The organism is Actinomycetota bacterium (assembly GCA_030018275.1).
Classification (GTDB): domain Bacteria; phylum Actinomycetota; class Aquicultoria; order Subteraquimicrobiales; family Subteraquimicrobiaceae; genus Subteraquimicrobium.
Window position 1 is genome coordinate 1 of the sequence record JASEGB010000002.1, and the last position, 115,343, is coordinate 115,343.

The following is a 115,343-nucleotide window of genomic DNA, read 5'->3' on the forward strand; positions in this document are numbered from 1 at the left end:
CATGTCCTGCGTTTGTCAAAGGGCAAAGTGTTAACCTAACTCGTTAATAATACAATTTATCACCGCGTAGGTGATAATAGTTTACTGTAACAAAAACCCTTTTTTGTTTGTTAAACATTATCAAGACGATGAGGAAAGTAAGAGGAAAAACCAACAGTGTAAGCGGACCAACGATGTAGAAGCGCCCCGTGCAAGCGAACGCAACCCCTGGGAGAAAAGCAAAGGTATAAAAAGAATCAAGGAGAGGGAAAATAAAGTTTGTTTAGAGCATGCGCCTTTCCTCCATGAGCAGCTTGCACTATTTTCAAATTAGAAAGGTTGAAAGAGGAGAGAACTTCTATCGTTTCGTCAGTGGAGCCATTATCGACAACAATTATCTCCATTTCTCCAGGGTAATCTTCCTCTTATGCCTTCCCAAGTTGGTAAATTAAATATCCACTGAAATTTTAAATCATCTTCGGAAAGCAGGGCAAATTCTCATTTCTCTGAAAATAATTTTTTGTTTTTTTCGCCTTTGCGTAACATATAACTTAACTATGGGATATACTGAAAGAAAGTTTAATTCTTAGTTTTTGATCATGAAAATCTCTTTCTGGCTCCTCGATGTAAACTATGAAGTTCTGGATGATGGTCCTGAAATAAGACTCTGGGGAATAGACCATCAAGGTCAGCGAGCATTGATTTTGGACCGTGGCTTTCTCTCCTCTTTCTACATCCTCCCCGAGAAAGGAAAAGATCCAAAGGATATTGCCGAAAGGATAAAACAAGGTGAACTCTTTCCCGAGATTCTCGAGGCTCAAGTGGTTACCCGGAAATATTTCGGAAAGCCGGTTGAGTCAGTCCAGATCATATGCCGAAATCCCGATGTAATGAGCAAATATGCCAAGAGGCTGATAAAGATGGATGGCATTAGGGATACCGTTGAAGATGATATCCGCTATTCCTCTCAATACTTGATCGATCGGGAAATATTCCCCTGTGGTTGGCACGAAGTCCAGGTCGAAGAAGTCGAAAATGAACTTGCCTGCCTGCCGGCAGGCAGGGCAGCAGAGGTAGATAAGGTGTATCTAGCCAAAAGTCATCCCCAGTTGAAAGAGGGACTCGATTTACCGAGCTTGAGGATATTGGGTCTGTCACTGGTTTGCTATAGTCCCATGGGAACACCGAAACCGGAGAGGGATCCCGTGGTGATAATCTCCCTAGTCTCCAACGATGGTGAAAAAAGACAATTCGTAGCCGAAGATGGGGATGATAGACCTATTATAGAGGGTTTTTTAAAGTACATATCTCAATTTTCACCGGATATCCTCCTTGGATATGGTTCCAATGGTCGCGATTGGCCATATCTTTTAGCCAGATGCAAAAGGCTGGGATTCGAACTCTCCATGGACAGGATGGGGAAAGAACCTCACACTAGCCTCTATGGACATGTATCAGTCACCGGAAGAGCAAATGTAGATCTGTTCGATTTTGCCCAGGATCTCGCCGAGGTCAAGGTCAAGACCTTAGAAAATGTGGCTGAATATTTGGGGATAAAGGGTGGATCGGCGATTGAAGATGCGGATATCCCCTTCTACTGGGAGGATGAGAAGAGAAGAACCGAACTTTTGAAATACTCAATGGACAATACCATGAAGATAATGGGAATAGGCGAAGCTATGCTTGACTACGCCATACAGCTTTCGAACCTCGTGGGTCTACCCCTGGATCATGTGGGAACTGCAGCCGTGGGATTCAGGGTGGATAATTATCTCATCCGTCAGGCTCACAAACTGGGTGAGTTAATCCCAAAAAGGGTGGAGCGTCCCTATTTCCCCTATGTGGGAGCGATCGTCCTTCCACCCGAAGCGGGAATCCACGAGAAAGTAGCCGTTTTGGATTTCAAAGCCATGTATCCGAATCTCATGATCCTCTACAATATATCCCCCGATACTTACGTGAAATCGGGAGAATCTTTGCCGGACAGGGACATCTATATAGCACCAGAGGTCGGATATAAATTTCGCAAGGAACCGCCCGGTTTTTACAAGCAAGTCTTGCTGAGCCTGATCAAAGCAAGGGATGAGATTCGAAAGAGGATGAAAGAACTTAAGTCCGATACTCCACAATACAGAGTGCTTGATGCAAGGCAGAAGGCGGTCAAGGTCATCACCAATGCCTGTTACGGATACGCAGGGTGGATAGGAGCCCGATGGTACTTAAAACCCGTGGCGGAAGCGACGGCCGCTTGGGGGAGGGCGATCATATCCCGCACCATCCAAATGGCTAAAAACGTTGGTCTGCAAATCATATATGGTGATACTGACAGCCTCTTCGTGGCTTACGAGTCAGAAAAAATAGAGAATTTCGGTAGAGAGGTCCAAGGGGAACTGGGATTAGAGATAAGACCGGACAAGATATACGATAGAATCCTATTCACCGAGGCAAAGAAGAGGTATGCGGGTCTGCTCCCCGACGATCGACTGGAAATCGTTGGACTGGAAGTGGTGAGAGGAGATTGGGCGACCATCGCCAGAGATGTTCAGGAGACGGTTTTGGGAATCATCTTAAAGGAACGATCTCCAGAAAAAGCTGCGAGCTTCGTTCGCCAACGCATCTCAGAGATAAAGGAGGGCAAGACTCCTCCAAAGGATCTCATCATCTGGAAAACCTTGACCAAACCATTGAAGGATTATACAGCAAGAGCTCCCCATGTGGAGGCAGCGAAGCGCTTGCTCGACGCGGGTTATAAACTCACCATTGGGGATAAAATTGGTTACGTCATCCTGAAGGGACCGGGCAAACTTTACGAGCGTGCCGTACCCTATACCATGATCTCCCCACAAGATATTGACATCGAATATTACATCTCCAATCAGATTCTTCCCGCAGCCTTAAGGATACTCGAACTCTTCCAAATAAGCGAGGAAGATTTGACTTAGAGACCTCGAAGTGAAGAGATTATGGAATCTCAAATGGGGGATTGTATGGGATCTCGCTGAATGGGGGTTCTTTATAGTACCTATCGGGAATTGCTGGAACATGGATTTCAAATTTCTGTTTTGGTTTCGGGGGGATTTTAAACTTTTTGATTTCCTCTTCGAATTTCTTTCGGTAAATGTCCTCCTCATCCTTTAGTACTTCTCCCTCTATGTAATAGATGGGATGGAATACCTGCTTTCCACTCAATAAAAAGCAAGGATTTGCCCAGTAAGCTAACTTTATCGAAGAAATTTTCATCACCTTGGGTGGTCTGTCGATCCCAAATCCCGTGCACTTGTTATTTCTGATGTCACTTATGACCTCGTCGATGGACTTTATTGGATATTCCCCATATGGCTTCACCTTTGGCCAGAAATAATACACTTGCATTACTTCCCCATTGTGTCCTATTCCAACAGAAATTCTCGCGTGCCCCATTATAGGATATCCATTTAGTTCACCGGAATATCTGACTCCAACTCGGAGCGGCACCACTACGTGTTCCTGCTTAATTGGATCCCATTCACCGCGAGTTTCGGTAACCATTGCTGATTCTTTTAATCGGCTCAGCTCTTCCTTAGTGAGCACATCTGTTTTTAGCAAAAAATCCCGTGCCACCGATTTAGCCTCATCGAGGGAGGGAAGATTTGGATGGGGAGGATTCAAACACTTTTCCAATATCTCTTCAGGAGAAGATGGATATGGCTCCTTGTTTGTATAATCAAATATTCCCGTCTCTGGATCAACATTGATGCATTTTGCCCTACCTTCTTCCTCCTCGCCGATCGCTCTCCAAGCTCCCAAGGCTGAGGTTTCCACTTTCCCTGATATACCAAACCTTGCGGCTAAATCCTTTATCTGTTCATCACTCATGTTCACGGGCTCTATCTTATAGACCATCATCTTTTGTGGGAAAGAAATCTCTGCATCGGGGAGGATGATCTCAACATCTTCACAGATAGGGGCTTGCGAAGCCGATTCTCCCAGGGCTATCGATGGGAGCTCATCCAAGTTAGCTTCCCTGCTCCGAATTCTGGTGAAAGCAACCAGAGAAATGAGCAATGCGGTCAATAAGATTAGGGGCAAGACAATTTTGAATATTTTTCGAAACACACTATTTCACCTCTACTGAACCACGTAATCCCTGTAATCGTAAAACTCTGCTAAGGAGGGACTCCAGGGAACTGGTTGCCAACCAGAAAACCCAAATCCTGGCAGACAATCGCCGTAATCTGCCTTGTAATATTTAATTCTTGCTCGTATCCCTTTCCCTTGGGGTTGCCAATACTCTGCATTTTTTATCCAAGAATCTATAATGTTATATACTGGTAATGGATATTCTGGCGGTGGTTTTATTTGCCCCGTGAGTAGCCATGCCAATGTCATTCCGGAATATGGATGTTCATACATGCTACTGGCGAATCCCAATATTTGATGAACCCCTTCCATCATGTCATATAAACGATTCATCTGGGCAACGGAGCCATAGTTCTTCAAAAAATTACAGGTGGAAAGGAATATCCAATCTAAATCCTGGTCTCCCCACCTTGCATTGGTGGGATACAGAAAATGGTCATCGCGATTATTATAGAAGGCTAACCAACCCGTATATGTTCCATAGTAGGGATTATACCACTCGGGTCCGTGTCCTACCCACATGCCGACATCAACAGCATCTATCCGAATATAATCGATGCCTCCCAACCCATAGTATTTAAAATCTTCCTCCCCCGCATAATCATCACCCCTATATAGTGGATTAGAAAAATCAGAAAATCTTCTCAAATAATATTGGAAATCAAAGGCGATATCATCGGAAGCCAGAATGGGGTCTAACCGTATGGCTTGTCCCCACGCGTAATAAATTTGAAGGGGATCGTAAGCTCCTTGATATTCGACCCCTATCTCCCACACAGCATCGTCTGAGATATCAGCATAGACCACAGCGGGACATAAAAACGCAATAACGAGAGCAGTTACCAGCACTTTCCTGAGCCAGTTCATTTTCACCAATTCCTTTGCTCCCCTAACACCTCCAAAAACATTTTAAACTTATCAAAAAAAGGGGGGGAGTCAAGGACTCTTTTGCAACTTCTGGATAAATCTCAAAAGTGGGAACAAATGCCCGACCTATTTCGTCTAAATTTATAATTCATGCTGCTTTGCCTCATTATCCTGATGGCCTATGATATAAGCTTGAGAAGCCGTGAGAGATCAAAAGTTGTGGAATAAAGATGAAGATCTATCCGCCAGCGGAATACAAAACTTTCCGATCTCTTATGCCCCAAACATAAACTCGTAAATGCTGCAAGCCACCTTTCAGAACTGGCCCTCTTCGATCTATTATGATTATCCAAGCATCCTTCCCTTCAAACTTGGCTCTTTCAGCATATAAGGGGATATCATATTCATCCTTCGATAAGATTTCAAGACACTCCCTAAGCTCCCCCGAATCCCCTCCAAGTCTAGCAGCTTCATCCGCCATGGAGGAGATGATGCGGTCCCTAAATTCAGCACCATAAGTTTGAGTCTCTGCGCCTTCCAGCTTCCATCCTGTGGACTTCAGGAACTCGTTTATCTCGCCCCTATTGTAATTATTTGAACTAATCTTCACCTCATATTTAAGAGTGGGCGCTCCCTCTTTTCCGGCACCTTTATAATGGGAGCTCTTTCCTCGCGAATCGCCGGTGCCTTTAGAGTTCTCTTCTCCTTAAGAAGTATCCCCTGCTGTATTCTTAAAGGGATAATGACCATCAAAAGTAAAGCCAAAAGTCCCGTTGCGATAAGGATGTAGCGAGGAACAAGTCTTAAACTAAATCTCTCCTTAAAAACAGGGACTTTAACTTTCTCGGTCTGGGCATGGACGCGAGCTCGGATATCCCGAGCCAAAGTCAAAGGAATGGGAACTTCCCCAAGCTCCTTTGTGAGATGGACAGTTTCCTTCAATTCTTCGAAACGCTTAAGACAGACACTACAGGAAGTAAGGTGCTCCTCTATTTACCTCCGTTGTTCCCTATCAACTTCGCCATCAATATATGAAGAAAGCAATGATAAAACCCTCTTACACTTCATTTCGATACCTCTATGATTTAGACGGGCTTACCTTCTCAATTGTTCCCTAAGAGGCGCCAATATCTCGGCCAATTTTAGGCGAGCCCGATTGAGTCGGGATTTCACCGTGCCCAAGGATATGTTTAGCACCTCCCCAATCTCTTTATAGCTAAAACCTTGGATATCATGAAGGATAACAACCAAACGATGATCCTTCTTGCCCGTCTTGCATAGATGTAAAGCCCGCTTCACAGAAGGAGGATACATTGGGTCGTATGGTAAAAGACCCTGAAGAACGCAGAATTGAGTTACTAAAAACAGCTCGAGATTTGTTTTATGAATTGGGCTACGAACAAACCTCGGTGCAGAAAATTACGGAAACTGTAGGAATTGCTAAAGGTACCTTCTATCACTACTTCCATTCAAAAGAAGATATCCTTGGTCAGTTAGCTGACTGGCAAACAGAGGAAGTCCTAACAATGATTGAGCATAAAGTTGAAAAGATGGGAGGTAATGCTGTCGAGAAATTCCGTAGTCTTATTGAAAACATAATAAGTTGGAAAACGGAAAATAGGGAAATGATGATAACTTATATCCGGGTGATGTTCCGAGATGAAAATTTTCCACTAAGAAATAAGTTGAATCAAATCTATAGGGAAAAAGTGTATCCCCTCTTTTCTAAAGTTATCCGTCAAGGGACAGAAGAAGGGATTTTTAAGGTGAAAGATGTCGAAGAGACCAGTGAGATTTTTCTTTCAATGTTATTAAGTTGGGCAGAAAGGCTTGCTCCCATAACTCTGTCAGTATTTGAGAATCCGGAACGTATTTCCATTCTCATAAAAAAAGTAAAGGCTTTTGAAAATGCCATCGAAAGAATTCTAGGAGTCAAGGAAGGAACTCTCAAAATCTATGATATCAAAAAAATAAAAAAGTTCTTTTTAGAGGAAGGGTGATCTTCGCTTCAAAGGTTCGTCAGACATATTAATTATTTATTAATCTTTTATAGCTTAAGGAGGGGGTCAAAATGGTGAAAAATTCAGCTCAACCTGAAACAGGCGATGTAAGGGAGAATAGGTAAAGCGAGGTGAGTTTGTAGCCGTCTTAGGGCGCAGCGGAGCGGGCAAGACCACCCTTCTAAATCTTTTGGGGGGAATCGATACGCCCACTTCAGGCATGTCGTCATCGACGGGCTTGATATCTCACACTTCAAGCGGAAAAAGCTCACTCTATTCCGTCGGGAAAAAATCGGTTTCATCTTTCAGTTCTTCAATCTCATCCCCAGCTTGACTGCCAAAGAAAACGTTGAATTCGCTTTAGAACTTGCCTCACGGGATGGAAGCCGTCCAAAGAGAGACGCTACTACCCTGCTCAAGATAGTGGGGCTGGAAGAGAGGCTTAATCACTTTCCCGCACAGCTTTCTGGAGGAGAGCAACAACGAGTAGCTGTGGCACAATTTCGTAAAGTCGATAAGTGGGACATAGTCGCCATTTTTAGCCAGAACTTTTCTTCCGAACAAGTGAAAAAGGTCAAAGACTTCGATGGGGTAAGGAAAGTCCAGGTTGCGTTGATGGTGCCGGCAAAGCTCGAAGCCAAGGGTAACAAACATGAGGGACCATCACCACCATGAAGCCTGCTAAAGCAAAGATATTTAACCGTAATTCATCGCTTGTTAAACTTATAACAAAGGAGTTTTTGTTTTCTTCATATGTTAATTCTGCGGGAATGGTAAAAAGCGGAGCAAATACTTGTTTCCCGTCATTCGTTTTTCCTAATATAAACAAATAGCAATATATGATCTCAAGTTCGTATGGGTTATTAGTGTAATTATCATAAATACGCCGAATTTTTTCAAAAATTTCATTCTCTTCAGATATAGATATGTTCTCCCAAATTGTTTCAATTCTTCCAAGGTGCTGTATGTTGGTATGATGGTACTGGTTGCATTTTTTGATTGCTTTAATGTTCAAAAAGGTCCTTCTGTTGTCTCTTATATTTAGTAGATTTAGAAATACAAAGTTCTTCGCCCTCGCCAAACAACAAAATTTCTTTTCCTGCAATTTAGATATATCGACGAAATGTTTTGCTTCATCACGAATATTGAGAAACAAATGTTGTCCGTGCCGAGAGTGTTTCAAAATCTCATAGCAATATTTAATTAGATTTTTATAATTCTGGTTAGATTCTTTCATATTGAAGGATAAAAAATTAAATTTTTCTTTTCCCCGCCGTTTGATTTTATTTCAAAAAATAATTTTTTCGTCACAAAATTCAACACAACATCTTCTGCGGTCGCTTTCAGTGACGCCCTGATTTTTCTTTTCTATTTCAAAAAACTGCATTGTGTCCTAATTGGCTCCCCGGGCCGGACTCGAACCGGCAACCTAGTGGTTACACTTTGCCCCTACGTTTCCATAGGGAGTGGACTATCTCTTCACCATACCCTTCGACTTCGCTCAGGCCTTAGGTGCTGAGCGCTATAAGTCTCTGCACCTTCCCCAAACTTTGGGGCTTGGCTCAGGGTTACCATAGCTAGTTACTGGTTAAATAGTCAAATGGTTAAATAAAAAGTTTTAATCTCCGTTTAACCATTAACCAATCACCATTTAACCAGCCTTAGGCTTCCCTGAATTCACCCAGTTTTCATCCCGATGTTTCCACCGAGAGCTGCCACTTGACAGCCACCCACTCTACCAATTGAGCTACCGGGGAGCGACTTTATTTGTTTTTTATGCGATGGAGAATGATATCGCTGATTCTGATACGGAAAATTCCGAGATTGTGCTTCTTTTTTCGAAATCGAAAGTTACTTATCTTGATTCGACTGGATATTAGGTCCTCTTGATAAATACTATGATTATCTTACCAATCTCCTCTTTTAAACTCAAATGCTATTGATACCTGTCCTGGGAAATAAACCATGTTAGAACAGCTTTTCTAGCCATCATTTGTTTCTGCTGAAGAATCGCGGGCTATTCTAAAAAATGCCGCTACATTCACTACATTACTCTAAATAGTCTTTGAGTTTTGCGCTACGGCTTGGATGTCTGAGCTTACTTAAAGTTTTGGATTCGATTTGCCTTATACGCTCTCGAGTGACTCCAAAGACCCGACCGACCTCTTCCAAGGTTCGGGGGTGACCATCGATCAACCCGAACCTCAATTCTATTACCTTTCTCTCCCTCTCACTTAAGGTATCTAAAACTTCCCTTAATTGCTCCTGAAGGAGAGAAAAGGATGCAGCATCGGCCGGGACCTCTGCTTCCTGGTCCTCGATGAAATCTCCCAGTTGGCTGTCCTCTTCCTCACCTATGGGCGTCTCCAGGGATACCGGTTCCTGAGAAATCTTCAAAATTTCTCGAACCTTCTCCGGCGAGAGGTCCATTTCCCTGGCGATTTCCTCAGGGGTGGGCTCCCTCCCAAAATCCTGCAGCAGTTGCCTCTGTACGCGGATGAGTTTGTTTATTGTTTCCACCATGTGGACAGGGATTCGAATCGTTCTCGCTTGATCAGCAATGGCTCTGGTAATGGCCTGTCTTATCCACCAGGTTGCATAAGTGGAGAACTTATATCCCTTGCGATAGTCGAACTTTTCTACCGCCCTGATCAAACCCAGATTCCCCTCCTGAATGAGGTCGAGGAAAAGCATACCTCTACCCACATAACGCTTGGCGATGCTCACCACTAAGCGAAGGTTTGCTTCCACCAGTTTTCTCTTCGCAACTGATCCTCCCTCAATCAGACGGTTGAGACGGCGAATCTCCGCTCGGGGGAGACCCGAATTTTCCTCCAGCTTCCTTGCAGCCATCTCACCGGCCTCAATCTTTTTGGCCAGTTCAACCTCCTCTTTGGCGGTAAGCAGGGGAACCTTACCGATCTCCTTCAAATACATACGAACGGGATCGCTCGTGGGAACCCTGGTCGAGAGATCCAGCTCTTTTCCAAAATCCTTTTCCAATTCTTCCTCGCTCTCCTCCTCTATATCTCCCACCTCAGCAACGGAATCCACAACTTCAATTCCCTGCTCTAGGAGGTGTGAATAAATGTTCTCAATCTGCTCCGTCGTGAGATCAACCTCCTGGAGAACATCGGCAATCTCATCGGACGACAGTATACCCTTCTCTTTGCCCTTATTGATTAGACGTTTTACTTCTTCGATTTCTGACTCTTTAAGGTGAGCCACCTTTGCTTCCTCCTAATCCCAGAATGATCTGGGATACGACTAGCTTAAACTACTTCTAAGATTCCTTCTCTTCGCCTCCAATTTAAGTAGCTCCTCGAAAAGAGCATCATACTTTATCGGATTTTTAATCGGATTTATCCGCTCTAATTTGGGCTTAAGAGTATTAATTTGACGTTGAATCTCAAATTCCTTGAGTCTCAATAAAATATCTTTAAAATATTTTTCTCTCTCTTCAACCTCCACTGGTTGAAGCATGAGCTTGCTTATGAGTTTTTGAAGTTCCTCGCGCTTAAATGTATTTAATAAAAGCTCTTGAAGATGCTCATCTGATCTGTAATGCGCTCGCGATTTTAAAATCGTAAACAATTCTCTACACTCGGGCAAGGTGAAATGCTCTTCATCCAGTTCAGCGAGTGCAGCTTTGCATTCCTCCGGGTACTGCAATATCAGCCTTAATAACTCCTGCTCGGCTTTCTCCTGAGCACTTGTGATTACCAGGTCTTCGGAGACCTCTTTAGACGCTCTTTTAGTTTTGGATCTCTTCAGTCTCTTTAATTCAAAGAAAAGTGAATCAAGGGAGACATTTAATTCGTCAGCCAACTTTTTCAGGTATCCTTCCTGTGCCACAGCATTCTTTAGAGCCGCTATGATGGTTAAAGCCTCGCTTGACGCCTTAGCTCGCTGTAAAGATTCACTCAAGTTATACTGGGATAATACCTGTTTTAGGCAAAAATCAATCAGAGGAACGGCATCCTTTAAAAGTTTTTCAAATTCACTCCTCCCGTGTTCAGCAATGAAATCGGCTGGATCTGTACCCATCGGTAATGAAACCACATAAATATCGACTTTCGACTCTCCCAATAATTCCAAATCGCGCTCCACAGCGGCGGTACCCGCCACATCGGCATCAAAAACCAATATTACCCTTTCCCCGAAACGAGCCAGCAAGCGTAGGTGATCAGAGGTAAAAGCCGTTCCACACGTTGCAACCACGTTTCTTATACCCACAGCGCGCAAAGAGAGGACATCCGTATACCCTTCGACCACCAAGCTTTGACCGGTTTTTGCTATCTCGCTTTTTGAATGATATAAACCATACAGGATTGAACTCTTGTTATAAATGGGTGTTTCGGGTGAATTCATATACTTTGGTGATTCACTTAAGTTCTGGGAGTCATCCAGTATTCTCCCACCAAAAGCAATTACCCTACCTCTAACATCAAATATTGGGAACATGATCCTGGAGCGAAACCGGTCATAAAAACCCTTCTCCCCTTTGATTATCAAACCAGCCTCTTCCAACTCATCCAGCTTGAATCCCCTTCCGCATAGGGAATTCAACAACCCATCCCATCGAGAAGGAGCAAGTCCGAGCTTAAAGGCATCGATAATTTCAGCATCATAGCCTCGATTTTTCAAATATTCCCGAGCTTTCCTGCCCTCCTCGCTCTTCAATAGGTTGTGAAAGAAATTCATGGTTTCCTTATTCGCTTCGTACAATCTAGCCCGACGAGATTGGCTTTCTTTCGAACCCCTCTCGTATTGCAAGGTATATCCGACCCTGTCGGCGAGTGCCCTAACAGCATCCGGAAAATCGATATTATCCATTTTCATGACGAAAGTAAAAACACCTCCGCCAATTCCGCAGCCAAAACAGTGATAGAGCTGCTTAACGGGATCGACTATGAATGAAGGTGTTTTCTCCTTATGGAAAGGACATAGAGCTTTGAAGGTACGCCCGCTCTTCTTCAGCGGAACGTATTCCGAGATCACCTCAACCAGATCGTTTCTCTCCCTTACTTCGTTTATATCCTCTTCTTTTATGAAACCGTTCATTGGTCCATCCTTTACAGCAAATAAAGGATTTTAAGTGAGTATATTCTGCCAAAATTCTAGGAACAGATCGGGGTAAAATAGGGAAATTCCGAAGAAAGCCCCTCCATTCAAAGGATATTATAGCATATTTCCTCTCACTTTTCCCAATTTATACGAACAAATGTTTGAAATCTATAAACTAGGCTAAATTTCGACAAAAGTTGGGTATCCCCTTCTAAAGTTGAAAATATTTTGGGATGATGGAAAACTTGGGCTTAGATCATCCAGGCTTTGGGAACGAATAGCTGCTCATAGGTTCTTAAAGCATAGCGGTCGGTCATTCCTGCAACATAGTCGCAGACCTTGATGGGCAATTCCTCCTCGGTTTGCGTGTAGAATTCTGGGGGAAGCTTGCGGGGATCCTTAAGATAATAGAAAAATAGGGTTTTGAGAACCCTTTTTGCCTTCTCATCCTCCATTTTCGCAGGTGAGTCCATATATACTCGCTGCATCAAGAAATTTCTTAAGTTCTCCATGGCCTCGGCAAAGATTGGACTCATTTGGATTCTACCTTCACCCCGTGTCTGCCGACAAGCAGGCGCGCTGCTCCTAATCATATCCATAACCATGGTATTTATCCGTATACCATGGTATTTACCCAGGATTTCGAGGGGACCCTGGGGTAGGTCGCGCTGGGATAAAATTCCTCCTCTAATGGCATCGTCGATGTCATGATTGATATAGGCGATGCGATCCGCTATCCCCACGATTTGTCCCTCCAGTGTGGAGGGGGACTCATCTCCCGTGTGGTGAAGGATTCCATCTCTAACCTCCCAGGTGAGATTGAGACCTTTGCCTCCATATTCGATGAAATCCACCACCCGTAGAGATTGCTCATTATGTCTGAAGGCACAAGGTAGGCTTGGGTAAAGCTCGGGATTCTCATCCTTCACCTGGCACAAACATTCGGTTAAGGCCTCCTCTCCTATGTGACCAAAGGGAGTATGACCGAGGTCATGACCCAGAGCAATGGCTTCTGTGAGATCCTCATTTAATTTAAGGGAGCGAGCTATAGTGCGTGAGATCTGACTGACCTCGAGAGTGTGAGTGAGCCTTGTACGGTAATGATCTCCCTCGGGAGCCAGGAAAACCTGGGTTTTGTGGGAAAGCCTGCGGAAAGATTTGCAATGAACAATGCGGTCTCTATCGCGCTGGAAACAGGTCCGAAGGCTACAGGGTTCCTCGGGGAATTTACGCCCCTTAGAATTTACACTCAATTGAGCGCGGGGCGACAGAAGCCTCTTTTCTTCCTTTTCTATACGTTCACGGATGTTCATACCAATCTCGATTAGCAACGAGCGATCAAACTCGAATGTCGCGAGTCTTATCCCAGAAGGCCTTCATTTGAGCGGAAACCGTTCCAAAGTAGACGGGACTTCCCAGGACTACCCCATCAGCTTGCTTTAATAGATTGAAGACCTCTTCCAGAGGAGTTCTCTCAAAACAACTCTTATCACAAGGGCTAGAGCAGGCATCGCAATAGGGCTTCTCCTGCCCAGCTAAAACTCCGTGACATGGATGATTTTGGTTTTTGCCCCCTTTTCCTTGGCAGCTTGCAACACGCACTCCAAGAGAAAGGCTGTATTCCCATCTTTATTCGGGCTACCATTGACTCCTACTATCAGCATCGTAACCCCCTTGAAGCCGAGAGTCTGTTAGTGAGGAGTCGGGAGTAAATTTAATCTTTTACTATTGACTCCTAACTCCCGACATTACTTGGTGAGGTCTTCCCCGCCGCCAATTCTCGCCTGGGCAGCAGCTAAACGAGCTAAGGGTACCCTATAAGGCGAGCAGCTCACATAGTCCAGACCTATATGATCGCAAAACTTCACTGATCTTGGCTCGCCCCCGTGCTCACCACAGATCCCCAATTTGAGTTCAGGGTTTGCTTTTCGTCCAAGTTCACATGCCATATACATGAGCTTGCCAACACCAGATGGATCCAATATTTCAAAGGGATTGTACGGGAGAATCCCCCCCTCCAAATACCTCGCCATGAACTTACCCTCAGCGTCGTCCCGACTAAAGCCAAAGACGGTCTGGGTAAGATCATTGGTGCCAAAGGAGAAGAAATCGGCATATTTGGCGATTTCATCTGCAGTCACAGCAGCTCGAGGAACCTCGATCATGGTCCCTACAGCATATGGTATATCCACACCTGAAGATTCAAGAATCTCATTGGCAATCCCCTCAACTTTTTCCCTCAAAACCTTGAGCTCACCAGCATGAGCAGCTAAGGGGATCATCACCTCAACCTTTGGAGTTATCCCCTTTCTGGCCACGTTGCAAGCGGCTTCGAATATGGCTCGAGTCTGCATTTCGTAAATTTCGGGATAGACCAGACCCAACCTGCAACCACGCAGTCCAAGCATGGGATTGACCTCCGCCTGAGCTCGCACCTTATGAAGCAATTTTTCCTTCTCTCGTATCACCTCATCCGGTGCCTTCTTGTATTTCAACTCCATCAGTTCTACCTGTAGTTCCGTTAGATTTGGTAGAAACTCATGGAGGGGAGGGTCTAAAAGTCTGATGGTCACGGGCAGATCCTTCATGACCTTGAAAATTTCCTCGAAATCCCTCCTCTGCATGGGAAGCAATTTCTCCAAAGCTTTCTTGCGTTCTTCAACGGTGTCGGCGAGGATCATCTGCCGAACTAAGGGCAATCTGTCCTCGGCAAAGAACATGTGCTCAGTTCTACATAGTCCGATACCCTCCGCACCGAACTCCAGGGCTTTCCTGGCATCCCTGGGCAAATCGGCGTTTGCTCTCACACCCAATCTGCGCCTTTTATCTGCCCAACCGAGAATCTTTTTCAGATCCTCACTTATCTCAGGGGGAATGAGGGGAACGCTTCCCAAAATGACTCGACCCGTTCCTCCGTCGATGGTAATTACATCTCCTTCTCTTACGATCTCGTCGTCCACCTTGAACAGACAGTTTTCGTAGTCGATCTTCACATCCTCACAGCCACAAACGCACGGTTTACCCATACCCCGAGCTACAACTGCAGCATGACTGGTAAGCCCACCGTGGCTTGTGAGAACCCCTTGAGCTGCAATGATGCCATGGATATCATCAGGGGTAGTCTCCCAACGAGTCAGGATAACCCTTTCCCCAGTACTCCCCAGCTCCTCTGCCTTATCGGCATCGAAGACAACCTTGCCCGTGGCCGCTCCCGGTGAAGCGGGCAGTCCCCTGGCTAAGACTTCCACCTTGGCTTTTGGATCAAGCCTGGGATGGAGAAGCTGGTCTAATTGATAGGGATCGATCCTGGATATAGCTTCCTCCTCGCTGATGAGTCCCTCCTCCATCATATCCACGGCGATCTTTATGGCAGCCGAGGCTGTTCGCTTTCCCGTTCGGGTCTGGAGCATATAAAGTTTGCCCTTCTCTATGGTGAATTCGATATCTTGCACATCTCTATAATGCTCCTCGAGGGACTCCGCCACTCTCCCCAGGAACTCATAATTCTCGGGCATTTCTTCCCTAAGCTCGGCTATGGACTGAGGAGTCCTTATTCCAGCCACTACATCCTCACCCTGAGCATTGGTCAGATATTCGCCATAGAGCTTCCTCTCTCCCGTGGCCGGATCCCGGGTAAAGGCTACTCCCGTAGCTGAATCACTCCCCATATTGCCGAAGACCATGGTCTGGATGTTAACCGCAGTACCCAGGTCATCGGGGATATTGTGAGCCTTTCTGTAAACTATGGCTCTCGGATTATTCCAAGATTCGAATACTGCAGCGATGGCTTTATCCAGCTGCTCTAGAGGTTCCGAGGGGAATTCCTTCCCAGTTTCCTCCCTTATGATTCCCTTGAATGTCCCAACGAGCTCCTTTAAATCCGCCGCCGTGAGCTCCGTATCCGATTTGACACCTCTTCTCTCCTTAAGACTGGCCATCGCCTGTTCAAATTTGTCACCATCGACCTTTAAAACCACATTCCCAAACATTTGGATGAAACGGCGGTAAGCATCGCAGGCAAATCTTTCATCGCCCGTGAGGCGGATGAGTCCCTTGACCGTGACATCATTTAGGCCCAAGTTGAGCACGGTATCCATCATACCAGGCATCGAAAAAGCGGCTCCAGAGCGAACGGAGACGAGAAGAGGATTTTCCGGATCACCGAACTTCTTCTCGGTTCTTTCCTCAAGAGACTTAAGATGAGCTAAAATCTCCTCTTTCAAACCAGGAGGATAAGACCCGGTCTTTGAATACTTCCGGCAGGCCTCAGTGGAAATTACAAATCCTGGAGGTACGGGCAGACCGAGATTTGTCATCTCGCAGAGGTTTGCCCCCTTTCCCCCCAAAAGAAATTTCATCTTTGCGTTGCCTTCTTCAAAATCGTAAACGTATTTTAAGGTAACCTTTGCCTCAGTTATCTCTGTCCCCTCAAGAATTTCTTTCTCCTCCATGGGACCTCCCAGGCCTAAGACTTAGATCCACCTAGACAAGGTTATAATAACACTAAGGCGTATCATAAATTAAAATCCGAGCCTTCAAATCCAAAATTTAAAACTCAAAATGAAAAATGACAAAGTAAAATCCAAAATGAACTCATGTCCAAGGTCTTTATAATCTTTGACTTCGGACTTTGGATAAGGAAACACAGGCTTAAAATAATTTTTGATTTTTGATCTGTAATTTTGATTTTTGCATTTTAAGCGTAAGGTAGATACCTTGAATAATTTTATTATAAAAGTTAAACTTCGCCAAAGTACATCCTGTTAATTTCCGGGTATAACCAGTTGGGAAAAATCGGCTATTTTCAGGAAGAGCTCAACGCACCTATTGAGAAGAGAAACTCGATTATGGCGAATCCTTTTGTCCTCCGTCATCACCAATACTTCATCAAAAAAGCGGTCAACATAGGGTCTAAGCCCCGCTAAAGCCTCTACGGCTCGATCATAATCGGCTCTCTTTAAACATTCATCGATGATTTTCTCGACCTCAATCAATCTTTGATAGAGCTCCCTTTCCTCCTCCTCTGAAAGGAGTTGTTCTTTTACCCTGCTCCCTAGGCTGGGATTGGAAAGGTTCTTGCACCTCGTAAAGGCCACGATTAAGTCGTCCAGGATGGGACTCTGTTTATACTTGGCTATGGACACGACTCTATCCCTCAAATCCGTCAAATTGTCGGGTTTTTCACCGAGGACTGCATTGATGATATCATAGTTGAAATCTTCGGATAGCAACTCACTTTTGAACCTCCCCATGAAAAAGTCCTTAAGCTCCATTTCAACCTCTTCGAAAGGGCGATTTTTGAAGCCCGCCTTATGATAAAGATCGAGGGAAAGATGGATCATCTCCGAGAGGGAGAGGGGAAATCGATTCTCCAGAATTATGCTGATTATCCCCTGTCCTTGTCGACGGAGGGAATAAGGATCCTCAGAGCCTGTGGGAGGAAGTCCCACCGAAAAGTAGCCAACAATGGTATCCAATTTATCTGCGATGCTCACGATTTTCCCCACGGGCGTTGAAGGAAGGATATCGGAGGCAAAACGGGGGAGATAATGTTCAAAGATCCCCACAGCTATGCCCTCGGGCTCACCTGAAAGGCGAGCATACTCCCTGCCCATAATCCCCTGGAGGTCTGAAAATTCTCCAACCATCTCGGTGAGCAAATCCGCTTTACTCAAATAAGCTACCCTTTCGGCCTCCTTTATAGTACCCTCGTCGACCTTGAGAGCCCGTCCAATCTCCATAACCAGATTTTGAACGCGCTTCGCCTTATCATGAAGTGTACCCAATTTCTCCTGGAAGATTATGCCTTCAAGTTTCTCTACTCGGGCGGCAAGTGGCTCTTTCTGATCTTCCTCGTAAAAGAATTTGGCATCAGCCAGTCGAGCGATGAGTACCATTTCGTGACCTTTTCTGATGATATCATCGTGCTTTGGATCACCATTATGAACTACGATAAAGTGGGGCAAAAGATTGCCCCCTTCGTCCTCAACGGGAAAATATCTCTGATGTGACTCCATGACGGTGGCTAGGACATCATGAGGTAAAGAAACGTACTCTGAAGGGAAAGTGCCGAAGATCGTATGGGGAAATTCAACTAGGTTTACAACCTCGGCAAAGGTCTGAGGATCAATCAATGCCCTTCCACCAATTTCCTTAGCGGCTTGCTCGATCTGATCCCTGATGATCCTCTCCCTTTTCCGATGATCCACGACGACCTTGCCCTTTTCCTCCAAAATACCGAAATAATCTCGAGGATTTTTAACCTTCAATGGATTTTTCGCCAAAAATCTGTGTCCCCAGGTAAGATTGTTTGCTCTTAAATTATCAAGGGAGAAATCGACAACTTCATTTCCATAAAGAGCCAATAACCACCTTATGGGTCTGACAAATCGAATCTCCCCCTTTCCCCAACACATGGACTTAGGAAAAGATAGTGATAATATGATCTGGGGAAGGAGCTTAGGAAGCAGTTGAGATGTGGGCAGACCCTTTTCCTTTTTGATGGCGAATACGTAATCCCCTTGAGGAGTAGACTTCACTACGAGATCTGTTACCTTGACCTTTTGTGCACTGGCGAATCCTATGGCCGCTGCCGTGGGTTCACCATCACTGGTGTAAGCAACCTTCCTAGCCGGACCCCTGACTTCATGCACAATCTCGCTTTGCACTTCGGAAAGGTTGGTAACAAGCAGGACGAGTCGGCGGGGCGTCCCCACGGCATCTAAACTTAAAAAGGAGAGCCTTTTGGCTTCGAGCATCCTTGAAGCATTTTCCCTCAATTGCTCGATGCCTAAGTTAACTGCAGAAGCGGGCATCTCCTCCGTTCCTACCTCCAGCAACAAATCTTTACCCATCTCTTCTTTCCCCTATGACTCCAGATTTCTTCAACGCTCGCCAGCAACTCCTGGTTCAGGGATGAGGGACGATCCCTCTAGACTTCTCCCTCTAGACTTCTCCCTCTAGCCTTATTTGCTTTTTAATAGGGGGAAGCCAAGTTTCTTCCTATAGGCGATATATGCCTCGGCGACACTCTTGGCCAAATCGCGGACCCGATTGATGTAGCGAGTTCGCTCCTGATGGCTGAGCACCCCCCTGGCATCAAGGAGGTTAAAGACATGAGAGCATTTAAGAACATAATCATAGGCAGGGAGAATCAAACCCTTTTTCAAAACAGTTTTTGATTCCTTTTCAAACTTACCGAACAGATCAAAAAGCATGTTCACGTTGGCGAGTTCAAAATTATATTTAGACCATTCGACCTCTCCATGATGATGGATTTCTCCATATGTTATGCCATCTATCCACTCCAAATCGAAAATACTCCCCTTCCCCTGAAGGAACATGGCAATTCGTTCTATCCCGTAAGTTAGCTCCGCGGAAATGGGTTTCAAATCTAACCCGCCGACCTGTTGAAAGTATGTGAATTGAGTAATTTCCATCCCATCGAGCCATACTTCCCAGCCAAGACCCCAAGCACCCAAAGTTGGGGACTCCCAATCGTCCTCGACGAATCGAACATCGTGCTTCTTGGAATCGATGCCCAGTTTCTCAAGGCTAGCCAGATAAACATCCTGGACATCATCGGGTGATGGTTTTAAGATGACTTGAAACTGATAATAAAATTGGAGTCTATTGGGATTTTCCCCATATCTTCCATCCGTGGGTCGACGCGAAGGTTCCACATAAGCCACTTTCCAGGGTTCAGGTCCCAAACACCTCAAGAAAGTAGCGGGATTAAAGGTCCCCGCTCCGACCTCCACATCATGAGGTTGAGCAACTACACAACCATAATCCGCCCAGTATGATTGCAAAGTGAAGATTATCTCCTGGAAATTCACCTTGCCCTCCAGTTAAAAATGGAATTTGGGGTCTCGGAGGCACAATGTAAAATCTATATTCTCCATGCAATAAAAACCTCTCCTCCACGAAACCAAAACTCAGGACGAGAGGCAAAACACGATATGGAAGTTTGAGGTAATACTAACAAAGGAAATAAGAGCAGTCAACATCAACTTCAGGATAAGGGACGAATCAAGAATCTAGAGGGAAAAATCTTTTCCTATTTTCTCATCCCTTTAGACTTCTCCCTTATCCCTTTCCCTGCTTTAGAGAGGTACTTTCGACTTTTAAGCCTCACTTGCAAATGATAATTCACATAACCCTGAGTCAATTTAAAGAGTTCCTCCTCCACCTTTTGGTCGATTTCAATCCCCGATATCTCCTCGATATCCATGAAAAGCAATCGATTGAGCATATCGATGGATTGAGAGGAAATTGGAATGGCATTTACATCAGCCTCCCTGCCGGCAGGCACGGTGTGGTTGCATCTCATGCATATTATACCGCCTAATTCGCAACTAAATTTAGCCTGCCTGCCGGTAGGCACGGCCCTCGAGCTTGATGCACTTAAGTGTCTCCCGCAAACCACACAATTAAAGAGACTGGGATGAAACCCTGAGATGGACATGAGTTGAATATCGAAGGTGATGAGGAGGAGTCGAAGGTTCGCTTTAATTTTCGCGAGAGTCCCCAAAACGGTGAGGAGAAACTCAAAAAGCTGACTATCTTTCTCTCCATCGGGAGTAATTTTGTCAACCAGGTCGAGCATGGCCAGACCATATTCCACCTTCTCTAAATCATCTCGGATATCCTTGAAAGAGGAGATGATCTCCGCTTGAGCGACGGTATCCAAATTCCTTCCCTGATATACCAATAGATCTACGTGAGTGAAAGGTTCAAGTCTACTGCCAAACTTACTGGTCGTTCTTCGAATGCCCTTTGCCACTGCACTTATTTTGCCTCGAGAATTGGTGTAGATTGTGATTATCTTATCGGCTTCGCCGAGTTTTATGGATTTCAGTACAATACCTTGGGTCTTATATAAGGACACTAAAAACCCCTCGCAAATCCTCCATGTTAGCTCTGAGGCTCAGTGGCTCAGCTTCAGAGCTCCTAGCTTCCCATTAGCTTATAACTCGATTCACAGCCAACCCTTCCCAATTATCGCGACTTTTGACCCTTGACTCCTAGCTTTTGGAGGAATTCTTCCATAATCTGGACTCCAGCACTTGTTCCAATGCGGGACGCACCAGCATCTAGCATCATCATGACCTGTTCGTATGTTCTTATGCCCCCGGAGGCTTTAATGCCTATTTCAGGACTTACTGACTCCCGCAAGAGCATTACATCCTCAATGGTAGCACCTCCCGGACCAAACCCCGTTGAGGTTTTAACAAAATCCGCTCCCGCCTCCTCGACGACTCTGCAAGCAATGCGCTTCTCCATATTGGTGAGATAACAAGTTTCTATGATCACCTTGACTAAAATCGTACCCGCACTTTCCTCGATTTCCTTTTGTCGTACTACATCCACAACGGTATGGATATCACGGTGGACGATTTCCAAATCTCCAGCTTTTAGGGCTCCGATGTTCATCACCATATCGATCTCTCGAGCCCCCCGTTCAATCACATTCTCAGCCTCAAAACGCTTGGTGATTGGGGCGCTCGCCCCCAGGGGGAAACCCACCACAGTGCCTACCTTTACTGGGGAATTCTTAAGAAGTTCAGCGGCCAAATTGACGTAAAAGGGATTGACAAATACCGTTGCAAAATTATATGCCCTCGCTTCCCTGCATAATCTCCTTATATCCTCCGGGATTGCATCTGGTCGTAAGAGGGTATAGTCGATGCTTTTGGCCAGCTCTCCTTTAGTGATGGTCATCCGCGCCCCCTAGCAATCATTGGTGGAATCGACCAAAAATGAGTTAATTATGCCATAGACATAATTTCAAAAAGTAAGGCTTTAAAAATCCTAAATTCAAAATCCTAAATCTTGTTTCATTTTGTTTTGAAACTTTGGATTGTTCAACTGAGTTCACAACGAAGTTTTGGTCTATTTGATATTGTTTAGAATTTGGTGCTTTGTGCTTAAGATTTAAAACATTCCTTTGCTTAAGGATAATGTTTTGGCAAAAAAGAGCTTCTGCCGTAGCGATTTATGTCTAGCCTATAAATAATATTATGTGGAGGAGACTGGTATCGTTAATCTTATCCTAGTACAAAAGGTTTGGGAAGTAGCTCCCTAGCGGTCATTACGAGCCGCTTCCCCTCAAGATTCACCATAAGAATGGATATATCTGGATTGAATTCAAAGAGAACCTGCCTACAAGCACCACATGGAGAACATGGTTCCTTGGTATCCGTCACAACCACGAGTTTGGTAAAATCACTGCATCCTTCAGAAACAGCCTTTAATAGGGCAACCCTCTCAGCACAAATGGATAAACCACATGAGGCATTCTCAATGTTACATCCAGTGAAAATTCGACCATCAGAAGCCAAAAGAGCCACTCCAACTCTAAAACTAGAGTAAGGAGCATAGGCTTTAAGACGGGCTTGCTTTGCTATCTCGATTAACTCTTCTTCTTTCAATGTCACCTCAATCAATACAAATTTAAGATGCATTTTATAGCCTAGACATAATTCACGCTTAATAATTCGAGATCACTCTATTTATGTCTAGGGCACGCTGCATTTTGGATTATTTTGACTGGTTTTCGAGTTTATCGGGATTTTTGGTTATTAAAATCTTGGAAATTCTTCTCCCAACCACCTTTTCTACAGTGAAGGTGAGTCCCTCGAAATCGACCTTCTCTCTCTCAGATGGAATCTTGCCCACTAAATTATAAACAAAACCACCGATCGTATCACATTCAAAATCGGGGAGATTTGTGCCCAAAATCTCATTTACCTCATCCAAGTTGACCCTGGCATCGACTCTTATATTGTTATCGTCGATTCGCTCGATCATGACCTTTTCCAAATCATATTCGTCGTAAATCTCTCCCACTATTTCTTCAAGAAGATCTTCTATGGTAACAAGCCCAGCGGTACCCCCGTACTCATCGACCACTATGGCCATATGTTGTCTCTTGCGCTGGAGTTCCCTTAAAAGTTCGCTCACCTTTTTTGTTTCGGGGATATAATGAACCGGTCGAACGAGTTTTTTCAAAGGAATTTTTGCATTCCCCTTCGCCACCTGGGTCAAAAGATCCTTGGAATATATGATCCCTATGATATTGTCCACGGTGTCTTCATAGACGGGAATTCTGGAATGTTTCTCCTTAGCAAAGAGAGCGAGAACCTCTTCCGAGGAAGCATTACTATCCACGCATACCATATCCATCCTGGGAACCATTACTTCTCTTACAACCGTGTCCCCAAACTCAAAGACGCTATGAATCATCTCCTTCTCTTGTTCCTCAATTACGCCCTCTTTCTCCCCCACGGAGACCATCGTCTTTAATTCCTCCTCAGTAATGAATGGACCTTCCTTCATGGTCTTCCCGCCAAAAAGTCTTATGAACATGTTGGCAATGAAAATAAACAATCGAGCTATGGGAAAGAGAACTATGCACAGGAGGGAAATGGGTCTGGCAACCAACAATGCAATTCGCTCCGCATTCTGTGCAGAGAAGGTCTTAGGGGTAATTTCTCCATAAACAAGAACCAAGAAGGTAACTACCCCGGTGGAAATTACGGCGGGATAGCTTAGACCAAGATTTGCCGCCGTGACCGCGGCTAGTGAAGCGGCACCAATGTTCACAAGGTTATTCAACAAAAGAATCGTGGCCAAAAATCTGGCTGGGTGTTCCAAAAGAGCCTCTAAGATAGCCGCTCCAGAAACTTTTTCCTCGACCATGTGTTTAACTTTGATGCGATTCACCGAGGTAAGAGCGGTCTCAGCGGCAGACGAAAAGGCAGAAAGCACAAGTAAGGTCAGGAAACCAATCAGCGATAATATGCTACTTTCCAAGTTGACTCCTCCTAGTACTATCGTACAGCATCTTATACCCTTCCCACAATATGTATCATTCCCACAATATGCATCATTTCAAATTCAAAATTCAAAATGTTTAAACTAGTTTGGCAAAAAGCTTTATTAATGCTCCAGCCAGCCAGTCTCAAATTCTCAAGATTTGAGAGCACTCAGCCGACTAATTTAACTGACTATATATCCAATAAAGAATAAATTTGAAAACTAAATTTGGGTTAACACTATGGTCGGGTGAAGTGCCTCGAATGTCTAAGATGTAAACCTGACTCGTTAATAGTCCAATTTACATTTTGATCTGTAATTTTGATTTTTGCACTTTGATTTTTGCATTCACTTGGCAAGGCATATCACTATAGATGAAAAAGTTGGAAAATTAGAGCCGTGACCAGGATACCTAGGGCAGCACCGGTCAAAACCTCGATATAAGAATGAATACCATATTCCATCCTACTATGGAATACCAGTAGTGCCAGGAGGAAACCTAGAGTGGCTATGAGAACATTGTTGCTAATAAAAGCGATGGCTGTAAAGAGACAACCGGCAAGAGCACTATGCCCGCTGATCATTCCCCCTCGAAGAAAGCTCTTCTCCCCAATCCAGGCTTTCACCGCAATTGAAAGTAAGATTACAAGCAAAATTCCAATGCAAGTTATGTGAATGGGTGAATGTCTTACAGCCTGCAATATCCTCAAGGTATAAGGATTTAGCCTTTTGAAAAATATCAGATAGCCGAGAAAAACAGCGTTTAAGCTGGCAACAAGCACAGCAGCAGCCGCTACATCCTTGGCGATCTTTGCCAGAGGATCGAAGGTTGTGGTCACGACATCGATGGCAAATTCAATGGCGGTGTTAATAAGCTCGGTTATGAACACCAAGGAGATGGCGAAGAGCAAAGCCATAAATTCAAGGCGACTTACGTTTAAAACGAGACTTGCCCCGAGCACAATCGCAGCCACGAAGAAATGAATTCTCATATTCCTTTGGCTCTTAAGGACATAGATTATGCCATCGATGGCATAGTTAAAGCTCTTTAAAAGAGAGCGATTCTTCGTCTTCATTTTCGGATCCGTCGCCTCTTAAAAAAGCGAGATAAAATTTCCCTCTCTCGATCCCTCATAAGCTTGGCTTTCTTGCGTTCCTCATGATCGTAGCGGAGCAGGTGCAATATGCCGTGAACCAGCAACAAACACAATTCCTCGACGATGGATTGGCCATATTTTTTTGCCTGATGTTCTGCGATTTGAGGACAAATTACAACATCGCCCAAAAATTTTGGAAAGGAAGTTTTGGGGGTCTCCTCTAACAAGGGAAAGGAAAGGACATCCGTCGGTTCATCGATACCTCTATACTTCAAATTCAAATTACGGATTGCCGTTTGATCCACCAAAGCTACACTCAATTCCACGGGTGGTTCAACACCCTCACAAAGCAACGTATAACGAGCTAAGTCCCGGAGTAAACCCAAATTAACAGGGACCTCGGACTGGTTACTTACGAGGATTTCCATGAGAATCTCCCGACTTCCCAAGACCCTTTTCAGGAGGATATCCATAGGATATACGAGTGTGATAAATACTCGTCAACTCATTGACAAAGGCTTGCGTAACCTTTTCCAAATCACTCAAGGTAAGATGGCTTTCATCAAGCTGACCATCCTCAAGTTTATTGCGGGTGATCTTTCTTATTAGTTGCTCAAGACGAGCGGGGGAGGGCTTGGAAATGGTTCTAGCAGCGGCTTCTACGGAATCCGCGAGCATAACAAAGGCAGCCTCTGGAGTCTGCGGTTTTACTCCGGAGTATCGAAAATCCGCCTCGCAAACTTGTTCCTTCTCCACCTTCTCTTTAGCCCGATGGAAAAAATAACTGACTAAACTCGTCCCATGATGTTCACGGATGATATCGATGATCTCCTTTGGTAATCTACGTTTCTTAGCTAGCTCTACCCCTTCTTTGACGTGAGCGGTTATTATCAAGCAACTTAAGTTTGGATTTGTCCTATCGTGAGGATTCTCTCCCCCAAGCTGATTCTCCGTGAAGAAGAAAGGACGCTTCATTTTGCCGATATCATGGTAGTATGCGCCCACCCGAGCGAGTAAAGGATTCACACCCACGCCCTCAGCAGCTGCTGCTGCAAGATTTCCCGTTACCACACTGTGATTATATGTTCCCGGTGCCTTCATCATCAACTCCCGCAAAAGAGGGTTATTTGGATTGGAGAGCTCGAGAAGGCGAATATCGGTGGTGATATGGAAGGCGGATTCCAGGAAAGGCAACGTCCCTATGGTCAACACCCCGGAAAGGAATCCGCTGACCAGTCCCATACTACAACTGAATAGAGTCTCCCGCAAAGTTAGACCAGCTATAAAGCTCACAGCGAAGCACAGATAAAATAAACTCAAGCTGACTAAAAGAGCGGCCCGTGTAAGATCACCGCGGTGAGAGATGCGAGAGACCATATATATTGCAAAAAGTCCACTTAACACAGCCACTATTACATATTGCAGACTCTCCGTCATTACCCCGGTGAGCAATCCACTCAATAAAAGCATAACTAGGGCAGCTTGAGGATTAAACAAAATGGTGGTGAGCATGGCAATTCCGGCGATGGGAATGAGATATGGTGAAAAGAAGGGGATTACAATCTTTGCCATCAAAACCGCCATGGTCAATAATATTCCCAAAAGAAAGATCAACCGAGTGCTGTCGAAGATCTTCCTTTGATACTTGTAAAGATAGATGCCAAAGGCCCCAAGCACACTTAAAACGAGTAGAGCAAGACCCGATATCTTTTTTGCTCCGGCGCCCGTGAGTAGCCCTAATTTCCTTAAAATTTTAAATTGTTGCTCGGAGACGATTTCGCCCTCCCTTACGACTATTTCTCCCTTCATCTTCTTTACGATATAGGGTTTAACCATAGCCGCCGCTTGTCTCCGCAATTTCTGAGTTTCCTTGGAGTTAAAAAGATAGTTAGCCTCCAAGAAAACCGAACCCACTTCGGCTATGACCTTATCTTTGTCTCTCCCGAAGCGGAGTTCGCTGGCAATTGCATGCAACTCTCCCTTCCTGGTCGCTAAATCCTCCTTCTTGACGTGGCCATGCATTAACCCAGTCACGATTTCAACTGTCTTAGACTCCAGTCGGTTTAACTCTTCATCTGTGAGATTAAGACAGGTCTTCAAGATATCCCCGGAAATTATCGGTCCGAATTTGTTACGAAGCAAATCGAGTCGGGCTTTGGGTGTTAAAGTCTGATCCGATTTCGCCCCACGCACAGAATTGAAGAAATCCCGGATATTTCCCTCAACGCGTGGCAATGCTGATGCATCGTACTTGTAAACCTTCTTTACACCTTCATAGGCCTTCCTGCGCAGAGTCTCCGTCCTTGCTGCATCCTCAAATTCGATGGTTCGAGGTGCTTTAATGGTTGAGGGACTAGGCTTTCCGATTTTGATGCGGCCGATTCCTTGAGGGAAAAAACTCACGGAGAGAATGGTGGTCAAAGCCACGAAGAAGAGTAATGCCAACACAACATATTTAAAAATGGGAATCTCTGAAAGATCTTTGATAGCCTTTTTAAATTTATTAACGCCTATCATGAATATCCCCCAAAACTGAAGGGGCTTTTTTGCTCTCCTCAAAATTTTTATAAGCCTCTACGATCCTTTGGACAATCTTATGGCGCACCACATCACGCGCGGTGAGATGAATAAAGCTGATACCCTCTATCTTCAAGAGAATTTTCTCCACAATTATGAGCCCCGATTGTTGACCGTGGGGAAGATCAATCTGTGTTACATCTCCAGTTACCACTATCTTCGAGCCAAAGCCCAACCTCGTCAGGAACATCTTTATCTGCTCGGGAGTGGTATTTTGAGCCTCGTCAAGGAGGATGAATGAATCGTTTAGAGTTCTCCCCCTCATGAACGCCAGGGGGGCAACTTCGATGGTGCGTTGATCCATGAGTCTTCGGATTTCTTCTGCGTCCATCATATCGTAGAGAGCATCGTATAAAGGTCTCAAGTATGGGTCGATCTTCTCATATAGGTCGCCAGGTAAAAATCCCAGTTTCTCTCCGGCCTCAACGGCTGGACGGGTGAGGATAATTCGCCCAATGGCTTTACTCTTTAGTGCCTGAACCGCCATGGCCATTGCCAGATAGGTCTTACCTGTACCGGCCGGTCCAATCACAAAGGTAATCGTGCTATTCCGCATGGAATCAACGTATTTTTTCTGTCCAATGGTCTTTGGTCCGATGGCTTTGCCTCGATGAACAAGAATGGTGTCTGAAAAGACCTCGGAAGGAGGAATCTCCTCCTCACTGCGAAGGAGCTCGACGGCATGACTTACGCTTTGTGGGGTAAGACACTGTCCCTGAGCCAGAACGTTCAGGAGCTCTCGGAAAAGATTGGCGACAATTCGAATTTCCTCCCGATCACCCGTGATCGTTATCTCATTTCCCCTGACGAGAATATTGCTTCTTCTAAACTGCTCCTCTATAATTTTGAGCAATTCATCACGATGCCCCAAAAGATCAACCATGGATTGATCACTGGGGACGGATATCTTGACTTCCTTCGATTTCTTCAACGCTGAAAACCTCTCTTAATATCTACCTATTATATCACGCCTCCAACATCTCCCGTGTCATCTCACTAACTTTTTTCTTATCGGCTCTGCCCACTATCTTGGGTATTATAGCGCGCATCACCTTCCCCATATCCCTGGGACCCTTCGCCTCCACCTCTGAAATCGTCTCCTTTATGAGCGCCTTGATTTCCTCCTCAGACAGCGGAGGAGGCAGATACGCTCTTAAGACATCCGCCTCAAATCTCTCTTTTTTAGCATGACTTTGCTGTCCCACTCTTTCGTACTCTTCAGCAGCTTCTTCCCACTTCTTCATTTCCCTCGCGATGATCTCTATTACTTCCTCCTCCGCTAACTCTCCCCTCTTCTCTATTTCGGCATTGTGAATCTCCGAAAGAAGCATCCTGAGTGCCGATAGTCTATCATGATCCCGATTTTTTAGAGCTTCTTTCGTATCCGCTTCGATCCTTTCCTTCAACTTCAAGTTAATACACCCCCTTGTTTAGTCGGTAGTTTATTAGTCGGTAGTTGCTTAGTCGGTAGTTGGGAGCGAGAAAATCTTTACATCACACTCCCGACTCCCCACTACCGACTACAAACTGTAGTTAGCCTAGGAGTCCGGGTAGCTTCTTCCCACCAAGAAGATGAAAATGCAGATGTTCTATTTCCTGACCAGCTTCAGCCCCGACATTGGAAATTAATCTGAAACCCTTATCGGCGATTCCCTCCTTTGAAGCAACCTCCTTAGCGGTAAGGAAAATATCCGTAACTATCCGGGCATCTTCCCTGTTTACTCGCTCCATGGGATTAATATGCTTTTTGGGAACCAACAATATATGAACGGGAGCTTGGGGATTGATATCCCGAAAGGCGATAACCCTCTCGCCCTCAAAAACGATTTGGCTGGGAATCTCACCCCGAACAATCTTGCAAAATATGCACTCAGCCATAATATCAACCCCTTTCATATATTTAATTCAAAATTTAAAACTCAAAATGCAAAATAACAAAGTAAAATTCAAAATTGAACGCTTGCCAGACGGGTCCCTATCTAGAAAATCCGACGTCCGAGTGCTCATAATCTTTCGACTTTGGGCTGGAGACCCGGGACTTAAAATGATTTTGGATTTTGATCTGTAATTTTGATTTTTGATTTTTGCATTTTAAATTCAGAAATTTCAAATTCTGTACTTTGACCCCACCCTTTGATATAGAAGTTTGCCATATAAGCATCCATTTTCTGCTTGTAAAGTATGGACTGTCATTAACTTTCCTTTAAGCTCTGCTGGTCCTTCAAAATATACTCGAATGTAATTGTCGGTGAGCCCGGTTAAAACTCCATTGTGGATCCGCTCCACCAGTACCTCCAAATCTCTCCCCACAAATTCTTTGACGAATTCGGCAGCTAGAACTCTATTTAAATCGAGCAATTCTGCCGATCTCTTCTCTTTCACCTCCGGTGGAATCTGATTGGGAAGAGAAGCGGCAACCGTTTCCTCACGGGGAGAGAACTTGAACACATGAGTCTTTCTGAACCTCACTTCCATCATTAAATCCCTGGTTCGATGGAATTGCTCCTCCCCTTCCCCGGGAAATCCAACCATCACATCGGTGGTGATGGCGATCTCTGGGATGTTCTCCCTTATCTCTCGAATGATCTGAAGATACTCCTCACGCTTGTAATCCCTATTCATGGACCTTAATATCTCGTTATCTCCGCTTTGAAGGGGAATATGGAGATGTCTGCAGAATTTTGGAGAAGATGCCATGAGTGCAATTAGCTCTGGTGTAATCTCCTTAACCTCTAAAGAGCTAAGTCGAATTCTAGCCAGGGGCATCCGGGCCAGAGCAGCTAAGAGTTTAACGAGGTTGGTCTCAGTCGGTAAATCCACACCATACTTGCCCAAACGAATTCCCGTGACCACTACTTCTTTGACACCGCTTTGAATCAGCCCTTCAACTTCGTTGAGGATTTCCTCCTCTTGCCTACTGGAAATGGTACCCCTAACGTAAGGAACAATACAGTACGAACAAAATTGATTGCATCCGTCTTGAATTTTCACCAAAGCCCGAGTGTGTAACCGTTGAGGTTCACCACTTTCAACGCCTGAGATGGAGAGCTTCTCGACGATTAACTGAGCCAACCGAGTTTTCTCCCTATTTGGCACCGCGAGGTCGACACCGGGAATTTCCCAAATCTCGATTGGGTTTCTGTCAACATAGCAACCGGTGACCACAACAAAGCCCGATGGATTTCTCCTCACAGCTTGTCTTATCTTCTTGCGACACTTGCGATCGCTGGTACTGGTAACGGTGCAGGTATTGATGACATAAACATCTGCCTCTTCCGAGAAATCCACGAGTTCAAATCCTCGGCTTAAGAATTCTTTAATCATCGTCTCGGTCTCATACTGATTTACCTTACAACCCAGCGTATAAAAAGCTACCTTGGGCACCTTCATCCCCTTCTCCACTTCGATTATAGCAACTTCATAAGTGAGTCATAAAACCACAAACTTCTGCTCAGGGCCGCTTGCAGAGCAAGTGTGAGCGACGGCGTCGTGAGCGCAATTCGAGCAGCTGCGGCAAATTGACTTAGGGAAGCGGATGTCGATTTCGCACTGCAACAGTAAGAGCAGCCCAAAGCGAACCCGAAGCTCAAGGGCGGCCCTTTGAGCACTTTGCAATGAAAATTGTGACCCAGCTACAAACTTCGAATGGGTTCAATTCCACGGCTTCCCGCGCTTTTGCTTTTTAACCCTCTCACAGCTGCGTAAACGCTTCTCCAGCTCCTCAAGTTTTCTTTTCAGTTCTTCATTTTCCTTCCGAAGAAGCTTAAGTTCTCCTTCAATACCTTGCTTACCTTCGGCGGCGGTTCGTTCCCCGCCGATTCGCACAATCCTGCCCGGAATCCCAACTACCACGGCATTTGGTGGAACCGATTCCAAAACTATGGAGTTCGCTCCAATGATGGAATTTTCACCCACTGTGATGGGTCCCAGAATTTGAGCTCCACTAAATAATCGAACGCCACCACCTATCTTTGGCCATCCATCTGGAATGCCGGGCATGACAACACCCTTTCCGCTCCCACCCAGCGTGACTCCCTGCGATATCCAGACATCCTTTCCAATCTTCACCCCTCTACCTATGACCACCCCAGAGGTGTGGTAAATTCGACAGCCGGGTCCGATCTCCGCCGCGGGGTCGATGTCAGCACCGTTTAAGAAAAGATTTAATCTGCTCAGTAAATCGGGGAGTAAGGGAATCCGCTTCTTGTAAAGTAAATGATAGAATCGGTACAAAATGAGGGCTTGGACACCAGCTCTACAGAACAAAAGCTGTAAAATTTTCCCAAAGGATGGTTTCTCTCCCTTCAAAAATTGGATATCGCCTCGTATACTTCCAATCAACTCAATCACCTTGAACAAAATTGGACTATTAACGAGTTAGGTTTACATTTATACATTCGAGGCACTTCACCCCGACCATGGTGTTAACCCATCTTGTTAATAATACATTTTTTGATCTTTGCATTTTAAATTTTTCACCGGGCTATCGACAGTTTATGCTAATTTGCCCAATTCATAAAGGACGATGGCTAACCCCACTATGCTTGCCGTCTCCGTACGCAGGATTAAATTCCCCAACGTCACTGTTTGACCACCAATATCCCTAATCGCCAACACCTCTTCTTCAGTTAACCCACCCTCGGGACCAATGACCATGGCAACCTTCTCGGGCATGCCGCGCCTACCGGCGGACAAACGATCATTTAAAACCTCTCGTACCGATGCCTTTTTCTCCTCTTCCCAGAAGATCAAGATCGAGTCGAAATTTGGCAGCAATTCAAGGGATTGAACCAAGGATATCGGCTCTGATACCTCGGGAAGAGTAGCTCTTTGACACTGCTTTGCAGCTTCTAAGGCGATCCTTCGCCAGCGCTGTACCCGATTTCCATCCTTGATGGCATTGAGCTTTACAACCGTGCGCTCCATGACCACGGGGACAATTTTAAAAACCCCAAGTTCAGTGGCCTTTTGGACGATGAAATCCATCTTGGGTCCCTTGGGAAGTCCTTGAAAAAGAGCAACATGCGGAGGGAGGCTCTCTTGAACCTGATGTTTTAAAATTCGGGTTATTACCTCCTGCTTCCCTATCCTGATAATTTGAGTTTCATAAACGGATCCTCTCCCATCACAGACGATGACATTCTCTCCGGGCTTAAGCCTCAATACGTTTCTGATGTGGTTCACATCATCGCCAACGATACAGATTTCCAAACCTTGAATGTTTTTGGGGGGAACAAAAAATCTAGGCTCGGTCATTTCCTTCCAATAAAAAGTCCACCCCCTCTTTAGATAGTCACGCGCAGGTGGACCATTGAACATCATTGAACATTTAAGCGTGCAAAGATTCTAAAATGCGGCTTAAATTCTGAGCAATACACTCTACAGCGGAAATTGCCCTGGGATAATTCATTCGAGTTGGGCCCAAAATTCCCAGCGTGCCAAGGGTTTGACCACCAGCATGGTAACCCGTCGCCACCAAACTATAATCTTGCATCTCCACGGCTTCGTTTTCCGATCCTATCCTCACTATGACTTTACTTACCCACCTGCCTCTGCCTGCTTGCCCGGCAGCCGAGTGAGGCGAGGCAGCTAGGGAGCTTAGCGATGGCGGGCAGGCTTCCAGAGCTTCACCGAGAAGTTGAAGTAATATATAACCCTGTTCTAAAGTCTTCAATAAATTCTGAATTCTCTCCAAGCTTTCAAACTCAGGTTGACGGAGAATATTGGCAGTTCCTCCCAAATATATCCTTTCCCTTTCTTCCTGCATCAAAGAGTCAAGGATTTTATCGATTATTCCCTGTACCAAACCACTCTGCTGTGGAAGAAGGTCTGCAAATTCCCTTCTCTTTTGAGAGATTTCATATAAATTCAGGTCGGCGAGTTTTCTATTAAGGACCCTTTCCACCCTTGAAAGTTTCCTCTGGTTTATGGAGCGATCCATCTCCAATACCCGCTTTGCTACACAACCGGTATCGGTGATTAAAACCATTAATACGCTGTGAGGACAAAGAGATATTAAATCCAGATGCTTTAATGAACTTTTCCTCAGGGCGGGACCGAATACCACCGCTACGTAATTGGTGAGTTGGGATAAGAGTTGAGATGTCTCCCGCATTAAATCTTCCATCTCTTTGTTCAATTGTGTGTAGAAAAGATGAATCGATCTTTTCTCAACCGGACTTAAACCCTCGCTTCCCATTAAGCTATCCACATAATAGCGGTATCCCCTGTCGGTGGGGATTCTCCCCGCTGAAGTGTGTGGCTGCCAGAGGTATCCCATCTCCTCCAGCTCTGCCAATTCATTCCGCACCGTGGCCGGACTCACCCCCAATTGGTATTGCTCAACGAGTCTAAGTGAACTTACCGGTTCGGCGGTGAGGATGTAGTTGTGAACCACAGCGTAAAGTATGAGCTTTTTGCGGCTATCCAGCATCTTACCCCTTCCCTCTCAGGTGCTATTTGCATTATACCCAAGAATTTCAGCACTGTCGACGCCACGAATTGCCTCACCTAAAATGTACATCAAATCCAATCGTTGCCTCAAATAAAAAAGTGCTTGAAATGGATTGGAGGTTCAATGAAGCTCATTGAGAAGACAAGGGTGGGACTTCATAAGTCTTACTTCTTCAGTTTGAGGATTGAAAGGAAAGCTTCGGGGGGTACTTCGACCCTTCCCACTCGCTTCATCCTCTTCTTACCTGCCTTTTGCTTCTCCAACAATTTCCTCTTCCTCGTCACATCTCCACCGTAGCATTTGGCGATGACGTCCTTGCGTCGAGCCTTTATGGTTTCACGAGCGATTATCTTATTTCCAATGGCGGCTTGGATGGGAACTTCAAAGAGTTGACGGGGAATGATCTCCCTCAAACGCTTCACCTGCTCCCTGCCACAAGCATATGCTTTGGTCTTATGGATGATGCGGGATAAAGCATCCACGGGCTGCCCCGCTATGAGGAGATCCAACTTCACCAAGGGGGATTCGCGAAAGCCAACGTGTTCATAGTCAAAGGAAGCATATCCTCTGGTCCTCGATTTCAACTGATCGAAAAAGTCGAGCAAAATTTCACTTAGAGGGAGATGATAATGGACCTCCACGCGGCTCTGGCTCAAATATTGCATGTTTTTGAACTCCCCCCGCTTTTCCTGGCAAAGTTCCATAATGGCTCCCAGATGCTCAGGGGGAGTCAAAATCACCGCGGATACGAAAGGTTCCTCTATCTTAGCGATCTCCGCCAAGGGAGGAAAATTGGCTGGATTCCTTAAGTTCAATACCTCGCCATTCTTCTTGGTCACCCTATAAGCCACGCTGGGCGTCGTTGCCAGAAGTTCCAGATCATACTCCCTTTCCAATCTCTCCTTCACTATTTCCATGTGAAAAAGCCCAAGAAAACCAGATCTAAAACCGAACCCCAAAGCGTGAGAGGTCTCAGGATGGTAAACAAAGGAGGGATCACTCAACCTCAGCTTCTCCAGAGCATCCTTTAGACTCTCATAATCGCCCTCCACCGGGTATAAACCGCAAAACACCATGGGTTTTACCTCCTTATACCCACTTAATGGCTCCCATGCCGGATTATCAACACAGGTGATGGTGTCACCGACCTTTGTATACTTGGGATCCTTTATCCCCGCGATGACATATCCCACCTCGCCCACCGAAAGTTCGGAAGTAGGTTGCATATCGGGTCGAAAAATTCCAACCTCTTCTACCTCACCAATTTTTGAGGTTGCCATCATCTTTACCCTCATACCGGGCTTGATAATCCCATCTACCACTCTAATGAAGACGATGACTCCCCTGTAAAAATTGAATAGTGAATCGAAGATGAGAGCCCTTAAGGGAGCATCTGGATCTCCAGAAGGGGGAGGAATCTTCCTCGCGATTGCTTCCAAAATTTGAGGTACTCCCAGACCGGTTTTGGCGCTTACAAGGAGAGCATCACCGACGTCGATGCCCAGAGCCTCCTTAATTTCCCGTTTCACCCGCTGTGGATTGGCGTTTGGAAGATCTATTTTATTGATCACGGGTATGATCACCAAATTATTCTCCAGAGCCAAAAGGGTGTTGGCCACCGTCTGGGCTTCCACACCTTGAACAGCGTCCACCACGAGCAACGCTCCCTCGCAGGCGGCGAGACTCCTCGAAACTTCATAGGTGAAATCGACATGTCCCGGGGTATCGATGAGATTCAAAATGTATTCTTTACCATCCTCGGCGGTATAAAGCAATCGCACAGCCTTAGCCTTGATGGTCACTCCTCTCTCCCGCTCCAAATCCATCCTATCCAATACCTGCTCCACCATCTCCTGCTCTTGGATGGTATGGGTGAGCTCGAGGAGGCGATCGGCGAGCGTGGATTTGCCGTGGTTAATATGGGCGATGATCGAGAAATTTCGAATATGTCTGGAGTCCACCTACGGTCTTCCCTTCAACCGAGTCACCATCAGTTGGTAAGCGAAGTGCAATTCTTCGATCTTCAAAAGTATAGCCACCCCTATGTAAATGATGACACCGAGCAAAATACCCACTCCAAGGGAGAGTATCTGCCCCAAAAGAGAGACGCCAACATAAAGGACCGTGACTCTCCAACCATAGAAGGCGACCACACCGAGGATGATGGAGGCAAATGAGATTTTAGCGAAGGAGATGGCTATCTTTTTGCCACCCATACCGCCGAGTCTTCGCCTTAAAATCTCCATCAAGACAACGAGGTTAAACAGGCAAACCAGAGAGGTGGAAAGGGCGATTCCTCCGTGTGCATATCCAAGCCAGGAAAGAGAAGATGGCAAGTCTATGAGTTTGGCAAAGATGGGTAAATAAATCATGAAAAACCAATCTCCAAAATAATTCACGATTATGGAAAGTCCAGCTACAACCATCGGCGTAAAGGTATCCTTCAGAGAATAAAAGGCTCGATTAACGAGGTGTAATTCTCCGGCGGCGAAAAGCCCCACCGCGTAATAGAATAGAGCCGATGCGGTGAGGAGCGTAGCCGTTGGAGTGAACCTTCCCCTTTCAAAGAGGAGTCGAATGATGGGTATGCCCAAGGTCATCAGACCCACCGATGCGGGCAGTATGATGAGACAAAGGGTTCTTATTCCAATAGAAAGAGAATTTTTGAGTCCTTGGATATCATTTCGAGCCGCCTGGCGAGAAAAGGTGGGAAACAATACGGTGGAGATGGCTATGGCAAAGAGTCCCAGGGGAAGTTGCCAAAGCCTGATGGCATATCCCAAGCTTGCCACACTACCGGTGATCAACCGTGAGGCAAATCGAGTATCCACGATGGTATTTATATCAACGCTGGCGAGACTGATGACCACGGGAACCAGGAGAGCACCTACCTCTCTCACCCCAGGATGGTGCCAATTAAATATCAGAGAATACCTAGCACCTCTGCCTGAGGTGAAGGGAATTTGCATCAGGAATTGAAAGAGGCTACCTACGACGATGCCCAATGCCAAACTAACGACTCCCATCTTAGGAGCTAAAAACACAATGCAGGCAATGATAATGAAATTCCATAACACTGGAGATAAAGCGGGGGCCGTAAAATGTTCATAAGAGTTGAGAATTCCCATAACCACACCGGCCAATGCCATGAACAAAACCGATGGAAAAAGTATCCTGGTCATGATCAGAGCAAGTTTAAAGGTCTGTGGCTTGTTGGTAAAGCCGGGGGCTAGGATTGAAATGAGTTGAGGAGCGAAGATCATTCCCAATCCAAGAAAAAGGCAGAGTATGAGCACCATGAGATTGATAACCGAACTGCATACTTCCCAGGCGCCTTTCCTGTCTCCCCTAGCGAGATAGGAGGTAAAAACGGGAATAAAAGCAGAACCAATGGCGGCATCCGCGAGAAGCATTCGGAAAAGATTTGGTAAGATGAAAGCCACTCGGTAGGCATCGATCTGAACGTGAGCACCAAAATAAGCCGCCATAACCTGCTCTCTCACCAGACCAAAAATTCGAGATAGCAGGGTGGCGGCCATAACTATGACCGCTGCCGTGGCCAATTTTGGGACACGGGCGGAATATTCTTGCTCGGATATCTCCATTTCATCCATATTTCCGCTTTCGATGGTATTGATGACTTATTATATCATTGAAGTTTTTTGCGAAAAAGAAAGATATGAAACCTGCAGCATTATCCAATCGACACGGGATCAGCATTGCGAGCATTCTCTTGAATGATGGGAAAAGATATGGTAGACTCATAAAGATAAAAAGGAGGAGGTCAAAGGGTGGCTCAAATAAAATCTCAGATCAAAAGGATAAGACAGGCAGAGAAACGACGGTTGAGGAATAAAAGCGTCAAGTCCGCCATTAAAACCCATATTTCCAAGTTTAATGAGGCCGTTGAGTCCAAGGATAAAGATTCGGCGAAGGAAGCTCTGGGGAAAGCGATAAAGGCTTTGGATAAAGCGGTATCCAAGGGCGTCATTCATCTCAATAGCGCTGCGAATAAAAAATCAAAACTCGTGAAAAAATTCAACACCCTCTAGGGGGTCAGACCTCCCCAAGTATCTTGACCAGCAAGCCTAAATTCAAAATCCTAAATCCTAAACCTTATTTCATTTTGTTTTGGACCTTTGAATTTTGAACATTAGATATTGTTTAGTGCTTAGTATTTTGAAACCTGTCCTGAGCTTGTGAAGGATCAGAATTTAAGCTTAAGATAACTACTCCAAAATTTTGACAACCAAAGTTTCCAATATCAATCGGGGGTTCTTGTCGCTGCTCTTCATATCCAGATCCGCTTCCAATAAAAGTTCGTGAGCCCGTTTTAGCTGTTTGAACGAAAAGTTTCGACACTGTCGCTTGAGCCTTTCCACTACGAAAGAGGGAAGTTTTAATTCCCGCATTAACTGCTGATCGTTGGCTCCCCTTTCAAGAAGAACCTTCGCTTTAAGTAACAATCTAAACTGCCTAATAATCATGTGATAAATACGGGTAATGGTCTCTCCCCCTTTAAGAAGGCAATCCAAAGCGCTCAAGGCATGAGCCTCGTCCCGCCTTGAAATGAAATCCATCAGGTCAAAAATGGTTTCTTCGGGCGTTTTACCGGTCACATAATTTATATCCTCAATATCGAGCTCCCTCTTGTCATCGTAAAATAGGGAGATTTTTTCTATCTCGTTTGCAAGCCTGTTCAAGTCCTGACCAATGGTTTGAAAGAGAAATTCCGCCGCTGATTTGGTCACCACTTTCCCTTTTTTCAAAAATTGCTTTTTAATCCAGTTAGGATAATCTCTGAATAGGAGTTTATACTCATGAATCTCCCCAAATTTCTCAATGGCTTTGTAAAGTCTATCCGATTTGTCCAGCTTACCCGCGACCAAAACTAAACAGGCATGTTCAGAGGGATTTTTAAGATAGTCGGACAAAAACGATACTTCGGATGGAGAGAGTTTATCCGCATCCTTTACCACAACGAGACGCCTATGGGAGAGGAAGGGAACTGTCTGAGCCGCCTGGACCATGGTCGAGGTACTATCTTCCCCACCTCGAAATTCCACGTAGTTAAAATCGAGAGGAGCCTCCTTTGCAAAGCGTGCCTTTAACCTATCCAGAGCTTCCTCCAAAAGCAACTTTTCGCTCCCAAAGATGAGATAAACGGGCTTTAAGCCCTTAAGACCTCTTTGTGCTTTGGCATGATCTCTTTCCAAATTCAATATCTCCAACTCTCTAACGACTTCGGACAAATCTAATTTCTGGTGAACCATAATTACTGATTTCTTAAAGTGGGTGGGCTAAGGAGGCGACTGTGCAGCCGACCGTTAAGCGAGCGAGGTTCGAAGAGCTGCGGCAAATTGCGCCCCCGAAGGAGGTGCGGATAGCAATTTCGCACTCTGAGAACCGAGGGAGTAGGGAGGCAAAACCGGAGCCTCCAGTCCACCCATCTTTGGATAATCTTGCATTAAACAGCAAATTCTGAAATTATGACCCATGCACCTAATCTATTTCTCGGTAATAACTCGAAAATTTTTGCCATCGGTTGATATTGTAACATCTCCATCTCTATCCGTACGGTAAATTTTTGCCCCCAAGGATTTTAATTTCGCCAAAGTCGATCTGGCTGGATGACCAAAGGGATTACCCTCCCCCACGGAAATCACCGCCACCTGCGGTGATACCTCCTTTAAGAATTTAAAATCACCTCCATTGGCACTCCCATGGTGAGGCACTTTCAAAATGGTACAACGCAAGGCCCGCTTGCCGGAGGGGGAAGTATCCCCACAGTCCAAAAGCAGGGATTGCCCCTCCCTCTCAATGTCACCAGGGAATAAAAGCGAGAAATCACCATATATCAGCTTTAAAACCACGGAATTATTGTTCAGATCCGAATTTGTACCGGTCACAAATTGAGGACGTGGATGAAGAATCAAGATTTTGAGCTTCCGTTCCTTCGACCCTATCTCGAATTCCTGCCCCATTCGAGCCAAACGATAGCGTATGCCCCTCTGGTTTATTGTGGTCAAGAATTCTTTGTACAGGTGAGAAGTGTGAGGCTGTCCTCCGTCTAAGACCATCCCCACTTCAAAACCTTCAATTACTTCGGTTAAGCCCCCCAGATGATCCGCATGGGGGTGGGATAAAACCAATAAATCGATTTTTCGAATCCCCCTTGCAGCTAAGCTTCGCCGCATGCCACTCGGAGCTTCCCCGCCATCTATGAGTATGTTTTCGCCGCTTTGCATTCGTATGAGAGCTGCATCACCCTGTCCGACATCAAAGAAGGTTACCGTGAAATCCTTCGGAGGTGCGCTCTTTCCCACCTGCCACCATATAACTCCCACCATTAAAACCAATACCACTATGAGCAATCTCCCTGGACGGGTCTTCGTCTTGAAATTGAAATTCCTTGAGCGATCATCGGATTTTCGCCATCGTTTCGAGGAGTAAATCCCTGCTATGACGGCAAAATAATAAAAACAGATATTTAAGGAAGAAGGAGTTTCCCAATATATGGAGCTCGCAGGCAAAGAAGCAAAGAAAGATGTGATTTTAAGTACATATTCCAAAAGCAGACCGGTAACTTTAAAAATGGGGCAAGCCAGAAAGGGTGAGAAAATCGTCATAAAGCTGGCGGCAAGACCTAGCCCAAGAATAGGGGCAATGGCGGGGACCACAAATAGGTTACTCACTACCGCCACAAGGGAAAGCTCGTTGAAGTAATAAACCAGGATAGGAGCGACTCCCACCTGAGCGGCAATGGATAAGGAGAGTAGCTCGCTCACCCTCCTTGGAAATAATTCAACCAACTTAGAGTTTAGAGTGGGAGCGATAAGGATGATCGCCAAAGCCGCCATAAATGATAATTGAAAAGCTACATCGTATATGAGAAAAGGATTATAAATGAGTAGAATGAGAGCCGCCACGGCGATAGCTGAAAGTAGGTTTTTCTCCCTGCCCAGAAGCCATCCCAAAAGTCCCACCGCAATCATTATTGAAGCCCTGAGCACCGAAGGACGACAACCGGCGAGCAAAACGTAGAAAAGCATGAAGACAGCGATTAAAGCTGATCTGGCGATGGGATTGAGCCTTAAAATTGAACTCAACAGATAAGCAATTGTAGCAATCATCCCCAGATGTAGTCCAGATACCGCCAAAATGTGCATCACACCAGCCTTTCGGAAATCATCCTGAAGCGTTCCGGAGATGCGCGAACGATCTCCGAGCAGGAGACCGATGAGTAACCCAGCTTGATCCTTAGAGAGAAATGAGGAGGTTTGGCTTTTAACCCTGGTTCGAAATCCAGTTATGATGTTCTGGATTGGATTACTCGACATCTGGGTGAACTTTATAGATTTGCGCTCAACACAAGTTGTATCTACCACAAAAAGGGTTTGAATCCTTTTCCGATATAAATACCGAGCATAGTGGGGATGGACATTGGATACAAGTATGGGTTTGCCTTTAATCGTAAGTCTCTGACCCCCTTGTATCCTAAGGGAGCTGGAGTTCTTGACAATTACTTTTGTAAGCTCACGCGCTTTCAAACGCTGTTGGGAGGTATCGATGCTTTCCACCTTAAAATCAAAGTGCAATTGATCTCCTTTTAAACTTGGTTCACCGAGGACTGTGCCACCTATCACCACGCTTTTGCCTTCCCTAGCTAAAGAAACTAAAATGCTTCCTTCAAGGGAAGTGATCACCAAGGAAGTGAGGAATAAACCGAGGAGAAGGAAGACAAGAAATGGTATGAAATAGCCGAAATGGATGGGATAGAAACCATGTTCAGCAATAGACCCACCTGCCATGCCTGGGCTTTGGCGGGCAGACCCACCTGCCGGATGGACAAGCAAGAGATAAATCCCCAGCAAAATAAGGGAGAGAAGGACGAGTAAAAGTGAAAGAATGGGAGAGATTTTGAAAATGTCTTCCAAAACTATGCCTAAGATGAAGGCAAGGGTCAGAAAAAAGATTGGAGGAAAATCACACTGTTGCATGTCTACAAAGGGTCAGACCTCCTCACCCCCTTTGACCTGCCTGGATAAAAATCTATTTCAAATTCGAATCCCAAAATATCTTTTTAGATGATGTCATAGGATGAGTCACGGGATGAATAAGTAAAAATTCCAATTAAGATTTTATTGTGCCTGATAAAAGAGGTATTAAGGTCTGACCCCCAATTAATTCACCGTGACTTTATCCTTAATTTGTTCGAACTTCTTGGGACCGATACCCTCAACCTTTTGAAGATCGTCAATGCTTTTAAAGCCCCCATTGGACTCGCGATATTCGATTATCCTTTGAGCCAGGACTGGTCCAATCCCAGGAAGCTGATCTAGCTGTTCAACCGAGGCTGTGTTCAGATTAATGGGACCATCAACGGTACCATTTCCCGACAGCGTGGGAGAGATGCTCTCTCCCTCCTTGGGTACATAAATTTTTTGACCATCCACTAATTTGGCTGCCAAATTAAGTGCATCGAGATTTGCCTCAGGGGTGGGGCCGCCCGCTATCTGGATGGCATCGGTAACTCTTTTTGTACCAGATAGTTCGTAAACACCTGGCGCCTTCACCGCTCCACAAACGTGAACCACAACCTCTAATGGCTTTTTGGCTCCTTGAGTTTTTTGTTCAATGGGAGTTATCTCCTTGACTGAAGTTGCGGATTTACTTCTCACATAAAGAATCCCTCCTCCCAAAAGAAGGAGGCTCACCAAAAAAATAATGGCAACGAGCTCCAATCGGCTAAAATGCAATCCCGCCGATGAAATCTTTTCCCCGATTAAAGTCTTTAGATCCTTCCTGAGATCCTCCATGTTTCTTAAGTTTTCCTATATCCACTTGATGTCAAATTGTATCGATGTTAGGAGAAATCTCCAGGTGTCGTAATTTTCGGCTAGACTGAAGAAGGTATTTGATGGCGCAAAATGAAAAGATGATCATTGAAGATAGCATGGCAATCGATGTTTCAATCCATGATCGTCTTTGCTCTTTAGCTCTCAATTTTCCTTTCTGCCCCATCTCAATTTCCTTCCTAGGTTGAGCGGGAGAACTCATAGAAGTGGGGAGGGGTGCTAATGATGCAGACTGAGCATTTTGACTTGCTTTCTGGCAATCTTCCTGGGACATGAGGGTTGAAGAATGGGACACAGGAATAGTGCAAGTATTCGAAGCAATTTCAGGGCGAGGTTTCTCGCCTGATTTAGTCTCAGGGATAGAGTCAGGGATACTTTCTAAGGCAGGACTGGGATTTGGTTTGAGGCTTGGATTTAATTTAGGATTTGTATTTAGTTCAGGATTTGGACTTGGTTCAGGATTTGGATTCGACTCTGAGACGGGTTTCGTAGAAGACTCAAAATGAGGAGAGGAGCTAGCCGGCTGACTTTGGAGAGTGGTAGCACCAGCCGGTGGTGAGACTTTCTCCGTGGATACGGATTCCATGGGTAGGAGGTGAGGTAACCACTTTTCAGGATCTTCGTAAACTGGATCTCCTCTAGTTCTCGTCCAAAACATTCCTAGATGAAGATGGGGAATGGGAGAGGAGATTTCACCCACGGAGGATATGATCCCTATAGGGTCTCCTTGATTCACCCATTGACCTTTGTGAACGGAGGCATCCACGGAAATATAAGTCGTCGTTAGGTCATTAGGATGATCGATGGAAATGTAAGGTTCACCTCGAGGAGTCTTTCCGACCCAGTGAACGCTTCCTTGAGCAGCCGCGATAACCTTTTCACCCACCGAAGCTTTGATATCTATACCTCGATGTTTGCTCCCATCGAATCGTGTTATGATTTCTCCCTTAACGGGCCAAATGAAAGAAACTTCTTGAGATTGAGCAGGAAAGGGGAGAATAAGACCCAATAGGAGTAAAAGAAAAACTATAATTCCAAGACGCCTCTGTCCCAGGATCAGACAAGATTCCTTCAATTTCCCCAACATATTTATGATCACCACTTCAGCTTGACGAGACCCGTCTGGGAATTTCTCCTTGACTTTTGCCATTTTAACCTTGAAACTTTTTAGGCTCCCACCTGAGAATAGATTGCACAAAAATTCTTTCCCATACAACTATCCTCTGGGGTAGTTTCCGGGGACAGTCCCTCCCCAACACATCTACCTTGCATTATGTTAAATCAAAACTAAATTTCTCCTTCCCGATAGGTCTTTAGTTTTAAGGGCGTAAAAAATTTCAGTGGCTTAGGTTCAAATCGTACCTGATCAATGGCTTTCCCGATACCTCCAGGTTTTGTGCGGCGATGGCTCCGAAGTATTCCTTCTCCCCAGATATTTTCACTCGACGAGATGAGTGGATGATCCCGGTTATTCCACCCTTGCCTGATGATCTAATATCTCCCTTGGCTACGAGGATGAGACCATCGACCGCTGGTTTGAGGTTTAAATCCCCCGAAATCTCGATTGCTCCCGTGGAGATTATGGTAGTGGTGTTGACATTCTTTCCACAGAGTTTCACATCACCGTCGACGAAGATTATTCCCTGCGGTTCTTTTAAATTGATATCTCCATTTATGTAGGTTCCATGAGTCTTGACTAGATGCTCGTAGTATTCGAAGTCTATTATGGGAAAGGGCTCGACTTTATAATTCTCGTGGACTTCCCCATCGATATTTGGCTTACCATTGATGATGATCGATCCCACAGCCGTGGTGTCCCCTTGAACCTCTGGGGAACCGGATACCACCGCATCACCATTGGAATAGATATTGCCAATTATCTTGGCATTTCCACTTATCCTTAAATCTTTATTTGAAAAGAGAACATGGTTAAAGATAGTCTTTATGGTGAACTTCCAGGAAGCTTTGGTTTCGTTTCCCGCTTTGTCGCTCACTTTTATTGTTACCTCGTGCTCACCCGTGGAGAGGTACTCCTCAGGGGTGTAAAGGAGCAGGTTCAGTTGTTTAATATAAGTGTAGTTGACCCTTTGCCCATCCACCTCCATTTGGATGGAGTCCTCATCTATCCCTATCCCCAAGGGATCATCCTCCACCATGGCGAAGATGGCTGGCTTATGCCATGGAGTATAGCTTCCATCCTCCGGTGTGAGACCAGTTATGGTCGGAGGTGCGACATCCATTAACCAATCGATATTTTGAATTTCATTTATTAAAAAGTTTCTCTGAAAAATAGCGTAATCTTTTCCCAGATCATTGGTGGGATTTTGAATATGTGCATTGATTACACTCTCTAAAATCTCTTGAAATTTATCTTCGTCAATTATTTCAGCGTGAATTTTGAACTCTTCACCTCCTTCAATTGCTATGGTTTTCTCCTCGACTTGCATGATTCCAGCTTCTTCAGCTTTAGTGGCTACATCGCACCAAAAGCTATAAGCGATGAAATCAGACCAGTTCAGCGCCTCACTTGGTTGAGGATCAGAAAATGGTTCTACCTCAGAAGCCCAGGCAGGTTCGGAAGCGAAGAATGGATAAAGCTTACTCGCACTTTGCGAAGATATGCTCTCAGATTGAGCCGACACTAGGGTGAAGGGTATAACGGGTATGTCCAGTGAGATTTTTTCCCGAGGAGTTAGGGCTAAAGCCCAACCTCCGACATATCGTTTTGATAGGGATATATTTTCTTCCGCGCCCCTCGATCTCATGGCACCGATGAATTCATCGAGATAATAATCGGGATTAAAGCCTTGTAATATAGCTTTGGCTCTCGCCTTCGATTTACAGATAAAGTAGGCTGTTTGCATGACCTTAACTATCCCTGCCCACATCCGACATCGCGCTTTGATTTCCCACTCCTTCATCGTGGAATCCAACGCATCTTTTTTGATGTTATAATCGCTCCCAAATAGATCGTCTTCGTGAATGCGTATCATTTCGTAATTCACCAGAGCTTTCCATATCTGCTTCGGATAAAAGGTAAATGAGGTGCTGATCGGTCCTCTGGTCAGATACATGTAATAGTCGTAAAGAAATTCTCCTCGGGCATGGAATCGAGCCTCTTTAGAAAGCATACTTTCGGGTATGAGAAATAAATTTGGATTGTGAGCCACCCAGTCAGCGGAGATGTGCCCACCCCAACCCAGAGCACTTGCATAAAAAGGGGAAGAGCTATCACCAAAACCACGTATTTTGAGCATGAGGTAGGCGAAGTTTGGTTTATCGATGAAGGGGTAGATTATCTCATTTCTGCTATTCCTTTCCGGTTTTGGATTCGGAGAGTGGACATAATCCGCAACTGGACCAAGGCTCGGGGGAAGAGCGAACATATCCGGTCCCGTTCCATTACCGTAATATATATCCTCAAAATCCACCAAATCGTACTGGGTCTCGATCTCGCGATTGATATGATAGTGAGTCAAGGGATCCCAAGCCCAAAGAGCCTTCGGCATTGAGATACAAAGAAAGAGTGCCAAGAATTGTATAACAAAAAATTTGCGAAATCTCCTCAAAATATCCTCTCCTAATCCAAAATGGGAAGCTTTATCCACCCTCGTTTATTTATCTCTATGCGCACGGGTCCAAAGCCCAGTCTTTCGGGTGGTTTTTCCACCCCAACCAAGGTTATCTTCTCAGCTCCAGCGCGAATGAAGAAGGTTTCATTGTAACCCACATCGTATCTAAGTCCCAAGATGAAACCGGACCCGCCTCGGTATTTTGCATAAATGTAAGTGAACTTCTTTCCCGAATCCCTCTTTAGTTGGGGATTGAGTACGAATCGATCCTGAGGGCGTTTTCTCAAAGGAAGCTCAATGAAATTCTGCCTGCTTACAACAGCAAAACCTTTCTTAAGTATGGGAATGTAAATTTTAAGCATCTCCCCATGAGCAGTGTGTATTGGTTTGAATGCAACATTTGGAACTCTGTCCTTATGATATTCATCATAATATGCTTCCACTCTTCGAAACACATTTTTTGCCAGCTTCCCATCTTTAGTAGGAAAGGGCAAGTAAAGGGTTGTATCCCGGAGAACCTCGCCCTCCTTTGGAGAAAGGTTAACTATATACTCGAGCTGAACGTTCCTCCAGCATCCCATCAAAAAGAGAGAAAAGAAAATCAACACAAGGAATAAAGGAATTAATCGCCTAAATGACATACTTACCAACTCTTTTCTACCACTCGGATTTAACCTTAACTTTTACTTCTTTGGTGTCGCTCAATAAGGGATCATTCGCATTGCAAGCTGTAATCTTAATGGTATAAATTCCATCGGGAGCTATTAATACCCCTTTGTCTCTCTCAAGGACTGCGATCTCCTCGCAGTTGATTATCCCGTGCCACTTCTCTATATGGTCTCCTCCTTCCCTTACCCCACCATCCATCAAAGTCTTAACCAACCTACCCCCAGAATCAAATATTTCCATAGTTACTCTTGATTTCCTTTCCAAGTGGTAATAAATACTAATTTCACCAGTCTCCTCATAAGGATCAAATTCCTGTGGTTGGGCTTTAACGTCTGTGATTATATCCTGACCACCCTCTCCAGGATAAAACCAGAGTTGGTATGGACCTTCATCCAGATTTGAGGGAGTCTGTTTCTCAAAGAAGAAAGCGGTGGCGAGTTCCTTTGGAAAATTATATTTTGACCATGCCGTTCTGGGGTTGAAGTTTCGGTTGAAACCAATTGAAGGATCATAATCATCGGTTTGGAAATTGATTCGCCAGGTTTCTCCCTTATTGTAGGAAATATTCTGGAAGATTTCATATTGATTTTCACCCCAACCTTGTACTGCTGGGAAGATGAATTCTCCGTAGGAGCCTAGAGTAAGTTGCCCTCCCGAATTAGTAGAGACAGGATAGATGCTCCATCTATCTATGTGATCGGAGGCAGTAGGATTATCTCTTATAAATACAGCTGATGTTCCTTGAACAGGTACTCTTCTGGAGTTAGCGAATTCTCCAACAGATACCAGTGGAGTATCATCCTCATCTACCAGAATAGTTGGTTGGGTGTCTCGTGCAAAGAGATATTCTATATCTTTCCAGATACCATTTTCTCTTTTCTGATATAGGTAGCTAGGAGTATCCCAGTAAAACCACACACCCGTACCATAAAGCACATGAATTTGGTCTTGGTCATCTACAATTATTGAGGGGAAACGGCAGCCCCCGGTATACCAACCAAAGAAGACGAGCTCTCCCGATGTCCAGGTTTCCTGATAGTAATCATAGAAATAGTAGACGATGCCAATGCGCGGATCCTGACAGCAAATCAAATGGATGTTGTCACATCGGTCTACACAGGCACAGGGAGAGAAACTGAGCCAACCGGGATGGGGAGTATAACCGTAGGGGTGCCAATACCTTGAGACCTTGCATGGAGATGACCAGGTTTCTCCATTATCCTTTGAATATATCCAATAGATGTAGCCCTCCTCCTGGTAGAAGACGTTTAGAGTTCCATCACTTTGTGAGCAGATGCAGGGTTGGACTTGATATCGGTTCGACTCGGAGATGAGGGGAGCAATGCATGCTCCAGAACTCCAGATCTTGCCCTCAGTCGAGCTTGAATAGACTATCCTCTTTTTGCCCTCATGTAATTTCACGAATACCCAGTGGATTCTTCCTCCCACCTTCACAAAGCTTCGAGCGTTGGCGGGCGTAAGCCAGCCATCATTTCCAGTATAAATTGCGGCGTTGGCATTGGAAGAGGTTAATCCTCGTGCATTGAAAGGATTTAGAAAAAGGATGACCGATCCAAAGAGAAGAAGAAAAGCGATGCAGAGTGATTTTATCCCTAAAAGTTTAGATGGCTTCATTATATCCTTAAGAGTTTAGATGGCTTCATTGCAACGATAGTTGCTTAAACTTGCTCTTAGTACCTTGTAACAGAATCGCAGAAATGTCTTGTTATGACAACTGTCTGCAGGGCTAGTTTTTGCTAAGGATAAACTCACTAATTACTTTATTTGAAGAGCATTTGACCAGTGTTATAATTGCCCAAGATATGAGTAAACTGCCAAGAGTCAGCCAAGAAGGTAATTCCAGTGAAAATGGTGCCCTAGGATTATTTATTAACTTTGCCAAGAATCGAATTAAACTGAGTGAAGAGTTTGAAGCGATTTTCAGTTCCTGTTTTCCGGTAGATTTTCCTTAAGTGGAACTTTACCGTGGATGGAGAGATGAAAAGCTTCTGAGCAATTTCCCGATTGGAATAGCCTTGTAACAAGTACTTCAAGACTTCTAACTCCTTTGGAGTGAAATGGAATTTATTATAAATGGGATGATCTTCGATCATTTCCACGGATTTTGGCACAGGAAATGGGTTAATGGAAGATTTCTCTTGAACCACCGATATTATGGCTTTGATTAGTTCCATCGAGGGAGCGGATTTTAAGAGGTAGCCATCAATACCCGTTTTAATTAACTCATTAAAGATTGAATCGTCTTCTAAGGTGGATAAAACCACAACTTTTGTATTGGGATTAACCTTCTTAAATCTTTTTATCAGCTCAAAATCACTTAACTCGGTTGCGTCAAGGCTCCATAACAACACGTGGCAGGGCGAGTTTTCCGCTACCCTTATAGCTTCCGCAAGATTTCCAGTAACCTGAGTGATCTCAAAATCTCGCTCCTTTTCTAAAATCATTCTCAAGCCCAACAGGTATATATCATGGTCTTCGACGAGGAATAGCTTTATTTTCTCCAAAGGTGCCCCTCCAGAAGAGTTCCAGCCTTGCTTTTTACCTCCTAAAATCTTCCAACTCTACTTGCATTAGATTGCACAAAAATTCTTTCCCATAAAACTATCCTTTGGGATAGTTTTCACATCATTTGGCATTATATATTGTTATATTGCTCGAGGGAAAAATTTAAATTAAGGATTCATTGTAGCTGGTAGATAGGTACGTCGAGGTCTGACCCTGACCTTAAGGTTTGAGGAGTTCTTTGAATTCTTGGTATGCCTTTTTTACTTCATCGGTGGAGGCTTCATCCTCTAGAGTGCTCAAATCTCCAATGAGGGATTTGGTAACAATGGCCTTCAATACCCTTCTCATAATCTTTCCGCTTCTCGTCTTGGGGAGTTTTGCTGTAAAGTAAATGCTTTCTGGTGTTGCTACCGGTCCAATGACTTTTCTCATATGCTCCCTTATCTGCGAAGCCAATTCTTCCGAGGGTTTATATCCCTCTTTGAGGATAGCGAAGATAAGGATGGTCTCTCCCTTAACTGGGTCTGGTTTGCCCACCACGGCACTTTCAGCTACCGCCGGATGCGATATACAAGCACTTTCAAGTTCCGCCGCCCCCAACCTGTGACCGGCGATTTTTAAAACCTCATCGGCTCTGCCAATCACCCACAGATAACCATCACCATCCTTTATGGCATAATCTCCGGTATAATACTTCCCAGGAAACTTCGACCAATAAGTGTCCTTGTACCTTTCGGGATCCTTATAGATGGTCATCATCATTCCGGGCCAAGGTTTATTTATAACCAAATATCCCTTCACTCCGGTGGGAACTGAACGCCCTTTCTCGTCCACCACATCCACTTCAATTCCAGGTAAAGGCAGAGTGGCGCTGCCGGGTTTTAGAGGAACAAGCTCTATGCCCGGCGCCGGAGAGATCATTATCCCGCCAGTTTCAGTCTGCCACCAGGTATCGACTACGGGGCACCGCTTGCCCCCGATGTTCTCAAAGTACCAAAGCCAAGCTTCGGGATTTATGGGTTCACCCACGCTGCCCAATATCTTTAAACTCCCAAGGTCACGCCCCTCTAACCACTCCTTTCCGAACTTCATAAACATTCTTATTGCGGTGGGAGAAGTATAGAAGCTTGTTACCCGATATTTTTCAATGATCTCCCACCATCGAGCTGGTGTAGGATAATCCGGTGCCCCCTCATAGATCACTATAGAAGCTCCCCAGGTCAAAGGGGCATAAACTATTTTACTGTGTCCAGTGACCCAACCGATATCAGCGGTGCACCAATATACGCTGTCCTCCTTTATATCAAATATCCATTTGTATACGGAATGGTTGAAGGTTATGTATCCCCCAGTTGAATGCACTATCCCCTTGGGCTTTCCCGTAGTTCCAGAGGTATGAAGGATAAAAAGAGGATGGTTTGACTCCACAGGCTCAGGTTTAACATAAGTTTTGGACTCATTGAGTAGCTCACCGAGGAAGATGTCTCTACCCTTCTTCATCTTAACTTCCACATTTGCTCTGTTTACCACAATTACCCTCTCGATGCAGGGAGTTTTACTCAAAGTTTCATCGGCTATATCTTTCAAGCGGATGATTTTTCCTCTTCTAAATCCCGCATCGGCGGTTACGAGCACCTTGGCTTCCACATCGTTAATTCGGTCAGCCAAAGCTTGGGCACTGAAACCCGAGAATATTACGGTGTGCGGTGCCCCAATTCTAGCGCAGGCAAGCATGAATATGGGAAGCTCCGGTATCATTGGAAGGTATAGGGCGATTCTATCTCCCTTTTTAATACCCAGATTTTTTAGGACAGAGGTAAATCTATTCACTTCCCTATAAAGTTGAGCATAACTCAATGCTTTCGTCTCCCCTCGTTCGCCTTCCCAATAGAGGGCTACTTTATTGCGACGCCAAGTTTTGAGATGATTATCCACGCAGATATACGATACATTGAGCTTCCCGCCAACGAACCACCTGGCAAAAGGTAGCTTCCATTCTAAAACTTTATCCCAGGTCTTAAACCAGGGAAGCTTCCGGGCTTCATTCTCCCAAAAACCCTCGGGATCTTCGAGAGATTTACTATAAACCTCTGAGTACTTCATGATCGGCCAATATTTCTCCTTGAATGGTAAAGATGTTATCTCAACCACATCAAACACCCCTTTTTATAAAGTCAAATCAACCTCATTTCCAAGGCTGACGAATTTGAATCCCAAGCTTATTCGCCCCTCGCATCTTGTTAATTATTTCACACTTTATCACACTTTAATTAGAAATCAATAATTTTAATCAATCCTTTTTTAATCCTGATTGAACTTTTGCATTCTTAGGCAAGAAAACCTCACTCATCCTGCCCGCCATAGCCTGCGCCCGCCTGTCACTGCGAGCTCGCCTGCCTACCAAGCAATCCGTTAATCCTTTTTAACAGGTCTAAAGACCTGTTTCTACGGTAATTGACGGTCAAGTATAATTCTTTACAATTAATCAATGTTGCAATGAGGTCAGGGGGTTTTTAACTGCTGGCGACGCGGGTTTCGTGCACCACGAGATTTATGAGCTTACCGGGCACCGTGATCACCTTAACTATCTCCTTACCCTCGGTGTATTTCTTCACTTTCTCAGAGGAGAGGGCAACCTCTCTCATCTCATCTTCGGTGATATCGGCAGGAACTTTGATTCTATCCCTTACCTTGCCATTCACCTGCACCACCAAGGTGACCTCTGGAGCCTTGGCAAGCTCTTCATCGTAAGAGGGCCAAGTTTGGAGATAAATGCTCTCCCTGCCTGCCGGCAGGCCAGGCTTGCCCCCCATTTTTTCCCAAAGCTCCTCAGCGATGTGGGGAGCGAACGGCGAGAGGAGCAACACCAATTTCTCCGTGGTTTCTCTTAAGACATCGTCATTTCGAGCTGCCCCACACTTGCTCTCATTGTACTTAAAATTGGCATTGACTAGCTCCATGATCGCAGCAATTGCCGTATTGAAACTGTAGCGTTCCACATCCTGTGTGACTTTCTTGACAGTCCTGTGGGTCATATACTTAAGCTCCTTATCGAGCTCGTCCAGCTCCCTGGATTCACAGGTTCCATGCGTCCAGGATTCTATATTCTCATGGACCACTCTCCAGACCCTATTCAAAAACCTGAAGCAGCCCTGCACTCCCTGGTCGCTCCAGTCCAAATCCTTCTCAGGAGGAGCAGCGAAGAGGATGAACAACCTCCCGGTATCGGCGCCATATTTATTAACTATCTCATCACAAGAGACGACGTTACCCTTAGATTTGGACATCTTAGCACCATCTTTTACGACCATCCCTTGGGTGAGAAGATTTGAGAAGGGCTCCTTCGCCTTGCACAGTCCCATATCATACATCACCTTGGTAAAGAAACGAGCGTAGAGCAGGTGCATCACTGCATGCTCTATGCCTCCGATGTACTGGTCCACCGGCATCCAGTAATTTGCAGCTTCGGTATCGAAAGAAGCCCTATCCTCGTGAGGACTGGTATATCTCAAGAAATACCAGGATGAGCAGGTGAAAGTATCCATAGTGTCCGTCTCACGCCTGGCGGGACCAAAACACTTGGGGCATGTGGTTTTCACGAATTCTTCGACTGCCACCAGAGGTGAAATTCCCTTCCTCCTGAAATCAACATTCTCAGGTAAGATAACCGGCAAATCCTTCTCGGGTACGGGAACTATGCCGCATTTGTCACAATAAATGATGGGGATGGGGTTGCCCCAGTATCTCTGACGAGAGATGAGCCAGTCCCTAAGTCTATAGGTCACAGCGAATTTACCTATCCCCTTTTCTTCCAAATACGTTGTGACCGCCTTCGTTCCCTCCGTACTGGGCATTCCGGTGAAGGGACCCGAATTTACCATGACACCTTCGCCCTCGTATGCTTGGGTCATGGTCCTTTCATCGAGAGGTTCGTCCTCTAGTTGGATGACCACCTTAATGGGAAGATTATATTTCCTAGCGAATTCGAAGTCCCTCTGGTCGTGGGCGGGAACGGCCATAATGGCTCCGGTTCCATACTCCATCATCACATAATCGGCGATCCAGACCGGGACATCTTCCCCATTTAAGGGATTAATCACGTATTTTCCTATGAAAAGACCCTGCTTCTCAATCTCCGGGGCGGTGCGATCGATCTCGGTCTTGGTAGAGACCATTCTCCTGAAAGCTTCGACTTCCTTCCGGTACTTGGTGCCAACCACCAGTTTATCCACCAATGGATGCTCAGGTGCAAGGATGAAGAAGGATACTCCAAAGAGAGTATCCGGTCTCGTGGTGAAGATGGGGATTTTTTCACCTGAATCCTTGAGGGGAAAATCGACCAGAGCGCCTTCACTTCTACCGATCCAATTTGTCTGCATGATTTTGACTCTCTCCGGCCAACCGGTGAGTAGATCCAAATCCTTGAGCAGATCCTCAGCGTATTCGGTGATCTTGAAAAACCACTGTTCAAGTTGTCTGCTTTCCACCAGGTTATCACAACGCCAGCAACGTCCCCCCACAACCTGTTCATTAGCTAAAACCGTCTCGCAGCCTGGACACCAATTCACGCTGGCTTTCTTCCTGTAAACCAATCCTCGTTCCATGAACTTGAGGAACAGCCATTGCCCCCATCTATAGTAATCGGGCTCGCACGTGGTGATCTCTCGACCCCAGTCATAGCTTATCCCCTGGCGCTTCAATTGCTTGCGCATGGTGGAGATGTTTTGATATGTCCATTCCTTGGGGTGGATGCCATGCTGAATGGCGGCATTTTCCGCGGGGAGACCGAAGGCATCATATCCCATGGGATGAAGAATATTATACCCCCTCATCTTGTTATATCTGGCAACGACGTCGCCTATAACGTAATTCCTCATGTGACCCATGTGGAGTTCCCCCGAAGGGTAGGGGAACATCTCCAGGATATACTTCTTCTTTTTAGTGGGATCTTCAGTGACTTTGTAAAGATTTGACTCTTCCCACTTCTTCTGCCACTTTTCCTCAATTTTTACGAAGTCGTACTTTTCTGCCATCTTCCCTCATCCACTCTATATAACTTAGCTTGGAACATATCTCCCAGGGTTTCTGTACTTGTCGGTGCTTAACACTCACATTATCACTTGATTAACTCTGTGTTTTCAGGTCGATTTCTATTTTCGTATTTGCGCAAGTATGAAAAAATCTGGTTAGAATTGAATCATAGCATGAATTTATAATCCAAAATTAGTTTGTCAAACAGTCACATTGGACTTCAGACATTGACTTATACAATACTCTTTTACAAGTTTTAACAGCGATAGTCAAATAAGTAAAAAACCTTCCATCAAGTCGAAAGGTTTACCTTACTTTATCTATGCATAATGAAATTAATTTGCGCCTAAGTTTGCGTTTAACCCTCAGGGGAAAACAATATCCCAAGTTTAGCAGCCAAATTGTTTAAGTCCTCAGGGTATAACTCATTAATTTTAGATTATATTTCGCACATAAACCTCTCTTATCAATCAAAGATTTATAATAATAATTTTGGTTTATTATCTTTTCAGCCAAAGAGCGACATTTGTGCCCATCTTTGGCAATGCATGAAAAGCTAATGGAGGAAGTATTCGCTGAGAATCCAGCTTCTTCAATAGCTTTGTTCCAGCTACCGAAGACAGAACGATAAGTATTAGGACTAGGATATGCAGGATTCGAATTAAATTCCTCATGATATGGAATTCTGCCATAGGCTCTAATAAATTGTTCGATAATGGCAATCAATTCCCATTTGGTGTAGAGTGGATGAGTAGAACAAAATTTCCCATTTCCTCAATTAATCTCACGAGCTTCGGCTAAAAACTCTTTATTGCAGTTTTTACAAAACCGTTTAAATTTAACCACAAAATCATCACTAATATCTCTACTACTCGCTACCGACTTCCCACTCCCAACTTAATGGTGGAGGCGGTGGGAATCGAACCCACGTCCGAAAGCAACCTCATGAGACTTCTACGAGCGTAGCCTATGTTTATAATTCGCACTCAAGGAACCCACAGACAGGTTCTTGAGCGCTATCCCGTTTAAGTTTCTCTCCACCCTAAACAGGAGCTCAGGTGGAGAATAGCCTGCTAACCGACGCCACATCTGGAGTCACAGGCCTGCTCCAGAGGACGTAGCCGCAATTAAGCGGCTAGGGTATATGATTCGTTTGCGTCTATTTTACGCCCAACACTTTTATCCATACGGATCCCTTTCGGGACGAGCTGTTGGAACTCGGCTCGCTTCTCTCACACAAACTGCCTCCGTCGAAACCCTTCGCCCCCACTCAATTGTCAATGTCCAATACCAGTTGCCATTCAAAAATAATTATATCATACACCATAGATTATCGACTACTAGCAGGTTTTTGCCTCTCTTTGAGAGCCCGCTCAATTTCCCGTTTCGCAGTCTTTTCCGCGATTTCCCTTCTCTTATCATAAAGGCACTTACCCTTAGCTAAACCCAGCTCGACCTTGGCAAAGCCACGAGAAAAATAAATCATGAGAGGGATTAGGGTATATCCCTTTTCTTCAGTTTTTCCAATGAGGCGTCTTATCTCGCTCTTGTGCAAAAGGAGTTTTCGAGTTCGCCTCGGGTCAGGTTTGAGGACATCCCCATGCTCATAGGAGCTGATGTGCATATTGTACAGAAAGACCTCACCATTCTTGATCCTGGCAAAGCTATCCCTCAAACTCACCTTTCCCGCGCGCAGCGACTTTACCTCAGCTCCTTCGAGGGCTATGCCGGCCTCATAGGTCTCCTCGATGAAATAATCGTGATACGCCTTCTTATTCCTCGCCACTACCTTTTGCTCCGCCATGATAAATCACCAAACTCAGTATATCAAAGATGAATTGGTTCAGGCGAGTACAAAATCTATTCGCCTCTCACCTATGACCACGTTCGCAACCCTTATGGTGACCTCTTGTCCCAGCCTAAAAATCTTTCCCGTGCGTTGTCCCCTCAGTAGGAAACGATCGGGCTCGAAGTGATAATAATCATCCGTTAAATCCCGGACGTGAATCAAACCCTCAGCGGAGTTTGGGATCTGAACGAATAAACCATAGGCGGTCACCGCTGTTATGATCCCTTTGAAGACATCCCCGATATGTTGCTCCATCAACTCGCAGAGCTTGAGATCGACGGAATCCCTCTCGGCTTCATCAATCTCCCTCTCTCGAATGGAACAATGCTCACAAATCTCCGGAAGCCTTTTGACTAAATCCAAAATCTTTGGATGAGAAACCTCCCCTTTTAGCAAAGCTTTTACCACTCGATGCACCACAAGGTCTGGATATCTTCGAATGGGAGAGGTGAAATGGGTATAGCAATCTGAGGCCAACCCAAAATGGGGTTTACAAACCGGAGAATACCTCGCTTGTTTCATGGCACGTAATAACAGGTAATTGATCAGCAACCTTTCCGGTCTCTCATGAGCGTAAGCGATGATGTTCTGGAAAGTTTTGGGATGTATAGTCCTCATGCCCTTTATGGGATAACCCAATCCCTTCACCAACTCTTTGATTTGAGTCAGCGCTTCTGGTTCTGGTTTCTCATGTACCCTGTAAATCATGGGTAAACCCTGCCGGCCGTGCCTACCAGCAGGCCCGCCTGGAGCGAAGCCTCCCTTTGGGACCGGACGGACAGGCTGGCGCACGAATCCCGCCACAGTCTCATTGGTCAAAATCATCGTTTCCTCTATGAGCATCGTAGCTGGAGTTCTTTCTCTGATCACTACATCCACGGGCTTTAACTCTTCATCGAGGATGACCTTAGGTTCGATGGTTTCAAAGTTTATGCTTCCCCTTTTTATCCGCCTTTCCTCTAAGATATTGCTGAGCTCTCTCAGCTGCGACAGGCATTTCCGTATCTCCTCATTTTCAAATTCTTTCGTGATGAACAATTCATCGACTTCTTCGTAAGTGAGACGGAAATCGCTGCGGATTACCCCTTCTGCTATTTCAAAGTGCTTCACCTTGCCTCTCTTATCCACGAGCATCTCCACGGAAAGTGAAAGCCTATCGACCTGAGGATTGAGACTGCAAATTTCGTTAGAAAGCTTTGATGGAAGCATGGGGATCACTCTATCAACAAGGTAGGTACTAAATCCCCTACTGGCAGCCTCCGCATCTAAAGCACCATTCACATTCACATAGTGGGAGACGTCAGCGATGTGGACCTTCAACAAAAAATTGCCCAATTCATCCTTCTTGATGGATACCGCGTCGTCGAAGTCCTTTGCATCCAAACCATCGATGGTAACCGTAAATTCATCTCTGTAATCCTTGCGATTAACTAAATCTTTAAGGGTTACCTCATCCGGTATCTCTTGGCATTCAGCAAGTACAGCGGAGGGAAAAATCATGGGTAATCGATGTTCCCTTATGATTACCTCTATTTCTACACCCATTGAGGTCTCTTCCCTAATACCTCCGTGACTCTCCCCACGAGACCATGACGTCTGTTGGGCCATCGCTCTATCCTCGCCACGACCATATCACCAGGGGAAGCACCGAGGGAAAACTTTGGGGGAATGTGGATTTTATAAAAAATTCTTGCATCCGACGGAGTAAGGAAGAAATCTCTCCCTTTTCTTTCGAGCTTCCCCACAACCGTTGGATTGGCTCTTTCAAGGATTTTAACGACTTCTCCTTCGACGCTGCCACTCCTTCTTTTCCTTTTAGATAACCTCACTAAGACCTTATCATTATGCATGGCTCCATTCATGGCAAAGGGACTTATATAAACATCGATTTTGTCCCCTCTAACAAATCCATAGCCTTTTTTATTAGCCTGCAGGCGACCAGTTGCCTGTTCTTCAATCTTCATATCTACCACCTTAAGGTCATAAGTCAAGAGTCATGGGTAAAATGGGCTATTAACGAGTTAGGTTTACACTTTAGACATTCGAGGGAGGGGTAAGTGTTAAGAAAGTGTCGGAGCCTCGCCCATGAAAACTTCTAAAACACACTCAAAGTTCTGTAGCGAGGCGAGACCCGAGCGGCCCCGAAAGGACTCGTTTCACTCGCTAACGGGGTAAACGGCCGTAACTGCGCCTGCCCCGTAGACGCGATAGCCAAACACCTCTAGGCAGCCTTCCTTACATCCTTACCAGAAATGATGGATTTGAGTATCTCTTTCGCCTTCTCCAGCTGCTTGTCCTCCTTAGTGAGGAGTTTTCCCCTCTCCATGGGTACCACGACTTCAACATCAGGTTTTATTCCTTCCTTATGGATTGACACTCCACCGGGGGTAAGATAAGTGGCCGTGGTTATGACCAGACCTGAACCATCGGAGAGGGTGACTATGGTCTGAACTGAACCTTTCCCAAAGGTTTTTTCGCCGACTATAACCCCCCGCTTGCGCTCCTTTATGGCTCCCGCTACTATCTCCGAAGCGCTGGCGCTTCCCCTGTTGACCAAAACCACGAGTGGGATTTCCTCATCGGCTCCCCCTTTTGCATCGTGCGTTTCAAGCTCCCCAGTTCTGCTCTTTACTTTCACGATGGGTCCTGATTCGATGAAGACACTTGTAACGTTTATGGATTCGTCAAGGAGCCCTCCAGGATTATTCCTCAAATCGAGGATAACGCCCAATGCCCCATTTCCTTTAAGCTTATTCAATGTATTCTTCAAATTAGGACTCGTATTCCCAGCAAAGTAATGGATGCGTATGTAACCCAATTTATCCTCCAACATCTTTGAAGAAACATTTGGGATCTTTATCTTTTCCCTTCGTAACTCGAACTTTAAGGGTTGATCGACTCCCTCTCGGGAGATGGTCAACACTACAATGGTTCCCATCTTCCCTCTTATCAGTTGGACAGCCTTGTCCAAAACCATATTTTTGGTGGATTTGTCATCTATCTTGATGATCTTATCTCCGGCTTGGATTCCTGCTCTGGCAGCGGGTGTATCCTCCAAGGGCGAGATCACGGTGAGTTGATTATCCTCAATTCCTATCATTATCCCCACCCCTTCAAACCGACCCGCCGTTTCCTCTTTGAACATCTTAAAATGGGAACGATCAAGGTACCTGGTATAGGGATCGTTTAAGGACTCCACCATGCCCTTTATTGCTCCCTTGATCAACCTACGGGTGGGGATTTTCTCCAAATAGGTACGTTGAATCTCCTCCATGGCCTCTTGGACCAACCCCAAAGGATTTCTGGCTCTTTCCTCCTCCGCCCCTATTTGCCTTCCCAGGAGGAAACCACCGGTAAAGCAAGCCCCAAGAAACATCAACAGCAGGAAAACTCCCGCTGCTACCAGGATAATCCTTTTGAACAATCTTCACACCTCAATTCCACTATACTCTCAAAAACTTCCTCAGCGCTATAGCACTCCCAGTAACTCCTATGAGGATCCCAGCTAAAGTGAGAATCAGCATGAGCTTCCAGAAAATGACTTCACTGAAGGATATGGGCAGGAAGGGCAATGCTTCTTTAGCCTTACTTATGAGGGAGAGCCTGGCTATATACAAGACCAAAATGGCGGCAACTGCACCAATTAAACCCTGCAAAATCCCCTCTAATAGGAAGGGCCAGCGGATAAACCAATTGGAGGCTCCCACTAATTTCATTATGGCAATCTCTTTACGCCTGGCGAAGATGGCTAGGCGTATTGTGTTGGCGATTAAAACCAAGGAGGCAAAGCAAAGTACAGCTATAATGATACCCCCTACTACACGGATAATCCAAGTAACTTTAAAAAACTTGGGGATAACCTTCTGCCCGTATTTTATATCCCTCTCCAAATCATCGACGAGGTTGTGGATGCCCGATCGTTGCTTTATTTTTCTCACCGTTGAAGCGACCAAACGGGGATTCTTCAGCCTTATCTCAAGAGAGGCGGGGAGAGGATTTCCAGAGACCGCTTCCAACAGCTCGGGTTGGTCTTTGAGATCCTTCTTCAATCGCTCCCAAGCCTCTTCCTTGGAAATGTAATAAACCTTCGACACCTCAGACCATGAAAGAATTTCATTTTGGAGGGTTTTAACCTCACTGGTGGGAGTCGAATCCTTTAAAAATACTTGAACCTCCACTTTAGATTCCAAGCCCCTAATGATATTCCCAACAATTAGCGCCAATATCACCACAGCTCCCACTAGAATGAGACAGACTGCCACGGTACTCGCCGCAGCGATACTCATCACCCAATTTCTCTTGAAACTGGTCAGGGCTTCTCTGATGAAGTAGAAGATTCTAATCCTCATATCCATATACTCCCCGGAGCTGGTCTCGAATCACTCTGCCTTCTTCCAGAGCGATGACCCGCTTCCTGAAATTATTTACTATTTCCCGGTCATGGGTTGCCATTAGCACGGTGGTCCCCGTGCGATTAATTCGGCTTAAAAGCGACACGATATCCATGGATGTTGCCGGATCTATGTTTCCCGTGGGTTCATCGGCAAGGAGAAGGGGAGGACGATTGACAAAAGCTCGGGCAATCGAAACCCTTTGTTGTTCCCCGCCGGAAAGCTCATCAGGATAATTATCGATCTTGTCCTCGAGACCCACCAATCTGAGAACCTCAGGAACCTGGATCTTTATTGCATAAAATGGACGACCAATGACCTCAAGAGCAAAGGCTACATTCTCATAGACGGTTTTATTGGGAAGCAATTTAAAATCCTGGAATACACAACCTATATTTCTCCTTAAGTATGGAACCCTCCATGAACGGAGGTGCACAATGTCCTGCCCTGCTATATATACCTCCCCCTTGGTTGGCAATATTTCCCTCAAGAGGAGCCTAATGATGGTGGTTTTCCCAGAACCTGTGGGACCGACTATGAACACGAATTCCCCTTTTTGTACGGTGATATTTACATCCTGTAGCGCGGGTTTACTCCCTTCATAAATCTTTGTGACATCCTTCATTTGAATCATCATCTTTGGTTCACTCCCAAAGCAAATATATTAACATAGGCTAGACATAAATCTTAATTAAGCTCATCTCAAATCAAATTCAAAATTCAGGTTCTTCTCCATTTTTAGTGGATACTCTTTTTCTCTCCTTTGATGGGAGCATATCTTTTTGACCTTGATGGGAGGAATCTTTTTTGTCTTCCCCTCCCTTGATGGGAGGGGATTGAGGGAGGGTACTACAAAGAACTTTCTCTTATTATCTCCAATACTCCCTCGATATTTTCAAGGATTTCATTGTCTTCGATATCTTTATCTCTATCTTTTTCTTTTTGATGTTGTCCACCATCGACTTCTACTACAATCCTTTTCTCAAGACAAACAAAATCTACAATATACTCACCACTTGGCTGTTGCCGTCTAAACTTTAAACCACTTCAATCACCCCTACCTTCAACTGCAAAATCTTCCTATACCCATTTTCTACTCAATACTCTCCCTACAGCTTCCACGATATCCTGGCTGGTGAGTCCATAATGCTTGAGAAGCTCTGCAGCCGAACCGGATTGACCGAACTCATCCCTGATGCCTACCCTAGCTATAGGAGTGGGCGTTGTCTCCGCGAGCAATTCAGCTATGGCGCTCCCAAGTCCCCCTATTATGGTATGTTCCTCGGCAGTAACCACAGCTTTCGTCTTCTCAACGGATTCTAAAATGCCTTCGGCATCCAAGGGCTTTATGGTGGGTACGTTGATGACCTCGACGCTTATTCCCTTCTCCCCTAGCTTCTCCGCGGCTTCGAGCGCTTCATTGACCATAATGCCGATGGCGAAAATCGTAACGTCCGACCCTTTCCTCAATTTTAAAATCTCACCGAATCTAAACCTGTAATTCACATCGAATATAATGGGAGCGGGTTCGCGACCCAGCCTGATGAATATTGGACCTTCGATGTGATAGGCTGCCTTTACTGCCTCCCGCGCCTCAAAGTAATCCGCCGGTACAACCACCTTCATGTTTGGAACAGCCCGCATGACTGCGATATCTTCGACGGATTGGTGAGAAGAACCATCCGCCCCCACGGAAATCCCAGCATGAGTTGGACAGAGTTTAACATTAAGATTTGAGTAGGCAATAGTGTTTCTCACTTGCTCAAAAGCACGCCCGGTGGCAAAGATGGCAAAAGATCCCGTGTAACAAACCTTACCACAGGTGGAGATTCCAGCTGCAATATCCATCATGTTTTGCTCGGCGATCCCACATTCGATAAACCGCTCCGGATAAGCATTGGCGAACTTAATGCTGGTCGTGGATTTAGCTAGATCTGCATCGAGGACAACAACATTTGGATATTTTGCTCCAAGTTCCAGCAGAGCATCCCCATATGCCTCTCTAGTCGCCCTCTTCTCTCTTAAATGGTTCACCGTTCACCGCTCACAGTTTACAGTAAAATGTACATGGGCATAAATCCTCGAATATATTTTTCTGAAGGGGGTGGGCTAATTCTAAAATTATGATCACCCACAGTAATTATGTCGAGATTAAGCTCATATTTTTGTAGTTTAACCCCTTTTTTCCAGCTCTTTAAGCGCTTTCTCCATTTGCTCCTTACTAGGAGCCTTACCATGCCACTCCACCCGGCCTTCCATGAAGGAGACTCCCTTCCCCTTGAGGGTATGAGCGATAATTATGCAGGGCTTCCCCTTGGTTTTATCGGCCTCAATGAGGGTATCCACGATATCCAAAACATTGTGCCCATTCACTTCGAGCACACGCCATCCAAAGGCAGACCACTTATCGGCGATGGGTTGAATCTCCATGACATCGCTCACCGGTCCATCTATTTGTAAGCCGTTGTAATCGAGGATGGCGACCAAGTTGTCCAATTTATAATGGGAAGCGAACATTGCCGTCTCCCAAACTTCACCCTCCTGGCTTTCCCCATCGCCTATAAGGACATAGACATGGTAATCTCTCGCATCCATCTTCCCAGCTAAAGCCATTCCAGTTGCAGCCGCAAATCCGTGAGCCAAAGCTCCGGTGGATATCTCCACACCCAATACCTTTTTCATATCCGGATGTCCCTGTAAAATGCTTCCCAACCTTCTTAAGGTCCATAAAATATCGACGGGAAAGTAATCACATTCGGCTAAAGTGGCGTAAAGGAGGGGACATGCATGACCTTTACTCAATACAAATCTATCGCGGTCAGGCCATTTGGGATCTTCCGGACGGTGTCGCATGTGATGAAAATAGAGAGTGGCAACAATATCCGCTGCAGAGAGAGAACCTCCTGGATGACCGGAGCCTGCTTCTCCAATCATCCTTATAATATTCCATCGAAGAGTACGTGCCTTTTCTTCTAAAAAAGTTCTTAGTTTTTCGCGATCCAAAAGGTTCACCTAATATCCAACAATATCGCTGCGCTCCTTATTTATATTCGCAGCTTCTCTCCATATACCTCCATTAAAATCCTCAAGTCCTTACCGCAAATTTTATTTCTTTCTTCCTTTCCACAAAATTTAAGACCTTATCTAACGAGCAATTTAATATATTCTCCTTAAGATACCCCGCTTCAAGGGCGAGTTTAATTGCTTCCCCAAACTCGCCAACTCCCTGGGCTAAATGAGCATCGCTGCTGATAATGATGTCCAAATTATGCCTTCGTGCAACCTTGGCAATCTCCAGATCGTATGCGTAACTACCCACTCGACTGGTACTCGTCAAAAATGAACTATTATTGATTTCAAATAAAGCATCATGGGCTGCGGCTGCAGCTACCACCTCTTCGGCATCGATAGGAAAATTTGGATTTCCCGGGTGAACGATCACATCTACAAAGGGGTTTCTGATTGCACCCAATAGTGCTCTCGTATTCTCCCTCGTAGTTTTCCCCTCATAACCGCAGCGAGGGTGGAAGCCGACGTGAACTATATCCAGAGTCTTGAGGAGATCCTGGGGCAAATCAAGATTCCCTCCCGAATCCACGATATTGGCTTCGACCCCCTTCAAAATCCGTACTCCATACAACTCCCTGGGTACTACCCTTAAATTCCAGAAATGGTAAGCATGTGCTCCCCCGGGCAAACCAGGGCCATGATCCGTAATGGCAATGAGCTTCAGACCTTTAAGGGCTGCAGCCTTCGCTATCTCATCGATGGTGCTATATGCATGACCACTGGCAACCGTATGTATATGAAGATCTGCTACTAATTTCATTCATTCCACCTTGTGCATGGTTCATAAATCCCGAATATTCTTCCGAAGGAGGTGGGCTAAGGAGGCTCTAGGCTTCTTTCTTATCCCCTTCTTCGTCTATGGAAAGCGATGATGAAATCATCGAGGTTTCCGTCCAAAACCTCTTGAACATTACCAGTTTCAAGATCAGTTCGATGATCCTTCACCAGACTATAGGGATGTAGGATATATGACCTGATCTGACTTCCCCAGGCAATCTCCTTCCTCTCACCTCGAAGTTCCTCTATCTTCTTTCGCCTTTCCTCCTGCATCCTCTCATATAGCCTGGCTCGCAAAATCTTCATCGCCGTTTCTTTGTTTTGAAATTGAGAACGTTCACTCTGACATTGGGCTACTATACCGCTGGGAAGATGGGTGATTCGGACGGCGGAATCCGTCACATTAACATATTGACCACCGGGTCCCGTAGCCCTGTAGGTTTCCACCTTGAGATCCTTGGGATCGATGCTTACCTCTATCTTTTCATCTATCAATGGGATAACATCCACGGAAGCAAAGGAGGTATGTCTTCTCCTTTGAAAATCGTAGGGGGAAATTCTGACCAATCTATGGATACCCTTTTCAGCCTTAAGGAGTCCGTAGGCATATTTTCCATGTACGGTGAAGGTGGCATCCTTTATCCCAGCTTCTTCCCCCGGAGAGACCTCATTTACTTCCACCTTAAATCCCTTGCGCTCGGACCAGCGAAGATACGTCCTCAAAAGTATTTCCGCCCAATCCTGGGACTCGATACCACCAGCACCGGGATGGATATTGACTATGGCATCCAGTGAATCAAATTTCTCCCTAAACCAACTGCGAATTTCAAGATCCTCGACCTTTTGCTTAAGTTTCCTAAGGGATTTACCCACATCCTCGCTCAGAGCTATGTCACCTTCGGATATAGCAAGCTCATTTAAAAGACAGAGGTCGTTATATTCTTCATTCATTCTTTCCCAGGAGGACACATCATCCTTCAAATCGCTTAAGCTCGACATGATCCTCTGTGCCCTTCGAGTATCATCCCAAAATCCCGGTTTAGCCGCCTCCGATTCGAGCTTTTTAATTCTCTCTCTCTTCCCCTCAATGTCAAAAATAATCCCCGATTTTTTCTATTCTTTCACCAAGCCTTTGGAGTTCGTCAGAGTAGTCAATAAACATTGCAATCCCACCTCTTTCACACAAATTTAGGCTTCCTAATTGACTAGACACTTAGTTTATCTGCCACAACACTTCTTGTATTTCTTGCCGCTACCACAAGGGCAAGGTTCATTCCTTCCTATCTTTCTCTTCTTCACGGGCTGAGTTGGAGTCGCTCTATAATCATCTCCAACGGCCTTGGGCATAGCGGGCATAACTGGTTCTCGAACTACCTGGACATGGAAGATATATCTGATGAAATCCTCCTTTATGCTCTGGGTCAAGTTTTGAAACATCTCAAAGGCTTCGTTTTTATACTCAATTAAGGGATCCCTTTGACCGATAGCCCTTAAACCGATGCCCTCCTTTAAATAATCCATCTCGTAGAGGTGCTCTCCCCACTTATTGTCTATCACCTGAAGCATGATCATCCGCTCCAGCTCGCGCATCGTCTCCGCTCCCAGATCTTCTTCTCTCCTCTTATAAATCTCCTTAGCGGATTCCAGAAGCTCTTCAAATAATTGGTCTTGTGTTAGACTTTGCAGGTCAAGGACATCTTTACCCAAAGGAAGGGGATAAAGACTCCTAATGTAATCAAATAATCCATCTAAATCCCACTGCTCGGGATGGGTATTTCTATTGGTGAAAGTCTCAATGGCTTCCCTTATTACATCCTCCATTATATTCTGCACTTCATCATGGAGATTATCGCCCGATAGACATTTGGCTCTTTGCTCGTAAATCACCTCTCGCTGCTTATTCATGACATCGTCATATTCCAAAACATGCTTTCTGATCTCAAAGTTTTGGGATTCAACCTGGCGTTGAGCGGTCTCAATGGATTTGGTGATCATCGAGTGTTCAATGGGCATATCATTGGGTATGCCCATTCTCTCCATCAGTTTACCGACCCTATCCGAACCAAAAAGCCTCATTAAGTCATCTTCCAATGAAATATAAAATTGAGATGAGCCTGGATCACCCTGGCGTCCGGAACGACCCCTAAGCTGATTATCGATTCGCCTGGCCTCGTGGCGCTCGGTGCCGATGACATGTAACCCGCCCAGTTGTTTGACTTCCTCAGCCATTTGGGGATCGGGAGGATTACCACCCAAAATGATGTCCACACCGCGACCAGCCATGTTGGTGGCAATGGTCACTGCGTGCTTTTTTCCCGCTTGGGCAATGATCTGGGCTTCCATCTCATGATATTTAGCGTTAAGAACCTGGTGGGGGATACCCCGTCGCTTGAGCATCTTACTTAGGCGTTCGGATTTTTCAATGAAGATCGTACCCACTAACACCGGCTGACCTCTTTTATGCCTCTCGACGATATCGTCGACTACGGCTTTAAACTTGGCTTCTTCGGTTTTATAAATCACATCGGATAAATCCTTTCGGATCATTGGCTTATTAGTGGGAATAACCACCGTCTCCAAGCCATAAATGTGCATGAATTCATCGGCCTCTGTGGCTGCGGTTCCAGTCATTCCCGCGAGCTTCTCATACATCCTGAAATAATTCTGCAAAGTAATAGTGGCTAGGGTTTGATTCTCCTCCTTTATCGCCACCCTTTCCTTCGCCTCGATGGCTTCATGAAGACCATCGCTGTACCTTCTTCCAAACATCAAACGTCCCGTGAACTCATCAACGATGATGACCTGGTTATCTTTCACTACATAATCCCGATCCCTCTTAAACAGAGAATAAGCCTTCATGCTTTGTTTGTATCGATTCAGCCACTCAATTATGGGTACACCATAGGGGGATTGGGTTAAATCCACCAAATCATCGACACTGATATCCAATGCTTTGGCAATCCTCTGTTCTCCTCTATGAGTTATCTTTATGGTTTGCTCCTTCTCATTGGCGACGAAATCATACTTATATTCATGCTTCTCTGGGTCAACCTCGGGATTCTTATCGTCTTTCGCCACCAAAAGCCAGCGCATGCGTGAAACATCTTGGTTAACCTTTCTGCAAATTCTACTCCTATCCTCAGCAGAACCAGAAATGATGAGAGGAGTCCTCGCTTCATCGATTAAGATGCTGTCCACCTCGTCGACGATGGCATAGTGATGACCACGTTGAACTCGCTCATCTAGTGAACTTACCATATTATCCCTCAAATAATCGAAGCCAAATTCGGTATTCGTACCATAGGTGACATCAGCTTCGTAAGCTTCTCGCCGCTCAATGGGACGGAGGTTCTTCAAGCGTTCATCCTCGGCGGGATAATTAGGGTCAAATAGATACGCCGCATCGTGCTGAAGAACTCCAACGGAAAGACCCAGAAAATGGTAGATGGGACCCATCCATTGGGTATCACGCTTGGCCAAATAATCATTCACGGTAACCACGTGGACGCCCTTCCCAAACAGAGCATTGAGATAAACGGGAAGGGTTGCGACTAAGGTTTTTCCTTCACCGGTCTTCATCTCAGCGATTTTACCCTCATGAAGGACAATCCCACCCATGATTTGGACATCGAAATGGCGCATATTTATCGTTCGTTTGGCGACCTCTCTAACAACCGCGTAAACTTCAGGTAGAATTGGATCCAAAATCTTGTTTCTGACCTGCTTCAACTTTTCGCTGAATTTAATCCTCTCCTCAGGCAGAGCACCTTTAATCTCCTCTTCTAAGCGCTTTAACTCCTCCTCAAATTCTTTTGATCTTTCCTGGACGAAGCGCTTAAACTTGAGGGCTTTCGCCTTAAGTTCCTCATCGGGAAGACGACTGATCTCGGGCTCCAATGCATTTACAGCCGCTTCTCTTTCCTGAAGAGCTTTTAGCTTTTTCCCTTCTCCGAAACGGAGTACCTTATGAATTAAATTAAACATGTATATGCACCTTCAAATTTAGATTTTGTCGCATTTTACCACTATTTTAACATGGTCTAGCTCCATTCTCACTTTCCCATACTCAAACCAAAATCTTAACTCTCACAAAATCAATAACCTGTTCCGCAACTTTAATTGCTTCTTTGGCATCGTCTTCAGTGAATTCCTCAATTGCATACTCCCCAAAGGGACCGCTCCCTTTAACATCCATTTAGCTGCTTTCAAATCATATTCTGATTGACATAACCAAACAGTAACATCTGGTCTATTTTCGCTCATAGATTACTTTTCCTTGACTCATTATCTCCTCAAGAAAAGGATTATTGTACTTGTGCATTTTCTTTAATTCTTGAGGAGTATAAACAAGTGGCTCAAATGGAACAATTATAATCGCACAATTTTAGTACCTCGCCAATACGATCGATTAACCGCTTTTTCCTAGTTTTTGATTATGAGCATATCTATATCACTATTTTCACTAAATTCTCCACGAGCCGCGGACCGAATAGAATGATCTTCTCTGGTTTATACTTTTTGATTACTTGCTCGGCAATCCGATTTATTTCTCTCCCAAGCCTCTTTTCTAAACTGCTTTTCGCCACCAAAAATTCTCCTTTCACGCCCAAGGGTTCTCAAATAAAAACAGTAGTATCTTATCATATTTTAAAAATTCTACCAACTTCCCTCGTCGCTCGTCGCTCGACACTCGACTCTCTTTTAATCAGCCTATTGACCATCGACTTCCTTCTCTTTCCTATATATATCTTTGCCCGAGTAGAAAAACGCCCAAACATAGAAGTATATATAGCCTAGACATAATTCACGCTTAATAATTCGATAAGAGTATCCTGGAAGGCGCATCTTAAGAGAACCGTTAAGCGAGCAAGGCTCGAACAGCGGCGGCAACGGCCGACCCGAACTTATGGAGGGCGTTCGCCCTTAAGAGAGCAGCGAGTAGGCTCGCAGCAGCTAGCGCCTGAGGAGTTTTCCTCGTCTTTGCAGGATATTTGTTAACGCCCTTACCACTTTGGGGTCGAATCGGAAGCCTTGTTGTTTTCTTATCCTCGTCACGGCTTGATTTGGGGTGAGGCGTTTTTCCGGCTTTTCTGCGTAGGTAAGCTCGTCGTAATAACTAGCAACGTTGATAATTCGAGCCGCTATCGGGTGATCCGCTTCCGATCTCCTTTCTCCATCAAAAGCCCGATGATGCTTTCGGACAATGTTTGAAGCATCCCTCAAGAATTCGACCTGCTCAAGGATTTCCGCGCCCACGACAGCGTGTGGAGGCTCGCCATCCTGCGAGGTCGTCTCCAATACCGAATCTAACGAATCCTCATCTACCCCTATCTTCCCAAGGTCATGGAGTAAAGCAGCATATCCAACCAACTCGAGCTTTCTACCATGGATACCCATTTCCCGCGCGATATTAATTGCATAACTAGCTACCCTTTGTGCATGACCACAATTTTGAGGATACTGCGTCTCGGCTGCGCTAGCGAGAGCCCTTATTGTATTGTAATAAGCTCTACGTATATCCAGATATAATTTGAAGGAGTGTCTTGCCACCAACAGGGGGATGAAGAATAAAGGAGCAATCCAATAATGAATCTCCCAGAACAGCAAAGCCATGAGTATTCCAACGGAGAATAGAGCGGCGTAAATTGGTCCAAGGAGCCTTGTTCCACCAATGAAAGCTGAAAGGAAGAGAGTTCTCCTCTTCAGAGAATGCAGTAATTGATCTAAACCGACATCGATGAGGAAATAGCTGAGACAGAGAGCAATCAGCGGTAGAAAATCTCTGAATAAACCGAGTTCACCCGGGGCTGCTTGGTATGGACGCCCTCGAGTTAGATAGAAAAGGAGATAGAAAATGGTGCCGGAGATGCAAATTGTTATTGAGGTCACAGCGATTGGAAAGAGGACCCCTCCCATCTCTACCATCTTCCGCCTTATTAGAGCAGTGATGATAATCCCAACAACGGTTGCAACGAGGATGTTTGAAAGTGGCAATAGAAGCAAAGCAGCTAGGATGATAGCAGGGCTTACCGAAATGGATCCTCCTTGGGGCAATGTGATATCAAAGAATTCGGCCGTGCAAACTAAGGCAGCAAAGAAGATGAATTGAAGGATATCGGAATATTCAAAAGAGATATCCCTCACGAAATAGGAAAATAACCCGCAACCAACCAGAATGATGAAGATTCTTACGATTAATCCTCTAGATATATCCGACAAGGCTCATCTGCCCTTTCCTTTTTTCACCCTCTCGAGGGTTAGCATTCAAGCCCAAACCCATCATTAATGCATTCACCAAAATTTTATCCCATTGAGACCCACTGTATGTGGTGAGTTCCTCTATGACCGTTTCTTGATCCAGAGCTGGACGATAAGGACGAGCTGATGTCATAGCGTCATAGCTGTCAGCCACGGCTAAAATTCGAGCCATGAGGGGGATCATCTCCCCCTTAGTACCATCGACATAACCGGAACCATCCACCCGCTCATGATGATGAAAAATGGCGGGCACAACCTCCTTTAAGAATTCTATCTCTCTAATTATGGCCACGCCTATCTCCGGATGTTCCTCGACTTTCCTATATTCGGCGTGGGTAAGCTTCCCAGGCTTACTAAGAATTCTTCGAGTAATTCCTATTTTTCCCACATCATGGAGGAGAGCTGCGTACTTAAGCGTTTCGATTTTTTCCTCAGGCAAATGTAACTGCCTCGCGATCTTCTCCGCATATTCCGCGACCCGTTCCGAATGGCCCCTGGTATATGGATCCTTGGCTTCAACCGCAGCGACCAGGGATTTCACCGTGCCCATGTAAGCTCCACGCAATTCCATATAAACTTGGAAGGTCTGCCTGGCGATGAGGAGGGGTGCTATGAGTAAGACGATTCCCGCTGGTCCAGCTTTGACATAGATTTGGGCCAAAATGACTCCTAACGGTGCGAGTGCAAAATAATTGGGAATGGCCCATTTGCAGTCAAAAAGCCAAATATTAACGGGGGAAATATCTTCCAAAAATCCGATCCCCATCGATACTAAAGAACTATTAATGAGAAAATAAGCAGCTGCACAAAGAATAAACGGTATAAGAATCCAAGGGAAATCAGAATAGCTAAGACCCTTGACCATTAAAATTGGTCCATGTGCATAAAGATAAACCAAACCCGCTATCCCCGTATCCAATATGGCCAGACTCCCATTGGCTAACCATCTATAAAAAGAGGATCTTTCCTTTATATCCCTCCAAACCACGGCGGTGGATAAGGCTGCCAGTGCAGCGGAAGCTGGTCCTAAAAGAAGAATGGCGGCATATAGGAGGGCAAAGCTAACGGAGACCGCTCCCACCTTGGGAAGATCTATTCCAAAGGACTCAGCGAGCCAAATTAATAAACCAAAGAGGAGAATATGCTGCCAAGATAGCATAGGAGTGGCAGACACCAAGTAAAAGAGGAGAGCCGAGGCACACACGGTTAAAAATATCGAATATGCCTTAAAACTAATGGGTACTTTTTTCAACCTTCAACCTCGTTTCAAGCTATCCCTTAATCCTCAACCTTGAACCCTATCAAATTCTAAATCTTGCACAAGTCAGAACTAAAGTTGCAATGATTGTTGGTTCTAAAAACCGCTTAACCTTCATGGAAGAGAGCTCCCTCCATAAAGTGTTCCTTTGCCATTGACCCCCTGGCTAATTTCTTGGAAAAGTAAACACACTGCCGAAAAGATTTGGTATTTAGGGGTTTTAGGGGAAGAGCAAGTGTATCTCTTCGATGGAACCACCTCTCCAGCTACGATGCGAGCTGCTTTTATTCCTTCGATCTGGCAGATTACATTCTCCAAGTTTTCTACATCGATTTTCTTCAAATCAGCCTTCATACACTAGTCGGTGTTTAAGAGGATATAACCCTTTATTCTCTTTGCTCACGATTTTTCCTGCTTGTCACAAGGAAAATTTTTGAATAGAAAAACCCCATGTTATAAAACATGGGGTTCATGGGTTTGCTGTTAAATTCTTGAAAATCTAACAGACTTAGGGAGCTCTGCGGACATTCGCAGCTTGAGGGCCTCGGTCGCCTTGAACAATGTCGAATTCGACCTTTTCTCCCTCCCGTAGGGTTTTGAAACCCTCCTCCTGGATTGCAGAGAAATGAACGAATACATCTTCACCATCTTCGCGCTCGATGAATCCGTACCCCTTCTCTGCGCTGAACCATTTGACTCTTCCTTGCACTTCACAACCTCCCAACAAAAATTAAGCCACTTTCGTGGCAAGTCCTACTTGCAAGCTAACACTATCATAAATCATGAGGGGTGTCAATTTATCATTTTCGGCTCAATAATACTCAGTGATAGATAGTAGATCGAGCTATGGTGAGGACATTTACTCCATGCGCCCCTTGGGCGAGGAGGATTTTACTGCATTCATTCACCGTGGCTCCCGTGGTTAAGACATCGTCTATTAAAAGAATCGTCTTATTTCGTAAATCTGCCTTACTTGAAGGAGAAAACACTCCTCTTACATTTTTTCTTCTCTCCTCGATAGAGAGCTTATTTTGTTCCACAGTCTCTTTGGCTTTGATGAGAACTCCTTCGCAGGGCTTATCGACTCGTAGCGATATCTCCTCAGCCAATAAGCGCGATTGATTAAAACCCCTCTTGCGCTCCCTTCCTTTACTTAAGGGCACATAGGTGATCAAATCCACATCGAATAATCCCTGCTCAGCTCGGCTTATCATCAGTTGGGCGAAGACCGGCGCCAGTCTTCTGCCGTTATGGTATTTGAACCCGTGGATCGCCTCCCGCAAATTCCCATCATAAAGACCAGCAGCCCGAGCCAAAGAGAATCGAAAATGCTTGCCACGGCACTCTCTGCATTCGTTGGTTTGAAGATTGCAGGGTTTTCCGCACTTAAGGCAGATGGGAAACTTAATCAAGGGCAAAGAAGAAAAACACTCGTCACAGAGTGGATCCCCACAAAGACAACCACAAACGAGGCACCGAGGAGGATATATCAAATTTAGCAAGCCCTTAAACAGCTTTCCCACCTTTCCCTCCCCCACAAACTCTTAAGACCAAAACTCCAATAATTTTCACACTTCGAATCGCTATTTCCTTAGTAACCTTTTCCAAGTCTTTGATGGTTAGTGAGCTAGTGTCATTGCAAGGTATAGACATTTATTCTCTAACGAGTTTCTCTAAATTGATCTCGAAAGGTAGTCTGACGATCCCTTTTTCAGTGATGATGGCTTCGATGAGCTCGTGAGGGGTGATATCAAAGGCGGGATTGGCTATGGATATCCCACTTGGGGCTATTTGCTGACCAAAGATATGAGTTACTTCTCTGGGATTTCGCTCCTCGATTGGGATTTGCTTCCCAGAAGGGATATTAAAATCAATGGTGGGCGTGGGAGCAGCTATATAGAAGGGGACATTATTCTCCTTCGCTAGAACTGCTAAGGTATATGTTCCAATTTTGTTGGCTACATCTCCATTGGCAGCAATTCTATCGGCACCCACAATTACCTTGCTAATCTCTCCTATGCTCATGAGGAAACCCGCCATATTATCGGTGATTAAAGTGGCGGGTATTTTTTCCTTCATTAACTCCCAACATGTCAGTCGAGAACCTTGGAGAAGGGGGCGGGTCTCATCCACGTACACATGAATTTTCTTGCCCTGATTCCAAGCGGCTCGAATGACCCCCAGGGCGGTGCCATATCCTCCCGTGGCTAAAGTCCCTGTATTACAATGGGTGAGTATATTGTCCCCATCTTCTATGAGTGCTGCGCCAAGGGCTCCCAACTGGCGATTTGCCTCCTCATCTTCCCTGGCAATCTCCATTGCTTCCTCATATAGGACTTTTTTCAGATCCTCGACGCAAAGATTCTTGCTTTTATGCACCAACCTCTTCATTCTTTGGATGGCCCAAAAGAGATTGGCGGCTGTCGGTCTAGTCTGGGACATTTCTTCACAAACTCTCTCTATTTCATCGATGAACTGATCGCTGGTTTTCGCCGTGGAATTTTTGGCTCCAAGAGCGATGCCAAAGGCAGCAGCCACCCCAAGGGCAGGAGCTCCTCTAACCTTCATGGATTTGATGGCTTCGGCGACTTGATGGGGATTTGTGAATTCCAAATAATCTTCCTTAAGAGGAAGTTTCGTTTGATCCAGTATCCTTACCTTTTCATCAACCCACTCAATAGCCTTTATCAATTTCGTCCCCCATGAAGCTCATAGCTCTGTAGCTCAGAAGCTCGAAACTGATTTTTTTCTGTGAACGGTGAACCGTGAACTGATTTTATTTTTCGAGCATTTCGATGAGATAATTTATCCTCGCCACTTCTTCGACCAACTCGGCGATGTTCACCGCTTCATTCAAATCTTCACCCACAGTCACGACGCCATGCATCTCCAACAGGGCAGCCTTACCCAACCTCAGGTGGTCTCTCACAGCTTCAGCGAGCTCCCTTGTGCCATAGACGAAAGGAGGAACAACCGGTACCCTCCCCAAAATGTACTCACCTTCAGGATTCACGGGTCGCAAACTCTTCTTCAAATAGGCCAGGGCTGAGGCATAAGGAGAATGAGTGTGCACAATAGCATTGACATCCGGACGCGCTTTATATATCTCTATGTGCACCCACTTCTCAGTGGAGGGTTCCTCCTCCCCTTCCAGCTTTTCTCCCTCGGAATCTAAAACCACTAAATCTCTCTCGGATAGTTTGCCCAGGCAAGCACCGGTAGAGCTGATTAAAATCCTTCCCTCATCCACGCGGCAGCTTATATTCCCTACCCGCCCAATCACCAAGCCCTTTTCATAGACCTCTTTTGCAGCTTGTATTATCTCTTCTTTATAGCCTTCCATTTTTTCCTCCCATTATAAAGCTCGGGAGCTCAGAGGCTATGTGCCCATCTCCCAGGACTTAAGATATTTTTCTTGCTCGGAGGTGAGCTTATCTATTTCAATCCCCATAGAGGATAATTTAAGCCCTGCAATTTCCTCGTCTATCTCCTGTGGAACGGAATAAACCTTCTTCTCCAAACTCCGACCATGCCTCAAAAGGAACTCGACGGAGAGAGCCTGGTTCGCAAAGCTCATATCCATGACGCTTGCCGGATGTCCCTCAGCAGCAGCCAGATTCACCAACCTTCCTTCGGCAAGAAGATAAAGCCTCCGTCCATCCTGCAAAGTATATTCATCGACAAAATCTCGAATTTTTCTTTTTTCTTTGGATAAAGCCTCTAAAGCAGGAATATCAATTTCCACGTTGAAATGCCCCGCGTTTGCCAGGATAGCTCCGTCCTTCATGACCTCAAAGTGCTCCTTGGTGAGTACGCGAATATCCCCAGTTGAGGTGATAAAAATGTCTCCGATTTTAGCCGCCTCCAAGGAAGTCATAACCCGATATCCATCCATCACCGCTTCCAGAGCCCTAATTGGTTTCACCTCCAAAATCACCACTTTTGCACCCATAGCTTGAGCTCGTTTAGCGATTCCTCGACCGCACCACCCATAACCCGAAATCACCACTGTCCTCCCAGCCAAAAGAACATTCGTGGCTCTCAAAATCCCATCTATGGTACTTTGCCCTGTACCATATCTATTATCGAATAGATATTTCGTCTGAGCATCGTTGACGGCGATTATGGGAAATAGGAGCACCCCTTCCCTGGCCATACTCCTCAATCTTATAACCCCTGTGGTGGTCTCCTCCGTTCCCCCGATGACCTCCCGAGCCTGATTCCTCCTTTGAGAATGAAGGGTTGAGATGAGATCAGCTCCATCATCCATGGTGATTACGGGTCTATGGTCTATAGCGGAGTTAATATGGTCGTAATATGTCTTGCTATCTTCACCCCTGATGGCAAAGACGGGGATTTTAAAATCTTCAACCAAAGAAGCAGCCACGTCATCCTGCGTGCTTAAAGGATTCGAGGCGCAAAGGGCAACATCCGCACCTCCCTCTTTAAGGGTTCTCACCAAGTTAGCCGTCTCCGAAGTTACATGGAGGCATGCGGAAATTCTCGCACCTTGAAGGGGGTTTTTCTCACGGAAGCGTTCTCTTATTACCTTAAGTACCGGCATTTGGTTGTCCGCCCACTCTATGCGAAGCTTGCCCTTGGGCGCGAGAGCGATGTCCTTAATATCGTATTTCACTTGAAATCCCCCCTTATCTACGTTCTAGGTTCAAGCCTTCAACCTTCAACGACTTTTCGGACAATGCCTTTAATGAGTTTTCTGAGATTTACCTCAGTTTTCTGAGCTTGAACCAGAACCTCTTCGTGAGTCACTTTCTTTTTATCCGATACCACATCGGTGATGCAAGAAATTCCCAAAACCCTAAGTCCAGCATGGTTGGCCACTATTGCTTCAGGCACCGTCGACATCCCCACGGCATTTGCTCCTATCCTAGCCAGAAATTCAATTTCTGCGGGAGTTTCATAACTCGGTCCTGGAACTCCCACATAGACACCCTTGTGTAACCTGATTCCCTCCTCCCGAGCAACCTTTTGAGCGATTTCAATGAGCTTCCGATCATAGGCCTGGGACATATCAAGGAAACGAGGTCCGAGTTCTGGGTCATTTAATCCGATAAGGGGATTGGTTCCCATAAGGTTGATGTGATCGGTGATGATCATAAAATCCCTGACATCGAAATCGGGGTTAAGTCCTCCAGCCGCATTGCTGAGGATGAGTATCTCGACCCCCAATTCTTTAAACACCCTGATGGGAAGGGTTATTCCTTTCATGGTGTATCCTTCATAATAATGAGGACGCCCCTGCATGACGATGACTTCTTTCCCCTCAAATTTACCGGAGACTAAATTTCCCGAATGACCTGGGGTCATTGGTATAGGGAAATGAGGGATATCTCGATAAGGAATAACCTTTTTATCCTTAATTTCATCAACCAATCCACCCAGTCCTGAACCCAAAACTATGCCAATCAATGGTTTTACTTCTATTCTCTCCCGGACAAAGTGTGTTGACTCTCTAACCTGGTTTTTGAATTGCTCTACGGGATCCAAATTTCACACTCCCCTAAATTTGCTCTCCCAGTTTTCGCTTAAAATATCGCACACTTATTTTAACAACTTATTTGAACTATTAACGAGTTAGGTTGACACTTCAGACATTCATTTTCGGAGCACTTCACCCCGACCATGGTGTTAACCCATCTTGTTAATAATACTACTTATTTACCATAATAACCTATTTACCAGGCTATTCTCGAATTCTCAAGAATTTGAGAATAGTTGGGTGGTTATTTTCATGAAGATTCAGCTAGTTTCTTCTTAAGCAAAGTTATCCTGTGAACCGGTGTGGGATCCACCCCATTTAAAACTGCGAGATAGGCACTGACAAAATCTCCAAAATATATGATGGAGAAGGTTCTAGTCAGTTTTGATTTGCCCTCCGCCCACACTTCAACAACATCGCCGAAATGATCTTCTATGAGCGATCTCGTGATCTCAATCCTCCTCTTAATCCTCTCCGGCTCACCCTCATCCCTGAGCAGGATCAGGTAGAAATTTTCCGTAATATTCTCCAAGAGTTCCCATCCCACCGTCTCATTGTGATTGAGTTCGGGGAAAACGTGCCAAAAGGCTGGTATCTTGGCATTCTCATTGAACTGGCACTTCCAACGAAGGGCAGCGACCGCAGTAGGACCATCGGAACCATAAACCACGGGAATCCTGCCAAAGAGCTTAATGGCTAAGCCCTTGGCTCCATTCTGCTCACAAGGTCGACTTAAGGATAACTTTTTTGCCTTATCTTTAAGGAGCTTGATGGTCTCCTCAATATCCCCCATCTTGTTCGCTATGATATCCGACTTCTGCAGGGCTATTAAGATTGGCAATGTGAGATAACCAAGAGCCGACCGGGGCTGAATGCCACCGGGAATTTTGATTAAAGGCATACCGTGCTTTTGAGCCGCACTTTCCAGCATGCCGCCGGATGCTATGGATATTATGGGACAGCCCAACCGAACAGCCTGATCGAAACAGCTCAAAGTCTCTTCAGTATCACCGGAATAGCTCACCGCAAAGCATAATGTCCCTCGATCAACAAAACTGGGAATGGAGTAACCCTTGCTCACCCAAATCGGGACTTTGACCTCATCGCTTAAGATAGTTTTGGTGATGTCCCCACTTATGCCAGAGCCACCCATCCCCATAATCAGAATGGAATTTAGAGATGGCACCCTGCCGTGCCCATGGGGCCAGGCAGGCAGGAAATCGAGGGGTGTTTCCCCCGCCAACCTGACCGCTTCCTCACATTGGTCTGGGAAATGCTCTAAACCTAAGAGCATTCCCTCTGCATCTACTGCCTTTACCTTTTCAACATCGTCTAGATCGATGGTTATCCCATTCACCGAATGTTTCCACTTCTCCATTAAAATTGCTTCCCTGTTTGGGTCTTTGGGTCGACACGGAGGTTGACCCCTACGTTTGATCGTCTTGCGGTTTTTTGTAGGGACGAACCTCTGTGTTCGCCCTTCAGTAGCGCGGTGGTTCATCCGCCGCTATTGCTTTGTCGGGGACCCGCCTGGAGCGAAGCCTCCCTTTGGGACCGGACGGGCAGGTAAACCCCGACGCTACGATCTACAGCGAGCCTCGTCCAGAATCTCTTGTCCCACTTTAAGGAGAGTAGAAACTCTTTGGGGACTGCTGGCTTCGGCGTAAATGCGAACGACCGCCTCCGTTCCAGATGGTCTGATCAGGAGCCAACTCTCATCGGCAAGGAGAAACTTGCACCCATCCATATTGTCGATGGTAACCACCTTAACTCCAGCCAATTCGCTGGGATTGAAAGTCTTTAAATAGTTAAGGAGATTTTCCCTTACAGTTGATGCCGTTTCCACACCATGTCTGCCGACAGGCCCGCCTGGAGCGAAGCCTCCCTTTGTGACCGGACGGGCAGGCAGGTCCACCCGGTCATAATAAAAATAACCTATTCTCTTCATTAAATCATCCACCAATTCCTTGAGGGTCTTCCGGTGAGTGATCATGATTTCCACGAGAAGCAACCCAATTAAGATTCCATCCCTCTCCGGGATGTAATTCTTTATCCCAATGCCTCCGCTTTCCTCGCCCCCGATTAAAACATCGCGGGTCAAAATATGCTCGCATATGTATTTGAATCCAATGGGAGTTACATGTAGGGGCAGATTATACTTCCGCGATAAGATATCAATCATTTGAGTGGTGGAAACGGTCTTGACCACTTCGCCGCGCCATTTGCGCTGGTTAACCAGGTGCTCTAAAAGAAGTGCAAATATCTGGTGAGAGTCGATGAATGCTCCTGAAGGATCAATGGCTCCCGTTCGATCCGCATCTCCATCCATCGCCAGACCTACATCGAAACCTCTCCTTTTGACCTCGCGACGAAGATCCTCGAGGTTCTCCGAGATGGGCTCGGGATTTATCCCCCCAAAGGTAGGATTTATCCCCTTATGGATTTCTACCACCTCGCAACCAAGCCTGGAAAGAGCTTCACTTAAGTATCCCTGCCCCGCTCCGTACATGGGATCGACAACCACCTTGAGTTGGAAGTTAGGAGTTGGGAGTTGGGGGAATAGGTTTTTGTCTAGGAGGGTGAGGATGTTGGAGAGGTATGCTTCCTTGGGATCGAAAAAGCGCAGGCGATCTTCCTGGGTTGCTTCCTCGCCCCAGGCCCCTTTTCGGGGCAGAGAAATCTTGAGCGGTTTCTTACCCCGAGCTGAATTCCTTCGATAGCACTGCTCTATTTTCCCGGTGATCTCCGGAGTTGCGGAACCGCCGAAAGAAGCTTTAAACTTCAAACCATTGTACTGAGGAGGGTTATGGCTCGCCGTAATGAGAATGGCTCCATCCGCCCGTTTGTCCACAACGGCAAATGAGACCACGGGAGCGGGAGCAAAACTCTCAGTGAGTAAAACATCGAAGTCATTTGCCGCGGCAACGAGAGCCGCTTCCAAGGCAAACCTGTCCGAAAGAAACCTGGTATCATAACTGACAATTAATCTTGGCCGAGGGCTGATAGCTGAAGGCTGAAAGCTGATTTTAATGTAGTCGCATATGGCTTGAGAGACCCATCTCACGTTCTCGAAGGTGAAATCGTCCGCTATTATTCCTCTCCAGCCATCAGTGCCAAATCTAATCATCTTCGTTCACCATGGAATCGTTGACCGTTCACCGAAATATCCTTTAATGAATTCTTAAGAGCACTAATCATCATAGCAAGTCTATTGCACTCTTCATAGAAATGTTTGTAATCTTCGGTGGTAATAAAAGTGAATTCCATTTCTCCTCAAGCTTTTATGATCTTCACTGTGAACTGTGAACGGTGAACCGTGAATGAAGGTGTTAAACTCTTTTGCGCCAATAGTTTAGCAAGTCTTCCAGGGTCTTTTCGAAGGGGATTTCCGGTTCCCAGCCCGTGGCTTTCTTGAACTTAGTGGCATCTCCCGCCAAGATGGGAACATCCGAGGGACGCATGCGAGCGGGGTCTTGCCTTATCTCCACATCCACATCGCTCAATTTGAGCAGCATGTTGAGCATATCTGCAATCTTAACCGCCTTCCCCGATGCGATATTATACACCTCTCCAGGCTCACATTTTTCCAGCGCCAGCCAATAAGCTCTTACCACATCTCGGACATCCGAGAAATCGCGTTTCGCTTCCAGATTTCCCACTTCAATTACGGGCTCTTTTAAGCCCTTTTCAATCTCCGCAATCTGTTTAGCGAAGTTCGACGCCACAAAAACTTCTCCACGCCTTGGTCCCGTGTTATGAGCTAAAAGATTACCCACGCCCGCTTGAAACATTCCATCTTCTGTAGAAAAATCCCACACCTCCTCAGAATAATCTATTGGATTAAGAGATTTTATAATTCCATCTGGCTTTTGAAGATGTTTGCCCCAATTTTTATGAGCTTTTATATCTGAATTTAAATTTATAGAAATATATCCTTTCCTTTTATCTTCGAAATTAATATTAATTTCCTGTCCAGTAGTCTCTTTTATTAAATAACACAATCCCGCGGCCAATATCCTTGACTTAGTCTTGAAATTTTTGAATTTATATTCACCATGTCCTTTCTTTAATCCATCTCCTTCATTATAGCCTTCAAGGAAAGCAAGTTTTGCTTCCTTTTGAGCGTTTAAGATACATTGGGGAACTTTTTTATTTCCATCAGAAGCATATACCTGTGGATATAACCACTTAGCAAATTTTCCAGGATTTCTTACAGATAATCTTAAACTACTCTTATTTTCTTGATAAAAACTATCTTTTCCAAAATGTTTAAGGAGAATTCTTTTTGTTTTATCTAAAAGAGTTTTATTAGTGTTATCAACTCTAACTTTCCCTACAGTTATGCATCCTTCTGCAACAAAAAATCCAAAAAACCAAGCTACCTCTTCATTCACATGCATTATATTACTCGATGGATAATTAACAATAGCAACTTTATCCCCTATTTGAAGGTTTACAACTTCTTCCGGTTTCAAATCCTTACCAATAATAGAATGATTATCTGTAACTTCTAATAGTCCCTTTTTAGTTAAAATTCTAATTAATTTATTATCGCGAATGGGATGGCAACTAATTTCTTTAAGTTTAACCCAATGATTATTTGACCACACTGATAAATTGTATCTCCGTAAATTCCAAACTTTGACATCCCCTATAAACTTGCCTGATTTATATCCTCCGATTTTATATTTATTTCTCATCTCATTAATGTATTTGATATCTATCAAACCTGAGGAATCGTCTCTAATCATTACTGGTGTCCACTTAGATACTGAGTGATTGAAAGCACGGGTTCGCACGATGTGCATGCCATAGCTTCGATGATATTGGTATCCCAATAAATCCTGAGCTACCTTGCTCACCCCATAGGGACTCAGAGGCCTTAAGGGATTGGTCTCCCTTATGGGAATCTCATTTTCATAGACGAGACCATACTCCTCGCTGCTTCCAGCGAGCTGAACTCGAGGGTTAAGCTTCAGCTCGCGGATGGCTTCGAAGAGATTAACCTGACCAATGATATTTGTCACTAGGGTCTCAGCGGGTGCATGCCAGGAACTTGGTATGTACGATTGTGCTGCTAAATGAAAAATGTAATCGGGTTTGCTTTGCTCTAAAGCTTTAATTACCGAGGAGGCATCTCGAAGATCACAATCAATTAGCTTAATCTTGCTCCTGATGTGATCGATATTTTCCGTTCGACTCCTCCACCTGATGGTCCCGAAAACTTCAGCGCCCTTTCCCAGGCAGTATTCGGCGAGATGACTTCCCACAAACCCCGTTATACCTGTGATGAGTACCTTCACCTTTCAACCTCCCAAATTTAAAATTTCATAAAAAATTACAGTTTTGGGTTGTTCAATCCGAATAACAGGTCTAAAGACCTGTTTCTACTATTTTAAATGAATGTAAAAATTGGATTTAAGGATTTATTATGCCTGGTAAATAAAGGTGTCGAGGTCTGACCCTAGAATTTGATTTTTGCTCTTTCAATCTTTGTATCGGGCCAGATTCTCACCCCTCGTTTAAGATGGTTCTCATCCTCGATGATCATATTGTCTCCTAAAACGGCGGTCTCCGCCACGTGAACCTTCTTGCCCAGGCAAAGCCCTCTACCCAAAAGGCTATTCCTGACAACACTGGCTTCATCGATGTGGCAACCATCAAAGATTACGCATCTCTCAAGCATGGCCCCTGTTTGAATCACGCAATTATTCCCTATCGTGGTATTACTAAAAATTGTAGCATTGGAGTGGATACGGCAGTTCTTTCCAATCACCGTGGGACCAAATATGGTGGCTTCCGGACCTATTTCCGTCCCCTCGCCAATCCAGACCCTAGGCTTAATCTCTCTCCCAGAGAATTCGAAGTCAAGCTTGCCATCCAAGATATCATGATGGGCTTGGAGATACTTTTCAGGAGTCCCGATATCCAGCCAGTAGGCGCCGGATGGAAATCCAAAAACCCTCTCGCCCTTCTCCAGCAGAGTAGGGAAGAAATCGCGCTCGAAGGAATAATTCTCACCCTTCGGTGCATACCTCAAAATTTCCGGTTCAAGCACGTAGGTTCCGGCATTGATCAGGTCCGTGGTTACTTCATCCCAGCTTGGCTTCTCCACGAAATTCAGAACTTGACCCGAAGTATCCAGGAGAACCAAGCCATACGCTGTGGGGTCTTCCACAGGAGTCAAGGCGATGGTCGCCATCGCTTTCTTCGCGTGATGGTATTCCATGAGTTGAGCGAGATTAAGATTTGTAACGATATCACCATTGAAAACGATGAAGGTTCCTTCCAAAAATCTCTCCACATTCTTGACGGCGCCACAAGTGCCTAGGGGTTTTTCCTCAGTCACATAGGTAAGCTTCACCTTCAGATGGCAACCATCAGCGAAATAAGATTCAAAACATTCAGGACGATAACTCGTGCTCAAGATGATATCGGTGATGTCGAATTGCTTAAGCAATCTTATAACGTGCTCTAAGAGTGGGATATTGACCAAAGGAAGCATGGGTTTAGGAATGGTGCAGGTGAGTGGTCTTAGGCGTGTTCCCTGCCCTCCAACCAGAATTACAGCTTTCATTTATAATCCCCTCCAATTTGTGATTCGCTTTTTGTCGGGGATAAACCCCGACACTACTTACTACTTGCGCCGTCTTAAAAAATTGATGCAAACAAGAAGGCATCCTCTTAAGCACAAACCCAAGGCAACCAAGAGTTTCAGATATCTCTTCCAGCTATTCCCATACCGCTTTGAATAGAACCGATACATGCTCTTTTGAAACTCGATTATCATTGGCATACTCTGCCTCTTGCTACTCTCGGCAATATAATGAACCACCCTGGCATCAGGTGTGAAATAAACCCTCCAACCTTTCTTCCACATTCGGTAGCACAGATCCAAATCTTCAACGTACATGAAGTAACCTTCATCAAAAAATCCCACATCCTCCAGGGCTTTTCTGCGAAGACATATAGCTGCCCCCGAAACCCAATCCACGACTCGCTCGGATTTATGATCCCAATCAGCCATCTTGTATTTTCTGGAGATGGGATTGGATGGAAAAATAACGCCAAAAAAGGCATGCACCATAGCTTCTCCAAAGGAGGGAAAATTCCTGCAAGAGTACTGGATCGAACCATTGGGGTTTAAGAGCAGAGGTCCCACCACCCCCACATCCTCATGGTTTTCCATGAATTCCACCAGCCTGTCCGACGCCTTAGGGAAAACTCGGGTATCGCTATTAAGCAGGAATATATATTTTCCTCGACTCGCCTCAATGGCTTGATTGCATGCTTTGGCGTACCCAATATTGATGGGGTTCTGGATCAACCGGACTTCGGGGAATTCCTTTTTAACCATCTCCACGCTGCCATCGGTGGAATTATTGTCCACGACGATTACTTCGAAAGGACACCCTTTCTCGAAAATCGAGGTCAGACAATCCTTAAGTAAATCTTTGGTATTCCAACTGATTACGGCAATGCTCAAATCCAAAGTTTCCACTTTCACGACAAATAATTCACCACAAATGTCTTCTTATCCAAGCCTTATAATCGAATTTCTGAAACCACTTCTCTATCTCCACCTGGCTCACCTTTCTATTCTTTTGGATAACTCTCCTTTTCGCAAAAGTTCTGGGCAACTCCCTTAAAATATCAATCCAACCCAATAACGCCGCTGGACATCTGAAAAGGAGTGCTCCCGTCTTTAAGGTATCCGTGATCAGAAAATGATGGAGATTCCTCAAAATGCTGGCGAAGGAATCGTTCTTGAGGATCATCAGATATCTATTTTTGTAATTGTGGATTTCCACCAATTTGGTTCTCCTTACGGCAATTCCCCCACGATAATGATAAGCCACAGCAGAGGGTGTATAAATACATTTCCATCCATGCATCTGTGCCCGCCAATTGAGATCCACATCCTCTAAAAAGGCAAAGAAGGCTTCATCGAAGTACTCCCCACCTGCCTTAACATCCTCCAGCATTCCCCTCTTGTACAGGGAAGCCGCGGCACAGGAGCCGAAAATGTATTCCACTTGGTCGTATTGACCCTCATCAATTTCTCCATCTCCTCTATCGATGACCAATCGATTCTCGAACATGGTGTGACCCACCGAGTCTATAACCTTTGTTCGACCTTCATCGTTGAACCTCAATAACTTGCCCGAAACTGAACCAATTTTTTCATCCAAAGAAGCGGCTTTGACCATCTCACTTATATAGGTGGGGGTCATCACGACATCTATATTCAAAGGTATCACATAAAGACCCTTGGAGGTAGCAATCCCTTGGTTGATAGCCATTGAAAACCCCTTATTTTCCTCGTTCTCTATGAGGATTACGGAGGGATAGTTTCTCTTTATGATTTCCTGAGACCCATCGGTTGAGCTATTATCGATGACGATTACCTCTAGTGCCGGATAAGTCTGACCTAGCACCGAATCCAGGCAATCCTTTACAAACCTTTTCCCGTTCCAATTCACAATAATAACCGAGACTAGATCCATTTTTCATCCCAGTTCATCGTTCACAGTTCACCGTATAATTCGTTCACCGTTCACCGTGGACCGTTCACCGCGAATCGGCCTTGAACCCAAATGTGGTTCATGGTTTCATTTTATCGAGATTAATCTCTATTTTTATACTACCTCACAATAGAAAAGACAACATTCTAAACCCTGCCTACCACTTATCACCTATGCGGTGAAAAGTAGGGGTGGGGTTTATCCCCACCCAAAATAATCATTCATTAATGTAGGGGCGGAACTCCATGCCCGCCCAAAGCTATAGCGGGGGACAAGCCCCCGCCTACAAATTCGATGTATATACTAATAACTGTGCAACATCCTCAAATAATCCATTAAGTCCTCTCTCAAATCCTCTTTCGCGAGGGCTATCTCGATGTTTGCTTTAAGCCAATCTATCTTGCTGCCAATATCGTATCTCTTCCCCTCAACTTTGTAGGCATAAATATTCTGTTCAGCGAGGAGCAACCTTAAGGCATCGGTGAGCTGAATTTCATTGTTCCTACCGGGTGGCGTCCTCTCCAGGCAGTCAAAAATCTCAGGTGTCAGGATATACCGCCCAAAAATGGCTAAATTTGAGGGGGCTTCCTCCAAGGGAGGTTTCTCAATTAAGTTTTCGACCTTGTAAATCCTCTCGCCAATGGGATATCCATCGATGATACCATATCTTTCGACCTTATCGCGGGGTACTTCCTCCACAGCTATAATCGGTGAGCCGCACTCTCTGAATATATCAAGCAATGTTCTGGTGCAGGGAATATCCATTAAAGTGATGGTATCCCCCAATAAAACGGCAAAGGGTTCATCGCCGACATGTTTCCTAGCACAAAGAACGGCGTGTCCCAAACCCCGAAGCTCCTTCTGCCTGATGTAATGGATATCGGCGAGGTCGGCGATACCCTGCACGTGCGTCAAAAAATCGTGCTTTTCTTCCTCCCTCAAAAAATACTCAAGCTCAAAGGACTTGTCGAAATGATCCTCAATCGCCCTTTTGCCCCGCCCGGTGATCACCAAAATATCCTCAGCCCCCGAAGCCACAGCCTCCTCGATAACGTACTGGATGGTTGGCTTGTCGACCACGGGGAGCATCTCCTTTGGTTGAGACTTGGTTGCCGGGAGCAACCTGGTTCCGTAACCAGCAGCCGGAATAACCGCCTTCATTGAATCCCCCCAAACCAGTTTCGGACAAAGCGCTTTCTATACATCGTATGCCTTCAAAGCTTCGCTGGATCGAGGCGCCTAACTTCCTTAATGAGATCGAAGTGTGCATCGGTACTGATTATGCACTCGATACCATTGCTGAGCATCACAGCGGCGTGAATTAAATCCCGAGGAGCAATCCTAGCCTTCATATATTTTTCAACCAGCTCTATTAGCTTACTTACTTCAGAAAGACCTACTGGGAGAACTTCCAATCCGAGTGCATAAATATCTTTACACACTTGAAGGGCAGTGGTCCACTCGCCAACAAGAGCATAGCGGTATATTATCTCTTGAAAAACTTCACTATCAGTTACGGGAAGACCAAATTCTTTCTCAAAACTGCCATCCGCTATTTTCAGAATAAGTTTTGCACAAGGCTCTTTATAAGGATGGTCTTTCCCCCGAGCATACATCACAATGTTGGTATCAATGAAGTAGGCTGTTTCTACCATCCTCCATGCCCTCGGGCTATAAGCTCCTCGATCTCTTCCCAAGTGGGTAACTTTTCCTGAGCTGATATAATTCTCTGTGCCGCTTGCATCCGTACCTTCTTGGAAACCTCATCTTCCGCAAGAACTGTTTTCTCCACAGCCTCTCGTATCAAAGCAGCAACCGAGACCCCTCGGAGTTTTGCTTTCTCTTCTAGCTTCCGATATTGCTCCGGCTCAAACAAGATCATCGCCTTTTTGGTTAATGACACCACTGTCACCTCTTTTATATCAACATCAATATATATAACACTTGAGACTTTGTCAACACATTAGGCATCAGTCAACAGCCAGCTGAATTTGCCGGGAGCCTCGCTAAATTAAAGACTCGCCTTCTAAACCTTGTGCTTCCATAAATAAGCTAGTTTCGGGTCTTTGAATTTTCTCCAGAGAAATGCCTTTAACTCCGATTCCCGTATAAACGAAACCGAATTCCGTTAAAAGCTGAGAATCTAAACAATTTCTGGTATCGAATATAATTGGTTTCTTGAGCAACGATTTGATTCTTTCAAAATCAAGCCATCTGAATTCATCCCACTCGGTCAACAAAACGAGCATATCACTGTCCTTAGCTACCTCATAGGCATTAGTGGCGAACTCGACGCCCTTTAAAACCCGCCCGGCATTTTCCATAGCCGCAGGGTCGTAAGCTTTCACAAGGGCACATTCCGTTTGGAGATGATTTATGATATCTATCGCCGGTGCGTCCCTAACATCATCGGTATTTGGTTTGAAGGATAAACCTAATATACCAATGCACTTATCTTTAAGATCACCTAAAAGTTGTCGGATCTTCACCACCACTAACCTCTTTTGATCTTCATTAACCTTTAAAACCTCCTTAAGCAGGTTGAATTCGTATCCACAATCTTCAGCAATTTTAATGAACGTTTTACAGTCCTTGGGCAAACACGAACCTCCCCAGCCCGGTCCAGCCTTGAGGAATTCAAAACTGATCCTCTTATCATATCCCATCCCTGTAGCTACATCCTTTACATTTGCCCCCACAGTATCGCATAGATTCGCTATGAAGTTTATGAAAGAAACCTTGGTCGCCAAAAAGGCATTGCAAGCATACTTTATTATCTCTGCACTGATCTGGTCGGTAATGAGAATGGGAGCTTTAAGGGGGCGATAAAGCTCGGTCATAATTTCGGCAGCTTTTTGACTATCCGTGCCTATGATAATTCTGTCTGGATTGAGGAAATCTTTTACCGCCGAGCCTTCGCGCAAAAATTCAGGATTGGAAACCACATCAAACTTGTGAGGATAAACCATATTTTCAAGGATTATCCTTTTAACCAGCTCAGCTGAGCCCACAGGTACTGTGCTCTTATTGGCAATTATAGTATATTTATTAATCCCTTTAGCTATGCCCTTTGCGGCAGACTCAACATGGGATAAATCCACACTTTTTTCATTGAATGGAGTTCCAACCGCGATGAAAACAATATCGGATTCACTCACACCTTCTCCAACATCCATTGAAAAACTCAATGTATTTCTCTTATAATTCTTTTCCACGATTTTGCTCAGCCCTGGCTCATGAACAGGAATTACACCATTGCACAAACTTATTATTTTGGAGCCATCGATATCCACACAAACAGCGTCGTGACCAATATCAGCCAAGCAAGCCCCCATAGTCAATCCAACATATCCGGTCCCTATAATACAAACTCTCAATGTTCTCCCCTCCAAAAGCTGAAATTATAAAAGCTCCTCCAATGCATTCCATTGTTTTTTCTACATTATTGGGGCGACTTCCTCTTTAAATCCCTTTCCCTCACAACAACCCACACCAAACATGCTAACACTATAAGACAAAGGAGAACATAAAAAAGAGAAAAGGGCTTATCCCTGAGTATCCTTCCCATTGCGGCATTTACTAACTGTCCTAGATCCATATCGATGTAAGTTTGAAAAGCAAGATCTTTTCCGGAAAGAGCATCACCATTCAAGTAAGCTGCACCCTTGGGATAAGCATCTTTAGAGCTCAAAAAGATACCAACGGGATTTTTCAAGGTCGAGTTGGGTGATTCAAGCAAAAAGTAATATTCTTTATTTTTAGAATCTGGAATGGGCGCAAAAGTAAACGTATTAAAAACCTCATTCTGAATTTTAGAACCACCGATTCTGACCTCAGCTAAATTCCTATCGGCTGCCAAAGAATCTTTTAATTTGAATATAACTTCTGAAGGCTTTTTGGAATCTTTGATGGATAATTTAACATCGATACGATTTAGATTCCTCTCCTGGCAAATGAAGGATTGCCCAATAGTTTTTGAGCCATAAATGTGCTCGATGATATCGGAAGAAGTGCTCGGGCTCTCCAAGGGGACTTGAACGCATCCACCCAAGAGGAATGCTATAAAAAATAAGGCAAAAAATACCCTCTTCAACTTGTTATCCCTCAGTTACTCCTTCCTCGCTTGCTTTCCTGCGGATCTGTCTGAACTCTCTTCCAGTTCTTTCTTCTTCAACCGATACAAGAGCTCCTCAGTGAGCTTGCGATTGGCATCGATTAGATCGGCTATGACACCGAGGCTAACCGTTTGAAAACCGAGGATCATCAATACAGCAGCCAGAATTAAGGATTGGATGTGACCACCGGACTGACCACTGAAATAAAAATATAGAAACCTTACTCCAATCCCAACGCCACCCAGAAACAACAATGTACCCATTATAAAGAAAACTTTCAAGGGTTTATACATGGTATAAGTTCTCACTATGGTTATCCCCGCTCTCCTAATGTACGAGGGTATGTTCGAAATCAATTTTGAGTGACCTTCCCTCGCCCTGAAGGTACAAGGAACCTCTGAAACGACCAACCGCTTGTTGATTGCCTGGATGATCGTCTCCTGAGTATATGTATAATCCGATAAAACATTGATTCTCAATGCAGCTTCCCTTGAAAATGCCCTGAAGCCAGTTTGCGAATCGTAAATGGGGTAACCAACCAACCTTCTTACGAAGAAGCTCCCGATAACATTCCCCCACTTCTTTCCAAAGACCATATGGTCCAATTTCCAAACCTGTCTATTTCCTAAAACTATGTCCGCTTTATGTTCCAAAATTGGTTTAATGAGCTTGGGGATTTCCTGCTGATTGTATTGCAAATCGGCATCAGTATTGACGACGATGTCCGCTCCAAGTTTTAAAGCAGTTTCCAATCCTATTTTAAAAGTGAATGCCAGACCCCGATTAGTTTTTTGAGAAAGGATATAGTCCGCTCCCGCCTTCCTCGCAACCTCGGCAGTATTATCCGTGGAACCATCATCGACCACCAATACATCTACCTTATCGATGCCGGGGATATCTCGGGGGATTTCTTGAATCACCGAAGCAATGGATTTCTCCTCATTATACGCGGGGATCATCACAACCAGTTTCATTTTCCTGCACCTTTGTAACTTCGCATTTTTAAACACCTCGTAGAAACAAACCTTCAGGCAGACACACTTTTGATCTGTAGAAACAGATCTTCAGGTCTGTTATTAGTAACAGGTCTAAAGACCTGTTTTTACATGATTCTACACTCTACCGAAGTGCAACCTTTATAATAAATATACGAGATAACCGACCGAATACCTTCTAGCTAAGCTGCTTCATCTCGCCCGTGTCTGCCGTATTCTGTAGCGCGGCCGTAGCCTTTAGTCATTGCGAGCGAGCCCAAGGCGAGCGCGGCAATCTTTTATCTTCTCCCCAATATCACGATAATATCCGTCTGGATTGAAGAATCTTTTTTCAAAATTGCGGAGTATTTACCTTTAATTTGATCAGCGACCAATTGCGCAACATCTTCATTGGCTGATCTATAACGGATGATGGTCTGAGCGTAATCATAGCTGTCCGCATTTCGTATATTCCTGATATTAAAACCATTTCTCCTCAGAAGATCGGCAATCTCTTTGGCTGAACCCGTAATCCCATTCCCGTTAAGAACATCTATCCTCGCCTTGCTTTTATCTACAACTGGCTCAGCAACCGCAGGAAGTCCGCCCTTCCTATCTCGCCCTAAGATAAGGGCAATGTCTATGTCCAAATCGGGAGATAGATTTGGATAAAGCAAAGCCGGATAGAATTCTTCAATTTCTTTAGCCACAAGATTAGCTACACTCTCTTGCCCTGGTTTATGACGGATAACGGTGCGGGGATAAGCATCATAGCCCGCGTCCCCAATGGTCTGAATACTAAAACCGCTTTCGCTCAGCTTAGAGGCGATACTTGTTGCCTCTCCCCTTACTCCATTCCCATTTAGCACATCGATCTTAACTTTACTTTTATCAATTTCCAAAGTTACTTTAGCTTCAGGAGTCTTTGGAGCCTTCGCCGCAGCTTTAATGGATTCCTTTTGCGGCTTCTTCGCTATCATCGGTGAAGTGGCAACCCTGTGAACCTTCTTGGTAAACCACAGTCGCCCTGTAGCATACGCACCACCGATTAAACAAACCAAAAAAAATAGAATAATTACACCAGCTAGGGCTCGAATTTTCACTTTTCTCGTAAGGCGCTTAGCCATAACTCGAGGTCTTACTTTGTGGGGGATCGTTTGCACAGCTTCCGTAGCAACCGCTGGTTTTTCCAGAAGTTTTTCCGGAGAAAGGATTCTAAAAGAAGCGGATGTAATCTTAGCTAAAGTTTTCCTACATTTAACAAACACCTCATTTTCTTTTGCATATTCAATTAACAATGAAGCTGCTACCAGAGCAAAAAAGGCATAAGCGAGCATTCCCACCAATCTTGCTTTGGATGCGTCTCCTACCATTAGGAAAATTGGACAGCATAATAACAAGAGTAAAGCAGTGGCGAGTTCGACCAATATTTCTGATATCCGCTTTTCTTTTGCATATTCAAGCAACCATAAAAACACCCCAACACCCAAGAAAACATAAGCTGACTTCCCAATTAAACTTGCTCTGGAGACATCACCAAACATCAAGAATAGGGAACAACACAATAGCAAAGGTAAAGCAATAACCACTGAAAATCTATAATCCAATTTATAAATCCAGCAGAAAATAAAATACAAAATAAGCAGGTATCTCAAACGTATTACAAAACCAAAAATTGATATGTTTCCAAAGAATGCCGTAAATAATATTCCACCGACAAGTAATGAGGTCAGAACATAATCGTAGTTAACTTTAACAAACTCACTTACAATTTCGAATCCTTCTATCTTTACTTCCTCTTTTTCACCACCAAGCACCAATATGGAAAGCAAAATTATTAAAATCCCGGAAATGAAAGATAAAAGACGCGAAAGATTACCCAATCCTGCAGTTTTATACCATATAAGGATTGCCCCTAAAATTCCCAGCCCGATGATGAACCCAAGTTCCTTTAATGTTATTACCTCATGCCGAACTTCTTCTTTCTCTTCTCTACTGGTGAGTGCAGCAATGACGCCACTAACTAAAACGATTACTAAAAGGATGTTGAGATTGAAGAAAAAACTTACGAAGCCTTCCTTTATTGTCTCAAGCAATAAGAGAATCAAATAAGTTGCTAACGATGTCACAAATATATCCTGATTGACATCCCGCAAAAATTTCAGAAACTCAATATGTTTCGTGTTCAAAATACGTCTTTTTCGATTATTAACTCTTGCAGACAGGTTCATTCTTTCCTCGCTTGTCTTCAATTGCTACATAGCACAAATCAATTACCCATGCTTCCTGAATATATGCAACATTTTTTAGTCACTGCGAGCCCCTGTTTTGGGCGTTGCAGTCTCCTGATTGAGATCACCACGGCTGCGCCTCGCGACGACTTCGTCGGATTGCTTCGGGACTAAAGTCCCTCGCAATGACATCAGTGCAGTCATTGCGAGCGAAGCAATCTCGTGAGCAATTTAGATGCTTCTGAGCCGTCAGAAGTGCTAGCCTAAAGGAGTCCAGGCTTTTTCAAAGTGATCTCAATGGAGCCGAGTACTATTTCTTCGCCCCTCCCTGTAAGACCTGGTGCATGAAGCACAAAATTCAATTTGTTATCTTTTGCCTCAATTTCAGTTAAATCTATAGTGACAGAGTTTGTTCGCCACACGCCCTTCCTTTTCGCAGGAATAGTGTAGTCCGCCACAATATAATCTATGTCGGTAAGTACAAGGTCCTTGGAATATGGCGCAGTTTTCACCGGAATTGGATCAAAAAGCGAATCTTTTGAAAAAGCAAAGTAGCCACCTTCTGAACTTAAAACAATATCACCCTTTTCAGTAACTATTTTATTTGTTTCCCTCCCAAGATTTACACTAAAGCTCTCATTTTCCTTATTAAGTACTAACTTTCGATTATCATTTATGTGTAAAGTTTGTAGACCAGGCATATGCCACGACATAGCGCTTAGCTTTTTACCATTTGTGTAAAGGGTATTTTCCTTCGTTGGTCCTATCTTATATAAGTCATGGTCAGCAAGGAAAACCTTTTCCTCAAAGCAAAGATATTTTTGTTGAGACTCTAAGTCCTTAATCACAACATCAACTCCACATTCCAAAACAATCTTATATACACCCTCTTTTAAATCAGGAGCCATAACTTCAACCTTTTGAAGTTTTGAAGGTTTGCCGCTATTGGAAGCATCTCCATCATCAGGAACAATTTGAGAATGTATCAATTTGCTTCCCGAGAAAATATTTATATTCAAAGGATCGGGTCCCTCATACCAATTGATATCTTGCTTGTTAAGAGCAAACTCAAGAGGCTGGTCCTTCACGTATATGTAGAAGGTATGAGGACCCCTTAATGAAGCATCGATCTCAGTACCTTCATTTACCTTACTAATCTCAACTCTTGGTCGCTGTACAAACTCATAGTGATAAGTAGCAATGCGAGCTTTTTCAGCTTTCTTACTCTTGGGAACAGGTGGATTAGCAATGAAATCACCAACACTAGCAAATCTCTTCTTCCTCTGAAAGAGAGTCAGACCATTACTTTGAAGTCTATTCCAAGTCAAGGCATTAAGAGATTTATTATGCACGGGCTTGAAAATACATTGCCCAGTAGCAATATCCCGAACTCCTACCAAAAATTCCTCAGGGTCTCCTTGATATTTTATCTTGACCTCTGCCGTAGCAAACTTGGTATAAGGTACTTTAAGATCAAAAGTTACCTGGTCAGTTGTCATTTTTTGCTGAGGTATCTGGTAATACGCACCTTTCTTATCTCTGCTTAAGGCAGCAGAAGGAACAAGAGGGGTGGGTATAGCAATATTTTCAGAGCCTTCTGTTAAATCCATCTTATAAGTGACTGTAGCACCAAAAGGAGCAACATTCTTGTACACTAAAAGACCAAAAAATATAATGGCAAGGAAAATGATTATTGCTCTTGCTCTCCGCCTAGCCAAAGATAGCCTTTCACCTTGCTGCACTTACCACCCCTCCCAGTTTACAAATAGAACCATTTTTACACTATCTGCCTATTTCTTTGAAGCCCTGAGCCCAGATATCTTGCGACCCCCAAACTATGCTAATGCAGCTCATACCTTATTTGATGAACTCGCTTATGTGTTTCAGAAAACGAGGAACATCTCTAACGGCTGCTTGGAGACCATCATAAACCTTCTTGGTATCTATCTCATCATATTCATGTACAAGCCTGTTTCGAAGACCAGCACAAGGAGAATCTCTCTTGCAAAATCTGGTGGAAGAACACCAACTTTTGCAAGATCCAAGAAGGATCTAAAGTAATCAGATGGAGGTGGATGCCCTTCCTCGGTAATTATGTGATAACTGATATCTATCATTCTGCCAATCATTCGTTCGAGATACCGCTCAGCCATCACTTCATTCGCCGAATTTGCAGCATAATTTTCATAGCTTAAATTGGCTAAAGATCTTATAGCTTCGAAGTCTTCACTAATAAGGTTGATTTTCCGCATGATCAGAGTTTTGTCAATCATTCACCAGCTTCTCCCGCATAACGAGCAATAAATCGTCGGGCAAATTCCTCTTCCATTCTGAAATACTTTCTATGGTCAACATATCGTTTAAAAGCATATATTTTAAGTCGAGCAAGGTCACTTTCTTTGCCATAAAGAATTTCATTTCTTTCCATAATCTTTTTGAGAAATAAGGGATCAGCTTGATTGATGACGGCAAGGTCAACTTCTCTTTCAGGAATAAGTTTCTGCAACTCAAAAAGAAGGTCTGAATACTTCTCCATAGAGAGATCAGGCTTTTTACAAAGAACGGCGATATCAACGTCGCTTTGGGGGTGAACCCTGGTGGATACTGCCGAACCGAAAGCGAGGATCATACGAAGATTAAACCTCCTGGCGATCTTCTCAAAATCGTTCTCATTCGCATTATTTGAAAACTTAAATAATTCCATTTGACCTGCTTTCTCCTTCACGCATAAAATTCTACCCTTCATAATCTACTTTTTCTTAGACGTCTCGTCAATCAGATGATCGGTTTCTTCTACATTGGCTGCCCAATGCCTTTTCAAAAACTTAAAATTTCCTACCTATTATAAAGCACTGCTCCACCAATGGATACACTGTTCGCAATAAAACGAAGCATCAAAGACTATGTGATGCATATTACACTCGGTTTATTTACCACAAAACAAGTCATTTTGAGCCCTTCCCTTGTTGTCATTGCTTCACTTCGTTCAGGACAAGTCTGAGCCCTTCGCTTAACCGTCATTCTGAAGGACCCTGAGTGAAACGAAGGGGACTGAAGAATCTCATATCCCTCTTTGTCATTGCGAGCTTCGATTTATCGAGGCGTGGCAATCCGACGAAGTCGTTGCGAGTCCGCCTGAGGCGGACGAACAATCTGTGTCTTCACAGCAAACAGCGTTTTGTGATCCCTGAACTATTTGGAGAGTGTTTCTAAGAATGTTTTTGGAGATAGAATCTTAAGGCCGACTCCGTCCGCTTTTTGAAGGCGCACGTCACCAGTAACCAGCATTTCTGCTTTCCCTTCTCTTGCAGTCTCAATAATTGGATTGTCGGAAGCATCCTTAGCCCAACTCCCTTTAGAGTCAACGACGGGAATGAGTTCAGAAAAAGAAAGAATTTCCTCAATTAGATTGCCAACTAAATTAGACTCCAAATCAAACTTTCCTTCTGCCACCCTTCTAAACTCTTGAAGGATATAAAGGGAGGTTACAGAAGTAAATTTGCCTTTTCTCGCATGTTCCAAAATCTCCCCAGAGATACCACCAAAGAGAATTCCAGAAAGTAGAATATTGGTATCCAGAACAACTCTAACGGCCATAGCGGATTTCAGATAGGGCGCGGTTTATGTCTTCTTCTTTTAAACCCATCTCTTTTGCCTTTTGACGTGTTTTTTCCACCAGTTCATCCCATTGAGATTTGACTTTTGAAAGGACAATCCTATCGCCCTCAATTTCGACATCAACTTCACTTGCAGGTTTGATATTAAGACGCCCCGCAATGTCCTTTGGGATTGTCACTGTCAAGCTGTTTCCAACCCGTCTTATCTTGAGTTTCATTTTGGCTTCCTCCTGAATTCTGGATATACCAAGTATATACAAAGAAAACTGCTGTGTCAAGCTAGGCACAAACTCCCCAAGGATTTCAACAAAATCAACAACGCCCCTGAATTATAACCTATCTGTTTTACGATGTCTGCAAAGCTCCGCAGACAATAAATCAGTTTCTTCTACATCACCTGCCCAATACCTTTTTAGGATTTCTCTATTAATCCCTTCAATATCAAAATATCCTCGCTTTTAATTTCCTTAAAAAGCACGAGTAAGCCCATGTACGCCAATGCAGCAACCACATAGAGGATAGTCAAATTCAAACCAGTGGCGGGAACCATAATAAAAATGAATGAAATCACCAGAGAAGAAATCAAAATCTTGAAAACTGACTGTGGAGAAACCAAAGTCGCAAAATTTTTCCAAAGCAAGCTTGCTCCCAAGATAACCCCAACCAAGCAAGTTAACGTAGTTGCCATGGCCGCTCCACTTAATCCGTAGTGAGAAATTAAACTCATGCATAATCCAGCATCTGCCAAGACCAAGAAAGAAGCTAAGATTATAACTTCTTTAAAATTATTGTTCGCCATTAAGATAGAGAGGATTGCCAGGAGAATAGAAATAAAGGCATAGCCGAAAGCCAAAATAGCAAGAGGAGAACCAGCAGCTAAATATCTTTGAGAGTACAGCAAGGAAACAAGATTCGTGGAAGTAACCGCCATAACAAAAGAAATTGGCACCAAAAACAGGAGCAAAAACCTCAAAGCTTGATTAATGTACCTTTTGGTCTGTTCGATCCTTCCTTCAGCGATAGAATTAGTGATAGCAGGAAAAAGAGCACTGGAAAGAGCACCAAAAAGAAAATAAAGAACTTTAGCTAGAGTGCTGGCGGCGACATAATAGCCAACCTTAGGTGCACTTAAAACGATCTCCTTAACAAACCATAGATCAATGCTCATAAGCAAATTGAACAGAAGCCCAACGATCGCGAAAGGAACTGCCAGTTTTAAAAGCCCAAATGACTTTACTGTCTTTACCGTATCATTTATGTCCACCTCTTCTGTGCCACCAATTAGCTCTCTAAAATAATAAAATCCTACCAGAAATCCAAAAACAGAGGCCATAATGTTTCCAATTAAGGCTCCTGCAACTGAAAGACCTAAAAGCACTAGCCCAACAACAAAGATAAGCTTTGAAAAAAAATATACAATTGAGGCAATTGCCTGCTGCTTGTAAAACCTCGAGCCGTTCAATAAGGCGATATAAATGTTATAAAAAGCCAATATGGGGATGTCTAAAATAGCGATCTTAAAATAAACATCTATTTTTGGATCATTAAAGATACGGGAAAGAAAGGGGGAAAATGAAAAGGCTAATACAAATAAAATAATTGCAACTAAAGACTGAAGATAAATAGCTTTTTTCTCAATAACCTTTGTAAAAAAAGGAGATTCAGCTACCTTTTTGATGGCTGCACCTGAGACTCCGCCCAGAGTAATTTCCAGCCAGACAAGTAAAGAAATCACAAAACCAAAGAGTCCATAATGACTGGGACCGAGCACTCTACCCAAAGTGATATGTAAAGCATAGCCACATATCAGAGCAAAAGCCTGACTAATAGTTAAATAAAAGGTCCCTTGTGCTACTGTTTTTTTCATTAGCAACCTGTCACTCTCTAGAGTCAAGTCTTACATTATCTTTAAAAATTCTCAATCAATAGATTCGAATGCTTTTATTCCTCTCTACTATTCAAATTGACAGTCCCATACTTTCCTTCATATACAAATATCTTCTACTGGCAAGTTTCTCTTATTATCTCTATAGCAAAATTCCAGATACGTCTAAGACAAGATGGTTGATTCGTGAATAACCTCACATCTCTCATTCTTCCTCGGGATCCTCCTTAAAGTGCAAAATACGGTTAAAAGATTCTAAATAACTGACCCTGGGGCATAATTTAATTTAAGCTATGTTGTCGCATATACCACATGATATTGGGTGCTTAGATAAATTATTTATTCTTGTGCTTGTTTGATTTCACATACTCCATATGAGGTGTTTTACCCTCATTGGTGAATAATCATTTATGATATTGAAATAGACTGCACATTGAAAAGTAAATATGCAAGTAAGTACCAGAGTCTTTACCCTGTCTAAATGCTTGACTGGTAGTTTGTCAGAAAGAGCAAATATTTCCTGAATCTGTCCAAAGAAAGGCTCAATGGTAATTGATCTATTCTTGTAGATGGCTCTTCCCTCTTTGGAATTAAAGAACTCTGCTTCTTTTCTTCTCTCTTTCTTGGTATGCTTTTTGACTTCTACTGGGGTAATTAGCTTTTTTTCTCGCTTTTTCTCGTACTCTTTTAATTTGTTGTCATCATAGCCCGCATCGCCAGTAATAAATTTAGTCTCTTTAGGAAGAGAAGCTGTTAGTTTTGGATATAACTTATTATCTGGCACATTAGCACTTACCACATCAGCATTTAGAGTCAATATTTCCACAAGAGGGGACTTTCTGCTTTTTAATATCATCTTTGTGCCAAATGTTGCCATTAGCCCAGGCAAGATAGAGTCAATAGATACAGTTTTAATGTCTGCTAGCTTCTTAACAACAAAAGCTGTGGCTGCTCTTATGATACATACAGTAAGGCCAAAGAAGAACTTTTAAGTCTTCTATCAAAGGTTCTTCTGTCAGGAATACTTTTAAGACCAATAGCAGAGTATGTTTAATCTTTTCTTAGCGATAAACGCAGCCCACTCCGTAGGGAAATTATGATTGTTAATTATGTCAAAACTTTTTGGTATCATCCTTCCTATATTGAGCATGTTACCGAGTACAATGTAATAAGGTGAACAAGATAGGGACAAAGGTAGAAGAGGAGGGACAATATTTATTGTAACTTCTGGAAAACACCTTTCTTTATCTACAGCATTGGTAAATATTTCTACTTCGTGTCCCCTTTTTGAAGCTCAATTGATAATCTTAATATTTGTCTTTCTCCACCCGCGGGATGAACAAAGGGGGTGTGAATCATTGCTATTCTCATACCTCCGATTCGAGGTAAAAATATGATAATGACATGATTAAAACACCAGTAGAAGTATTTGGTGTATGCGCAGCTGCAGCACTTTATAGAAGCAAGGCATTGAAAGAGGTTGGATTATTTGACAAGAGCTTCTTTACAATACTGGAAGATGTTGACTTGTCTTGGAGGATCAGATTATCAGGATATAAGGCTCTTCTTGTGCCTACAGCAAAGGTATTCCATAAGCGGGGAATCTCAGGGAGGAAACAGAACTCAAAAAGGTTGGCAATGCTCAAAACATATTATGGAAGCAAAAATCGAGTTTGCCTTGTTCTCAAGTATTACCCTACTGGACTAATTCTTAAATTTTTTGCTCTTCTTTGTTGTAGGTTTTTCCGTGCATCAACATGCAGTATGGGAATCAAAGATAATCTCATCACTGACGTCTTTAGATGTCTCAAACAGAGGAAAACCATACACCACAAGTACCCAAATATTAAGGAGATACAAGACAAATGGATTCGCCGTAGTCCAATAGGTATTTGATGCCTATATTATTATGAGCAAAACTGTCTTTCTTGCGCTTAAAGCAGGCGAAGTTGCCAAAAAGACTTCTCTCGAAAACAAGCTAGCTGCAATCAAACAAAAATCCTCCCCTCCTGAGCTCATTAACATTTGGGCTGCATTTCTTCAACCTATTGTCATACAAAGTTCTATTAGCCAAACTACCATTTTATCACATAATTCCCCATACCTCAAAAACAAGCTTTGTAGCTGCTCAATCAACACCTTCTTGGACCCTATACAATTTTGAAGCAGGATCCACTAGGCGTAGAAAGTAATCCCTTTTTGATAACTCGCCATCGAACTGCTGAAGCGAAATTGGGCCATCTACCAGGATATAGACAGGTACATTATTCTGCTTTAATGTCGCAGTAATATTTGCCAACAGCTTAGGATCCTGCTGCAAACTACTAATAATTCCGACTTTCCGCTTCGGAAAGAGCATTTTATCAAAGTATTGACAAAGGATCACTGAATCTGATTCAGTGTTTGCAAAAATCGTCTCTGCAATTTCAGAATACTTAAGCGCCACTTCACGATTACTAACCATCGCGGGATAAGTTGCTTGAATGCCCATCAAAACAAACATAAATACAGCAAAGACAGCAAGAATCTTACGTCTACTAATACCTAGAACGAATTCTACAAACAGGGGTACACATAATACATAGATTGGCAGGAAATACCGAATATACGAGTTATGCAAGAGTATTGGGCACTGTGCACGAAAACCAGTCAACAAGAAATAGGTAAATAAAAATACCGGTATTGGAAAATATGCTACATAGGCAACCGCCCTCTTTTTGCATAGGCAATACAATGCACCAAGAATTGGTAAAATGAAAAGTGGCATTGCATTAGCCATAAGTTTAACGTTTTCAATCAGATTTACGGGTTGGTTCCCGGGCGGAGGAATTGTATTTTTCCATCTCAAGCCAACGTGCAATCCCGTTTTGAAATATCCTCCGTAGAAGCTCTTATTTAAAGCAAGGAATGGGATTGAAGTTAAAAGCAGAATAGCAACCGCTGCTAGAAGATATTTGTAGTTAATCGATCTTCTTTTCAACAAGAGTACTTTCTTAAATGATCTTTACTCTCGAGGTCTTAAAGGAAAACATCTAAGTCTCATAATAGTTGATGGCTGCCCTGGACTTTTAAAAGCCTTGGATATTGTCTATCCTTACATTCCTATACAACGCTGTTGGGTTCATAAATTAGCAATGTAGCTAATAAATTGCCTCAGAGAAAGCAAGAAGAGGTACTAAAAGGTGCAAAAGCTATCTATAAGGCAGAAAACAAAAAAGAAGCACTAAGATTATACTGGGAGTGGGCAAAAGCTTACCGCAAATCTTATCCTGAAGCAGTGGAGTGTTTGAAAAAGACATAGATGGACTCCTGTCCTTCATGGACTTTCCTAGAAAGCACTGGATAAAGATAAGAACAACCAACATCATTGAAAGATCTTTCAGAGAAGTAAGAAGAAGAACAAGACCAATGAGCTCATTTTCCAACTATAGGAGTGTCGACAGAATCATCTATGGCATTATTCATTACTTGAATTCTAAGTGGGAGAAGAAACCCTTGAAGGAATTTACACAATTATCTTGACACTACCTTTAAAATTTTATTATGGCCAAGTTTTTCGTCTATATGAATTGCGTACTTTCATATGTTTTATATGCTATACTATAGTTTGGCAAATTTAATTGCTCATTCACAAATGAATATCACGCTGCCTTTGGCATAAATCTTTCAAGTACTGGTTCAAGAGAACTTTTTCAAGAGTCATCTTGCAGACCTCTTTTAGAAACAGCTGGAAGTGTTCCTGGCGATGTTTGAAGATTACTTGAGAGATGTTTTTGAGTCGAGCGTCCTTAACCAAACGATGCTGAAGATAAGCTAAGGCTAGAAGACAAAGGGTTAGGTATTTGGTGATGCCCTCAACCGTTCTTAGTCTGAAGTCTCCCAAACCCAACCGAGTCTTAAGGTAAAGATGGTCGATCTCTACTTGCCAGCGCTCTCATAGTAATTCAGCACTTCTTTTGCTTTAAGGGAGGTATCTGTCGACAAGAAGTACTCTGGGTATCTATCCCGGGGGTGCCTTTTTGAGATGATCACCTTAACCTCCTCACCGAAATCGCTTATGAAGCCCTTAAAAGTGGATGTGAGGTGGGTAGCGGAGCTCAACATCACTTTGTTAAAGCTCTTGTTCCTTAAGCGCTTGGCATAAGATGAGACCTCTTACCGTTAAGCTTTCGGTTATGTTTGATCCTGCAGATGACATTAAAACCTTTGCGGAAACAGAACTATCAATGCATCCACTACCTCTCTTAAATGTCTAAATTGAGGCTTGGTGAGTCTAAGATTGAGAGCTAAAAGGAATTCCAGTAAATGCTTTGATGGTCCTGCGATTTTTGCTATCATGGAAGCTGCCTCCAGAAGGTGGATTGTTGGTTGCTATCTATATTCACTTTTCACTTTCTGGAGGTTTTCCACATCAGTGGTTTTGTTCCTTTTAGCTAATTTTTTGCCAAACTACAGTGCTATAAATAAACAAATAATTTATACAAAAATTATGGTCTTGGCTTTGGTGATGAATATTATATTAAACCTTTTGCTTATTCCTAAATACTCCTATATTGGAGCAAGTGTAGCTGCAGTTATCCCTCAATTTTTACAATCCCTACTGTTATTTTTATTGGTAAAAAACTTTTATAAAAATGCAATTTATTAAGATTCTCAAATCACTTTGTAGACATTTCTTTCCTAGATTATTTGAATATTTAAGAAAAGAACTTTCCGATTGTAATACAGTTTTGGATTTGGGTTGTGGCTATAATTCTCCTATTCAATATTGTAATATTCCTTTTTCAATTGGAGTTGAAAAATTTGAACCCTATCTCAAAGAAAGCAAAGAGAAAAAAATTCATAATCAATATATAAAAGCTGATATTACAAAAATAGAATTTAAACCAAAATCATTTGATGCTGTAATAGCCATTGATGTGTTAGAGCATTTATCTAAGGAAGAAGGTTATGAGCTATTAAAAAGAATGGAAAAATGGGCAAGAAAGAAGATTATTATCTTTACACCAAATGGATATGTATATCAAGATGACTATGATAATAATCCTCTTCAAGAACATAAATCCGGGTGGAATGCTGAGGAATTAAAGAAATTAGGATTTAAAATTTTTGGAGTCAATGGTTGGAAAAGACTCAGAGGATACAGGGGAAAAATAAAATATAAACCAATTCTTTTTTGGAGGATAATTTCGGATTTGACTCAAAAGATAACCTATCGTTTTCCAAATTTGGCATTTCAATTATTCGCTATTAAAAATCAAAGAAGATAGATGAAGCTATTATTATGCGTGAATTAATTAAACAATTTGTCAAAATCATTGCTGAGACTTTACCTATCTCCGAACCTGTTTTTGAGTTTGGGGCTCTTCAGGTGTCAGGCCAGGAAGGTTTTGCAGATCTTCGCCCTTTTTTCCTAGGTAAGAAATATGTTGGTTGTGATATACGAGAGGGTCCAGGCGTAGACCGAATTTTGAATCTCCATCACATAGAACTTCCTTCAGAGTCAGTTGGGACAGTTTTAATTCTCGATACACTCGAACATGTAGAATTTCCAAGAAAGGCAATGGAAGAAGTTTACAGAATACTTAAACCAAATGGTTTTACCGTGATTAGTTCCGTTATGAATTTTCCCATCCACGATTGTCCATCTGATTATTGGCGTTTTACCCCGCAAGCTTTTAAGAGCATTCTAAAGCTTTTTAATTTTTCATTCGTTGATTTCGCTGGCGATGAACACTTTCCTCACACTGTTGTGGGATTAGGTTTTAAGGGTTTGCCCCCTAAAGATTTTGATAAATTTAAAAAAGTTTAAACTTTGGAAAAGGGAATGGAGTAATTCTTCAAAGAAGTCGTGGAAAGCATTGGTAAAAATATGCGTTCCTCCGATACTTTTAGATTTATATCGAAAAATTCAAAAAATTCAACTTTAGGCACAATGTCGTCTAACAGAGTGTATCTAGTTTTACTATGTTTTATATAGATACGCTCGAAAAGTTAAACATAATTAACCTCGGAACACCAAGAAAATAAAATAAAAAATGAACTATCCAAAAGTTTCGATAATAATTCTTAATTGGAATGGTTTAGAAAACACTATAGAGTGCTTAGAATCTTTACAGAAGATCACCTATTCAAACCATGAAGTCATAATCGTTGACAATGGCTCGAAGGGAAATGATGTAAAAATTTTAAAGCAAAAGTTTGGAGAATATGTTCATGTAATTAAGAATAAAAGAAACCTTGGCTTTGCTGAAGGAAACAACGTTGGTATTAGATATGCAATGAGAAAAGACAGTGGTTATATTCTTTTATTAAACAATGATACCATTGTCGATGCAGACTTTCTGACTGAGTTGATAAAGGTTGCAGAGAGTGATCCCAAAATCGGAATTGTTGGGCCAAAGATCTATTATTACTATGAGCCAGATAAGATTTGGTTCGCTGGAGGAGAAATACATTGGTGGAAAGGAAAAACAAAACACCTACATACCCGCGAGATTGACAAAGGGCAAGCGAATAAGATCAGAGAGGTTGATTATATAACAGGGTGTACTCTTCTTGTGAAAGGGAGTGTACTTAAGAAAATTGGATTATTGGATGCATCATATTTCTCCTACTTTGAAGAGACGGATTTTTGTGTTCGAGCTAAACAAAAGAATTATACGATTTTATATGTCCCGACTGCAAAAGTGTGGCACAAGATTTCTGCTACATCACATTACCAAGATGCATTCTATAATTATTACTTTGCTAGGAACAGAATCATTTTTATGAAAAAGCACGGAAGGTTGCTATATCGATTAACATTTTACCCATACCAGGTTTTTGTCAAAAGTCTAGGCGCCTTGCTGATTTTTGGATTGAAACGCAAGAATCCTAGATCAGCATTTGCTTACATAAAGGGAATTGTTGATGGGCTCAGGTGTAACTGATTACATGCAATCCTCATTATCGAAGCTCATCAACTCACTTTTCCACCTTGTAAACATATAGAACCTTGTCAACAACTTGAATGTCTGTTGGAGGAAGCTCGCCAATCGTTCTCTGTATGGGAGCATATCCTTGATGCAAAGGTTTTGGAGGAATTAACTCAGGTCTTGTGTATCTATCTGCAGCGATTATCCTTCTAAGAATCATTGTTGGCTCTCTAACTGCGGTAATCATTCTTAATTCTTCGTCTGAAAAAAGCCGGAAATTAGGTAATATCTCGTACTTATTTTCTAAGTTAAGATCACTTTTGCTTGAAATAACGAAAATGTCTGACTCATTCTCCAATTCTTGCAGAACCCTTTCTGTATCTAAATCCTCATAATTAGAAGAAATTGTTCTATATCCGTAAACAAAGTGTAATGGTTCAGCGATTTCATGATCCTGGAGGGCGACTACTAGAGCTGCATTAGTGTCACCAATAGCTCTGTGTATTTTGTCAAGCCGCTTTCGCATATACTTTTCTTCAGCGAAAACCAAGAGAGGCGCCCAAGTAGCTAAAAATAGGGTTATTACCAAAAAAATGCAACCAATTTTTAATTTACTACTTTTGACACTGTCAATCCCCATAGAAGTCGCTAAGAATAAAAGAGGAATCAGTACTACGTGGTAGTGTCTCATAAACCAAGGATGTACCCATGAAATTGTGGGATATTTTATCAACAAGAACGCCGGGCTGCTCAATAAGACCAGCTGCAAAAATTTGAAATTGTATTTTTTGTATTTCAACCCTATGACTATGAAAGCTAACAAAGGAATTATTAAATATGCATTAAAGCAGTCGAAAACATATCGCAATGTGTAGTTCTCGTAAGTCGGATAACTTGTCGCTACTCCACTTGAAGACGAGAAGAAGCTCGTTATTAGACTAGATATTTTTATCCACATAGCTCTCAAGTACATCAAACAATATCGTGATCGAGTCAAATATAGATAAAGACATAAGATAGAAAAATTGAGCATGACGAAGATAGAAGCAAAAATGGCTTTTTCCGAAAACTGTAGGTGGTATTTTCTATGTTTATTATTCAAAATCCACAAAATCACAGTAACTGTTATAAAAACAATTAAGTACAATAACAGTTCAAACCTCACAACCAAACCCAATGAGAGAGGAATGAAGCTTGCAATAATATAGTCCCCGTTTTTCCTTTCAATCCCATCTAAAAACAAAAGAAAAGTCAGCCATATTAAAAGAATCATAAGATTTTCAGATAGAGTCTCTCTGGCAAACCCGAGAGTGTTGTAGTGTAAAGAAAAAAGCACTGTAAATATTAAACCCACCTTAGGACTACTTAGAATCTTGCCAACAAGATACAAAACTAAAAGAGCAAAAAACAATAACAATGAATTTGCCCAAAATAATCCCTCTAGCCCACCAATCTTATAAAAATAGCTTAAAAACACGCTGTACCCGGGGAGAAATTGTGCAGTATAGGTGTGGGGTGCCACTTCCATAAAACCAGCGTAAAAGGGATATCCCCTAAATGGAATAAAGATAGACCCCTTCTTTGCAATATGCATCGCAAAGAAACTATATACCCCACTATCATACCCACCCCATAAAGTTACATGATGGAATATCCCATTCAAAATTGAAAAAAAGAGAGAGATTCCCACAGCTATTTTGTCATAGTGTGAGAAAACCAGTTTTTTGGTACTAGCAAGGTATAAAGGAAAACAAAGTGATAGGAATAGACAAGAAATTAGAAGTAGGCTTACGTATCGATAAACTTCAAGAAAAACAGAAAGCATACCTACACCCACAATGATACTGATCGCTAAAGATGCAAAAACAATAGCTTCTCCAACTGTATATTGTTTATCGAATGTATTATCTGATTTCACAAACTATTCTCTCCTTTGCTAATCCAAATGAATCCACAATGACTTTGCCCTCTGTTTTCTCTATTTTTTATAATATCGATATCTTTTTGAAAGTTGTTCCGTTTTCTTTGCCACTGCTTATAACCCATTATCGGAGGCTTTCCTATAGAAAAGTCTTTTTGCTCTTATTTTTGGCATTTCAGAATTGCTCATATTTCTCTTTTATAAGATCGCAGGGGGCACAGGTAACAACAAAACGAATGCCTATCTGAAAAAAGTGTAATATTTGAACTCTACATTGACTGCGGACCCATTTTTGCTCTCAGGTAACCAACCTTCCGTATGTGTCGTGATGCAGTTTTGCAATATTATCCCAAGAAAGTTCTTCTTTTAAAAGCCGTTCATTGCGGCAAAACAACTCCAGCTTTTTCTCATCATTCAGCAAATCTAATATTGCGCCAGCAAGTACCTCACTATTCTTTGGCGGCACAGTTAGACCTATTCTATATTCCTGAACTACTTTCGCCATACCACCAACATCGGTTGCAATAATTGGTTTTTCATAGGTAATTGCCTCTCGATAGAGCACACCGCTTTGCGTGATATGGACGTACGGCAACACCATTAGCTTGGATGCAGAAACTATCGCTGGTATATCTAAGTCTTTAACAAAACCTGTAAAAAAAACTTTTCCTTCGAGCTCAAGATCATTAACCATTGACTTTAGCTTCCCAAGGTAATTCGCATGACTTGGCGATGCACCACCAGCTATTACTAGGACTAAACCTTTTCTTCTTTCTAGCACTTTGGGAAAAGCTGCGATAAGATACTCAAGGCCTTTATTTGGTCTTATGGCACCCAAAAAAGTTATCAAGACGCTGTTTCCCAAATTATATCTTTCTCTTATTTTCTGTTTTTCCAGTAATGTAACCTCTTTAGCTTGATCCACACCGTGAGGTATAGTCTCTACTTTTTCTGCATCAATTTTAAATTTGACAAGCAGTTCATTTTTGTGCTCTCTGGTATGAACTAAAATCTTATTTGTCAACCTATAAATTATGGTTTCATATAAATGAAAGAGAAGTTTTGTGAATATATTTAAATGCTTTTCATAAATACTTGACTTCTCATGAGCAGTAAGAACCAGTTTTGCTTTTACTCGAAACGGTTTCAAGCAGATAAGAAAAAGCGGGAAAAGGGGACCGCATATAGTAGGAGTATACTGAACGTGTACAATATCAGGACGCTTTCTTAATACTTCATATAAGAACCCAAACCATGCTAACAAATGTTTCTTTTCCCTGTAAAAAAAAATCCTCCCTAAAATAACCTCGACATCATTTCCCTTGAGGCCATCTATTAATTGTTTGGTATATTTTGAAACTCCGCAACCCTCCGTGGGGTAACTACTAACCACATAGACTTTCAATTGTTTTCACCTTGGATTAGTTCCCAAAACTCTTCAAAATATTCTTTAGCAATGCCTTCCCAACCAAAGTTACCTAAAGTAAATTCTCTGGCCCTTTCCCCAAAATCTTTCCGTTTTTGATCATTGTCTATCAATTCATTGATTCTATTCACATAATCACTTATGTTATAAGGCTCGACTAAGAAACCATTACAACCATCTTCTATTGCGTTTTGAATCCCCTCAAGTCTGGATGCAATCACTGGGAGAGCGCATGAAGATGCCTCCAGAGCGACAATTCCAAATCCCTCCATATCCCCTTTGACCTTTATGTTTGGCATTATAAATATGTCAGATGCGTTGTAAAGCAACTTCAAAGTGTCGACATTTACCTCGCCCAACAATAGTACATAATCTTGCACGGTTTTTTCTCTTATGCTTTCTTCTATTCTTTCTTTCATTACTCCATCACCAGCAATTAAATATAGAATTTCTCTTCTTTTCTCAATAAGTTTTGGCATAATGTTTTCAATAAACCAGTGGAAGCCTTTTCTCTCAACCAGTCTTCCAACCGAAAGAAGAATTTCTCTCTCCGTAAGATCAATGCCTATTATCTTTGAGATTTGCCTTCTAAACTCACCCCTATCTCCATCCAGATAAAACTCATTAAAATCTATGCCTACGGTTATTACCGAGCATTTATCTGCTTTAATCCCCCTCCGCAGGCATTCCTCCCTCGTAGCCTCACTTATACAGATAATCTTGTTAGCCATATTGGTGAACCTTGGCACTACCGACTGATAAACTCTATTCGGATAAGTTATATCCAAGCCGTGAACTTTTACGACCACGGGTTTTCTGAAAATCTTCAAGAAAGGGATCAGGGGTGATAACAGAGCGTCACTTAAAAATACTGTATCAACATCTCTCCTTGCCCATAACAAAAAGAGTTTGAGAAAAGCATAGATGTAAAACAAGGGTGAATATTTGCCAAAGTTATTCGAGATAACCTTCAAATCCAGATGCTTACTCAAATTGCAAGCCAAATCATAATTTAGTTTCTCCGCTCCTCCCACATCAGGAGGATAATTTCTGGCAATAAAAACCAGTTTCACGCTCACGCCTCGTCATTGCAATCTAGTGTTGGGCCTATCACGCTTATTTTCATAACCTAATTACCCTCTTACCCCTTTCCCCTATTTCTCACGGAGAGAGTGAGATCCAGAAAGTATCTTCCTCACAACGAAGTTATCGTCGGTGTGGCTCATTTTAAACTGAATCATCTCTCCTAATAATCCTAAAGTTGCAAATTGGACACCCATAAGCATTAGAAGAACACCGAAAAGCAAAATATGGCGATAAAAACCACTTTATCTGCAGATGCATTTCCTAGGAGCTTTTCTTCTCAATCCATCTTTTAATAATGCGATGAACATCTTCGGCTGCATTAAGTGCTTCTTTTGCATCTCCGAGAGAAGGCATGGAAACACTACTCGCTGGAACAGCGTCAGGATACCTAGTGGGGATATAGTACCCATCGATGACCTTGAATTCCTTCTCATATCCTAATAACTCCGTTTTGATTTCGTAACAAAGCGGCCAAAGTTCCACAAGCTTATGGGTCTTCGGATAAAGCCTGCCATTAAAAAGTAAAAAAGCTTTTAAACTCTTCTCAACGGATTGCTGGGCTAAAAAGCAAACCTGAGCATAGAAAGCATTTTCCAACCCTAAACGAGCGAATTTTAAATCATCTTCAGCTCTAGATAACCATTTTTCATGCTGCTGCATCGTAAATCACTTTACCTTTTTCCAAAACCTCCTTCTGAAAAAACAGATTGCTTTTTGCCTCCTCCTCAAATTCTTCCGGCGTATACACCAGAAAATCAATACCTACGTCATAGTCACATAAAGTGATTACCTCTTTTAATCTTTCATAAAAACCTGTATTTGTTTTTTTTATGATGAGCAAATCGATATCGCTTGTTAGTGAAATTTGTCCACTAACAATGGAACCGAACAGGATTATCTTCTCTGGCTTATATTTCTCTTTTAAAGTGCTAACGATAGATTCAATATTCCTTTCTAAAAGCTTTTTTCTGCTTTCACACAAATTCTTAGTCACTCTACCTCTCCTCTCCGTTTTGCTTTCAAGATACTGCTCCAATTCGGCAATAAACTTCTCTGCGTCTCTAACAACTATCTCATCCGTGGTTCGTCAATTTTTATCTTGATGCTATAGTCAGACTCCTCTCTTTCCTTGCGAATGTAATCATCTGTACACCTCTCACATCAACGATGTTAATACCCATTATAACTTCTCTTACTACCCCAATCTAACCTCGCATCTTTTATTTTTCGAAGTTGTAATCTTCGCCTGCTATAGCCTCTCGCTATACAAGAAATCTTATCCTCTTTGCTCACTATCCCAATGCTGAGAGCCAATAATTCTTCTTATGGTAAAGTTATCATTAATGTGGCTCATTCCAGACTGAATCATCTCTCCTCCACTCGTCTCTAAATTCTTTGACAATATCTTCCCACTTCATAGTAATTGCCTCCTTCCCAATTCCATAAATCTATTCCGTCCCTTTCGATACTATTATAAAGAGGGTCGGCGACAGACACCTCTCATCTCAATAGATGTTAATACCCATTATAACTACTTTTACTAACCCAGTCTAACCTGCATTTTTTATTTTCCGAAGTTTTGTGAGCGCTGAGAGCCAAGAATCCTTCTTATTGTAAAGTTTTCGCTGGTGTCACTCATTTTAAATTGAATCATCTCCCCGAGTAATCCCAGAGAGATAAATTGGATTCCCATAAGCATTAATAGAACACCGAAAAGTAGAAGAGGTCTGTGACCAATTCCTTGACCCATAAACCAAAGTACAGATAGATAGGCATTGATGATGAATCCCAAAATCAACATGATCAGTCCCAGTAGTCCGAAAAGATGCAAAGGCTTTAAGCAGTAGTCGGTCAAAAACATGACAGTGAGTAGGTCGAGAAAGCCTCTGATGTAGCGTATCGCTCCGTACTTCGATTGCCCCGATTGCCTCGGTCTGTGGTTTATTTTGACTTCCCCAACCTTGAAGCCCTTCCCGTGAACAAGAACGGGAAGATACCTATGTAGCTCCCCGTAAAGCTTTATGCCCTTGGCTGTCTCTCGCCTATATACTTTGAATCCGCAGTTAAAGTCGTGGAGTTTTATTCCGCTTATTAAGGAGGTGACCTGATTGAAAAGTTTTGAGGGAACCCTTTTTGAGAAGGAATCATGTCGAGGATATCTCCAGCCGGAGACGAGGTCGTATCCCTCCTCGATTTTTGAGAGGAATTTGGGAATCTCTGCTGGATCGTCTTGAAGATCGGCATCCATGGTGATAATTATTTTACCATCCGCATATTTGAATCCAGCAGAAAGGGCAGCAGCTTTTCCAAAATTACGCCGCAATTGAATGATCTTTACCGCTTTATCCTTGGCGTACAACTTCTCAAGGGAAGATATAGAACCATCTGAGCTTCCATCATCAACGAAGACTATCTCGTAGCTCTTCCCGAGATTAGATAATGTGCTTGTGAGCTGTTTGTGGAGTTGTTCAAGACTCTGGCTCTCATTGTAAACTGGAATGACTATGGAGATTTCATTCAAATTGATCAACCCCGATTAATATTCTGCACTTTTGGCAAAAATAACGGTAAAAACAGGTCTTTAGACCCGTGAGGCTATTGACAGGCGAGAAATCTTGCTCCTCGCATGTATGAAAGCACTATAATTGTTAACAATCACCTGTTAATAATAACAGACCTGAAGGTCTGTTTCTACAGGTCTAAAGGTCGTGCCTGACCTGAAGGGTCATTTCCGAGCACAGCTAAGAATCTCAAAGGGATTGCTTCGGCTACGCCTCGCAATGACGAATAATGGTTGCTATCCACTATTTTGGGAGAAGAGCCGTAAATTATTATTTCTCCAGAGCAGCTTTAAATCCTCCCACTCAATTTGATGCTTCACGAGTTAACTTCATTTGTCGATATGGTGAGTCCCAATCCGAATCTCTATGCCCTGCGATTTCTTTAAGCTCATGAATACTAAATATATCATCCAAATTGAAACCGCTGTAAAAACGCTTCTAAAAATCCCGATGAAGTTATCAACGGGATAAACACTAGAGATAATCTCCGAAGGACTGAGCAGACTAGCAAAGAAGCTTGGATGAACAGGGCATAGTAAATAACCAGCAAGGGCTCTTCCCCATTGAAAAGTATACACCACAAAACAGACAATCTGGATAAGATGGAGTTTCAAGTATTTAATGTCCTCAGCAATTGCAAACACCAGGAAGAATGTCAACCAACTCAAATATTGGGGATGGAATCGAGATATGGAAAAAAAGAGTAAAAGAATTAAAAGGGGATATCCCCAGGCATCCGCAAAATTGCCCTTTGAGAAATAAAAGCAATATATGAGGATAAGTGTGTAGCAAACAACAAAGATATAAAGGTAATCATGATAACCAAGGAAAAAACTCATGCTATAAAAATATCTAGTCTCTGGCATTTTTAGCCACGTGCTAATCTCACCGAAATAACCTATGAAAAGCCTATACGCAACCGCTAGAACAATTAAAGGTGAAAGTGCCCATGCAAAAATCTTCATTCGGGAAAGGAGGGTTCGCCCAAGCATAAATGCAATGGGAATTATAAATAGCAAAGGAAAGGCTCGGATAGTGACACTTAATCCCAGTATGATCATAGCGAAGCATAAGCGTTCCCGTTGCAATAAATATAAAAAGAGAAAAATGAAAAAAGCTATCAATACCTCATATCTACCAAAAATATATGTGCCAAAAATGCAGATTGGGTTCACCATCCAGAATTTAAAGGCTCTTAAACCTTGAGGCACCTTCTTGAAAAGATACAGGAGCAAGATTGCACAGGCGATATCGAATAATAGATAGGGAAATTTGAGGAGAAAGAGCGTTCGAAAGATATTTTGGTGATTGCAAAACTTGAAAAAGGTTTGCCACACCAGTGGAGATTCCCAAGTCTTGGCTCCCCACCACCATGGGTGAGTCCAAATCTCGTTATAATAAGGCATAAGCGGGGTGAAGATATAAAGGGTAAGAGCATGAATGAAATGAGCGCCAACATTGATGGATGCACGGGTTAAATTGTGGTGGTAAACGATCTCATGGGCTCTCCAATATATTGCCAATAGGTCAGCATGAGCTGCAAAGGGCATTAGGATTAATCGAATAAGCAAGCCCAGAAGAAACCATTTTAGAAGAGTTAGAAGAGTTAAAGTTCTTTCGGGAGAGGAGCGGTATTGTTCCGGGATTAATTTATTGAATATGGATCCGGGGTAAAGTGATAATTTTTTCAACTGAACTCCTTATCCTTTTTCAACACGCCACATCAATAAAAAACTTCTCTCCTGACCAGAGAGTTGGTTCTTGTATTTTGTGTTCCGATTAGCAAAGAATCTTTGAGGATATCTGGGTTAACTCAGGTATTTTCACGCTCAACATATCCCCTTATTTCCACGGAGAGCGAGATCGGGAAAGGATTTTTCCGCTGTTTCCAGATATTCTTGTGAACTTTCCAGACGGACTTCTACAAGAGTTTTTGTGCTGATTTATATTCGCCTGCCCCGTTGCTTCTGGCGGGTTCGGGACCATTAGACATTAGGCATTTGTTCATCGGTTTCTTTTCCACATTCATTTCCCCACTTCATAATTTCCAGCTTTCTCAATCCGCATCCGGTAATTACACTTGGTCATTTAATAAGTGGACGGATACGAATTTTACCTTCGCTTGCTACAATAAAATGGTCTAATATCTGAGTAGGCTTTTTGGAAAGGATTGTCTCTAAAGCAGCGATTTTAAGAGAGGGTGACTCTTGAACAAATCGAAATAAAATAATCCCTCGTACTGGTAATCTTTGGCGATAAATAAGAAATCCAAAATCTTTATCGTTCGTGATTATAACTCTATTCGTGCGAAACGCATAATCCAATAAAAAAGAATCTTCGCGACTAG

The 115,343-nt window shown here is 43.7% G+C and carries 100 protein-coding genes, 1 other RNA gene and 5 pseudogenes (1 of these 106 running past the window's edge); 8 read left to right on the plus strand and 98 right to left on the minus strand.

The genetic code is table 11. The annotated features are described in order from the left end of the window. Positions 1-578: 578 nt before the first annotated feature. The gene (locus tag QMD66_00945) at positions 579-2,921 is read left to right on the plus strand and encodes a DNA polymerase domain-containing protein (GenBank protein MDI6821439.1); all 2,343 of its coding nucleotides are present in this window, start codon (positions 579-581) and stop codon (positions 2,919-2,921) included. Positions 2,922-2,940: 19 nt separating this feature from the next. On the opposite strand, the gene QMD66_00950 is transcribed toward QMD66_00945, so the two are convergent. The 5 genes from QMD66_00950 to QMD66_00970 all read right to left on the minus strand — a co-directional run bounded on the left by QMD66_00950 (position 2,941) and on the right by QMD66_00970 (position 6,279). Then, the gene (locus QMD66_00950; protein MDI6821440.1) at positions 2,941-4,074 is read right to left on the minus strand and encodes a hypothetical protein; all 1,134 of its coding nucleotides are present in this window, start codon (positions 4,072-4,074) and stop codon (positions 2,941-2,943) included. Positions 4,075-4,086: 12 nt separating this feature from the next. Then, a complete protein-coding gene (locus QMD66_00955) occupies positions 4,087-4,965 on the minus strand; it encodes a DUF6345 domain-containing protein (GenBank protein MDI6821441.1) in 879 nt (292 codons plus the stop codon). Positions 4,966-5,203: 238 nt separating this feature from the next. Continuing rightward, positions 5,204-5,575 (minus strand): hypothetical protein, encoded by a 372-nt coding sequence (locus QMD66_00960; protein ID MDI6821442.1) that lies wholly within the window; start codon positions 5,573-5,575, stop codon positions 5,204-5,206. Further along, the gene (locus tag QMD66_00965) at positions 5,572-5,907 is read right to left on the minus strand and encodes a hypothetical protein (GenBank protein MDI6821443.1); all 336 of its coding nucleotides are present in this window, start codon (positions 5,905-5,907) and stop codon (positions 5,572-5,574) included. Before QMD66_00965 ends, QMD66_00960 begins: the two co-directional genes overlap by 4 nt. Before the next feature lie 153 nt (positions 5,908-6,060). Beyond that, positions 6,061-6,279, minus strand: coding sequence for a sigma factor-like helix-turn-helix DNA-binding protein (locus tag QMD66_00970; protein ID MDI6821444.1), 219 nt, complete (start codon positions 6,277-6,279; stop codon positions 6,061-6,063). 8 nt (positions 6,280-6,287) lie between these two features. Between QMD66_00970 and QMD66_00975 the strand changes: the two genes are divergently transcribed. Together QMD66_00975 and QMD66_00980 are read left to right on the plus strand one after the other, a co-directional pair. Then, complete coding sequence (locus QMD66_00975) at positions 6,288-6,965, plus strand: TetR/AcrR family transcriptional regulator (protein ID MDI6821445.1); 678 nt, start codon at positions 6,288-6,290, stop codon at positions 6,963-6,965. A 121-nt stretch (positions 6,966-7,086) separates the two neighbouring features. Continuing rightward, positions 7,087-7,463: pseudogene (locus QMD66_00980) on the plus strand (ATP-binding cassette domain-containing protein). 76 nt (positions 7,464-7,539) lie between these two features. Here the strand turns inward: QMD66_00980 and QMD66_00985 are convergent. The 25 genes from QMD66_00985 to murJ form a co-directional block, all read right to left on the minus strand. Continuing rightward, positions 7,540-7,980 (minus strand): DUF4011 domain-containing protein, encoded by a 441-nt coding sequence (locus tag QMD66_00985; protein ID MDI6821446.1) that lies wholly within the window; start codon positions 7,978-7,980, stop codon positions 7,540-7,542. 1,034 nt (positions 7,981-9,014) lie between these two features. Further along, positions 9,015-10,193, minus strand: coding sequence for an RNA polymerase sigma factor RpoD (rpoD, locus tag QMD66_00990; GenBank protein MDI6821447.1), 1,179 nt, complete (start codon positions 10,191-10,193; stop codon positions 9,015-9,017). A 39-nt stretch (positions 10,194-10,232) separates the two neighbouring features. Further along, complete coding sequence (gene dnaG, locus QMD66_00995; GenBank protein MDI6821448.1) at positions 10,233-12,029, minus strand: DNA primase; 1,797 nt, start codon at positions 12,027-12,029, stop codon at positions 10,233-10,235. A 254-nt stretch (positions 12,030-12,283) separates the two neighbouring features. Beyond that, a complete protein-coding gene (locus tag QMD66_01000; GenBank protein MDI6821449.1) occupies positions 12,284-13,345 on the minus strand; it encodes a deoxyguanosinetriphosphate triphosphohydrolase in 1,062 nt (353 codons plus the stop codon). Positions 13,346-13,370: 25 nt separating this feature from the next. Then, positions 13,371-13,496 carry an NAD(P)H-dependent oxidoreductase gene (locus QMD66_01005; protein MDI6821450.1) on the minus strand — a complete coding sequence of 42 codons (126 nt, stop codon included), beginning with the start codon at positions 13,494-13,496 and terminating at the stop codon, positions 13,371-13,373. A gap of 71 nt (positions 13,497-13,567) precedes the next feature. Then, positions 13,568-13,696: an NAD(P)H-dependent oxidoreductase gene (locus QMD66_01010; GenBank protein MDI6821451.1), complete on the minus strand. Its 129-nt coding sequence runs from the start codon at positions 13,694-13,696 to the stop codon at positions 13,568-13,570. A gap of 84 nt (positions 13,697-13,780) precedes the next feature. After that, positions 13,781-16,483: a pyruvate, phosphate dikinase gene (ppdK, locus tag QMD66_01015; protein ID MDI6821452.1), complete on the minus strand. Its 2,703-nt coding sequence runs from the start codon at positions 16,481-16,483 to the stop codon at positions 13,781-13,783. 312 nt (positions 16,484-16,795) lie between these two features. Continuing rightward, positions 16,796-18,886 carry a glycine--tRNA ligase subunit beta gene (glyS, locus tag QMD66_01020; GenBank protein ID MDI6821453.1) on the minus strand — a complete coding sequence of 697 codons (2,091 nt, stop codon included), beginning with the start codon at positions 18,884-18,886 and terminating at the stop codon, positions 16,796-16,798. Positions 18,887-18,997: 111 nt separating this feature from the next. Then, complete coding sequence (glyQ, locus tag QMD66_01025) at positions 18,998-19,870, minus strand: glycine--tRNA ligase subunit alpha (protein MDI6821454.1); 873 nt, start codon at positions 19,868-19,870, stop codon at positions 18,998-19,000. A 221-nt stretch (positions 19,871-20,091) separates the two neighbouring features. Then, on the minus strand, positions 20,092-20,922 hold the full coding sequence (recO, locus tag QMD66_01030) for a DNA repair protein RecO (GenBank protein MDI6821455.1): 831 nt from the start codon (positions 20,920-20,922) through the stop codon (positions 20,092-20,094). A gap of 110 nt (positions 20,923-21,032) precedes the next feature. Next, positions 21,033-21,755 (minus strand): deoxyribose-phosphate aldolase, encoded by a 723-nt coding sequence (deoC, locus tag QMD66_01035; GenBank protein ID MDI6821456.1) that lies wholly within the window; start codon positions 21,753-21,755, stop codon positions 21,033-21,035. 326 nt (positions 21,756-22,081) lie between these two features. After that, positions 22,082-22,465 carry a cytidine deaminase gene (gene cdd, locus QMD66_01040; protein MDI6821457.1) on the minus strand — a complete coding sequence of 128 codons (384 nt, stop codon included), beginning with the start codon at positions 22,463-22,465 and terminating at the stop codon, positions 22,082-22,084. Positions 22,466-22,574: 109 nt separating this feature from the next. Further along, positions 22,575-23,849, minus strand: a complete 1,275-nt coding sequence (locus tag QMD66_01045) for a hemolysin family protein (GenBank protein ID MDI6821458.1) — start codon at positions 23,847-23,849, stop codon at positions 22,575-22,577. A gap of 371 nt (positions 23,850-24,220) precedes the next feature. Beyond that, the gene (locus QMD66_01050) at positions 24,221-24,928 is read right to left on the minus strand and encodes a diacylglycerol kinase (protein ID MDI6821459.1); all 708 of its coding nucleotides are present in this window, start codon (positions 24,926-24,928) and stop codon (positions 24,221-24,223) included. Continuing rightward, complete coding sequence (ybeY, locus tag QMD66_01055) at positions 24,925-25,377, minus strand: rRNA maturation RNase YbeY (protein MDI6821460.1); 453 nt, start codon at positions 25,375-25,377, stop codon at positions 24,925-24,927. Before ybeY ends, QMD66_01050 begins: the two co-directional genes overlap by 4 nt. Continuing rightward, positions 25,358-27,466 (minus strand): HDIG domain-containing protein, encoded by a 2,109-nt coding sequence (locus QMD66_01060; GenBank protein ID MDI6821461.1) that lies wholly within the window; start codon positions 27,464-27,466, stop codon positions 25,358-25,360. Before QMD66_01060 ends, ybeY begins: the two co-directional genes overlap by 20 nt. After that, positions 27,453-28,409: a PhoH family protein gene (locus QMD66_01065; GenBank protein MDI6821462.1), complete on the minus strand. Its 957-nt coding sequence runs from the start codon at positions 28,407-28,409 to the stop codon at positions 27,453-27,455. Before QMD66_01065 ends, QMD66_01060 begins: the two co-directional genes overlap by 14 nt. An 82-nt stretch (positions 28,410-28,491) precedes the next feature. Beyond that, on the minus strand, positions 28,492-28,938 hold the full coding sequence (locus tag QMD66_01070; protein ID MDI6821463.1) for a GatB/YqeY domain-containing protein: 447 nt from the start codon (positions 28,936-28,938) through the stop codon (positions 28,492-28,494). 121 nt (positions 28,939-29,059) lie between these two features. Next, the gene (locus tag QMD66_01075) at positions 29,060-29,404 is read right to left on the minus strand and encodes a histidine triad nucleotide-binding protein (GenBank protein ID MDI6821464.1); all 345 of its coding nucleotides are present in this window, start codon (positions 29,402-29,404) and stop codon (positions 29,060-29,062) included. A gap of 228 nt (positions 29,405-29,632) precedes the next feature. Then, complete coding sequence (mtaB, locus tag QMD66_01080) at positions 29,633-30,916, minus strand: tRNA (N(6)-L-threonylcarbamoyladenosine(37)-C(2))-methylthiotransferase MtaB (protein MDI6821465.1); 1,284 nt, start codon at positions 30,914-30,916, stop codon at positions 29,633-29,635. 261 nt (positions 30,917-31,177) lie between these two features. Continuing rightward, positions 31,178-31,867, minus strand: a complete 690-nt coding sequence (locus QMD66_01085) for a serine O-acetyltransferase (protein ID MDI6821466.1) — start codon at positions 31,865-31,867, stop codon at positions 31,178-31,180. Between the two features lie 153 nt (positions 31,868-32,020). After that, on the minus strand, positions 32,021-32,782 hold the full coding sequence (locus QMD66_01090; protein MDI6821467.1) for a 16S rRNA (uracil(1498)-N(3))-methyltransferase: 762 nt from the start codon (positions 32,780-32,782) through the stop codon (positions 32,021-32,023). Between the two features lie 73 nt (positions 32,783-32,855). Continuing rightward, entirely contained in the window at positions 32,856-33,959 is a 1,104-nt protein-coding gene (gene hrcA, locus QMD66_01095; GenBank protein ID MDI6821468.1) for a heat-inducible transcriptional repressor HrcA, read from the minus strand. A 185-nt stretch (positions 33,960-34,144) separates the two neighbouring features. After that, positions 34,145-35,941, minus strand: coding sequence for a translation elongation factor 4 (gene lepA / locus QMD66_01100; protein ID MDI6821469.1), 1,797 nt, complete (start codon positions 35,939-35,941; stop codon positions 34,145-34,147). Beyond that, positions 35,942-37,594, minus strand: a complete 1,653-nt coding sequence (murJ, locus tag QMD66_01105; protein MDI6821470.1) for a murein biosynthesis integral membrane protein MurJ — start codon at positions 37,592-37,594, stop codon at positions 35,942-35,944. Between the two features lie 177 nt (positions 37,595-37,771). Here murJ and rpsT point away from each other — a divergent pair, with 177 nt between their 5' ends. Further along, positions 37,772-38,032: a 30S ribosomal protein S20 gene (gene rpsT, locus QMD66_01110; protein ID MDI6821471.1), complete on the plus strand. Its 261-nt coding sequence runs from the start codon at positions 37,772-37,774 to the stop codon at positions 38,030-38,032. 177 nt (positions 38,033-38,209) lie between these two features. On the opposite strand, the gene holA is transcribed toward rpsT, so the two are convergent. The 56 genes and pseudogenes from holA to QMD66_01390 form a co-directional block, all read right to left on the minus strand. Continuing rightward, positions 38,210-39,253 (minus strand): DNA polymerase III subunit delta, encoded by a 1,044-nt coding sequence (holA, locus tag QMD66_01115; protein MDI6821472.1) that lies wholly within the window; start codon positions 39,251-39,253, stop codon positions 38,210-38,212. Between the two features lie 234 nt (positions 39,254-39,487). Beyond that, positions 39,488-41,980 (minus strand): DNA internalization-related competence protein ComEC/Rec2, encoded by a 2,493-nt coding sequence (locus tag QMD66_01120; GenBank protein MDI6821473.1) that lies wholly within the window; start codon positions 41,978-41,980, stop codon positions 39,488-39,490. A gap of 183 nt (positions 41,981-42,163) precedes the next feature. After that, complete coding sequence (locus QMD66_01125) at positions 42,164-42,799, minus strand: ComEA family DNA-binding protein (GenBank protein MDI6821474.1); 636 nt, start codon at positions 42,797-42,799, stop codon at positions 42,164-42,166. A gap of 31 nt (positions 42,800-42,830) precedes the next feature. Then, a complete protein-coding gene (locus tag QMD66_01130) occupies positions 42,831-43,988 on the minus strand; it encodes a M23 family metallopeptidase (protein MDI6821475.1) in 1,158 nt (385 codons plus the stop codon). 187 nt (positions 43,989-44,175) lie between these two features. Next, on the minus strand, positions 44,176-46,317 hold the full coding sequence (locus QMD66_01135) for a hypothetical protein (protein ID MDI6821476.1): 2,142 nt from the start codon (positions 46,315-46,317) through the stop codon (positions 44,176-44,178). 101 nt (positions 46,318-46,418) lie between these two features. Beyond that, the gene (locus QMD66_01140; protein MDI6821477.1) at positions 46,419-46,865 is read right to left on the minus strand and encodes a hypothetical protein; all 447 of its coding nucleotides are present in this window, start codon (positions 46,863-46,865) and stop codon (positions 46,419-46,421) included. 202 nt (positions 46,866-47,067) lie between these two features. Beyond that, entirely contained in the window at positions 47,068-48,714 is a 1,647-nt protein-coding gene (locus QMD66_01145) for a hypothetical protein (protein ID MDI6821478.1), read from the minus strand. A gap of 248 nt (positions 48,715-48,962) precedes the next feature. Further along, positions 48,963-49,604: a response regulator transcription factor gene (locus QMD66_01150; GenBank protein ID MDI6821479.1), complete on the minus strand. Its 642-nt coding sequence runs from the start codon at positions 49,602-49,604 to the stop codon at positions 48,963-48,965. 220 nt (positions 49,605-49,824) lie between these two features. Next, positions 49,825-51,708: an acetate--CoA ligase gene (gene acs, locus QMD66_01155; protein MDI6821480.1), complete on the minus strand. Its 1,884-nt coding sequence runs from the start codon at positions 51,706-51,708 to the stop codon at positions 49,825-49,827. A 410-nt stretch (positions 51,709-52,118) separates the two neighbouring features. Further along, positions 52,119-54,638 (minus strand): leucine--tRNA ligase, encoded by a 2,520-nt coding sequence (gene leuS / locus QMD66_01160; protein MDI6821481.1) that lies wholly within the window; start codon positions 54,636-54,638, stop codon positions 52,119-52,121. 899 nt (positions 54,639-55,537) lie between these two features. Further along, positions 55,538-55,904: a transfer-messenger RNA gene (gene ssrA, locus QMD66_01165) on the minus strand. Positions 55,905-55,966: 62 nt separating this feature from the next. Then, positions 55,967-56,440, minus strand: coding sequence for an SsrA-binding protein SmpB (smpB, locus tag QMD66_01170; protein MDI6821482.1), 474 nt, complete (start codon positions 56,438-56,440; stop codon positions 55,967-55,969). 39 nt (positions 56,441-56,479) lie between these two features. After that, the gene (gene rnr / locus QMD66_01175) at positions 56,480-58,030 is read right to left on the minus strand and encodes a ribonuclease R (GenBank protein ID MDI6821483.1); all 1,551 of its coding nucleotides are present in this window, start codon (positions 58,028-58,030) and stop codon (positions 56,480-56,482) included. Further along, entirely contained in the window at positions 58,021-58,449 is a 429-nt protein-coding gene (locus QMD66_01180; GenBank protein MDI6821484.1) for a hypothetical protein, read from the minus strand. The genes rnr and QMD66_01180 overlap by 10 nt, the downstream gene beginning before the upstream one ends. Positions 58,450-58,706: 257 nt before the next feature. Next, positions 58,707-59,909, minus strand: a complete 1,203-nt coding sequence (locus tag QMD66_01185; GenBank protein MDI6821485.1) for a S41 family peptidase — start codon at positions 59,907-59,909, stop codon at positions 58,707-58,709. 19 nt (positions 59,910-59,928) lie between these two features. Then, entirely contained in the window at positions 59,929-60,834 is a 906-nt protein-coding gene (gene ftsX / locus QMD66_01190; protein ID MDI6821486.1) for a permease-like cell division protein FtsX, read from the minus strand. Next, the gene (gene ftsE / locus QMD66_01195; protein MDI6821487.1) at positions 60,824-61,513 is read right to left on the minus strand and encodes a cell division ATP-binding protein FtsE; all 690 of its coding nucleotides are present in this window, start codon (positions 61,511-61,513) and stop codon (positions 60,824-60,826) included. The genes ftsX and ftsE overlap by 11 nt, the downstream gene beginning before the upstream one ends. Positions 61,514-61,725: 212 nt before the next feature. Next, positions 61,726-61,908, minus strand: a pseudogene (locus tag QMD66_01200) (DUF559 domain-containing protein). A 48-nt stretch (positions 61,909-61,956) separates the two neighbouring features. Further along, the gene (locus tag QMD66_01205) at positions 61,957-62,910 is read right to left on the minus strand and encodes a transketolase family protein (GenBank protein MDI6821488.1); all 954 of its coding nucleotides are present in this window, start codon (positions 62,908-62,910) and stop codon (positions 61,957-61,959) included. Positions 62,911-63,048: 138 nt separating this feature from the next. Next, positions 63,049-63,879: a transketolase gene (locus tag QMD66_01210; GenBank protein MDI6821489.1), complete on the minus strand. Its 831-nt coding sequence runs from the start codon at positions 63,877-63,879 to the stop codon at positions 63,049-63,051. A gap of 82 nt (positions 63,880-63,961) precedes the next feature. Continuing rightward, on the minus strand, positions 63,962-64,705 hold the full coding sequence (locus QMD66_01215) for a phosphatase (GenBank protein ID MDI6821490.1): 744 nt from the start codon (positions 64,703-64,705) through the stop codon (positions 63,962-63,964). A gap of 80 nt (positions 64,706-64,785) precedes the next feature. Next, a protein-coding gene (gene prfB, locus QMD66_01220; GenBank protein ID MDI6821491.1) for a peptide chain release factor 2 occupies positions 64,786-65,884 on the minus strand; the annotation gives its coding sequence in 2 pieces (ribosomal slippage) (positions 64,786-65,820 and positions 65,822-65,884; 1,098 coding nt in all). Between the two features lie 56 nt (positions 65,885-65,940). Then, complete coding sequence (gene secA / locus QMD66_01225; GenBank protein ID MDI6821492.1) at positions 65,941-68,706, minus strand: preprotein translocase subunit SecA; 2,766 nt, start codon at positions 68,704-68,706, stop codon at positions 65,941-65,943. 82 nt (positions 68,707-68,788) lie between these two features. Then, the gene (locus QMD66_01230; GenBank protein MDI6821493.1) at positions 68,789-68,917 is read right to left on the minus strand and encodes a hypothetical protein; all 129 of its coding nucleotides are present in this window, start codon (positions 68,915-68,917) and stop codon (positions 68,789-68,791) included. Positions 68,918-69,167: 250 nt separating this feature from the next. Next, positions 69,168-69,308, minus strand: coding sequence for a hypothetical protein (locus QMD66_01235; GenBank protein MDI6821494.1), 141 nt, complete (start codon positions 69,306-69,308; stop codon positions 69,168-69,170). Positions 69,309-69,675: 367 nt separating this feature from the next. Beyond that, positions 69,676-70,941: an HD domain-containing protein gene (locus QMD66_01240; GenBank protein ID MDI6821495.1), complete on the minus strand. Its 1,266-nt coding sequence runs from the start codon at positions 70,939-70,941 to the stop codon at positions 69,676-69,678. Then, entirely contained in the window at positions 70,925-72,232 is a 1,308-nt protein-coding gene (locus QMD66_01245; GenBank protein ID MDI6821496.1) for an HD-GYP domain-containing protein, read from the minus strand. Before QMD66_01245 ends, QMD66_01240 begins: the two co-directional genes overlap by 17 nt. Before the next feature lie 120 nt (positions 72,233-72,352). After that, complete coding sequence (locus QMD66_01250) at positions 72,353-72,580, minus strand: hypothetical protein (protein ID MDI6821497.1); 228 nt, start codon at positions 72,578-72,580, stop codon at positions 72,353-72,355. A 166-nt stretch (positions 72,581-72,746) separates the two neighbouring features. Next, positions 72,747-72,947, minus strand: a complete 201-nt coding sequence (locus tag QMD66_01255; protein MDI6821498.1) for a cold shock domain-containing protein — start codon at positions 72,945-72,947, stop codon at positions 72,747-72,749. A gap of 112 nt (positions 72,948-73,059) precedes the next feature. After that, entirely contained in the window at positions 73,060-73,761 is a 702-nt protein-coding gene (locus QMD66_01260) for a ComF family protein (GenBank protein ID MDI6821499.1), read from the minus strand. A 130-nt stretch (positions 73,762-73,891) separates the two neighbouring features. Continuing rightward, positions 73,892-74,929 carry an S-methyl-5-thioribose-1-phosphate isomerase gene (mtnA, locus tag QMD66_01265; GenBank protein MDI6821500.1) on the minus strand — a complete coding sequence of 346 codons (1,038 nt, stop codon included), beginning with the start codon at positions 74,927-74,929 and terminating at the stop codon, positions 73,892-73,894. A gap of 85 nt (positions 74,930-75,014) precedes the next feature. Next, a complete protein-coding gene (locus QMD66_01270) occupies positions 75,015-75,581 on the minus strand; it encodes a class II aldolase/adducin family protein (protein MDI6821501.1) in 567 nt (188 codons plus the stop codon). A 36-nt stretch (positions 75,582-75,617) separates the two neighbouring features. Continuing rightward, on the minus strand, positions 75,618-76,874 hold the full coding sequence (gene ahcY, locus QMD66_01275) for an adenosylhomocysteinase (GenBank protein ID MDI6821502.1): 1,257 nt from the start codon (positions 76,872-76,874) through the stop codon (positions 75,618-75,620). A gap of 38 nt (positions 76,875-76,912) precedes the next feature. After that, entirely contained in the window at positions 76,913-77,746 is an 834-nt protein-coding gene (locus tag QMD66_01280; GenBank protein MDI6821503.1) for a purine-nucleoside phosphorylase, read from the minus strand. Between the two features lie 242 nt (positions 77,747-77,988). Then, positions 77,989-79,116, minus strand: coding sequence for a bifunctional phosphoglucose/phosphomannose isomerase (locus QMD66_01285; GenBank protein ID MDI6821504.1), 1,128 nt, complete (start codon positions 79,114-79,116; stop codon positions 77,989-77,991). A gap of 201 nt (positions 79,117-79,317) precedes the next feature. Next, on the minus strand, positions 79,318-80,865 hold the full coding sequence (locus QMD66_01290; protein MDI6821505.1) for a phosphoglucomutase/phosphomannomutase family protein: 1,548 nt from the start codon (positions 80,863-80,865) through the stop codon (positions 79,318-79,320). Positions 80,866-81,067: 202 nt separating this feature from the next. Beyond that, positions 81,068-81,496, minus strand: a pseudogene (locus QMD66_01295) (GDP-mannose 4,6-dehydratase). Between the two features lie 489 nt (positions 81,497-81,985). Next, a pseudogene (locus QMD66_01300) lies at positions 81,986-82,138 on the minus strand (LAGLIDADG family homing endonuclease). Between the two features lie 372 nt (positions 82,139-82,510). Then, a pseudogene (locus tag QMD66_01305) lies at positions 82,511-83,041 on the minus strand (GDP-mannose 4,6-dehydratase). Positions 83,042-83,202: 161 nt separating this feature from the next. Next, positions 83,203-84,315, minus strand: coding sequence for an NDP-sugar synthase (locus QMD66_01310; protein MDI6821506.1), 1,113 nt, complete (start codon positions 84,313-84,315; stop codon positions 83,203-83,205). A 60-nt stretch (positions 84,316-84,375) separates the two neighbouring features. Then, a complete protein-coding gene (locus tag QMD66_01315) occupies positions 84,376-85,245 on the minus strand; it encodes a glycosyltransferase family 2 protein (protein ID MDI6821507.1) in 870 nt (289 codons plus the stop codon). A 10-nt stretch (positions 85,246-85,255) separates the two neighbouring features. Continuing rightward, the gene (locus tag QMD66_01320; GenBank protein ID MDI6821508.1) at positions 85,256-86,245 is read right to left on the minus strand and encodes a glycosyltransferase family 2 protein; all 990 of its coding nucleotides are present in this window, start codon (positions 86,243-86,245) and stop codon (positions 85,256-85,258) included. 321 nt (positions 86,246-86,566) lie between these two features. Continuing rightward, entirely contained in the window at positions 86,567-87,424 is an 858-nt protein-coding gene (gene galU / locus QMD66_01325) for a UTP--glucose-1-phosphate uridylyltransferase GalU (GenBank protein ID MDI6821509.1), read from the minus strand. A 53-nt stretch (positions 87,425-87,477) separates the two neighbouring features. After that, positions 87,478-87,918, minus strand: a complete 441-nt coding sequence (locus QMD66_01330) for a type II toxin-antitoxin system VapC family toxin (GenBank protein MDI6821510.1) — start codon at positions 87,916-87,918, stop codon at positions 87,478-87,480. Continuing rightward, the gene (locus QMD66_01335) at positions 87,912-88,166 is read right to left on the minus strand and encodes a ribbon-helix-helix protein, CopG family (protein ID MDI6821511.1); all 255 of its coding nucleotides are present in this window, start codon (positions 88,164-88,166) and stop codon (positions 87,912-87,914) included. Before QMD66_01335 ends, QMD66_01330 begins: the two co-directional genes overlap by 7 nt. 103 nt (positions 88,167-88,269) lie before the next feature. Continuing rightward, positions 88,270-89,640 (minus strand): UDP-glucose/GDP-mannose dehydrogenase family protein, encoded by a 1,371-nt coding sequence (locus QMD66_01340; GenBank protein ID MDI6821512.1) that lies wholly within the window; start codon positions 89,638-89,640, stop codon positions 88,270-88,272. Positions 89,641-89,705: 65 nt separating this feature from the next. Then, positions 89,706-90,356 carry a hypothetical protein gene (locus QMD66_01345; protein MDI6821513.1) on the minus strand — a complete coding sequence of 217 codons (651 nt, stop codon included), beginning with the start codon at positions 90,354-90,356 and terminating at the stop codon, positions 89,706-89,708. Positions 90,357-90,371: 15 nt separating this feature from the next. Then, positions 90,372-91,352, minus strand: a complete 981-nt coding sequence (locus QMD66_01350) for a glycosyltransferase family 2 protein (GenBank protein MDI6821514.1) — start codon at positions 91,350-91,352, stop codon at positions 90,372-90,374. A 299-nt stretch (positions 91,353-91,651) separates the two neighbouring features. Next, positions 91,652-93,481: a LytR C-terminal domain-containing protein gene (locus tag QMD66_01355; GenBank protein ID MDI6821515.1), complete on the minus strand. Its 1,830-nt coding sequence runs from the start codon at positions 93,479-93,481 to the stop codon at positions 91,652-91,654. A gap of 365 nt (positions 93,482-93,846) precedes the next feature. Next, the gene (locus QMD66_01360; GenBank protein MDI6821516.1) at positions 93,847-95,325 is read right to left on the minus strand and encodes a hypothetical protein; all 1,479 of its coding nucleotides are present in this window, start codon (positions 95,323-95,325) and stop codon (positions 93,847-93,849) included. A gap of 201 nt (positions 95,326-95,526) precedes the next feature. Continuing rightward, positions 95,527-95,856, minus strand: coding sequence for a DUF86 domain-containing protein (locus tag QMD66_01365; protein ID MDI6821517.1), 330 nt, complete (start codon positions 95,854-95,856; stop codon positions 95,527-95,529). Then, positions 95,853-96,287 carry a nucleotidyltransferase domain-containing protein gene (locus QMD66_01370; GenBank protein MDI6821518.1) on the minus strand — a complete coding sequence of 145 codons (435 nt, stop codon included), beginning with the start codon at positions 96,285-96,287 and terminating at the stop codon, positions 95,853-95,855. Before QMD66_01370 ends, QMD66_01365 begins: the two co-directional genes overlap by 4 nt. Before the next feature lie 488 nt (positions 96,288-96,775). Then, entirely contained in the window at positions 96,776-97,180 is a 405-nt protein-coding gene (locus tag QMD66_01375) for a putative toxin-antitoxin system toxin component, PIN family (protein MDI6821519.1), read from the minus strand. After that, a complete protein-coding gene (locus QMD66_01380) occupies positions 97,170-97,418 on the minus strand; it encodes an AbrB/MazE/SpoVT family DNA-binding domain-containing protein (protein ID MDI6821520.1) in 249 nt (82 codons plus the stop codon). Before QMD66_01380 ends, QMD66_01375 begins: the two co-directional genes overlap by 11 nt. 194 nt (positions 97,419-97,612) lie before the next feature. Then, on the minus strand, positions 97,613-99,067 hold the full coding sequence (locus tag QMD66_01385) for an oligosaccharide flippase family protein (protein MDI6821521.1): 1,455 nt from the start codon (positions 99,065-99,067) through the stop codon (positions 97,613-97,615). A 379-nt stretch (positions 99,068-99,446) separates the two neighbouring features. Further along, the gene (locus QMD66_01390) at positions 99,447-99,911 is read right to left on the minus strand and encodes a transposase (protein ID MDI6821522.1); all 465 of its coding nucleotides are present in this window, start codon (positions 99,909-99,911) and stop codon (positions 99,447-99,449) included. 578 nt (positions 99,912-100,489) lie between these two features. On the opposite strand from QMD66_01390, the gene QMD66_01395 reads away from it, so the two are divergent. After that, the gene (locus QMD66_01395) at positions 100,490-100,981 is read left to right on the plus strand and encodes a hypothetical protein (GenBank protein ID MDI6821523.1); all 492 of its coding nucleotides are present in this window, start codon (positions 100,490-100,492) and stop codon (positions 100,979-100,981) included. Positions 100,982-101,213: 232 nt separating this feature from the next. Here the strand turns inward: QMD66_01395 and QMD66_01400 are convergent, their stop codons facing one another. The 4 genes from QMD66_01400 to QMD66_01415 all read right to left on the minus strand — a co-directional run bounded on the left by QMD66_01400 (position 101,214) and on the right by QMD66_01415 (position 103,423). After that, on the minus strand, positions 101,214-102,065 hold the full coding sequence (locus QMD66_01400; GenBank protein ID MDI6821524.1) for a hypothetical protein: 852 nt from the start codon (positions 102,063-102,065) through the stop codon (positions 101,214-101,216). 648 nt (positions 102,066-102,713) lie between these two features. Next, on the minus strand, positions 102,714-102,974 hold the full coding sequence (locus tag QMD66_01405; protein ID MDI6821525.1) for a hypothetical protein: 261 nt from the start codon (positions 102,972-102,974) through the stop codon (positions 102,714-102,716). Between the two features lie 29 nt (positions 102,975-103,003). Further along, positions 103,004-103,192: a hypothetical protein gene (locus QMD66_01410; GenBank protein ID MDI6821526.1), complete on the minus strand. Its 189-nt coding sequence runs from the start codon at positions 103,190-103,192 to the stop codon at positions 103,004-103,006. A 90-nt stretch (positions 103,193-103,282) separates the two neighbouring features. Continuing rightward, positions 103,283-103,423, minus strand: a complete 141-nt coding sequence (locus tag QMD66_01415; GenBank protein ID MDI6821527.1) for a hypothetical protein — start codon at positions 103,421-103,423, stop codon at positions 103,283-103,285. A gap of 296 nt (positions 103,424-103,719) precedes the next feature. Between QMD66_01415 and QMD66_01420 the strand changes: the two genes are divergently transcribed. The 3 genes from QMD66_01420 (at position 103,720) to QMD66_01430 (ending at position 106,017) form a co-directional block, all read left to right on the plus strand. Then, entirely contained in the window at positions 103,720-104,355 is a 636-nt protein-coding gene (locus tag QMD66_01420) for a class I SAM-dependent methyltransferase (protein ID MDI6821528.1), read from the plus strand. A gap of 14 nt (positions 104,356-104,369) precedes the next feature. Then, complete coding sequence (locus QMD66_01425; GenBank protein MDI6821529.1) at positions 104,370-104,897, plus strand: methyltransferase domain-containing protein; 528 nt, start codon at positions 104,370-104,372, stop codon at positions 104,895-104,897. Between the two features lie 226 nt (positions 104,898-105,123). Continuing rightward, positions 105,124-106,017, plus strand: coding sequence for a glycosyltransferase family 2 protein (locus tag QMD66_01430; GenBank protein MDI6821530.1), 894 nt, complete (start codon positions 105,124-105,126; stop codon positions 106,015-106,017). A gap of 34 nt (positions 106,018-106,051) precedes the next feature. Here QMD66_01430 and QMD66_01435 read toward each other — a convergent pair whose 3' ends face one another. The 8 genes from QMD66_01435 to QMD66_01470 all read right to left on the minus strand — a co-directional run. After that, positions 106,052-107,920 (minus strand): hypothetical protein, encoded by a 1,869-nt coding sequence (locus tag QMD66_01435; protein MDI6821531.1) that lies wholly within the window; start codon positions 107,918-107,920, stop codon positions 106,052-106,054. 301 nt (positions 107,921-108,221) lie between these two features. After that, positions 108,222-109,328, minus strand: coding sequence for a glycosyltransferase family 4 protein (locus QMD66_01440; GenBank protein ID MDI6821532.1), 1,107 nt, complete (start codon positions 109,326-109,328; stop codon positions 108,222-108,224). Beyond that, positions 109,325-110,422, minus strand: a complete 1,098-nt coding sequence (locus QMD66_01445) for a glycosyltransferase family 4 protein (protein MDI6821533.1) — start codon at positions 110,420-110,422, stop codon at positions 109,325-109,327. Before QMD66_01445 ends, QMD66_01440 begins: the two co-directional genes overlap by 4 nt. Before the next feature lie 274 nt (positions 110,423-110,696). Continuing rightward, positions 110,697-111,095 (minus strand): HEPN domain-containing protein, encoded by a 399-nt coding sequence (locus tag QMD66_01450; protein MDI6821534.1) that lies wholly within the window; start codon positions 111,093-111,095, stop codon positions 110,697-110,699. Further along, entirely contained in the window at positions 111,082-111,429 is a 348-nt protein-coding gene (locus QMD66_01455) for a nucleotidyltransferase domain-containing protein (protein ID MDI6821535.1), read from the minus strand. The genes QMD66_01450 and QMD66_01455 overlap by 14 nt, the downstream gene beginning before the upstream one ends. A 570-nt stretch (positions 111,430-111,999) precedes the next feature. Next, positions 112,000-112,956: a glycosyltransferase family 2 protein gene (locus QMD66_01460; GenBank protein ID MDI6821536.1), complete on the minus strand. Its 957-nt coding sequence runs from the start codon at positions 112,954-112,956 to the stop codon at positions 112,000-112,002. Between the two features lie 369 nt (positions 112,957-113,325). After that, on the minus strand, positions 113,326-114,207 hold the full coding sequence (locus QMD66_01465; protein MDI6821537.1) for a hypothetical protein: 882 nt from the start codon (positions 114,205-114,207) through the stop codon (positions 113,326-113,328). Between the two features lie 873 nt (positions 114,208-115,080). Continuing rightward, positions 115,081-115,343: the 3' portion of a DUF5615 family PIN-like protein gene (locus QMD66_01470; GenBank protein ID MDI6821538.1), read on the minus strand. It continues 97 nt past the right edge of the window; only the last 263 of its 360 coding nucleotides appear in the window; its start codon lies off the right edge, out of view; it ends in the stop codon at positions 115,081-115,083.

Bases quoted from the DNA above. Each gene is read 5' to 3' on its own strand.
- holA (MDI6821472.1), bottom strand. From the start codon at position 39,253: ATGGTTCACCAGAAATTAGATTTGTCCGAAGTCGTTAGAGAGTTGGAG.
- QMD66_01375 (MDI6821519.1), bottom strand. From the start codon at position 97,180: ATGGCCGTTAGAGTTGTTCTGGATACCAATATTCTACTTTCTGGAATT.
- QMD66_01050 (MDI6821459.1), bottom strand. From the start codon at position 24,928: ATGAAGACGAAGAATCGCTCTCTTTTAAAGAGCTTTAACTATGCCATC.
- QMD66_01350 (MDI6821514.1), bottom strand. From the start codon at position 91,352: ATGAAACTGGTTGTGATGATCCCCGCGTATAATGAGGAGAAATCCATT.
- QMD66_01075 (MDI6821464.1), bottom strand. From the start codon at position 29,404: ATGGCTGAGTGCATATTTTGCAAGATTGTTCGGGGTGAGATTCCCAGC.
- rnr (MDI6821483.1), bottom strand. From the start codon at position 58,030: ATGGGTGTAGAAATAGAGGTAATCATAAGGGAACATCGATTACCCATG.
- QMD66_01290 (MDI6821505.1), bottom strand. From the start codon at position 80,865: ATGATTAGATTTGGCACTGATGGCTGGAGAGGAATAATAGCGGACGAT.
- QMD66_01450 (MDI6821534.1), bottom strand. From the start codon at position 111,095: ATGCAGCAGCATGAAAAATGGTTATCTAGAGCTGAAGATGATTTAAAA.
- smpB (MDI6821482.1), bottom strand. From the start codon at position 56,440: ATGGCGGAGCAAAAGGTAGTGGCGAGGAATAAGAAGGCGTATCACGAT.
- QMD66_00970 (MDI6821444.1), bottom strand. From the start codon at position 6,279: ATGTATCCTCCTTCTGTGAAGCGGGCTTTACATCTATGCAAGACGGGC.
- acs (MDI6821480.1), bottom strand. From the start codon at position 51,708: ATGAAGTACTCAGAGGTTTATAGTAAATCTCTCGAAGATCCCGAGGGT.
- QMD66_00945 (MDI6821439.1), top strand. From the start codon at position 579: ATGAAAATCTCTTTCTGGCTCCTCGATGTAAACTATGAAGTTCTGGAT.
- deoC (MDI6821456.1), bottom strand. From the start codon at position 21,755: ATGACCATCACTAAAGGAGAGCTGGCCAAAAGCATCGACTATACCCTC.
- QMD66_01365 (MDI6821517.1), bottom strand. From the start codon at position 95,856: ATGATTGACAAAACTCTGATCATGCGGAAAATCAACCTTATTAGTGAA.
- QMD66_01320 (MDI6821508.1), bottom strand. From the start codon at position 86,245: ATGGATCTAGTCTCGGTTATTATTGTGAATTGGAACGGGAAAAGGTTT.
- QMD66_01060 (MDI6821461.1), bottom strand. From the start codon at position 27,466: ATGATAGGCGTTAATAAATTTAAAAAGGCTATCAAAGATCTTTCAGAG.
- QMD66_01215 (MDI6821490.1), bottom strand. From the start codon at position 64,705: ATGAAATTAGTAGCAGATCTTCATATACATACGGTTGCCAGTGGTCAT.
- mtaB (MDI6821465.1), bottom strand. From the start codon at position 30,916: ATGAAGGTGCCCAAGGTAGCTTTTTATACGCTGGGTTGTAAGGTAAAT.
- QMD66_01130 (MDI6821475.1), bottom strand. From the start codon at position 43,988: ATGGCAAAAGTCAAGGAGAAATTCCCAGACGGGTCTCGTCAAGCTGAA.
- ftsX (MDI6821486.1), bottom strand. From the start codon at position 60,834: ATGAGGATTAGAATCTTCTACTTCATCAGAGAAGCCCTGACCAGTTTC.
- QMD66_00955 (MDI6821441.1), bottom strand. From the start codon at position 4,965: ATGAACTGGCTCAGGAAAGTGCTGGTAACTGCTCTCGTTATTGCGTTT.
- QMD66_01395 (MDI6821523.1), top strand. From the start codon at position 100,490: ATGATTAAAACACCAGTAGAAGTATTTGGTGTATGCGCAGCTGCAGCA.
- QMD66_01180 (MDI6821484.1), bottom strand. From the start codon at position 58,449: ATGAAGATTGAAGAACAGGCAACTGGTCGCCTGCAGGCTAATAAAAAA.
- QMD66_01430 (MDI6821530.1), top strand. From the start codon at position 105,124: ATGAACTATCCAAAAGTTTCGATAATAATTCTTAATTGGAATGGTTTA.
- QMD66_01145 (MDI6821478.1), bottom strand. From the start codon at position 48,714: ATGAAGCCATCTAAACTTTTAGGGATAAAATCACTCTGCATCGCTTTT.
- QMD66_01065 (MDI6821462.1), bottom strand. From the start codon at position 28,409: ATGGTTGATCTTTTGGGGCATCGTGATGAATTGCTCAAAATTATAGAG.
- QMD66_01125 (MDI6821474.1), bottom strand. From the start codon at position 42,799: ATGGAGGATCTCAGGAAGGATCTAAAGACTTTAATCGGGGAAAAGATT.
- QMD66_01230 (MDI6821493.1), bottom strand. From the start codon at position 68,917: ATGGATGTTAAAGGGAGCGGTCCCTTTGGGGAGTATGCAATTGAGGAA.
- QMD66_00975 (MDI6821445.1), top strand. From the start codon at position 6,288: ATGGTAAAAGACCCTGAAGAACGCAGAATTGAGTTACTAAAAACAGCT.
- secA (MDI6821492.1), bottom strand. From the start codon at position 68,706: ATGTTTAATTTAATTCATAAGGTACTCCGTTTCGGAGAAGGGAAAAAG.
- galU (MDI6821509.1), bottom strand. From the start codon at position 87,424: ATGAAGGCGGTTATTCCGGCTGCTGGTTACGGAACCAGGTTGCTCCCG.
- QMD66_01010 (MDI6821451.1), bottom strand. From the start codon at position 13,696: ATGCTGATAGTAGGAGTCAATGGTAGCCCGAATAAAGATGGGAATACA.
- QMD66_01270 (MDI6821501.1), bottom strand. From the start codon at position 75,581: ATGGAAGGCTATAAAGAAGAGATAATACAAGCTGCAAAAGAGGTCTAT.
- QMD66_01420 (MDI6821528.1), top strand. From the start codon at position 103,720: ATGCAATTTATTAAGATTCTCAAATCACTTTGTAGACATTTCTTTCCT.
- glyS (MDI6821453.1), bottom strand. From the start codon at position 18,886: ATGGGTAAAGATTTGTTGCTGGAGGTAGGAACGGAGGAGATGCCCGCT.
- QMD66_01425 (MDI6821529.1), top strand. From the start codon at position 104,370: ATGCGTGAATTAATTAAACAATTTGTCAAAATCATTGCTGAGACTTTA.
- ppdK (MDI6821452.1), bottom strand. From the start codon at position 16,483: ATGGAGGAGAAAGAAATTCTTGAGGGGACAGAGATAACTGAGGCAAAG.
- QMD66_01310 (MDI6821506.1), bottom strand. From the start codon at position 84,315: ATGAAAGCTGTAATTCTGGTTGGAGGGCAGGGAACACGCCTAAGACCA.
- murJ (MDI6821470.1), bottom strand. From the start codon at position 37,594: ATGGATGAAATGGAGATATCCGAGCAAGAATATTCCGCCCGTGTCCCA.
- QMD66_01285 (MDI6821504.1), bottom strand. From the start codon at position 79,116: ATGGAGAAGTGGAAACATTCGGTGAATGGGATAACCATCGATCTAGAC.
- QMD66_01370 (MDI6821518.1), bottom strand. From the start codon at position 96,287: ATGGAATTATTTAAGTTTTCAAATAATGCGAATGAGAACGATTTTGAG.
- dnaG (MDI6821448.1), bottom strand. From the start codon at position 12,029: ATGAACGGTTTCATAAAAGAAGAGGATATAAACGAAGTAAGGGAGAGA.
- ybeY (MDI6821460.1), bottom strand. From the start codon at position 25,377: ATGGAAATCCTCGTAAGTAACCAGTCCGAGGTCCCTGTTAATTTGGGT.
- leuS (MDI6821481.1), bottom strand. From the start codon at position 54,638: ATGGCAGAAAAGTACGACTTCGTAAAAATTGAGGAAAAGTGGCAGAAG.
- QMD66_01000 (MDI6821449.1), bottom strand. From the start codon at position 13,345: ATGAACATCCGTGAACGTATAGAAAAGGAAGAAAAGAGGCTTCTGTCG.
- QMD66_01330 (MDI6821510.1), bottom strand. From the start codon at position 87,918: ATGGTAGAAACAGCCTACTTCATTGATACCAACATTGTGATGTATGCT.
- hrcA (MDI6821468.1), bottom strand. From the start codon at position 33,959: ATGCTGGATAGCCGCAAAAAGCTCATACTTTACGCTGTGGTTCACAAC.
- ftsE (MDI6821487.1), bottom strand. From the start codon at position 61,513: ATGATGATTCAAATGAAGGATGTCACAAAGATTTATGAAGGGAGTAAA.
- QMD66_01120 (MDI6821473.1), bottom strand. From the start codon at position 41,980: ATGCAACAGTGTGATTTTCCTCCAATCTTTTTTCTGACCCTTGCCTTC.
- QMD66_01090 (MDI6821467.1), bottom strand. From the start codon at position 32,782: ATGACCGAGCCTAGATTTTTTGTTCCCCCCAAAAACATTCAAGGTTTG.
- QMD66_01385 (MDI6821521.1), bottom strand. From the start codon at position 99,067: ATGAAAAAAACAGTAGCACAAGGGACCTTTTATTTAACTATTAGTCAG.
- QMD66_01380 (MDI6821520.1), bottom strand. From the start codon at position 97,418: ATGAAACTCAAGATAAGACGGGTTGGAAACAGCTTGACAGTGACAATC.
- QMD66_01415 (MDI6821527.1), bottom strand. From the start codon at position 103,423: ATGATAGCAAAAATCGCAGGACCATCAAAGCATTTACTGGAATTCCTT.